This is a genomic window from Ruegeria sp. YTSA108 (assembly GCF_059610185.1).
Map to the genome: position 1 here is coordinate 56,482 of NZ_JBXWND010000002.1, position 111,830 is coordinate 168,311.

General features: G+C 56.5%; 112 protein-coding genes, 2 tRNA genes and 1 riboswitch (2 of these 115 only partly in view). Of the genes, 54 read left to right on the forward strand and 60 right to left on the reverse strand.

The window, feature by feature from the left end:
• The 6 genes in view from cobF to cbiE are tightly spaced (each overlapping or abutting the next) and all read right to left on the reverse strand, a layout consistent with a single transcriptional unit that may run on beyond the window.
• Window positions 1-637: the 5' portion of a precorrin-6A synthase (deacetylating) gene (gene cobF, locus AC2FHW_RS03295; RefSeq protein WP_271947970.1), read on the reverse strand. The gene continues 107 nt to the left of window position 1, outside the view; the window shows 637 of its 744 coding nt (coding positions 1-637); it begins with the start codon at window positions 635-637; its stop codon lies off the left edge, out of view.
• Window positions 630-1,358 (reverse strand): uroporphyrinogen-III C-methyltransferase, encoded by a 729-nt coding sequence (gene cobA / locus AC2FHW_RS03300; RefSeq protein ID WP_142632880.1) that lies wholly within the window; start codon window positions 1,356-1,358, stop codon window positions 630-632. Before cobA ends, cobF begins: the two co-directional genes overlap by 8 nt.
• Complete coding sequence (locus tag AC2FHW_RS03305) at window positions 1,355-2,677, reverse strand: cobyrinic acid a,c-diamide synthase CobB (protein ID WP_282021863.1); 1,323 nt, start codon at window positions 2,675-2,677, stop codon at window positions 1,355-1,357. Before AC2FHW_RS03305 ends, cobA begins: the two co-directional genes overlap by 4 nt.
• Window positions 2,664-3,458 (reverse strand): precorrin-4 C(11)-methyltransferase, encoded by a 795-nt coding sequence (cobM, locus tag AC2FHW_RS03310; RefSeq protein ID WP_496821410.1) that lies wholly within the window; start codon window positions 3,456-3,458, stop codon window positions 2,664-2,666. The genes AC2FHW_RS03305 and cobM overlap by 14 nt, the downstream gene beginning before the upstream one ends.
• Window positions 3,455-3,823 (reverse strand): cobalamin biosynthesis protein, encoded by a 369-nt coding sequence (locus tag AC2FHW_RS03315; protein ID WP_496821532.1) that lies wholly within the window; start codon window positions 3,821-3,823, stop codon window positions 3,455-3,457. The genes cobM and AC2FHW_RS03315 overlap by 4 nt, the downstream gene beginning before the upstream one ends.
• The gene (cbiE, locus tag AC2FHW_RS03320) at window positions 3,820-5,019 is read right to left on the reverse strand and encodes a precorrin-6y C5,15-methyltransferase (decarboxylating) subunit CbiE (protein ID WP_496821412.1); all 1,200 of its coding nucleotides are present in this window, start codon (window positions 5,017-5,019) and stop codon (window positions 3,820-3,822) included. Before cbiE ends, AC2FHW_RS03315 begins: the two co-directional genes overlap by 4 nt.
• Here cbiE and AC2FHW_RS03325 point away from each other — a divergent pair.
• Window positions 5,018-5,767, forward strand: coding sequence for a cobalt-precorrin-6A reductase (locus AC2FHW_RS03325; RefSeq protein WP_496821414.1), 750 nt, complete (start codon window positions 5,018-5,020; stop codon window positions 5,765-5,767). The genes cbiE and AC2FHW_RS03325 overlap by 2 nt on opposite strands.
• Here AC2FHW_RS03325 and cobJ read toward each other — a convergent pair.
• The 9 genes from cobJ to AC2FHW_RS03370 form a co-directional block, all read right to left on the reverse strand.
• On the reverse strand, window positions 5,740-6,492 hold the full coding sequence (gene cobJ, locus AC2FHW_RS03330) for a precorrin-3B C(17)-methyltransferase (RefSeq protein ID WP_271947958.1): 753 nt from the start codon (window positions 6,490-6,492) through the stop codon (window positions 5,740-5,742). The two genes, AC2FHW_RS03325 and cobJ, sit on opposite strands and share 28 nt — an antisense overlap.
• Window positions 6,489-7,217 (reverse strand): precorrin-2 C(20)-methyltransferase, encoded by a 729-nt coding sequence (locus AC2FHW_RS03335; RefSeq protein ID WP_271947957.1) that lies wholly within the window; start codon window positions 7,215-7,217, stop codon window positions 6,489-6,491. The genes cobJ and AC2FHW_RS03335 overlap by 4 nt, the downstream gene beginning before the upstream one ends.
• A complete protein-coding gene (locus tag AC2FHW_RS03340) occupies window positions 7,214-7,843 on the reverse strand; it encodes a precorrin-8X methylmutase (RefSeq protein WP_271947955.1) in 630 nt (209 codons plus the stop codon). Before AC2FHW_RS03340 ends, AC2FHW_RS03335 begins: the two co-directional genes overlap by 4 nt.
• Window positions 7,843-8,970 (reverse strand): precorrin-3B synthase, encoded by a 1,128-nt coding sequence (cobG, locus tag AC2FHW_RS03345; protein WP_496695979.1) that lies wholly within the window; start codon window positions 8,968-8,970, stop codon window positions 7,843-7,845. Before cobG ends, AC2FHW_RS03340 begins: the two co-directional genes overlap by 1 nt.
• Complete coding sequence (gene cobN / locus AC2FHW_RS03350) at window positions 8,967-12,260, reverse strand: cobaltochelatase subunit CobN (RefSeq protein WP_496821416.1); 3,294 nt, start codon at window positions 12,258-12,260, stop codon at window positions 8,967-8,969. Before cobN ends, cobG begins: the two co-directional genes overlap by 4 nt.
• A gap of 3 nt (window positions 12,261-12,263) precedes the next feature.
• Window positions 12,264-13,319: a cobalamin biosynthesis protein CobW gene (gene cobW / locus AC2FHW_RS03355; protein ID WP_271947949.1), complete on the reverse strand. Its 1,056-nt coding sequence runs from the start codon at window positions 13,317-13,319 to the stop codon at window positions 12,264-12,266.
• A 2-nt stretch (window positions 13,320-13,321) separates the two neighbouring features.
• Window positions 13,322-13,696: a DUF1636 family protein gene (locus AC2FHW_RS03360; RefSeq protein ID WP_271947948.1), complete on the reverse strand. Its 375-nt coding sequence runs from the start codon at window positions 13,694-13,696 to the stop codon at window positions 13,322-13,324.
• Window positions 13,697-13,790: 94 nt separating this feature from the next.
• Window positions 13,791-13,997: riboswitch (cobalamin riboswitch) on the reverse strand.
• A 351-nt stretch (window positions 13,998-14,348) separates the two neighbouring features.
• Window positions 14,349-14,483: transfer RNA gene (locus AC2FHW_RS03365), tRNA-Glu, on the reverse strand.
• On the reverse strand, window positions 14,473-15,033 hold the full coding sequence (locus tag AC2FHW_RS03370; RefSeq protein WP_496754668.1) for a hypothetical protein: 561 nt from the start codon (window positions 15,031-15,033) through the stop codon (window positions 14,473-14,475). The genes AC2FHW_RS03365 and AC2FHW_RS03370 overlap by 11 nt, the downstream gene beginning before the upstream one ends.
• A 37-nt stretch (window positions 15,034-15,070) precedes the next feature.
• Here AC2FHW_RS03370 and AC2FHW_RS03375 point away from each other — a divergent pair, with 37 nt between their 5' ends.
• Window positions 15,071-16,000 carry a hypothetical protein gene (locus tag AC2FHW_RS03375; RefSeq protein WP_496754665.1) on the forward strand — a complete coding sequence of 310 codons (930 nt, stop codon included), beginning with the start codon at window positions 15,071-15,073 and terminating at the stop codon, window positions 15,998-16,000.
• On the opposite strand, the gene AC2FHW_RS03380 is transcribed toward AC2FHW_RS03375, so the two are convergent.
• The 6 genes from AC2FHW_RS03380 to AC2FHW_RS03405 form a co-directional block, all read right to left on the reverse strand.
• Window positions 15,966-17,069, reverse strand: coding sequence for a DNA methyltransferase (locus AC2FHW_RS03380; RefSeq protein WP_496754663.1), 1,104 nt, complete (start codon window positions 17,067-17,069; stop codon window positions 15,966-15,968). The genes AC2FHW_RS03375 and AC2FHW_RS03380 overlap by 35 nt on opposite strands.
• A 105-nt stretch (window positions 17,070-17,174) precedes the next feature.
• Window positions 17,175-17,747: a tyrosine-type recombinase/integrase gene (locus AC2FHW_RS03385; RefSeq protein ID WP_496754660.1), complete on the reverse strand. Its 573-nt coding sequence runs from the start codon at window positions 17,745-17,747 to the stop codon at window positions 17,175-17,177.
• Window positions 17,748-17,883: 136 nt separating this feature from the next.
• On the reverse strand, window positions 17,884-18,222 hold the full coding sequence (locus AC2FHW_RS03390) for a DUF6626 family protein (RefSeq protein ID WP_496754658.1): 339 nt from the start codon (window positions 18,220-18,222) through the stop codon (window positions 17,884-17,886).
• A gap of 630 nt (window positions 18,223-18,852) precedes the next feature.
• Window positions 18,853-19,149 carry a hypothetical protein gene (locus tag AC2FHW_RS03395; RefSeq protein WP_496754656.1) on the reverse strand — a complete coding sequence of 99 codons (297 nt, stop codon included), beginning with the start codon at window positions 19,147-19,149 and terminating at the stop codon, window positions 18,853-18,855.
• A 142-nt stretch (window positions 19,150-19,291) separates the two neighbouring features.
• Complete coding sequence (locus AC2FHW_RS03400) at window positions 19,292-19,969, reverse strand: AAA family ATPase (protein WP_496821419.1); 678 nt, start codon at window positions 19,967-19,969, stop codon at window positions 19,292-19,294.
• Between the two features lie 12 nt (window positions 19,970-19,981).
• Complete coding sequence (locus AC2FHW_RS03405; protein ID WP_496754653.1) at window positions 19,982-20,887, reverse strand: hypothetical protein; 906 nt, start codon at window positions 20,885-20,887, stop codon at window positions 19,982-19,984.
• Window positions 20,888-21,018: 131 nt separating this feature from the next.
• Here AC2FHW_RS03405 and AC2FHW_RS03410 point away from each other — a divergent pair, with 131 nt between their 5' ends.
• From AC2FHW_RS03410 to AC2FHW_RS03420, 3 genes are all read left to right on the forward strand, one after another.
• Window positions 21,019-21,669 (forward strand): hypothetical protein, encoded by a 651-nt coding sequence (locus tag AC2FHW_RS03410; RefSeq protein ID WP_496754651.1) that lies wholly within the window; start codon window positions 21,019-21,021, stop codon window positions 21,667-21,669.
• A gap of 75 nt (window positions 21,670-21,744) precedes the next feature.
• Complete coding sequence (locus AC2FHW_RS03415) at window positions 21,745-22,173, forward strand: hypothetical protein (RefSeq protein ID WP_496754648.1); 429 nt, start codon at window positions 21,745-21,747, stop codon at window positions 22,171-22,173.
• 79 nt (window positions 22,174-22,252) lie between these two features.
• On the forward strand, window positions 22,253-22,885 hold the full coding sequence (locus AC2FHW_RS03420; protein WP_496754646.1) for a GIY-YIG nuclease family protein: 633 nt from the start codon (window positions 22,253-22,255) through the stop codon (window positions 22,883-22,885).
• Here the strand turns inward: AC2FHW_RS03420 and AC2FHW_RS03425 are convergent.
• Both AC2FHW_RS03425 and AC2FHW_RS03430 read right to left on the reverse strand, forming a co-directional pair.
• On the reverse strand, window positions 22,882-24,297 hold the full coding sequence (locus AC2FHW_RS03425) for a tyrosine-type recombinase/integrase (protein WP_496754645.1): 1,416 nt from the start codon (window positions 24,295-24,297) through the stop codon (window positions 22,882-22,884). The genes AC2FHW_RS03420 and AC2FHW_RS03425 overlap by 4 nt on opposite strands.
• Window positions 24,298-24,468: 171 nt before the next feature.
• Window positions 24,469-24,542, reverse strand: a tRNA-Cys gene (locus tag AC2FHW_RS03430).
• A 228-nt stretch (window positions 24,543-24,770) separates the two neighbouring features.
• Here AC2FHW_RS03430 and AC2FHW_RS03435 point away from each other — a divergent pair.
• The 3 genes from AC2FHW_RS03435 to AC2FHW_RS03445 all read left to right on the forward strand — a co-directional run bounded on the left by AC2FHW_RS03435 (window position 24,771) and on the right by AC2FHW_RS03445 (window position 27,730).
• On the forward strand, window positions 24,771-25,424 hold the full coding sequence (locus AC2FHW_RS03435) for a protein-L-isoaspartate O-methyltransferase family protein (RefSeq protein ID WP_496821534.1): 654 nt from the start codon (window positions 24,771-24,773) through the stop codon (window positions 25,422-25,424).
• 95 nt (window positions 25,425-25,519) lie between these two features.
• Complete coding sequence (locus tag AC2FHW_RS03440; RefSeq protein ID WP_496821422.1) at window positions 25,520-26,938, forward strand: TolC family outer membrane protein; 1,419 nt, start codon at window positions 25,520-25,522, stop codon at window positions 26,936-26,938.
• Window positions 26,939-27,013: 75 nt separating this feature from the next.
• Entirely contained in the window at window positions 27,014-27,730 is a 717-nt protein-coding gene (locus tag AC2FHW_RS03445) for a hypothetical protein (RefSeq protein ID WP_496821424.1), read from the forward strand.
• A 3-nt stretch (window positions 27,731-27,733) separates the two neighbouring features.
• Here AC2FHW_RS03445 and AC2FHW_RS03450 read toward each other — a convergent pair whose 3' ends face one another.
• Both AC2FHW_RS03450 and AC2FHW_RS03455 read right to left on the reverse strand, forming a co-directional pair.
• Window positions 27,734-29,191, reverse strand: a complete 1,458-nt coding sequence (locus AC2FHW_RS03450) for a cobyric acid synthase (protein ID WP_281994393.1) — start codon at window positions 29,189-29,191, stop codon at window positions 27,734-27,736.
• 204 nt (window positions 29,192-29,395) lie between these two features.
• Window positions 29,396-29,716 carry a DUF6280 family protein gene (locus AC2FHW_RS03455; protein WP_108785849.1) on the reverse strand — a complete coding sequence of 107 codons (321 nt, stop codon included), beginning with the start codon at window positions 29,714-29,716 and terminating at the stop codon, window positions 29,396-29,398.
• A 218-nt stretch (window positions 29,717-29,934) separates the two neighbouring features.
• On the opposite strand from AC2FHW_RS03455, the gene efp reads away from it, so the two are divergent.
• On the forward strand, window positions 29,935-30,498 hold the full coding sequence (gene efp, locus AC2FHW_RS03460; protein ID WP_142632922.1) for an elongation factor P: 564 nt from the start codon (window positions 29,935-29,937) through the stop codon (window positions 30,496-30,498).
• A 63-nt stretch (window positions 30,499-30,561) separates the two neighbouring features.
• On the opposite strand, the gene AC2FHW_RS03465 is transcribed toward efp, so the two are convergent.
• Window positions 30,562-31,500, reverse strand: coding sequence for an ABC transporter transmembrane domain-containing protein (locus AC2FHW_RS03465; protein WP_271947939.1), 939 nt, complete (start codon window positions 31,498-31,500; stop codon window positions 30,562-30,564).
• 106 nt (window positions 31,501-31,606) lie between these two features.
• Complete coding sequence (gene ygfZ, locus AC2FHW_RS03470) at window positions 31,607-32,344, reverse strand: CAF17-like 4Fe-4S cluster assembly/insertion protein YgfZ (protein ID WP_496821427.1); 738 nt, start codon at window positions 32,342-32,344, stop codon at window positions 31,607-31,609.
• Window positions 32,345-32,417: 73 nt separating this feature from the next.
• Here ygfZ and AC2FHW_RS03475 point away from each other — a divergent pair, with 73 nt between their 5' ends.
• A complete protein-coding gene (locus AC2FHW_RS03475) occupies window positions 32,418-33,092 on the forward strand; it encodes a TIGR04283 family arsenosugar biosynthesis glycosyltransferase (protein ID WP_496688573.1) in 675 nt (224 codons plus the stop codon).
• An 838-nt stretch (window positions 33,093-33,930) separates the two neighbouring features.
• Here the strand turns inward: AC2FHW_RS03475 and AC2FHW_RS03480 are convergent.
• A complete protein-coding gene (locus AC2FHW_RS03480) occupies window positions 33,931-34,800 on the reverse strand; it encodes a MurR/RpiR family transcriptional regulator (protein WP_142632930.1) in 870 nt (289 codons plus the stop codon).
• Between the two features lie 156 nt (window positions 34,801-34,956).
• On the opposite strand from AC2FHW_RS03480, the gene AC2FHW_RS03485 reads away from it, so the two are divergent.
• The 9 genes from AC2FHW_RS03485 (at window position 34,957) to AC2FHW_RS03525 (ending at window position 45,432) form a co-directional block, all read left to right on the forward strand.
• Entirely contained in the window at window positions 34,957-35,712 is a 756-nt protein-coding gene (locus tag AC2FHW_RS03485; RefSeq protein ID WP_496677920.1) for an N-formylglutamate amidohydrolase, read from the forward strand.
• 8 nt (window positions 35,713-35,720) lie between these two features.
• Window positions 35,721-36,293, forward strand: coding sequence for a TRAP transporter small permease subunit (locus AC2FHW_RS03490; RefSeq protein WP_185956598.1), 573 nt, complete (start codon window positions 35,721-35,723; stop codon window positions 36,291-36,293).
• The gene (locus tag AC2FHW_RS03495; RefSeq protein ID WP_271947929.1) at window positions 36,290-37,609 is read left to right on the forward strand and encodes a TRAP transporter large permease; all 1,320 of its coding nucleotides are present in this window, start codon (window positions 36,290-36,292) and stop codon (window positions 37,607-37,609) included. Before AC2FHW_RS03490 ends, AC2FHW_RS03495 begins: the two co-directional genes overlap by 4 nt.
• A gap of 52 nt (window positions 37,610-37,661) precedes the next feature.
• The gene (locus AC2FHW_RS03500; protein WP_271947927.1) at window positions 37,662-38,696 is read left to right on the forward strand and encodes a TRAP transporter substrate-binding protein; all 1,035 of its coding nucleotides are present in this window, start codon (window positions 37,662-37,664) and stop codon (window positions 38,694-38,696) included.
• A gap of 146 nt (window positions 38,697-38,842) precedes the next feature.
• Window positions 38,843-40,528, forward strand: coding sequence for a Na/Pi cotransporter family protein (locus tag AC2FHW_RS03505; protein WP_142632940.1), 1,686 nt, complete (start codon window positions 38,843-38,845; stop codon window positions 40,526-40,528).
• Window positions 40,529-40,585: 57 nt separating this feature from the next.
• A complete protein-coding gene (locus AC2FHW_RS03510; RefSeq protein ID WP_496677918.1) occupies window positions 40,586-41,947 on the forward strand; it encodes a glutamine synthetase family protein in 1,362 nt (453 codons plus the stop codon).
• A gap of 130 nt (window positions 41,948-42,077) precedes the next feature.
• Window positions 42,078-43,460: an aldehyde dehydrogenase family protein gene (locus tag AC2FHW_RS03515; protein ID WP_496821430.1), complete on the forward strand. Its 1,383-nt coding sequence runs from the start codon at window positions 42,078-42,080 to the stop codon at window positions 43,458-43,460.
• On the forward strand, window positions 43,457-44,602 hold the full coding sequence (locus AC2FHW_RS03520) for an iron-containing alcohol dehydrogenase (RefSeq protein ID WP_142632946.1): 1,146 nt from the start codon (window positions 43,457-43,459) through the stop codon (window positions 44,600-44,602). Before AC2FHW_RS03515 ends, AC2FHW_RS03520 begins: the two co-directional genes overlap by 4 nt.
• A 59-nt stretch (window positions 44,603-44,661) precedes the next feature.
• Entirely contained in the window at window positions 44,662-45,432 is a 771-nt protein-coding gene (locus AC2FHW_RS03525) for an alpha/beta hydrolase (protein WP_281994399.1), read from the forward strand.
• Window positions 45,433-45,539: 107 nt separating this feature from the next.
• Here the strand turns inward: AC2FHW_RS03525 and AC2FHW_RS03530 are convergent, their stop codons facing one another.
• The 3 genes from AC2FHW_RS03530 to AC2FHW_RS03540 form a co-directional block, all read right to left on the reverse strand.
• Window positions 45,540-46,337 carry a DUF2927 domain-containing protein gene (locus AC2FHW_RS03530; RefSeq protein ID WP_496821432.1) on the reverse strand — a complete coding sequence of 266 codons (798 nt, stop codon included), beginning with the start codon at window positions 46,335-46,337 and terminating at the stop codon, window positions 45,540-45,542.
• A gap of 108 nt (window positions 46,338-46,445) precedes the next feature.
• Entirely contained in the window at window positions 46,446-48,404 is a 1,959-nt protein-coding gene (gene parE / locus AC2FHW_RS03535) for a DNA topoisomerase IV subunit B (protein WP_496700591.1), read from the reverse strand.
• 214 nt (window positions 48,405-48,618) lie between these two features.
• Entirely contained in the window at window positions 48,619-49,179 is a 561-nt protein-coding gene (locus AC2FHW_RS03540) for an NYN domain-containing protein (protein WP_246097118.1), read from the reverse strand.
• A 265-nt stretch (window positions 49,180-49,444) separates the two neighbouring features.
• On the opposite strand from AC2FHW_RS03540, the gene AC2FHW_RS03545 reads away from it, so the two are divergent.
• Window positions 49,445-50,053 carry a carboxymuconolactone decarboxylase family protein gene (locus AC2FHW_RS03545; RefSeq protein WP_496821433.1) on the forward strand — a complete coding sequence of 203 codons (609 nt, stop codon included), beginning with the start codon at window positions 49,445-49,447 and terminating at the stop codon, window positions 50,051-50,053.
• Window positions 50,054-50,056: 3 nt separating this feature from the next.
• On the opposite strand, the gene AC2FHW_RS03550 is transcribed toward AC2FHW_RS03545, so the two are convergent.
• Window positions 50,057-50,932: an alpha/beta fold hydrolase gene (locus AC2FHW_RS03550; RefSeq protein ID WP_282021854.1), complete on the reverse strand. Its 876-nt coding sequence runs from the start codon at window positions 50,930-50,932 to the stop codon at window positions 50,057-50,059.
• Between the two features lie 110 nt (window positions 50,933-51,042).
• Between AC2FHW_RS03550 and ppk2 the strand changes: the two genes are divergently transcribed.
• Together ppk2 and AC2FHW_RS03560 are read left to right on the forward strand one after the other, a co-directional pair.
• A complete protein-coding gene (gene ppk2, locus AC2FHW_RS03555) occupies window positions 51,043-51,969 on the forward strand; it encodes a polyphosphate kinase 2 (RefSeq protein WP_142632960.1) in 927 nt (308 codons plus the stop codon).
• A gap of 104 nt (window positions 51,970-52,073) precedes the next feature.
• Entirely contained in the window at window positions 52,074-53,438 is a 1,365-nt protein-coding gene (locus tag AC2FHW_RS03560) for an MATE family efflux transporter (RefSeq protein WP_496677908.1), read from the forward strand.
• 7 nt (window positions 53,439-53,445) lie between these two features.
• On the opposite strand, the gene AC2FHW_RS03565 is transcribed toward AC2FHW_RS03560, so the two are convergent.
• Both AC2FHW_RS03565 and AC2FHW_RS03570 read right to left on the reverse strand, forming a co-directional pair.
• Window positions 53,446-53,847 (reverse strand): hypothetical protein, encoded by a 402-nt coding sequence (locus tag AC2FHW_RS03565; protein WP_281971859.1) that lies wholly within the window; start codon window positions 53,845-53,847, stop codon window positions 53,446-53,448.
• A gap of 11 nt (window positions 53,848-53,858) precedes the next feature.
• A complete protein-coding gene (locus AC2FHW_RS03570) occupies window positions 53,859-55,061 on the reverse strand; it encodes a pyridoxal phosphate-dependent aminotransferase (protein WP_271947902.1) in 1,203 nt (400 codons plus the stop codon).
• 92 nt (window positions 55,062-55,153) lie between these two features.
• On the opposite strand from AC2FHW_RS03570, the gene AC2FHW_RS03575 reads away from it, so the two are divergent.
• From AC2FHW_RS03575 to AC2FHW_RS03585, 3 genes are all read left to right on the forward strand, one after another.
• Complete coding sequence (locus AC2FHW_RS03575; protein WP_142632968.1) at window positions 55,154-55,543, forward strand: helix-turn-helix domain-containing protein; 390 nt, start codon at window positions 55,154-55,156, stop codon at window positions 55,541-55,543.
• Between the two features lie 32 nt (window positions 55,544-55,575).
• Window positions 55,576-55,800 (forward strand): succinate dehydrogenase assembly factor 2, encoded by a 225-nt coding sequence (locus AC2FHW_RS03580; protein ID WP_271947899.1) that lies wholly within the window; start codon window positions 55,576-55,578, stop codon window positions 55,798-55,800.
• 77 nt (window positions 55,801-55,877) lie between these two features.
• Entirely contained in the window at window positions 55,878-56,375 is a 498-nt protein-coding gene (locus AC2FHW_RS03585) for a MarR family winged helix-turn-helix transcriptional regulator (RefSeq protein ID WP_271947897.1), read from the forward strand.
• Here the strand turns inward: AC2FHW_RS03585 and AC2FHW_RS03590 are convergent.
• From AC2FHW_RS03590 to AC2FHW_RS03600, 3 genes are read right to left on the reverse strand one after another with little or no spacing between them, the layout of a single operon-like run.
• Window positions 56,369-57,097, reverse strand: coding sequence for a DUF1194 domain-containing protein (locus tag AC2FHW_RS03590; RefSeq protein ID WP_496821436.1), 729 nt, complete (start codon window positions 57,095-57,097; stop codon window positions 56,369-56,371). The two genes, AC2FHW_RS03585 and AC2FHW_RS03590, sit on opposite strands and share 7 nt — an antisense overlap.
• Window positions 57,094-57,798 carry a DUF1194 domain-containing protein gene (locus AC2FHW_RS03595; protein WP_271947892.1) on the reverse strand — a complete coding sequence of 235 codons (705 nt, stop codon included), beginning with the start codon at window positions 57,796-57,798 and terminating at the stop codon, window positions 57,094-57,096. The genes AC2FHW_RS03590 and AC2FHW_RS03595 overlap by 4 nt, the downstream gene beginning before the upstream one ends.
• Window positions 57,795-58,223, reverse strand: coding sequence for a VOC family protein (locus AC2FHW_RS03600; protein WP_142632976.1), 429 nt, complete (start codon window positions 58,221-58,223; stop codon window positions 57,795-57,797). Before AC2FHW_RS03600 ends, AC2FHW_RS03595 begins: the two co-directional genes overlap by 4 nt.
• A gap of 175 nt (window positions 58,224-58,398) precedes the next feature.
• Between AC2FHW_RS03600 and thyX the strand changes: the two genes are divergently transcribed.
• Window positions 58,399-59,310: an FAD-dependent thymidylate synthase gene (gene thyX / locus AC2FHW_RS03605; RefSeq protein ID WP_142632978.1), complete on the forward strand. Its 912-nt coding sequence runs from the start codon at window positions 58,399-58,401 to the stop codon at window positions 59,308-59,310.
• A 435-nt stretch (window positions 59,311-59,745) separates the two neighbouring features.
• Here the strand turns inward: thyX and AC2FHW_RS03610 are convergent, their stop codons facing one another.
• A complete protein-coding gene (locus tag AC2FHW_RS03610; protein ID WP_142632979.1) occupies window positions 59,746-59,952 on the reverse strand; it encodes a cold-shock protein in 207 nt (68 codons plus the stop codon).
• Window positions 59,953-60,168: 216 nt separating this feature from the next.
• Here AC2FHW_RS03610 and AC2FHW_RS03615 point away from each other — a divergent pair, with 216 nt between their 5' ends.
• Both AC2FHW_RS03615 and AC2FHW_RS03620 read left to right on the forward strand, forming a co-directional pair.
• Window positions 60,169-60,486, forward strand: a complete 318-nt coding sequence (locus tag AC2FHW_RS03615; RefSeq protein ID WP_142635075.1) for an ArsC/Spx/MgsR family protein — start codon at window positions 60,169-60,171, stop codon at window positions 60,484-60,486.
• A gap of 41 nt (window positions 60,487-60,527) precedes the next feature.
• On the forward strand, window positions 60,528-60,896 hold the full coding sequence (locus tag AC2FHW_RS03620; RefSeq protein WP_142632981.1) for a hypothetical protein: 369 nt from the start codon (window positions 60,528-60,530) through the stop codon (window positions 60,894-60,896).
• A gap of 1 nt (window position 60,897) precedes the next feature.
• On the opposite strand, the gene AC2FHW_RS03625 is transcribed toward AC2FHW_RS03620, so the two are convergent.
• The 5 genes from AC2FHW_RS03625 to thrS form a co-directional block, all read right to left on the reverse strand.
• Window positions 60,898-61,416, reverse strand: a complete 519-nt coding sequence (locus tag AC2FHW_RS03625; protein ID WP_271947885.1) for a DoxX family membrane protein — start codon at window positions 61,414-61,416, stop codon at window positions 60,898-60,900.
• Window positions 61,413-62,174, reverse strand: a complete 762-nt coding sequence (locus AC2FHW_RS03630) for an HvfC/BufC family peptide modification chaperone (RefSeq protein WP_496677906.1) — start codon at window positions 62,172-62,174, stop codon at window positions 61,413-61,415. Before AC2FHW_RS03630 ends, AC2FHW_RS03625 begins: the two co-directional genes overlap by 4 nt.
• Window positions 62,171-63,028, reverse strand: coding sequence for an MNIO family bufferin maturase (gene bufB / locus AC2FHW_RS03635; RefSeq protein ID WP_271947879.1), 858 nt, complete (start codon window positions 63,026-63,028; stop codon window positions 62,171-62,173). The genes AC2FHW_RS03630 and bufB overlap by 4 nt, the downstream gene beginning before the upstream one ends.
• A 74-nt stretch (window positions 63,029-63,102) precedes the next feature.
• Entirely contained in the window at window positions 63,103-63,405 is a 303-nt protein-coding gene (locus AC2FHW_RS03640; protein WP_142632987.1) for a BufA1 family periplasmic bufferin-type metallophore, read from the reverse strand.
• 221 nt (window positions 63,406-63,626) lie between these two features.
• Entirely contained in the window at window positions 63,627-65,585 is a 1,959-nt protein-coding gene (gene thrS, locus AC2FHW_RS03645) for a threonine--tRNA ligase (RefSeq protein WP_142632989.1), read from the reverse strand.
• A gap of 218 nt (window positions 65,586-65,803) precedes the next feature.
• Between thrS and AC2FHW_RS03650 the strand changes: the two genes are divergently transcribed.
• From AC2FHW_RS03650 to AC2FHW_RS03665, 4 genes are all read left to right on the forward strand, one after another.
• A complete protein-coding gene (locus AC2FHW_RS03650) occupies window positions 65,804-66,553 on the forward strand; it encodes an alpha/beta fold hydrolase (RefSeq protein ID WP_142632991.1) in 750 nt (249 codons plus the stop codon).
• The gene (locus AC2FHW_RS03655; protein ID WP_496821438.1) at window positions 66,553-67,533 is read left to right on the forward strand and encodes an alpha/beta hydrolase; all 981 of its coding nucleotides are present in this window, start codon (window positions 66,553-66,555) and stop codon (window positions 67,531-67,533) included. The genes AC2FHW_RS03650 and AC2FHW_RS03655 overlap by 1 nt, the downstream gene beginning before the upstream one ends.
• A gap of 28 nt (window positions 67,534-67,561) precedes the next feature.
• Window positions 67,562-68,176 carry a hypothetical protein gene (locus tag AC2FHW_RS03660; RefSeq protein ID WP_496677973.1) on the forward strand — a complete coding sequence of 205 codons (615 nt, stop codon included), beginning with the start codon at window positions 67,562-67,564 and terminating at the stop codon, window positions 68,174-68,176.
• A gap of 84 nt (window positions 68,177-68,260) precedes the next feature.
• Window positions 68,261-68,977 (forward strand): alpha/beta fold hydrolase, encoded by a 717-nt coding sequence (locus AC2FHW_RS03665; protein WP_271947870.1) that lies wholly within the window; start codon window positions 68,261-68,263, stop codon window positions 68,975-68,977.
• Here the strand turns inward: AC2FHW_RS03665 and AC2FHW_RS03670 are convergent.
• Window positions 68,968-69,552 (reverse strand): DUF6151 family protein, encoded by a 585-nt coding sequence (locus tag AC2FHW_RS03670; protein ID WP_271947868.1) that lies wholly within the window; start codon window positions 69,550-69,552, stop codon window positions 68,968-68,970. The two genes, AC2FHW_RS03665 and AC2FHW_RS03670, sit on opposite strands and share 10 nt — an antisense overlap.
• Window positions 69,553-69,557: 5 nt before the next feature.
• On the reverse strand, window positions 69,558-70,829 hold the full coding sequence (gene phaZ / locus AC2FHW_RS03675; RefSeq protein WP_271947865.1) for a polyhydroxyalkanoate depolymerase: 1,272 nt from the start codon (window positions 70,827-70,829) through the stop codon (window positions 69,558-69,560).
• 111 nt (window positions 70,830-70,940) lie between these two features.
• Here phaZ and AC2FHW_RS03680 point away from each other — a divergent pair, with 111 nt between their 5' ends.
• The 3 genes from AC2FHW_RS03680 (at window position 70,941) to phaR (ending at window position 74,015) form a co-directional block, all read left to right on the forward strand.
• Window positions 70,941-72,743, forward strand: coding sequence for a PHA/PHB synthase family protein (locus AC2FHW_RS03680; RefSeq protein ID WP_496821440.1), 1,803 nt, complete (start codon window positions 70,941-70,943; stop codon window positions 72,741-72,743).
• 134 nt (window positions 72,744-72,877) lie between these two features.
• Window positions 72,878-73,324: a phasin family protein gene (locus AC2FHW_RS03685; protein WP_142633002.1), complete on the forward strand. Its 447-nt coding sequence runs from the start codon at window positions 72,878-72,880 to the stop codon at window positions 73,322-73,324.
• A 136-nt stretch (window positions 73,325-73,460) separates the two neighbouring features.
• Window positions 73,461-74,015 (forward strand): polyhydroxyalkanoate synthesis repressor PhaR, encoded by a 555-nt coding sequence (gene phaR, locus AC2FHW_RS03690; protein ID WP_281994416.1) that lies wholly within the window; start codon window positions 73,461-73,463, stop codon window positions 74,013-74,015.
• Window positions 74,016-74,077: 62 nt separating this feature from the next.
• Here the strand turns inward: phaR and AC2FHW_RS03695 are convergent, their stop codons facing one another.
• Window positions 74,078-75,292: a DegT/DnrJ/EryC1/StrS family aminotransferase gene (locus tag AC2FHW_RS03695; RefSeq protein ID WP_496821441.1), complete on the reverse strand. Its 1,215-nt coding sequence runs from the start codon at window positions 75,290-75,292 to the stop codon at window positions 74,078-74,080.
• A 212-nt stretch (window positions 75,293-75,504) separates the two neighbouring features.
• Here AC2FHW_RS03695 and AC2FHW_RS03700 point away from each other — a divergent pair, with 212 nt between their 5' ends.
• Window positions 75,505-76,482: a formylglycine-generating enzyme family protein gene (locus tag AC2FHW_RS03700; RefSeq protein ID WP_496821443.1), complete on the forward strand. Its 978-nt coding sequence runs from the start codon at window positions 75,505-75,507 to the stop codon at window positions 76,480-76,482.
• Window positions 76,483-76,503: 21 nt separating this feature from the next.
• Here the strand turns inward: AC2FHW_RS03700 and AC2FHW_RS03705 are convergent, their stop codons facing one another.
• The 6 genes from AC2FHW_RS03705 to AC2FHW_RS03730 form a co-directional block, all read right to left on the reverse strand.
• On the reverse strand, window positions 76,504-77,808 hold the full coding sequence (locus AC2FHW_RS03705; protein WP_271947850.1) for an NAD(P)/FAD-dependent oxidoreductase: 1,305 nt from the start codon (window positions 77,806-77,808) through the stop codon (window positions 76,504-76,506).
• 6 nt (window positions 77,809-77,814) lie between these two features.
• Window positions 77,815-79,173, reverse strand: coding sequence for a glutamine synthetase family protein (locus AC2FHW_RS03710; protein ID WP_142633012.1), 1,359 nt, complete (start codon window positions 79,171-79,173; stop codon window positions 77,815-77,817).
• Complete coding sequence (locus AC2FHW_RS03715) at window positions 79,173-79,853, reverse strand: type 1 glutamine amidotransferase (RefSeq protein WP_142633014.1); 681 nt, start codon at window positions 79,851-79,853, stop codon at window positions 79,173-79,175. Before AC2FHW_RS03715 ends, AC2FHW_RS03710 begins: the two co-directional genes overlap by 1 nt.
• A gap of 58 nt (window positions 79,854-79,911) precedes the next feature.
• Window positions 79,912-81,231, reverse strand: coding sequence for a glutamine synthetase family protein (locus AC2FHW_RS03720; RefSeq protein WP_271947844.1), 1,320 nt, complete (start codon window positions 81,229-81,231; stop codon window positions 79,912-79,914).
• 110 nt (window positions 81,232-81,341) lie between these two features.
• On the reverse strand, window positions 81,342-83,528 hold the full coding sequence (locus AC2FHW_RS03725; RefSeq protein ID WP_496821445.1) for a xanthine dehydrogenase family protein molybdopterin-binding subunit: 2,187 nt from the start codon (window positions 83,526-83,528) through the stop codon (window positions 81,342-81,344).
• Window positions 83,529-83,531: 3 nt separating this feature from the next.
• Entirely contained in the window at window positions 83,532-83,996 is a 465-nt protein-coding gene (locus tag AC2FHW_RS03730) for a (2Fe-2S)-binding protein (RefSeq protein WP_271947838.1), read from the reverse strand.
• 138 nt (window positions 83,997-84,134) lie between these two features.
• Here AC2FHW_RS03730 and AC2FHW_RS03735 point away from each other — a divergent pair, with 138 nt between their 5' ends.
• From AC2FHW_RS03735 to AC2FHW_RS03755, 5 genes are all read left to right on the forward strand, one after another.
• A complete protein-coding gene (locus AC2FHW_RS03735; protein WP_271947834.1) occupies window positions 84,135-84,746 on the forward strand; it encodes a TetR/AcrR family transcriptional regulator in 612 nt (203 codons plus the stop codon).
• A gap of 126 nt (window positions 84,747-84,872) precedes the next feature.
• Window positions 84,873-85,868 (forward strand): tRNA dihydrouridine(20/20a) synthase DusA, encoded by a 996-nt coding sequence (dusA, locus tag AC2FHW_RS03740; RefSeq protein WP_496688516.1) that lies wholly within the window; start codon window positions 84,873-84,875, stop codon window positions 85,866-85,868.
• 38 nt (window positions 85,869-85,906) lie between these two features.
• Window positions 85,907-86,731: a sulfite exporter TauE/SafE family protein gene (locus tag AC2FHW_RS03745; protein ID WP_271947781.1), complete on the forward strand. Its 825-nt coding sequence runs from the start codon at window positions 85,907-85,909 to the stop codon at window positions 86,729-86,731.
• Between the two features lie 23 nt (window positions 86,732-86,754).
• Entirely contained in the window at window positions 86,755-87,510 is a 756-nt protein-coding gene (locus AC2FHW_RS03750; RefSeq protein WP_271947778.1) for a phytanoyl-CoA dioxygenase family protein, read from the forward strand.
• Window positions 87,511-87,545: 35 nt separating this feature from the next.
• Window positions 87,546-88,274 carry a SpoIIAA family protein gene (locus AC2FHW_RS03755; RefSeq protein ID WP_142633029.1) on the forward strand — a complete coding sequence of 243 codons (729 nt, stop codon included), beginning with the start codon at window positions 87,546-87,548 and terminating at the stop codon, window positions 88,272-88,274.
• Window positions 88,275-88,531: 257 nt separating this feature from the next.
• Here AC2FHW_RS03755 and AC2FHW_RS03760 read toward each other — a convergent pair whose 3' ends face one another.
• Genes AC2FHW_RS03760 through ccmI form a run of 3 tightly spaced genes read right to left on the reverse strand, consistent with a single transcriptional unit; the run spans window position 88,532 to window position 90,466 of the window.
• The gene (locus tag AC2FHW_RS03760; RefSeq protein WP_142633031.1) at window positions 88,532-88,765 is read right to left on the reverse strand and encodes a DUF1289 domain-containing protein; all 234 of its coding nucleotides are present in this window, start codon (window positions 88,763-88,765) and stop codon (window positions 88,532-88,534) included.
• Between the two features lie 16 nt (window positions 88,766-88,781).
• Window positions 88,782-89,246: a Holliday junction resolvase RuvX gene (gene ruvX / locus AC2FHW_RS03765; protein ID WP_271947775.1), complete on the reverse strand. Its 465-nt coding sequence runs from the start codon at window positions 89,244-89,246 to the stop codon at window positions 88,782-88,784.
• Entirely contained in the window at window positions 89,243-90,466 is a 1,224-nt protein-coding gene (gene ccmI / locus AC2FHW_RS03770) for a c-type cytochrome biogenesis protein CcmI (RefSeq protein ID WP_271947770.1), read from the reverse strand. The genes ruvX and ccmI overlap by 4 nt, the downstream gene beginning before the upstream one ends.
• A 195-nt stretch (window positions 90,467-90,661) precedes the next feature.
• Here ccmI and AC2FHW_RS03775 point away from each other — a divergent pair, with 195 nt between their 5' ends.
• The 4 genes from AC2FHW_RS03775 (at window position 90,662) to AC2FHW_RS03790 (ending at window position 95,941) form a co-directional block, all read left to right on the forward strand.
• Window positions 90,662-91,906, forward strand: a complete 1,245-nt coding sequence (locus tag AC2FHW_RS03775; RefSeq protein ID WP_271947765.1) for a sarcosine oxidase subunit beta family protein — start codon at window positions 90,662-90,664, stop codon at window positions 91,904-91,906.
• Between the two features lie 88 nt (window positions 91,907-91,994).
• Window positions 91,995-92,324: a sarcosine oxidase subunit delta gene (locus AC2FHW_RS03780; RefSeq protein WP_142633040.1), complete on the forward strand. Its 330-nt coding sequence runs from the start codon at window positions 91,995-91,997 to the stop codon at window positions 92,322-92,324.
• A 43-nt stretch (window positions 92,325-92,367) separates the two neighbouring features.
• On the forward strand, window positions 92,368-95,382 hold the full coding sequence (locus AC2FHW_RS03785) for a sarcosine oxidase subunit alpha family protein (protein ID WP_271947760.1): 3,015 nt from the start codon (window positions 92,368-92,370) through the stop codon (window positions 95,380-95,382).
• Window positions 95,375-95,941, forward strand: coding sequence for a sarcosine oxidase subunit gamma (locus AC2FHW_RS03790; RefSeq protein WP_496821448.1), 567 nt, complete (start codon window positions 95,375-95,377; stop codon window positions 95,939-95,941). Before AC2FHW_RS03785 ends, AC2FHW_RS03790 begins: the two co-directional genes overlap by 8 nt.
• 60 nt (window positions 95,942-96,001) lie before the next feature.
• Here the strand turns inward: AC2FHW_RS03790 and AC2FHW_RS03795 are convergent, their stop codons facing one another.
• Together AC2FHW_RS03795 and AC2FHW_RS03800 are read right to left on the reverse strand one after the other, a co-directional pair.
• Entirely contained in the window at window positions 96,002-96,397 is a 396-nt protein-coding gene (locus AC2FHW_RS03795; protein ID WP_142633046.1) for a hypothetical protein, read from the reverse strand.
• 100 nt (window positions 96,398-96,497) lie between these two features.
• Window positions 96,498-97,259, reverse strand: a complete 762-nt coding sequence (locus AC2FHW_RS03800; RefSeq protein WP_142633048.1) for an FkbM family methyltransferase — start codon at window positions 97,257-97,259, stop codon at window positions 96,498-96,500.
• A 102-nt stretch (window positions 97,260-97,361) separates the two neighbouring features.
• On the opposite strand from AC2FHW_RS03800, the gene AC2FHW_RS03805 reads away from it, so the two are divergent.
• From AC2FHW_RS03805 to AC2FHW_RS03815, 3 genes are all read left to right on the forward strand, one after another.
• Window positions 97,362-97,961 carry a superoxide dismutase gene (locus tag AC2FHW_RS03805; RefSeq protein WP_142633050.1) on the forward strand — a complete coding sequence of 200 codons (600 nt, stop codon included), beginning with the start codon at window positions 97,362-97,364 and terminating at the stop codon, window positions 97,959-97,961.
• Between the two features lie 4 nt (window positions 97,962-97,965).
• A complete protein-coding gene (locus AC2FHW_RS03810; protein ID WP_246097120.1) occupies window positions 97,966-98,847 on the forward strand; it encodes a metallophosphoesterase in 882 nt (293 codons plus the stop codon).
• Between the two features lie 209 nt (window positions 98,848-99,056).
• Complete coding sequence (locus AC2FHW_RS03815; RefSeq protein ID WP_496677878.1) at window positions 99,057-99,509, forward strand: host attachment family protein; 453 nt, start codon at window positions 99,057-99,059, stop codon at window positions 99,507-99,509.
• A 36-nt stretch (window positions 99,510-99,545) separates the two neighbouring features.
• On the opposite strand, the gene AC2FHW_RS03820 is transcribed toward AC2FHW_RS03815, so the two are convergent.
• A complete protein-coding gene (locus AC2FHW_RS03820) occupies window positions 99,546-100,109 on the reverse strand; it encodes an LOG family protein (protein ID WP_281994432.1) in 564 nt (187 codons plus the stop codon).
• Window positions 100,110-100,235: 126 nt separating this feature from the next.
• On the opposite strand from AC2FHW_RS03820, the gene AC2FHW_RS03825 reads away from it, so the two are divergent.
• From AC2FHW_RS03825 to AC2FHW_RS03835, 3 genes are all read left to right on the forward strand, one after another.
• Window positions 100,236-101,489 carry a LysM peptidoglycan-binding domain-containing protein gene (locus AC2FHW_RS03825; protein WP_271947741.1) on the forward strand — a complete coding sequence of 418 codons (1,254 nt, stop codon included), beginning with the start codon at window positions 100,236-100,238 and terminating at the stop codon, window positions 101,487-101,489.
• Between the two features lie 77 nt (window positions 101,490-101,566).
• Entirely contained in the window at window positions 101,567-103,372 is a 1,806-nt protein-coding gene (locus AC2FHW_RS03830; protein ID WP_142633058.1) for an ABCB family ABC transporter ATP-binding protein/permease, read from the forward strand.
• 51 nt (window positions 103,373-103,423) lie between these two features.
• Window positions 103,424-103,828 carry a DUF2147 domain-containing protein gene (locus AC2FHW_RS03835; RefSeq protein ID WP_142633060.1) on the forward strand — a complete coding sequence of 135 codons (405 nt, stop codon included), beginning with the start codon at window positions 103,424-103,426 and terminating at the stop codon, window positions 103,826-103,828.
• A gap of 32 nt (window positions 103,829-103,860) precedes the next feature.
• Here AC2FHW_RS03835 and AC2FHW_RS03840 read toward each other — a convergent pair whose 3' ends face one another.
• Window positions 103,861-107,640 (reverse strand): efflux RND transporter permease subunit, encoded by a 3,780-nt coding sequence (locus tag AC2FHW_RS03840; protein WP_496821450.1) that lies wholly within the window; start codon window positions 107,638-107,640, stop codon window positions 103,861-103,863.
• The gene (locus AC2FHW_RS03845; RefSeq protein WP_271947728.1) at window positions 107,637-108,869 is read right to left on the reverse strand and encodes an efflux RND transporter periplasmic adaptor subunit; all 1,233 of its coding nucleotides are present in this window, start codon (window positions 108,867-108,869) and stop codon (window positions 107,637-107,639) included. The genes AC2FHW_RS03840 and AC2FHW_RS03845 overlap by 4 nt, the downstream gene beginning before the upstream one ends.
• Window positions 108,870-109,094: 225 nt before the next feature.
• On the opposite strand from AC2FHW_RS03845, the gene AC2FHW_RS03850 reads away from it, so the two are divergent.
• The 3 genes in view from AC2FHW_RS03850 to der are tightly spaced (at most 48 nt apart) and all read left to right on the forward strand, a layout consistent with a single transcriptional unit that may run on beyond the window.
• Complete coding sequence (locus AC2FHW_RS03850) at window positions 109,095-109,766, forward strand: hypothetical protein (protein ID WP_142633066.1); 672 nt, start codon at window positions 109,095-109,097, stop codon at window positions 109,764-109,766.
• 38 nt (window positions 109,767-109,804) lie between these two features.
• Window positions 109,805-111,127 carry a PQQ-like beta-propeller repeat protein gene (locus tag AC2FHW_RS03855; RefSeq protein ID WP_271947724.1) on the forward strand — a complete coding sequence of 441 codons (1,323 nt, stop codon included), beginning with the start codon at window positions 109,805-109,807 and terminating at the stop codon, window positions 111,125-111,127.
• 48 nt (window positions 111,128-111,175) lie between these two features.
• Window positions 111,176-111,830: the start of a ribosome biogenesis GTPase Der gene (gene der, locus AC2FHW_RS03860; RefSeq protein ID WP_142633070.1), read on the forward strand. The gene runs 809 nt beyond the window's last position; 655 of the gene's 1,464 nt are visible here — the first part of the coding sequence; its start codon is at window positions 111,176-111,178; the stop codon falls past the right edge of the window.

A 111,830-nucleotide genomic window follows, 5' to 3' on the forward strand; every position in this document is an offset into this window, starting at 1 on the left:
CTTTGATCAGGATTTCCTCTTTCATGCCGACATATGCGCCCCACCAAATGTCCAAGTCTTCCATGTCCAGGTTTTGGAATGAACATTCGCCATCCAGCATCACCGCCACGTTTTCTGCGGTTTCCGGCCATCCTTCTTCCCGGATGCGACGACCAGTTGTTACGATATAGGGCGCGCCCAGTTCGTTGATCGGAATCGCATGGGCCGCCGTCAGCGCTTGCAGCGCGGTGATGCCGGGAATCACCCGTGTTTCTGGCTGAGGGGTCAAACGTGCCGCGATTCGCAGCGAACTGTCATACAGCGACGGATCCCCCCAGATCAGCAGCGCCACATGGCGGGCCTTCGGGTGGGCTGCGATGGCCTCCTGCCAGCGCAATGCAATCGCATCGTGCCATTCGTCCACTCCGCGTAAATAGCCATCATCGGCACGGCGTTTGGGAATGTCGAAATACGCGATTTGCGGAAGAGTATCCGCGACCTGAGCGATGATCTGCTCGCGCAGCCCTGCCAGATCGGCCTTGTTTTCGCCCTTGCGGGGGATCAGGATCAGGTCCGCCGAACGGATCGCCTGCGCCCCTTGAAATGTCACATGATCCGGGTTGCCGGTGCCAATACCGATCAGCGTCAGGTCAATCATTTTCGAACTCTGCCAGAGGTCCATACAGGATCAGGGCCGGGGCGGTGCCGATCTCGGTTTCCAACTGCTGCGACAAGGCACCGATGGTCGAGCGTTGCAGTTTTTGCTCGGGGGTCGAGACGGACTCGGCCATCAAAGCAGGTGTGTCCAGCGGTAGGCCGTGGGAATGCAGGGCGCCAACCAAAAGGGGAAAGGTGCGCTTGCCCATAAACACGACGGTCGTAGCCTGTGGATCAGCCAGTGCTGCCAGGTTCAGATCTTCGGGCAGTTTGCCACTGACATCGTGGCCGGTGACGAATTGCACGCGCCGCGCGGTCAGTCGCCGGGTCAGCGGAATGCCCGCCGCTGCCGCCGCCGCTACCGCCGAGGGGATGCCGGGGATGATTTCATAGTCGATCCCGGCCTCTTGCAGGGCCACCAGTTCTTCTTCAAGCCGGCCGAACATGCCGCCATCACCGGATTTCAGCCGCACAACATGCTGACCGGTTTGTGCATATTCGACCAACAAGCGGCTGACGTGATCCTGCTTGGGCGAGGGGCGCCCGGCGCGTTTGCCGACCCCAACCAGATCGGCATCCTCACGCGCGTGGCTCAGGATCGGGCCACTGCTGAGGTCATCAAACAGCACCGCATCAGCTTTCTGCATCCGGTCCACCGCCTTCAGCGTCAGCAATTCCGGGTCGCCGGGGCCTGAACCGATGAAGGACACAAAACCACTCATGCCGAGGCCTCGGCGATCAGATGAAAGAATGTCCCGGTGACATTGTTTCGCACCGATCCGGTTTGCGGGCCTTCCGCGCCTTCGGCGTCGAACACGCGCGCCAGCGGGGCGTCAGGCTGTTCGATGATCGAGGAATAGTGGAACTCATGCCCGCGTAGCGCTGTGCCTTCGGCAAATCCGGCCATTGGGGCCAATAATTCCGCCTTGCGATAACCCAGGTTGAACTTGCGCTTTTCATAGGAGGTCACAAGGCCCAGAAGGCCCGCCATTTCGTGCCGGGCACCCTCTTTGTCGATCAACGCCTGACCCAGCGCCATGTAGCCCCCGCATTCGCCATGCACAGGTCTTGTCTCGGCATGTTTGCGCAGCCCAGTCTGGAAGGTGTTGGCGGCGGCCAATGTGCCTGCGTGCAACTCGGGATACCCACCCGGCAGCCAGACCAGATCGGCATCCGGGGCAGGGGCTTCATTCGCCAGTGGTGAAAACGGTAGGATTTCTGCACCCGCCGTGCGCCAGCCTTCCAGCAAATGCGGATAGGTGAACGAAAACGCAGCATCCCGGGCCAGTGCGATCCGCTGCGCCGGAGGGCGCGGCGGCACGGCTGACGATGGCCTATCTGGGCTTGAGGAAGCCGCCCGCTTGATCGCCTCCAGATCGACATGTTCACGCAGGAACGCAGCATAGCCGACAATAGCGCTTTCCAGATCGGGATGTTCCACTGCCTGGATCAAACCTAAGTGCCGCTCGGGAAGTGTCAGGTCTCCGCGTCGTGGCAGAACGCCCAGAACCGGCAGGCCTGCACGTTCCATACCCAACCGGGTCAGACGCTCGTGGCGCGGGCTGGCGCAGCGGTTCAAAATTACCCCGGCAAAGGGCAGGTCGGGGTTGTACATCCGAAACCCCAGCGCCGTGGCTGCAGCTGATTGCGCCTGACCGCCGACATCCAGAACCAACACCACAGGCCAGCCCATACGCTGCGCGGTTTCCGCGCTAGAACCATGGCCAATCTCACCGGGTTTGGCGACACCGTCGAACAGACCCATCGATCCTTCGGCTACGACGATATCCGCGCCGTCAGCCTGTGCCGATATTGCGTTCAGCAGAGGATCGCCCATCGCCCAGCTGTCCAGATTGAACGAGGCGCGCCCAGCCGCCGCCCGGTGAAAGGCCGGGTCGATATAGTCAGGGCCGCTTTTGAATGGTTGGACGGTCAGGCCATCCTCGGCCAGCGCACGCAGCAGGCCCAGCATCACGGTGGTCTTGCCAGTCCCCGAAGACGGTGCCGAAATCAGAATGCCCGGAGGGTTAGTCATCACCATGGCTCCAGCTTGACCAAGGGCTGTCCGCGCTTTGCGGGCGATACCGGCGGTCGTAATCCTTAGAATACAGGCAGCTTTCGTCAAACCCTTCACCAGCCAGTGCTGGACCCACCATGATCAGCGCTGTGCGTGAGATGCTCTCGTCCAGCGTGTCTTTCAGCGTCGCCAGCGTCGCACGGATGATCCGCTCATCGGGCCAGCTGGCACGGTAGACCACGGCCACCGGGCATTCGGCGCCATAGGCCGGGGTCAGATCGGCGATCACAGTGTCTAGATTGCCGATCGACAGGTGGATGGCCAGCGTCGCCCCGGTACGGGCAAAATTCGCCAACGTCTCGCCCTCGGGCATCGACGATGCGCGTCCCGGTGTCCGGGTCAGGACCACTGATTGCGCAAGTCCGGGCAGGGTCAGTTCCGTGCCCAGAGATGCGGCTGCAGCGGCAAAAGACGGCACGCCGGGGGTCACGCTGACCGGGATGCCCAATTCCTTGAGGCGGCGGATTTGTTCGCCCATCGCCGACCAGACCGACAGGTCGCCGGAATGCAGTCGCGCAACATCCAGACCGGCCTGATGTGCGGTCTCGATCTCGGCCATGATTTGATCCAGATCCATCGCCGCCGTGTTCACGATCTTGGCGTCGTCGGGGCAATGGCCCAGAATTTCCTCTGGCACCAGCGAACCCGCATACAGGCAGACCGGGCAAGCGGCGATGATATCGCGCCCCCGCAGGGTCAGCAGGTCGGCGGCGCCCGGTCCAGCGCCAATGAAATGAACGGTCATGTCTGTCCTCCGATGGCGATGGCGCAGGTGGCCAGCCGGTCGTCTGAAATCTGTCGGGGTGAGATCAGCCGCGCACCAGGTCCGGCGGCGGCAAGGGCGGATGCTTCGGCCACGCTGCCGGTGCCATAGGTGGCGCGGCTGCGGGTCGAGCAGGTGAGGGTGCGCTGCCCAGCCAAATCGGCGGGAGCAATGAAATGCAAGGGCAGGGCAATGGCCGAGGCGAAATCTTTCAACGCGGCGTGGCCTTCCTTGTCGGCAACCGTGGCCAGCGCGTCCACAGATTGGCCGATACTGGCCCGATCATAGGCGGCGCGCAGGCTGTTCACCGTGGCGGTCGAGGAAAATCCGATGCCTGCGACGATCATAACGTGACGCTCCATTGCACCACCGGATAGGCCGATTTCCATCCGCGCCGTGACCCCAGGGCTGAGGCTTGTGCCAGCTCGATACGCAGCAGCTCGCCGCCCAGCATATTCTGCCATTGCGCCAGCAGAGCTTCGCTCTCCAGTGTCACAGCATTGGCCACAAGCCGCGTTCCAGATGGCAGAGCCGCTTGCAGCCATTGCAACAGATCCCCGCTTAGCCCGCCACCTATGAACACCACATCGGGCAGGGGCAGGCCGTCAAGCGCATCCGGGGCGCTGCCGTGCACCACCTGCAGCCGGTCTTGACCCAGCGCGTCGGCATTTCGGCGAATGCGCTCGGCGCGGTCTTCGCGGGGTTCGATCGTTGTGGCGCTGAGCGTTGGATCACACATCAGCCATTCGATGCTGATTGACCCGGTGCCGCCGCCAATGTCCCACAGATGCTCGTCCCGCTGCGGGGCCAGCGCCGAAAGGGTCAGCGCACGGATAGGGCGTTTGGTGATCTGGCCGTCGGTCTCAAAAATCTCATCCGGTTTGCCAGAGGCGCGCGGAAAGGCCTGCCCGCCGCCAGCAACCTCGAGCCCGACGCAGACCGGGTGATCGAACCCACCCAGCAGCGCCTCGGTCAGCGAGACACTGCGCGCCCGTTCGCGCGGGCCACCCAGGGCCTCCATCACATGTAGGTGTGTGTCGGCAAAGCCGGTGTCAGTCAGATAGGTGGCAAGTTCCGTCACGGCCTTACCATCGCGCAACAGCAGAATTGCGCGCAGGCCGGGGGCCAGATGCGGGCGCAGCCGGGTCAGCGGGGCCGCGTGCAGACCAAATGTCTGCGTGCTTTCCAGCGGCCAGCCCAACCGCGCAGCGGCCAGCGAAAAAGTGGATTGGCCGGGTAGGGCGGCCCATTCCCCGGCTTCGAAATTCCGCGCGATCACGGATCCGGCGCCGAACCAGAACGGATCGCCCGAGGCCAGAACCACGGTTGATCGCCCGCGAAAACCGGTCAGGATCGGCAGACCATCGGCAAAGGGCACAGGCCATTCCACCTGCTGGGCTCCGAAATCGGGAACCAAGGACAGGTGTCGCGGTGGCCCCATGATGATTTCAGCGCGTTCCAGCACTTGACGGCTTGCGGGGGGCAAGCCATCCAGTCCATCTTCGCCCAAACCCAAAACGGTCAGCCACGGAGCTTCAGACATGTCCAACCTCCTGATATTGGGCGGCACGACCGAGGCCAACGCGCTGGCAAAAGCCATTGCCGACCGGGGTATTCCCGCGACGTACTCCTATGCAGGACGCGTGGACAACCCGCGCCCGCAACCTCTGTCGGTGCGTATTGGCGGGTTCGGTGGGGCCGAAGGGCTGGTGAAATATATCCATGACCACGGCATAAGCCACGTGATCGACGCGACCCACCCTTTTGCCGCCGGGATGAGCCGTAACGCGATTGAGGCCTGCCATGCGGCGCAGATTCCACTTGTTGCGCTGACACGGCCCGAATGGGCACCGCAGCCCGGTGACACCTGGCTGCGCGTCCCGGATATCGCCGCAGCGGTGGCCGCTTTGTCCGGTAATCCGCAGCGCGTGTTTCTTGCGGTCGGGCGCATGCATCTCGAAGATTTCGTCAGCCAGCCCCAGCACCAGTATCTGTTGCGGCTGGTGGATGAACCCGATGTCCTGCCCTTGCCGAATTGCGAGGTTGTCGTGGCGCGCGGACCCTTTGCCGAGGCTGATGACCGGGCGTTGATGCAGCGCCACGGCACGCAGCTGGTGGTATCCAAGAACGCGGGCGGCGCCGGCGCGCGCGCCAAGCTGGACGCCGCGCGGGCTCTGGACATACCGGTGTTGATGATCGACCGTCCAGCCCTGCCGCAGCGGCTGGAACTGTCGAGCGTTCCGCAGGTTCTGGACTGGCTGGCTCATTCCGGGGTGAACCTCGGCGTATAGACGATCGGGTCACCGGCGCGTTCTATCACGCGGGTCAGCGATGAGCCGACGATGACAACGGTCTGCATATCGGCCATATCAGGCGTGGCCTCGACCAAGGTTGAAATCCGGATTGCCTCATCCGCCCGGCTGACAGCGCGGGCGAACAGGATCAGCCGCTCGGGTTCACATTCTTCGCGCAGGATTTCCAGCGTTTTGACAAAGCCTTCGGGGCGGGATTTCGAGCGGGGGTTGTAAAACGCCATCGCGAAATCCGCTTGCGCGGCCAGACGCAGGCGCTTCTCAATCAGAGGCCAAGGTTTGAGGTTGTCACTCAGGTTGATGGTGCAGAAATCATGCCCAAGCGGGGCGCCAGCGCGGGCGGAGGCCGCAAGCATCGCGGTGATCCCGGGCAGCACCTCAACCGATAGGTCGCGCCATTCACGGGGGCCGTTCTCCAGCGCTTCGAACACCGCTGCTGCCATGGCAAATACGCCCGGATCGCCCGAGGATACGACCACTACGCGCTTCCCTTCGGCCGCCATTTGCAACGCATGCTGAGAGCGGTCGATCTCAACCCGGTTGTCGCTGGCATGCAGCGTCAGGCCGGGGCGTTCGGCGATGCGCGCGACGTAAGGAATGTAGCCGACGACATCCGTCGCCCCAGCCAGCGCAGCGGTCACTTCGGGCGTCACCAAAGCCTCGTTTCCTGGCCCGAGTCCTGCGATCTTGACCCAACCGCTCATGGCCGCCGCCCTTGTCCGTGAACGATGATGATCGAGAAATACGGAGTGATCCCCTCGCAATTTTCCGACAATTTGCACACGCGTTGATTGGGCATCTGAGCGTATTCCACGATCCAAGCACGGTCATACAAACCGGCCGTCTTCAGGGCCCGCTTCACTTTGTCGATATTGCGCCCGATCTTCATCACCACCAGCGCGTCGGTTTGGGCCATTCGGTGGGCCAGATCGTCTTCGGGCAATGTGCCGACCAGCACGGTCAATACGTCGTCTCCCCAGGTGATGGGGTCGCCGGTTGCGGTCCACGCGCCGGACATACCGGTGATCGCAGGCACGACTTCAACTTTAGCCTCGCTACGTAATCGATTGTAAAGATGCATGAATGATCCGTAGAAGAACGGATCACCCTCGCACAGGACCACCACGTCTTCGCCCTGATCCGACAGTGTCTTCAGATGCGCGGCACAATCTTCATAAAACGCCGAGAGCAGCTCATTGTACCGCGGATCACTCAATGGAATTTCTGTGGTCACGGGGTATTCCATCGGGAATTCCACCGCGCCTTCTGGGATCATGTCATTGACGATCTTGCGGGCCTGACCACTGCGACCCGGTTTGCGGAAAAAGGCCACGTGGCGGGCAGTGCGCAGTAGGCGGTCGGCCCTGACGCTCATCAGGTCCGGATCGCCGGGGCCGAGGCCGACACCGTATATCTTGCCCGCGTTCATTCGGCGCGGCTCGCGATGGCGTTGACCGCCGCGACCGTGATGGCGCTGCCACCAAGGCGACCCTTGACGATGCAGGACGGCACAGGCTGCGCCTCCCACAGCGCGTCTTTAGATTCGACCGCACCGACAAAGCCCACCGGGCAGCCGATGATGGCCGCAGGGCGCGGGCAGTCGGGGTCTTCCAGCATGTTCAGCAGGTGGAACAGGGCGGTGGGCGCATTACCGATGGCCACCACGGCACCTTGCAGATGCGGGCGCCACAACTCCAGCGCAGCGGCGGACCGGGTGTTGCTCATCTCGGCAGCCAGCGGACGCACACGTTCGTCGTGCAGGGTGCAGATCACCTCGTTATCGGCGGGCAGGCGGAACCGGGTCACACCCTCGCTGACCATGCGGGCGTCGCACAGGATCGGCGCGCCGTTCTCAAGCGCGGCACGGGCCGAGGTCACAAAACCGGTTGAGAAATGCACGAACTCTTCCAGCCCCACCATACCTGCCGCGTGGATCATCCGAACGGCGACCTGTTCCTCATCGGCGTCGAACCGTGCCAGATCGGCCTCGGAACGGATGGTGGCAAAGCTTTGTTTGTAGATCGCCGCGCCGTCGGTTTCGTATTCATAGGGCATCAGGAGAAGTCCATGGTCATAAGTGTTTCGGGGCTTAACCCGCGCAGGTTTGGCTCATCTCCCGCGCGGCCTTGTTTGACAAGATCAAATCGACCATCGTGGCCGACCAGGGTGACATCAGCTGGTTCCATGCGCGCGCATCCTTTAGCACAGCCCGAGACATGCAAGTGGCCGGGAATACGCGAGGTCAGCGCGCGGGCGATATCGCGGGTCTCCACCTGCGCCTGCGGGCAGAGCGGGGCGCCGGGGCAGGCGTCAGTGGTCATCAGCGGGTCGGTGCCATCGGTGACGAACGCTGGGGCGGGTATCGCCGCCCCGCCTTCCATCAGAAACAGCCGCCAAGGGGTGACCCGCAGCGCAGAGGCACCGCAGGTCTCAATCAGCCCCGCAAGCCCGCGCGCTGGCAACTGACCGAACGCGGCTCCGTAAAACGCACCCAGTTCCACGATGCCCGGTTCAGGCAGAGCGCCAACATCACCCGGTGCGCTGCCTTGGCATTCTGACGGCAAATCCTGTGACGCAACCAAGCGGGCCATGCGCCGGGCCTCGGGAGTTTGGTGATCCGCGAACCATTCGGCCAGCGCGATCAGGTGGTCGATGGCGATTTTTTCGGTCACGCGACGCCCTGTTTCGGCGCCATCAGCGCGTAGGATCAGCCCGTCGGGGCCTGTCTCCAGCCGGATATCCGCCGAATCCCCGACCAACAGGCGATTTGGTCCGGTGTCGATGGCAAACCCAAACTTGGCTGGTAGCGACGGCAATTCACCCAACCGGTCGATCAGTTCCTGCGTCAGTCGTGCGGTAAGATCGCCGGATTGGTAGAGCGGCGTCACCAGAATATTGCGCCGCACCTCGATACCCGGTTCCGCATCCAAAAGGTTCAGCGCAGCGAGTTCTTCTAGCAAAGGTTGGTGATCGGCCTCGGCCACACCGCGCAGTTGCAGATTGGCGCGGTTGGTCAGGTCAATTGTGCCATTGCCAAACCGGTCGGCAAGTTCGCACAGGCCTAACATCTGCGCAGCCTCAAGGCGCGCCAGCCGCGGCCGAACCCGCACGACCAACCCGTCCCCCGACATCATCGGGCGATGGGCGCTGGGGCACCAGCCCTGAACGATCGGTGCACTCATCCCAACCCCTCCAGATCGGCTCGGATCGAGTTTCGGCGCGTGTTCCACAGGCCAGCCTCGAGCAGCGCACGGAACCGATCCTGCATGGCCTGATGCGCCCGTGGGTTCTTCTCTTGCAGAAAGGCATCAACCTCGGCGTTACCCAGTGTGGCATCGTGGTAGATGTCAAACAGATGCGGTGCAACGGTTCCCGACAGATGGGCAAAGCTTGCCATATGATCCAGCGTTGCCGCGATCTCGGCGGCGCCGCGGAATCCGTGCCGTTGCATTCCTGCGATCCAGTCAGGATTAGCCGCGCGCGCGTGGACAACGCGGCTGATTTCCTCAGACAGGGTTCGGGCGCGGGGGATGTCTGGGTTGGTATTGTCCAGATGGTACAGCTGCGCAGTACCGCCAGTGACTTTCTTGGCGGCGGCAAAACCGGCCTCATGCGTGGCATAGTCATTGGCCAACAGCAGATCGGTTTCGGTCAGGTCCTGAAGGTGAACAAAGCTATCGGCGTGGGCAACGCGTTGGGTAATACCATCGACATCCCGTGCAATTTGCTCGCCCTCAAGCGCAAAGGAACTGGCATCCAGCCAAGCCTGACCGGCCTGTGCCCGCGCTTCGTCCGTATAGATTTCGGATAGCTGCGTCATGTTCAGGCCATAGCTGCCGGGGGCGGGGCCATAGACACGGGCGGCCGGTGCCTGCCCGGCATATGGGTTCCAGTCTGCTGCCTCGTCCCGTTCACACAATGCTCGCACTGCCTGGCCATACAGCGCAGAAAGCGTCGGGAATACATCGCGGAACAGGCCCGAGACACGCAAGGTCACGTCTAGCCGTGGACGGCTGAGATCAGTGATTGGCAGCACCTCGATACCGGAAACCCGCTCCGACCCCTTGTCCCAAACCGGTTTCACACCCAGCAGGTGAAGCGCCATGGCGAATTCTTCACCCGCAGTGCGCATCGTGGCCGAGCCCCAGAGGTCGACAATCAGCCCCTTGGGGTAATCGCCTTCTTCCTGCAGATGCCGCCGCACTAGTTCCTCGGCCAGTTTGACACCTTGGGTATAGGCCGCGCGTGTTGGAACCGAACGCGGATCGGTGGTGTAAAGATTTCGCCCTGTCGGCAGCACGTCCGAGCGCCCGCGATAGGGTGAGCCAGACGGGCCAGCCTCGATCCGTTTCCCGGCCAGTGCGTCCAAAAGTGATTGACGTTCCGCATGCGCCGAAGGCGTGGCATCAAAATTGCCGGTCACTTCGGGGACGCGGCCAAAGACGTGCAAGCCGTCGCCGAACTGGCTTTCTTTGATGTCGCAGACAAATCGGTCGATACGGGTGATCGCTTCGGCGGTACAGGTTGCCTGATTCAGACCCAGATCGCTTTCCAGACCAATGGCCTGCGCCTCATCCCGTATGTCTTCTTGTAGTCGGTCGCGGCGTTTGGGGTCCAGCCCGTCGGCGTTCGAGAATTCGTCCAGCAGGGATTCCAGCCGCACCATACGGTCCGGCGTGTCACTTGTTCGCATCGGGGGCGGGATATGGCCCAGTGTAACCGCGCCGATCCGGCGCTTGGCCTGTGCGGCCTCGCCGGGGTCATTCACGATAAAGGGGTAGATCACCGGCAGATCTCGGACCAACGCCTCAGGCCAGCAGTTTTGGGACAGGGCGACCGATTTGCCTGGCAGCCATTCCAACGTGCCATGCGCGCCGATATGGATCAGCGCATCCGCGCCATGCCCCTTACGCAGCCAGAGATAGAAGGCAACATAGCTGTGGCGCGGGGTGCGCGAAAGATCGTGATAGTCGTCATCGCGCAGCTCGGGCGTGCCGCGTTCCGGTTGCAGCGCGATCAGTGTCTTGCCCCGGTTCAAGGCGGTAAAGTTGAACGCACCATCGGCAAAAACCGGGTCGTCCTCAGGCTTGCCCCAGATGGATTGCAGATCCGTTTGCAACTGTTCCGGCAAGTCTTCCAGCGCGGTCTGATAGGCCGCGAGCGGCCAAGACAGTCGCGCATCCAGAAGCGTCTCGGCAATCGGCGCGCCAGGTGCGGTGTCATAGCCTTCGGCCTGCAGATCAGACAGCATCGCCTCGGCCGAGGCCAGCGCATCCAGGCCAACCGCATGGGCCATCTGCCAGTCCTTGCCGGGATAAGTCGACAGCACCAACGCTGGGACCTGATCTGGCTTAGGTTTGTCGCTTAGGCGCAGCCAGCCGTCCACCCGATCAATGATCGCCTCAACCCGTTCCGGCTCGGGGCGGTGGGCAAAACGGGAATATTCCAGATACGGGTCGCGCTTGCCCGGTTCCTTGAACGAAGCGATGCCCGCCGAAATGCGGCCATCCACCTCGGGCAGGACCACATGCATTGCGAGGTCGGCGGGGGACAGCCCGCGTTCCGCATCGACCCAAGCCTTGCGGCGTGCGGTGGACAAGGCGACCTGAAATACCGGCACATTGGCGGCGTCCAGCGGGGACGTTCCCGAGGCGCCTTTGCCCGAAAAGGAGGTGGCGTTGATGATTGCCGAGGGGGCCAGCGCTACGACCTGTTCGCGCAGCCAGTCAGCGGCGGTAGGGGCTTTGAGCGACGGCGCAAATAGGCCAACAGCCTGAAACCCACGCGCACGCAGACGGTGGATCAGGGCCGCGACCGGGGCAGTGTCTGCCGAGGTCAGATAGGCGCGATAGAAGGTCACGAGGATGCGCTTGGCATCACCGGCGAATGCGGTATCCGCCGGGATCACACCGCGATCCGGGCACCATACGCCACATTCCGGGATCGTCTTGGCCCCCATCACCGGGCCAGAATAAAGCCCCGCGGCCAGTGCCATTTGCGCCAGCGCAGCCTGCGCTGCGACCTCACCGCCTGTGTCGCAAAGATGCGCCAGCCGCCGCAGGGTTGAAACGGGCAGGGTAGAATAGTCATCCAGGCGCGTATCTTCACGTCCATCCGCCGGCAGGACTGCCACAGCGATGCCTTTGGCGTGGGCCAGTGCCAGAACCTGCTGCAATCCGTAGGACCAGTAGGGCACGCCACCGATCAGGCGGATCAGAATGCCTTTGGCGCCCTCCAGCGTCTGCTCGACATAGGTGTCGACAGAAAGCGGGTGCTTCAGCGCCGTTAGATTGGCCAGCCGCAGGGTCGGCATCCGGCCTTCGGGTCCACCACCACGATGCCAGCCTGCCGCGAAAGCGCCAAGATCACTGTCGGAAAAGGACAGCACCACCAGATCCGCCGGGCTCTGGCCCAGATCGGTTGGGGTCTCCGTTTCCTCTAACCCGTGGCTTTCGCGGAAGACGACGTGCATGGCTTACTCGGCGGCCTCGGTTACACCCACGAGGATTTCGCGGATTTCAGCCTCTTTGATGTCGTCATGCTCGGCGATGACCACCAGACGCGAGCGACGCTCTTCACCTGGCTCCCACGGGCGGTCGTACTGATGACGCACACGGGCCCCGACTGCCTGCACCAAAAGGCGCATGGGTTTGCCGGTAACAGCGGCATAGCCTTTGACCCGCAGGATGTTCAGTTCATTCGCCAGACGTTCGATATTGGCGACCAGCTGGGCCGGATCGGTCTGTTCCGGCAGCTCGACAATGATGCTTTCGAAATCATCATGCTCGTGATCGTGGTGGCCATCGTGATGGCTGGGACGTGCCTCCATGTCATCTTCAGCAGCGGCCTCAAGCCCCAGCACAACACGTACATCCACAGCGCCTTCGGCCACTTCGACCACGGGCAGCGGGCGCGGAGCCTCTGCCGCGATGATTTCCTTGGCCTTGGCGACCCCCTCGGGGCCAGCAAGATCAGGCTTGGTCAGCAGAATGATGTCGGCGCAGGAGATCTGGTCCTCGAACACCTCGGATAGCGGCGTTTCGTGATCAATCGAGTCATCGGCCAGGCGCTGGGCATCCACCGCAGCGACATTCGGGGCAAAGCGACCGGCGGCCACAGCTTCGGCATCGGCCAGAGCAATTACGCCATCCACGGTGATTTTCGAGCGGATATCCGGCCAGTCGAACGCTTTCAGCAGCGGCTTGGGCAGGGCCAAGCCAGAGGTTTCGATCAGAATGTGATCGGGGCGCGGCTCTAGCGCCATCAGCGCCTCGATGGTCGGGATGAAATCATCTGCCACGGTGCAGCAGATGCATCCATTGGCCAATTCCATAATGTTTTCCGCCGGGCAATCGGGGATCGCGCAGGATTTGAGGATATCGCCATCGACGCCAACATCTCCAAACTCGTTGACCACAACGGCCAGGCGCTTGCCCTGCGGGTTCTGCATCAGATGACGCACCAGCGTGGTCTTTCCCGAGCCCAGAAAGCCGGTGATCACAGTGACGGGCAGTTTTTCGAGATTGCTCATATCTAAGCTCCAATCGGGGGAATGCGGGCCGCACAGTTTTTGCGGAAATGTTCAGGACGTTCGCGCCATTTAACGAGGCCATCTTGGGTCTCGAGATATTTGGTCGCACCTTCAACAATGGTCTCGACATGATCGGTTTCATCGAGATGCTCATAGACAAAGGTCCAACGTTCGGGTCCGCCACGCAGCACAATCGAGCAGCCCTGATCGCAATTTGAAAGGCATTCTACTGCCTTCAAAGTGACGCCATCAGGAAGTTCTGCCTGCTCCAACGCCTTGTGCAGCAACGCCCCAGGACGATCTGCATCATTCTCGACGGGCAGGCCGCGGCGGCAGGTCGTGCACACCAGCAGTTCAACAGGTGTGGTCTCGGTCATGTCTCTCATCCCCCCAAATCCTCTTCGCGGGGGACGGGGTTTCATGCGGGCCACGTATTGCGACATGGGCCCGACACCGGATCACCCCGTCCGGTTTCAACTTCGGATGTTGGCAGGTCTCCCGGCTTGCGGATGTCAGAGGCTGGCCTCTGGCAGATGTCCCGCCTTCCCGGCCTGTCTGGCCAGTGGCTTTGGGCACCCTCTCCGGTCACGGTCGCGGGGGCGGCTGCGTTTGACGGATGACCGCTGACGCATTCCCTTTTCATCTGCATGTGCAGACACCAACGGATGGGACATGCGGCACGGGCAGGGGGCTTGTCAAGCGCGGCAGACGCACGGAAATCATCGAGAATGGAAAAGCGACCTGCCAATGCCTGTCAGCGGCATGTTTGGTCAGCCACATGCAAAATGACGGCAGGCGAGTTTGGGCTTTGCGCCTCGAAGATATCCAGACGAAAGGATTCGCGGGCCAGTTACTTCAAAGGGCATATCGCGTGGATTCGATAGAGCGGTCAAATTTACCGGCCGAGCCAGTGAGTCCACCGCCTTCTGATCAATCCGGTGTCAAGCTTCACTCAGCAGAGCACTGCCGTAGCGAGACGGCATGTCGCAGGCTCGAAAAGCCGAATGCGAAGCAACTGTTTGAAAGTATTGGAGGCGAGTACCGGAATCGAACCGGTGTACACGGATTTGCAAGAGATCGACATCAAGAATATTAATTGAAAATCAAACATTTATTTGTAATATTTTTCGTTGTATACCTTTTTGTGTACAATCTAATTTCGCCAGTGCTCCCAAAAAGCCCTTCCATCATCCAATAAGTTGTTGCTGGGCTTAATCTGCATTTTCAGCAAGTCTTCGACTAGGCGATAGATGTACCTTCCTAGCCCCTTCAAGCGATACTCTTCTGCGACCTCAACTAAGTCGCAAACTACAGACGTTGAACTGACGCCAAAGGTCGCCTGAGCTACAAATTTGCTTGGGTTAGAGCGTAAAGTTACGCGTAGCCACACTGACCCGTAACTGCAATCAACGTCAATTGAACGGTCATCAAAAATTGTATGACGAATGATGTCATTCTCATCAAGATTTGGTGGTACTAACGTCAGTTCAAATTGATAGTTTGGGTACTCTTGGTTAGTGAGCATTTTCTGTTCGAAGTTGGTGATCTTTGTTGGCATTTTGTTCACCAAATTTGTCATTTTTTCATAATTTAAAGGTTGGTGGGCTGAAGGTTCTTTGGGGTGGTCACCATAGGTTGATAATAGCGGTTTGTAAGCGGATGAAATTGTATATTTCCTTATGGTATCCAGTGGTCTAGGTAAAGTGTGGCGCAATTTTTAGTTGTGTCTCGCGACAGTGAAGGCCATCAAGATGCAAGATAAAATTAAAACTCAAGACGTTATTCAGACAGCAACCGCCCATCTGCATGAACTAAGTGGTCACGTTTTTGACTTGCTCACTGTATCTAAGCCAATCACACCTGATGCCGCTGTGAACTTGTCCAAAGTGATCTCTAAACTTTCTCCCTTGTTAGGAAATATGATCGAATTCAACACAGTTGAATTTTTGAATGATCAAGAAGAATACAGAGGAAAAGGAGAGTGGAAGAGGCAAGATCCAGGATTTCCAGACACGATCTTTGAGGGTGTGACGCCTACGCCTGGTTTTGAGATTAAAGCGTGGTTTCCTCTGGCAACAGAAATAACGGCTCGCTTCAAGGATTCACAAAACCATTTCAAGGATGACAACACATATGTATGCATGTTGGCGTGGCTGCCTGAATACATCTTGTTTGGAAAGCCATATATTTTGGATGTCGTAGTGGTATCTGGGGCATCAGTAGCGAAAGCACGTGACACTCACTACCATAATCCTCCTGATTATCTTGTTTTGGAACCAGAGGACACTAGCGACAGAACTCGCAACTTGCAGCAAACAAATACCAACGGTTACAAGCTGCAGAACAAAGACCCAGCTGATATCGCTAAGGCGAAAGCAATGGTGAATTCGTGGGGAACGAATGGGCACAAGTACGAACCCACACCTGAATATCAAGCGAAACTCAGAGAGCTTCTTGGCGGGTTTACTTACCGTCTAGATACGAACTATGCGAAAATGGATCGTATTGTTCACGATGAGCTAGAAGCCTTCAAGGCACGTGTGTTGGCAAAAACCGTTCAAGGTTTAACGGTCAAGCAGTGGGAGAAACTTTTCCGAAATCCTGACAGGGGTCTCGTGAAAAGTGTTCTCGCCAAACAGCTTGGAATTACGGAAGGGGACACTGACGAGCTTCTTCGATAAGGCGTTGCAATCCGTAATGAAAGTACGTCGTGTCTATTTCACTAGCATAGGAATTGAAGCCAGCTCGTCTTGCGGCGACGGACGCTGAGAAAAGGCCTCCAAAAGGTTCCCAAACTGTGCCATTTTGCGGCGTGGAGGCCTCCACAATTCTTGTCATTAGGTCCAACGGTTTTTGATTTAAGTGTACCGCGCGACCTCTAGTGCCATCAGCTTTTATGCGTTCTGCACCTCTGAGTGCTGGGCGATGCCAGACGTTTGTGACTCCATGCGGGCAATCAAAATTTGACCGCGTTTCAGCCCAGTCATCTGCGGTCATTGGAGATACGCCATCGCGCGAAAAATATGGGCGGCCACTGGGGTCGCCTCTTTCGTTGGCCCAGCTTGCAAGCTTTTGGAACATTTCAGGAGGCATCCAATACCAAAGATGCCCTTGATCCAGATACTTCCTTACAGCGGCATCAGCGACACCGCAGGCCGTGTTGGCCTGCCGCATAGGTAAGCCTGTGCGCTTCCACTCGTTATACAGCCAGTGCTTAAGAATTTGCCCGTCAATTCGCGCCTCAAAGACATACTGTACGCAGACCTCAGTCACGACTGGAAAGCGGCGGATTTTCTTTGTGTTTACGTTGCCCGCGATGTGGCCAACACCCTTATCCCAGATATTTGCGTTCACATAGCGCCAGCCGTGCTTTTCCAAGATGGGGTGAACTGATGCCCATCCAATTTCTGAGTTCCAGAACCAGAGAACAGTTTTTGCCGAAGCTTTTCTGGACCAAGCTTCAATATGAGGCTCATACCACTCAGGCATTCCTGTGTGATCTGAAGTGTCCCCCTCAAATCCCAAAACACCATAGGCCCCATCAGAAACGATGCAATCAGGAGCCTGCCAGTCGTCATAAAAATTGAGGCTATCACCAAAGAAAAGCTTGGTTGGGCCATTTGCCCATTCAGTGGTTTCTAGAGCTTCAGTCCTTACAACTGCCTTGCCTCGCCCAACTGTGGATGTGCGCTCGCTCTTTTTCTTCGCAATTGCATTGCCATTCTTTGTGGCAACCTGCTCTTTAGTCAAAGTCGTGCTCCGTTTGCCTTTTGCGCCATGTCACTTGTTCGAGTGTACACAGTTATTTTCGAATTGGTCCTGTGGGACTTGTAGTAGTTGCGATATTCAGACCCGTCAAACAAGGTTCAGTGCGTTGCGTAACTTGCTTTCATTGTAGTCAATGTAGCGTTGGGTCGTGCTGATGTCTTTGTGCCTTGCCAACGCTTGTATTACCCGCACATTCACGCCTTTGTCAGCTAGTTCAGTCAAAAATTGCCTGCGTCCGCTGTGAGAGCTGGCCCCCTTGATACCTGCCGCTGCATAGAACTTAGCAAACAGGTTTACAATCGTCTGAGGGCTGAACCCGCCACGCTTAGCGCTGAAAAACAACGGTGCGTCAGGTTTGCTTGTATGGCGTGGGTAGGCAGTCGAATACTCAACAAGCGCTTTGTTCAGCCGTTTGCTGACAAGAACCGTGCCTCCTTCATGGCCCTTGGTTTGTGTCGCTGCCAGATAAACAGTATCGCGCGGTTGCCCCTTGGCGTCAAAAACATCACGAACATTCAACGCAGCAATTTCACATGCGCGCAACCCTGCAAAAAAGCTGAATGCGAAAATGGCGCGGTTGCGGATGCTGTAGCGATGGGCGTCTATGACTGCATACACGCGTTTCTGTTCCTCTTGCGTCAGTAGCTTTGCTTGTTTCATGTCTCAGCCTAAATGTGTGGTTTCCCTGTAATTCATTGTAAAGCCACACATTTTGCTAAACGATCGAAAAAGGCGCTGATGCTAAACCACTGAGATCAATAGCTGTTCAGTGAAAAAGTTAGATATTATTGGAAACCTAACATTTTGCTGGGAATGCTTCGTTGCCCGCGATTGCCGCGATCTTGTGACGTTCAAGCAGATAGGCTTCTAGTTCGTCCTTTACACCGTTGAGCACACGAAGGTCGCTGTCAGCTATGCTTCCAAGTTTCTTACGGCTCATGTGGGCAAAGGCGATTTTGACCTTTGTTTTATTCAGGCAGTTGATTGCCGTAGGGATTGAGAAGTCGCTTTGCTTTGTCTTCTGTACAGCAAACCAGCTTTTGCTGCGCCAACACCAATCTGTGCTGAACTGCTCCGCAGATTGCACAAACGAGTGCTCATGTAGTTCCGCAAATATTTTTTCCATCAATGACATTTGAAATCTCCTTAAGTCTAATACGATGACCTCTTTGCCACCGTACTTTGCTGCTGCTTCGCATCAGCAGCCGCTACAGCAAATCGTTTCGCTGCCGCTTCACATTTGCCGCATCAGCATTTTTTGAGCAGAGCGGTGCTTACAAGGTCGTGCTTGGAAAATGGTTTCTTTGATGAGGCTTTTCCTAGAGCCAATGGATCAAGCCTGTCATTGGCGTGATCCATTGACGCAACTTTTCCTGTCGCGTTTTTGGCTACACTCACCAAACCACATGGGAAGAGCAGGTTTTGCGATCATCTCTTTACTGGGCTTCAACGCACGCGCTGGGGCTGGTGTAGCGAAGCTGGTCCAGCGCGATGACGGGTACTGCAATGCAGCTTGTCTTTCCGTCTCACTAAAATTCACGCTTCAATTGCGCTACCACCATTACGACGACAAAAATTTTGTCAGGTTCATTCCTGCATCTTTAAGGCACCCCTGTGGGGCGTCTGTCGAAGCGCATAACTGACAATGCGATTGCTTACCGTCACACAGCAGAACGGATTCACAGCACGATTACGACTGGCGTGCTAACCTTGAGGTCAGTTTGTAGGACAGGCGGCATGTGCCTTAGCCTGTTAAAGGTATTTATCATCTGCGCGCAGATGGCGCGTGATTTCCAGAGTATTTTGGCTTTTTAGGTTTTGACGGCTCTGCAACACGCACGGGTTTAACAGGTGGCTTGGGGTCTGTTGCTGTTTCTCGCTCTTTTGCTTTACGCCGTTGGGTCGTCGTGCCGCTTTCGTTCAATTCTGTGCTCAGTTGCTGGATGTATTGACTCGTTAGGTCCAAGAGCGCGCCTGCAATCGCCAGCCGTTCTGCGGTGCTGTTGGCGCGATGTAATTTTTGTAAGCGTCGAAGCGAACATTTTAGGTCATCAAATTTCATCTCGTTCTCCTGCTCGTATTTAGCTTTAGCGAGCTAAGGAGTACTGAGAGAGCAAGCGGTGTTTGAGCGGGGAAGCGTGTTAACACGCTTGATGCGAGGCGGTGAAATAGAAAAAAGCCTCAGCATTGCTGAGGCTTTTTAGTTATTTGACGATGTGTAGGGTTGAACTTGGCGGGTGCGTTGTAGGTTCAGCGTGCATCAATGCCATGGGCACAATTTCACGCCAACTGCCGTCGCTGGTCCTGATGATCTCGTCAATCTCGTCTGTGCTCAGTTGCCGCCCTTCGTTGCGTAAGATGCGCTGAACGCGGGTGCGGATGGCTTTAGGGTCAGCCGCATTGAAATTGACTTTTACGCAGCGGCTGAGCATTCCTTTGTCCAGCTTGTCCAAGTAGTTTGTAGTCAAAACACAAACGATGTTGGGCGTGTTTAAAAACGCTTTCAGTGCGCGCTGTGCATCATCAGTTAAGTTGTCCACTTCGTCAAAAATGAAGTAGTGAAACGAGCTGGCGTTAAACGAAACTGTCCTTACTTTTGCTTCGCATGACTTCAAGATCGTGCTGATATTCTCAGTTTTTTGGCAAGAAACAAAACGTGGCTGTTCAGCGAGTTCCTCGCCGCCTCGCGCTTGTTCGAATTCGCGGCAAAAGATGTGTGCGTATGTTGTCTTGCCTGTGCCGTAAGTGCCGTAAAAGCACAAAGCAGTTTTGCCAGTCTCTGGGAACGGGTACCTGCCACTGAGAAGCGCATCTATTTGGTTTTCTGCGGTTTTGTTTGTGAAGACCATTTCAGCAGTAGATTGAGGTGCGGTGTTTGTCATTGTTAAAGCCCCTTACGCCGCTTGCTTTTCAACATCGTGCTTTTCATCACGGACGCGCTTGTTAAAACCGCTGCCTTGCTTGTCAGCAGTCGCTTCCTCAGCCTCGCGCTTAGCGGTTTTCTTCGCTGCCTTTGCTTGGGTGCTGTAGAGATTTGAAAGCGCGCCAGAGACAACTGTTTTGCCTGCAATGCGTTCTTTACTCACTTCGTCCTCGAAAACGACGTGCTTTACTTCAACATTGCCGCGTGCATTCAGCTTGCCAACAAGCACGACATATTGCCCTGTTGCGTCAGTCGCGTATTGCGCAATTTCATCGCATGCAATCTCTACGATGTTGTTGGCGGCATCAGCAATGCGGCGACCTTCAACGGCGCGCTGTTTTGGCGTCTTGGTATTCTTAGCAAGTGCAGCACGAATTTCTTCGATGCCGCCACGATCAGAAATGTAGCTTGCAATTGCGTTGCCTGTGCCAACTCCTTCTTGTGCTGCGCAGCTCAATACACGCGCATAGGTGTTAACGCGGCGGCTGTCAGCGTTGCCGTCGAAGAAGACAAGCTTAGTTGCGAGTTGAATGAAGGTGGGTGTTTTGGCAGTTGGAATTTTGCGGTTTTGTACTTCGCTCAGCAGCCAATCGTATTTGTCTGCGTTAACGTCATTTCCGTCTTTAGCTTCCAAGTAAAGCGTGTAAATGGCTCCAAGCAGTTCATAAAGGCGCTCATTGGCGGTCGCAAATACAGTTGTCTGCCATTCTTCGCGATCAGCTGTAAGAGTGTTAACACGATTCTGGAATGCAGTAAGCACGGTTTCATTGATATCAGTTGTCTTAGTCATTGCTATTCCTTTCTGTTTTAGCAAATTCGCTTCCTCACAAGCGATGACTAAGTTATAGCCTAGATAGCTGTTGTTAACTTCAGGCATGGATTGGTGACTTCAATGGTTGTTAACGAATGAGAAGATATTTTATCTCGCCGCACCCAACTTTTGGCAGGACAGAGACACCCCCTGCGTTCAAGGTCGAATCATCGCCGTATTATTGGTGGTGGCACGCGTTGACGCTAAATGAAGGGTACACTGCGGCTTGCGAGAAAAGTGGCGTAGGCTTTGACCTAGTTTACAAGGATTTTGGCGACGTTCGCTACCAAGGTAATCGCCACGCAGCATTTAAAGTTTGGTGGAACGAGCGTGTTAACACGCTTGAGGACCGTGGTGCGTATTTGTTTGCAGAGCCAGTATTGCCAGGCAAATCCGTTTCGATCGTTACGGACGTTGATGTAGCGGAAGGAGCAATAGCTGACCCTCAGCGTCTACTTGTGAACATCCCGCTTGATGCGCAGCGGAAGCACATTGAATGGCGCCTCAACAATATACTGAAGAAACACCTAAAGCCTGAATCTGGACGTGTTGTGAAGTCTGTGCGTAAGAGCAAGGCTCGCTACAGTTTGGAAAAGCCAGTAGTGCCAGACGCACTCAAAAAGACCTTTGACCTTTATGATGCAAAGCGAGCTGCGATAGCGCAGGGAGAAAAGATCAGCAATTTTGAATTGGCGAAGCGTGCTAGGATCAAGGTGCAAGAGCGCGAAAAGGAAGGCGAGATCAACACTGTTGAAAACTACCGCCGCACAGTGTCCGCCACTGTTTCACGCTATATCAAGCAGGCTGAACGAATGATTGAAAATGCTGGGCAAGGTGTTTTTCCCTAGCCTTGCAGTTTCTGATTTAGATCGCTTTCTTCTCAGAAGGCAGCAGACATATGAGGCAACTATAGGAGCCATGATATGTCTGTACTATCCAAACTCACTGTCAAATCCGTCACTCGTGCCAGCAAGCAAGATCCTGTTCAACTGCGCCGCCGCAAACTTGTCGCTGCAATCGAAGAGCAGGTGAACGTGGCTGCTGCTGTGGTAAACGGCGAAACCTATGAGGTGACGCGCAAGACATGGATCAAGAACGAGCAGGGTGAAAAAGTGCTGGTGGACAAACTACGCAAAGTGCGTCCGTGGTTTTTTGAACAAGACGGCGGTTGGTACGTGCAGTGCAAATACGGGAACAAGGCGCTGACGATTGGCAATGGAAACGCGGTCTTTGTGAAAGCGTTGAAAGATGTCGCTGGCGCATTGAGCACGTTGAAGGCGGCAACTGAAGCGGGCGAGCTTGACGATGCAATTGTAGGCGCGGTGACACGAAAGGCTAGCAAAATCCGTTAACGCAATTAGAGTATCGCTAAACCTAGGAGCCGCAGTTTGCGGCTTTCTTTTTCGCTTATGTATTAAGGTTTGTACTGCAATGGCAATCGTTTACGTTCTTACTAATCCAGCTTTTGATGCCTACGTCAAAATAGGTAAAACAATAAACCTTGAGCAGCGTTTGAAGCAGCTAGACAATACAAGCGTGCCGTTGCCGTTTCGTTGCGTTTACGCTGTTGAGGTGGACGACGAAAGCGAAGTTGAACGCTTAGTTCACCAAGCATTTGCTGACCATCGCACTCGTTCATCACGAGAGTTTTTCGAGATTGATCCTCAGCGTGTCATTGCCGCTCTCAAGCTGACGCGCGGCAAAGATGTAACGCCAAGAGGCGATATTGCTGAGGACGAAGAAGGTGTAAAGGCACTTGAAAAGGCAACGAGGCGACCACGTAAAACGTACAAGTTTACTGATGCAGATGTCCAAGTTGGCGACATGCTGCACTATGCCAATGACGATGCGGTGACTGCGGAAGTCATAAGCGACAAAAAAATACTCTTTGAGGGTGAAGAGACGAGTTTGAGCAGGTCAGCTTTGACGCTACTGCAACGCGATGGATACACTTGGCGTACGGTGAATGGGTGGCAGTATTGGATGATTGGTAACGAGACTATGGCGGAACGGTTAGAGCGGTTGCTTGGAGAGGCAGAAGAAGACACTGAAGATGAAAGCTAGCCGTTCAAAATTCGCAGCAATGTTTCGCCCTCTATCAAGTCATCGTTTTTTGCCGCCAGCGCCTTCATCGCGATTTCTTCTGTCACCACGTAGTTCTGTCGTTCAACGCCCAAAGCAGCCAACAGCCCTGCTTCATCAAGTTTGCCCGCTACGAGCATATTGAAGGCCGTTTCCACCACACCGCCGCTGTTTGAAGTTGCCTCTTTCTTTGGGCTTTTTCGCATGTCGCGCCCGCTGTGCATTTCAGCATTCAAAATAGGGCTAAGCTTACTGTAGTGCTTATCAATCATTGTGGTGCCAGTGCCCATTTGCTTGCTCAGGGCATGTGTGCTGATGCCGCGCTTCAAATCCCGCGTCGCATAGTAGTGCCGCAAACTGTACAGAGTGCGGGATTTGCCATCCGCACCAAATTTCAATCCCAAGTCGTCCAGCAGTGCATTAAATGCGCGGTTTAAGCTCGCGATGTTTGCAACAGCGCCCAAGCGCGTCGTGAAAACAAGTTCGTTGTTTTTAGCTGAGATGAGCTGAGCGAAGCTGTCGTAGCTGAGAGCAGGGTTCAGCGTACTTTGTCTGTCCAAGTAGCCTTCCACAGTGTCTCGCGCCACTGCGCTTCTCTTTCGCGTTTTCCCATCTACGTTCACCACCAAATAGCGCTCGCCGTCATTCTCCTGCCATTCAATGTTGCGCCACCGTAGCCGCAACGCCTCTGTGCCATGCCGCACGCCAGTGTTGGCGAGAAACAGCACGTAGTTTCGTAGCACTTCGCGCGTCGCTGTCGCCTTCTTGTCTTTTGTCTTTTTGTGCCAACTGCGCAGCGCCGAATAAATCTTCTTGTACTCTGCGTCCGTGAAGCTGCCTCTGCTTTCGCTCTTGACCCCTTTGTTGAGCAGGGTGGGGCGCATGGATTTTACGATCCAGCCGTGCAGTTCTGCTTCGTCCAATACTCTGTTCAATGCTGCATTGTGATTGTTGATGCCGCTTTGGGAGAATGGCTTTTTGTTCGTCTCAGTGCGCCAAGTGTCAAATGCCGTCAGCGCAGCCAAATCTATCTTCGCTACATCCGTGTTGCCAAAGTACGGGATGAGCCAGATGCGCAGTGCTGAAAAGTAATCTTTGTAAGCTTGCTTACCGCCGCCCTCATCAAGTTCGCGCTGCATTCGCGCCATCGCGTATTCAGCCACATGCTTGAATTTGCGGGTTTGGGCAGGCAGGTGATTTTTGATGCGCGCTTTGGTCTCGTGGTACAATTCTATTGCGCGCTCTTTTGCTTCCTCTAAGTCGTCTGTCTTTGTGCTTTTCACAACACGTTTGCCGTTGTCCAACGTCAACCGCACGTACCAATTTTCGCTGCCCTGGCGCTTATCCAGCTTTAGTTTTTTGTGCACATTTACAGTGGTAACGCCGTAGCTCATCGCGTGCTGCTTCGCCTAGTTGCCTGTTTTTTCTCAGTATACGGCAAAAGGTCTCAAAATGCAGTCGAATCTGCACGCGGACTGTGTACGAATTGTGTACAGGGCGCAAAAACTAAATGAAAACTATATCTTGTAGGTTTTTGCGATTTTTTCTGAAAAAACTACAATATATGGAGGCGAGTACCGGAATCGAACCGGTGTACACGGATTTGCAATCCGCTGCGTCACCACTCCGCCAACTCGCCTTTTCAAGTAATATCAAATACTTGCCGTGGTGTGACAGGCGTTTTAGCAGCTTTAATCCGGGGCGTCCAGTGGGTTCGGTCTAAATTTGAGGAACTGAAAATTGGTTCACCCAATCGGATCACTCTAAAATCTTCACGACAGACGAAAGTTTCCACTTGCGGGCCGTTGCTGGTTTGCCCGGGATGTGGCACAAGCCAAGCAACCTTGGGAAATGAATGAGCGATCCAATGACAGATTTCGCAGCCCGCCGCCGCACCATGGTCGATACGCAGGTCCGGCCTTCGGACGTTACCAAGTTCCCGATCATTGATGCCATGCTGTCCGTCAAGCGCGAGAATTTTGTGCCAGACGCGCAACGCGAAGCCGCCTATGTCGAGAGTTTGATAGAACTTGAGGCTGGACGCTGCATTCTGGAACCGAGAACACTGGCCAAGATGCTGGATGTGCTGAACATTACCAATGATGAGGTTGTTCTGGATATTGCTCCGGCGCTGGGATATTCGACGGCTGTTGCAGCCCGTATGGCGCAGTTGGTCGTAGCGGTGGAAGCGGATGAAGCGCTAGCTGCCGAAGCGCAAACTCTGCTGATGGAGGCTGACGCGGATAATGTGGTCGTTCACGTGGGGCCGCTGGATGAGGGCGCTGCCGAGCATGGGCCTTATGACGTGGTCATGATCCAAGGCGGCGTAGAAGAGGTTCCGTCTGCATTGATTGACCAGCTTAAGGATCATGGGCGTATCGCCTGCCTGTTCATGGAAGGTGATCTTGGGACCGTCCGTATAGGCCACAAATCAGGCGATCGCGTTACCTGGCGCCAGGCATTCAACGCCAGTGCACCTGTTCTGAAGGCTTTCTCGGCCGAGAGTGCATTTTCGCTATAGTCGGCGGGCAGATTTATCTGCTGCCTTGATTAGTTCAACACAAAGACGCAAACTGCCCTGAGGGCTGCGTTATTTTGATTTGAGAGGATTTCGCCATGCGTTTTGCAGCAGGAGGCAAGCTGGTCAGGACTCTGGCAGTGACTGCGGGTATTGCTCTGGGCACGTTGCCCGGTAAGGCGGTTTGGGCCGATAACCTGACTGATGCGTTCATCGGAGCTTATAATACCAGCGGTTTGCTGGAACAGAACCGGGCGCTGCTGCGGGCTGCGGACGAGGATGTGGCGATCGCGCTGTCGGCTTTGCGCCCTATTATCAACTGGACCGTCGCGGTTAGCCAAGACTATACGCGCAGCAGAAACAGTGGTGTTACGAACAGTGTTGATCCTTCGAACTTCTTCTCGGGCCTGACGCTGAGCCAGCTTTTATACGATGGCGGAGCCTCCATTCTGGGCAAGCAATCAGCGCAGGAAACGGTGCTGTCGACCCGGCAGGCGCTGATCGATATCGAACAGCAGGTCCTGTTCCGCGCGGCGACCGCTTACCTGAGTGTTCTGCTGCAGGAAGAGACTGTATCGATTCGTCAAAACAACGTTGAACTGTCCGCAGAAGAGCTTCGCGCCTCGCAGGATCGTTTCGAAGTTGGGGAAGTTACCCGCACAGACGTCGCATTGTCTCAGGCTCAGCTTGCAAGCTCGCAGGCCGATCTGGCGAATGCGCGCGGCGATCTGAGCACTGCTCAGGCGGAATATGTGAACGCAGTTGGCAAACTGCCGGGCCGTACTGCTGGTCAGCCCAGCCTGCCAAACTTGCCCCGCTCCGAGGCCGAGGCTGTCAGCCTGGCCCAACGCAATCACCCATCCATTCTGTCCGCCCAGCATCAGGTGCGCGCCCTTGATCTGGTCGTGCAGCAGCAGCGCGCGGGCCTGGGTCCGAATGTCAGCCTGAACGCTGATGCGGGCGTCACCGAGAGCTATGATGACGACGATTATGTGAATGATGCGAGTATCTCGCTGAACTTCAGCCAGCCGATCTATGCGGGTGGTCGACTCGCGGCAAGCGTGCGCCGCGCAATGGCCTCGCGGGATGGGTCACGTGCCAATCTGCTGAATGTGCAAAAGAACATTACGCAGGGCGTGTCTGATGCCTATGTTCGGTTTCAAACTGCAAGCGCAAGCCTGAGGGCCTCTTCGGAACGTGTACGCGCCTCGGAAGTTGCGTTTGATGGTATCCGCGAAGAGGCAACTTTGGGTGCGCGGACCACTCTAGACGTGCTGGCTGCTCAGCAGGATTTGCTGGACGCGCAGCTTGCCGAAATTGCTTCCAGAACCGAGCGATCTCTGGCGGCTTATCAGTTGCTGCAGGCCCAAGGTTTGCTCACGGCCGAGCGTCTGGGCCTGGCGGTTCAGATTTACGATCCGACCCTTTACTATAATCTGGTGAAGAAAGCCCCCGCGCAGGTCAGCAAGCAGAGCAAAGATCTGGATCGGGTCCTGAAAGCACTGCGTCGGGACTAAACACCCAATACTGCCTGTTGTGAGGTCTGCATTGTTTGGCTACACTTGGACCTGAGGTTAGAGCGGTAGAAAACAATGACAGACAATGTCGTGAACTCCGGGATCGAAGACGTACTGTCATCGGTCAAGCGGCTGGTCAGCGAAGAAGGTCGAAAAGTTCCCGATCTGGTGCGTTCCAAGTCAGAGCGAAAGCCAGGGCGGCTTGTTCTGACTGATGCGCTCAGGGTTGGCGAGCAAACAGGTGTCGAGACGCAGCCTTTCAAGCTGGATGCTGAGTACAGCGCTGAAAAATCGGTGAAACCGATGCTTTTGCGCGCCTGCGATGTTGTTGCGGGTGATGAAGCGGAGTCGGCTACAGAGCATTCACCTGATCCAGTTGCGGAAGAGGGCATAGCCAAAAGTCTAAGTGCCAAAATTGAGGCGCTGGAAGCCGCGATCGCCCGGACCGAAGATCAGTGGGAGCCCGACGGTGACAGCGTAGATGCCTATTCCGGAACGCCAAATCAACCGTTGGAATGGCAACCCCAAGACGAAGCCCCGGATGCAGAGACTGAGACTGTTGCAAAGGCAGTTTTTGTACGGGACCCAGAGGTATCGGCTGCCGCTGATACAACAGGTTCAGAAGCAGATGCTGCCATGTCCCGGCTTGATGAAGATGGCTTGCGCTCTTTGATTGCACAGGTTGTTCGTGAAGAGCTGCAGGGCGTACTGGGTGAACGCATTACGCGGAACGTTCGAAAAATGGTTCGCCGCGAGATCTACCGTGCGTTGGCCGAGCAAAAAGCCGAGTGAAAGTCAGCCTTTAATCGGCGTTTCAGCCAGTTCCAGCAAGCGATCCAGATCCATATGCCGTTCCAGATGGTCGGCCAGACGATCAAGCGTATCTTCGACACCGTCCTCATAGTGCAGGGTGGAAGAGACTCCCAAAAGCTGTAGGTAGTCGGCCCGAAATTGATCGGATGAGAATATACCGTGTAGGTAGCTTCCGCGTATCCGGCCAGTCCGATCAGCTGCGCCCTCCGGGCGGCCCTCGACCTCCAGCCAAGCGCGGGTGCAATCGTTGCCTTCGGTGCGGCCCATATGGATCTCATATCCGGTTAGCGGTTGGTGCCCCGGCAGGGCGCGTGCAGTCCGCAGGGTCACCTTTTTCTCGCCGACCATAACGGTATCCACATCCAACAGCCCCAATCCATCGACTGTACCTGGCCGCCCGTCCACACCATCGGGATCAGCAATGGTGTTACCTAGCATTTGGTAGCCACCGCATAATCCCAACACGTGACCGCCACGTCGCACATGGGCATAAAGGTCGATATCCCAGCCCTGCGCACGAAAGTAAGCCAAATCGCCAATGGTTGATTTGCTTCCGGGAAGTAGAACCAAATCCGCATCGCCGGGCAGCGCGCGGCCAGCGGGCACGATCTCGACCGTGATGCCAGGCTCTGCCGATAGCGGATCAAGATCATCAAAATTGGCCATCCGTTCCAACTGAGGTACTGCAACCTTACAGGAACCGCCACTGTGGGACCGGATATCCATCATATCTTCGGCTGGCAGCTTCCAGGCATCGTCGAACCAAGGCACAACACCGATACAGGCCCAGCCTGTTCGAGCGGCGATGTCATCGCGACCTTCGTCGAATAGGGATACATCGCCCTTAAAGCGATTGATGGCAAAGCCTCGGATCATTGCCAGATCGCCAGCATCCAGCACGGCCTGAGTCCCGACGATCTGAGCAATTACCCCACCTCGGTGAATATCGCCGACAAGTACGACCGGCACACCCGCGGCGCAGGCGAAGCCCATATTGGCAATATCACCCTGACGCAGGTTGGTCTCGGCCGGGCTTCCGGCCCCTTCAACCAACACCAGATCAGCGTCGGTGCAGAGCCGGTCAAAACTCTGGCGCGCGGCTGTCATCAGCTTGGATTTATCCTTGCGGTAATCGCCAGCCTGCATCGTTCCGGCGCGTTTGCCCTGAATGATGATCTGCGCGCCTGTATCTGTTTCAGGCTTCAAAAGGATCGGGTTCATATCCGTATGTGTGGCGCGTCGTGCCGCCAACGCCTGTAGGGCTTGCGCGCGCCCGATCTCGCCACCATTTTCGGTTACTGCGGCGTTATTCGACATGTTCTGCGGTTTGAACGGCGCAACCCGCAGGCCTCGGCGCGTATAGGCGCGTGCCAATCCGGCCACCAGAACCGATTTTCCAACATTGCTGCCTGTGCCCTGAATCATGATGGCGCGAACCATGCCGAGTCTCCTGTAAGCTAACGCGCAGATGACCTGATTTAACGGTGAAGGGAAAGCCCCGGATGACGTGGCATTGTCATCATTTTTCAGTCATCGGGTGAGGGCGCAGTTTCGCACCGGAATTCATATTCGGGGTCTATGCAACAAAAAAACACGCCTCCATCAATAGGAGGCGCGTTTTTTCAAACAGACTCGTGTCTGTGATCAGGCGGCTTCGGCCTGTTGGGCGGCGTTGCGGCGCTCGCTTTCTTCGCGCGAAAGAGCGACCGAAGTACGCACACCGCGACCAACGAAATCCATCAATCCGCTGACAACCCGTTCATTTGGGTCGATACCCGCGCAAGACAGCACTTCGCGCCCATCGCGCGAGCGTGCCCAGCGGGCGATCTGTTCTGGGCCATTGCCATACTTTTTGTCGTCGGCAATAGCATCATCCAGCGCAGCCAAAACGACAGCTGCGAAAAGTTTACGAGCACGGTTGCCTTGCTCATTGTTAAAGGCGGTGCCGTCAACGAAATCTCTCATCTCGTCTTCCTTGTTGTTCTTGCTCTTGCATTTTCGGCGTGACGGTTCTTATGACCTATTAAGTGCGATTCGGATACACCTAATGTGCATAGTTGCGTTGCGTCACGCGCATAGCTTGCTGCGGCTGCAGCACAAGGTGTCGTTGTCTTGTCAGGTGCGGCCACGCCAGATATAGGGTGCGCGACTGACGCATCAACCGTTTGTGAAGGATTTAAGTCATGCCCAAGATAAATGGGAACGAAATTCGCCCCGGCAATGTGCTTGAGCATAACGATGGGCTATGGGCCGCTGTCAAAGTTGATCATGTAAAGCCCGGTAAAGGCGGGGCTTTTGCACAGGTCGAACTGCGCAATCTGCGCAATGGTTCCAAACTGAACGAGCGTTTCCGCTCAGCTGACAAGGTCGAGCGTGTTCGCCTGGAACAGAAAGACCAGCAGTTTCTATACGAATCCGACGGCATGTTGGTGTTCATGGATTCCGAGACCTATGAGCAGATCGAACTGTCCGCTGATCTGTTGGGTGATCGCCGCCCGTTTCTGCAGGACGGCATGACTATCGTCGTAGAATTTTACGAAAGTGAGGCACTGAACGCCAAACTGCCACAGAAAGTGACGTGCAAGATCGTCGAGACCGAGCCTGTGGTCAAAGGTCAGACCGCTGCGAACTCGTTCAAACCGGCCGTTCTGGACAATGGTGTAAAAGTCATGGTGCCACCATTTGTGGGCCAAGATGAAATGATCGTGGTGAATACTGAAACCATGGACTATTCGGAACGCGCGTAACTGCACTTCTGCTTCAAGACAACGAGAACCGCGACAGCCCGCGCTGCGCGGTTCTTTCTATTTTTAGTCTTTGACGCGTCGGTATTTTTCTGGGTTCGGGCCAAATAGTTCGAGCATCAGTTCGAATTTGATCCGGTTTGCGCTGACCTGGCGATAATAGGCGATCAGAAAAGCCGTGGGGCCTTGAATGCGGCTGAGCCCACTGGTGGCTGCAACAACTGTGCCGACATCGGTTCTGCCCTGAAGGACAAGCCAGCCACCCAGCATCAGAACCCCAACCGTCCCGGCGCCGTTGATCACGCTTAGAAGGAATTTGGCCGAGAGCTTCCAGATGAACATCTTTCTGCGAGTTTCGTAGATTTTGTCGAATTCCGCTTCGATCTCGTGCGCGGCCGCGTCAATCTTTTCTGCTGTCAAACTGTCGGTGGCGCGGCGCAGTATACGAACGCGTTCGGCGACAAAGACGTTCACTTTGCGTTGCGAAACCAGAACGATGATGATCTGCGGCGCGACCATCGAAAAAGCGATCAAACCCAACCCCGGCTGTGTAGACGAGATATAGCCAATCACGCTGATCAGAGTGCCGATTTGGACCACCGGGTCGGAAAAGGCACCGCCTGCGAATTTACCCAGCTCTTCTGCTTCGGCAGAAATGGCGGTAGTCATGGTCCCCTTGCGCATGGTCTCGCCGGTTTCATCCAGATCGGCGGACCGGACCAGCAGCCTTTGCCGGATCAGGCGGATCATATCCTCGCCCAATGTTCCCGCCCGATAGCCGAGCAGCCATTTCAGCCCCAGGCTCAGCAAGATAACCACCATCATACCCGCACCAAGCAGGATCATTCGGTCCACAGATACATCGTCCGAGGTCAGGTGGTTGATGATATCGCGCTGAAACTCCAGCGGGACGGCTGCCAGAGCGGCAACCGCAATAGACAGGATGATAAGGATGATCTGCCGGGCGGAACTGGCACGCCAAATTGCTTTATACAGACGAAACATCAACTCACCCGGATCACTGAACCAAACCTAGTTTGGCAGCCTGTGCTGGGCGGATCAAATGGTTCCGGGGCTGGCGGGGCCATGACCAGGCTGTATTCGAGAATTTTCATTCCTTCAGGCGCACGGTCGCGTCGCCCGCCTGCATATCACCCTTGGCCCTGTCGAGCCTGAGATATGCGATCCCCTGGCCATCCGCTTGGGTAAACAGGCGCCCCACGGATTTCCCGTCAGCAGTTATTTCGGTTCCGACAGGCGTGGTGCCCGCGACATTTACCGTGCGCAGCCCTTTACGCAGCTCGGTCTTGTGTTTCATGCGCGCGGTCACTTCCTGACCGACATAACACCCTTTTTTGAAATCAACGCCGTTCAGCAACTCGAACCCTGATTCCAGAATATAGCTGTCCTCGGTCAGTTCGATTCCGGTTTCGGGAATGCAATGGAGCACGCGGATCGCGTTCCAATCGGTTCCGTCCTCGCTTTCGGCATCTTCCGTATATGCGCGCCAGCCCATATCTGAATGGCGCGGATCGGGCAGGGCCCCATCGGGTGCCAGGCCAGTGCCGCGTTGCAGATTCAGGCCGCTGGCTTCGATCGTTAGGTCGGCGCGCAGCTTGTACATGCTCAGACGTTTGACCAATCCGTCGGCAATAACCTCGGCGACGTCCAGCAAGATATCGTCGCCCTGGCGTTTCAAAAAGAAATCGGCCAGATACTTGCCCTGTGGGGTCAGTAGGGCCGCGTAGACCAGACCATTATCAAGCCCGGCAATGTCATTGGTCACCAGCCCCTGCAAGAAGCTGTTAACGTCGGCACCGGTTAGGCGCAGAATGCGGCGATTGGGCATGGCAGAGTCCTCGTCTTTTCCATGGTGCTCGTGATATATGAGAAGTCGCTCATAAGACCAGAGGATATCCGACGTGCCGGCACCGATCAGTATTGTAATTCCAACCCTGAACGCGGCCGAAACCTTGCCTGCGACACTTGGGGCGCTGATGGAGGGGCTGCGCGCAGGGTTGATCCACGAGCTAATTGTGTCGGACGCTGGCTCCGCCGACAAAACCCATGAAATCGCAGAGAATGCTGGGGCCAGGATCGTGACCGGAGAAGCCTCGCGCGGGGGGCAGCTGCGCCGTGGCTGTGCAGCCGCCAAAGCCGATTGGCTGTTGGTACTTCATGCGGATACGGTTTTGCAGGACGGGTGGAGCAATGTTGTGCGGGATCATCTGCCCTCCGGGCGACCTGCGGCGTTCAGACTGGCCTTTGTGGCCGCGGGCTTTGCGCCATCCTGGGTTGCCGGATGGGCCAATCTTCGTAGCCGGATCTTTGGGTTGCCCTATGGTGACCAGGGCTTGCTAGTCCGGCGTTCTGAATATCAAGATGCAGGCGGTTTCCCGGAACAGCCCTTGATGGAAGACGTGGCGCTTGCCAAAGAGTTGCGCCGCATCACGCTGTTGTCCGCCCGCGCCTTTACGAGCGCGGACCGGTATGAACGGGCGGGGTGGTTGCGTCGTGGTGGTCGGAATCTGTGGACTCTGACCCGCTATCTTCTGGGCGCTGATCCCGAGCGGTTGGCGCGGGCGTACCGGCAGTAAGCGTCGTTCTGAGTTCGACAATGGATTTGCCCAGCCGGAACGGGGCGGCGAAACTGACAAGGCACAGTGCAATGATCTGAAGCACCAGAATATGCCCGTTTTCTCGCAAATACTCCCATTCATCCTTAAGCTTGCCGACCTGAGTGACAAGGTCATCGTAACTTTGGGCCAAGATCAAATAGTCGCCTGCGATTGCGGGAACTTTCCTGCGCAGATTGTCGATAGCTTCCTGTGTCGGGTCATCCAGCGTTGTGAACACCAGAAACTGGTCGACGTCGAATGAGTGCACTTTCGATGTCATCGCGCGCATGTCATCGCGCTCTTCCTGGGCCTGCCGTCCAAACAGGAATTGTAGCCCCCTCAGAGGGGCGACTTCGTTTGTTACGGCAATAAACAAGGGCAGGTCAGCGTTGCTTGCGGTTGAGGCTGAAAGGAACTCAACTTTTTCGCACAGCGCTCCGATATCCTTGTCATAGGCCGGGTCGCAGAACCGCAATCGAAACCGCGCGGCGTCGCGGTCAAAGGCAAGCGTTGCGGCATAGGCAACGTCAATCTGCCGGTCCAGACGGGAACTGTCCGCTGTATAAAGCCCGGCCATCACCGCAACCAATGCGCCGACCCCGCCCAGAACCACCCAGACCAGATCAGCCAGTTTCCATGCGCGATGCCCGGCTGGCTTGCGAAACAGGAACGCTGTGCCAACTGTGCCGATCAGAAAAAACAGAATCAGCAGCGGCAGCTGGTTTTCGGTAATAAATGTCATGGAAACAAAGTGACCAACCGCCGGTCAAGTGGCAACACTCCTCACGGGCAGTTGTAGTTTTGGAACAATCCGAAGCTAAGAGCCCGAACTTTGACCGAATTTCCTAAACAGCTTGGTGCGATCAAAGGCCTGTTCCAGTTCGACCGTGCGATCTTTGACCGAATCCCAAAGCCGTTCCTGAACTTCAGCTATGGCGCATTCCATCAGGGTCAGTATCGCAGCCATCGAATCCCAGGCAGAAGGCACCGAGATGCGCGCCGCGAATGTGTGTTTGGCCAGCCGGTGGATTGGCGAGCGCCACTGATCGGTCAACAGCACGATTTCGGCCCCGCGCTCGTGGCAGAGCTGACCAATCAACAGGCTCGCATTCTCATAGCGCCGGACATCCAGCGCGATCAGCACATCCCCTTGACGCACGTCCAACAGATCATGGGTCCAGGATGCGGCGACCGGCAACAGGCGGACATCCGGTCGGATCATTTGCAGGTGCAGATACAGGTATTGCGCCAGTGTTCCGGTAATGCGGCCACCGGTGATGAAAATACGCCGGTTCTGATCGCTCAGCAGGCTGCAGAAGCTATCGAATTCGTCGGGGTCGATCTCGTCGATTGTGCGCTTCTGGTTGGCCAGAGAACGCTGGGAATAGCGGTTGAGGATATGTTCTTCGGGCAGGTCATTCTGCCAGACATCACGTTTGGCTACTGGCCCCGAGATCATTTCTTTGACCTCACCACGCAGCGCGGCCTGAAATTGAGGATATCCGTCAAAACCGGTCTTTTGCAGCATCCGTGCAACCGTAGTGGTCGAGACTGAGGCGGTACTGGCCAATTCGGTGATACTACCCAGCCCGGCCATCGGGTAATCATCCAGCAGAACGCTGACCAGTTGCCGTTCAGACGGGGTCATCTTGTCCCGATGGGCCAGAAGCCTGTCTGTCACCCGCACTGGCGTGTCCTCCTATTATGCGACCAGACCATAATGTGAATAATTTTTCAGCAAGATCAAGCTTGGAAAAATTTATACAGAAAAAATATTGACAGGATGATGTGGTCTGTGGAAATTTTTCCACAATGTCTCGTTTTGGAATCGCAGGACGGTAGATTGGACTTCGGCAAAGTTGTTCATACGGATTTGGCGGGCAATGCGCCTGTGGTCGTACTGGTGTGCGAACATGCGTCTAATCGTATCCCGGCTCTTCTGGGTGATATGGGGTTAAGCGCTGAAGCACGCGAAAGTCATATTGCCTGGGATCCAGGCGCCCTGGCCGTGGCGCAGGCTATGGCCAAACGCATGTCAGCACCTTTGGTCCATGGCGGGGTGTCTCGGCTGGTCTATGACTGCAATCGCCCGCCCGAGGCGGCGGGTGCAATGCCGATCCGCAGCGAGGATTACGAAATCCCGGCGAACATCAACATGTCGCCCGAGCAGCGACTGGCCAGAATCGAAAACGTGTATCAGCCGTTTTGCGCCGCTCTGTCGGATTTGATCGATCAGCACAGCGCTTCACTTAGGCTGATGGTGACAATCCACAGTTTCACGCCGATCTACCTGGGGCAGAAACGGCAGGTCGAACTGGGTATTCTGCACGGTGTGGACAACCAGTTTGCCACAGCGATGATGGCTGACGAAGCTATCGGCAGCCCTTTTATCATCAGGCTGAATGAGCCTTATTCTGCGGCGGATGGAGTAGCTCATACACTGGATACCCAGGCACTGCCCCACCGCTTGCTGAACGTGATGATCGAGATCCGCAATGACTTGATCCGCACGCCTAAGCAGCAGGCAGAGATGGCCGATTGCCTGGTGCCCTGGATTGCGCGTGTTCTGTCCGGTTTTCAGGAAGGGGCGTCAGCGTGATCAAAGCGATGAGCGCATATGTCCGTATCGTGGATGCGATCAACTATCGGATCGGGCGGGTCATGATGTGGGGCCTGTTTGTCATGATGGGCATCCTGCTGTGGTCTTCGATATCAAAGACCTTCTTCCTACCGTCGCTCTGGACACTTGAAATGGCACAGTTTGCGATGGTGACCTATTACATCATGGGTGGGCCATATTCGATCCAGCTGGGTTCGAATGTGCGCATGGACCTGTTTTATCACAACTGGAGCCCCCAACGAAAAGCGTGGTTCGATGCATTTACCGTGCTTTTGCTGATCCTCTATCTGGGTGTGCTTTTCTATGGCGGGTTGGGATCGACGGCGTATAGCCTTGGTTATTGGGGCGACGAACCCGTTTCCTACTTCACCGGACTGCTGACCGGCAGTGAAGAGATCGGTCGGCTTGAACGTTCGTCGACTGCGTGGCGACCGTATATCTGGCCTGTCAAATCCATCATGGTTTTCGGCTTCTTCCTGATGTTGCTGCAGGCAGTCTCGGAATTTTTCAAAGACATTGCGCGGATCAACGGGCAGGAAATCGGGGTACAGCGGGCATGAGCCAGGAATATATCGCCATCTTCATGTTCGCGTTGATGATGCTGATGCTGTTCACCGGTCAGCGCGTTTTTGGTGCGATCGGTGCGGTTGCGACGATCGCGGCGCTTTCATTGTGGGGAACCGGAGGGCAGGACATCACGTTTTCAGCCGCGATGAAGCTGATGAAGTGGTATCCGCTGCTGACCCTGCCAATGTTCATTTTCATGGGCTATGTGCTCAGCGAAAGCAGGCTGGCGGATGACCTGTATCGCATGTTCCATGTCTGGATGGGGCCGGTGAATGGCGGGCTTGCCATCGGGACGATTGGTTTGATGGTCTTGGTTTCTGCCATGAATGGCCTCAGCGTGGCCGGGATGGCCATTGGAGCCACGATTGCTTTGCCTGAACTGTTGAGACGCGGGTACGACAAAACCATGGTGACCGGTGTCATTCAGGCCGGGTCCAGTCTGGGTATCCTTGTACCGCCTTCGGTGGTTCTGGTGCTGTATGCGATGATCGCCCGTCAACCTGTGGGACAGTTATGGCTGGCGGGGATCGTGCCCGGCCTGATGATGGCTGGTATGTTCATCCTTTACATCTGGATCCGCTGCCGCATTCAGCCCGAGCTCGGCCCAGCGATGAAAGACGCGCATGAGGTCCCGCGGGCCGAGAAGATCCGTTTGCTCGCCGCTGGAGCGCTGCCGCTGATAATCTTTGCGTCGATGATGGTCCCATTCGTGAACGGATGGACGTCACTGGTTGAAAGCTCGGCCATCGGGGCGCTGGCGGCGCTAGTAGTATCAATCGCCAAACGCCGGATGACCTGGGCGATTTTCGAATCCTGCACCAAGCATACGCTGGCGATATCCTGTATGTTCATGTGGATCATCCTGGCTGCACTGGGCTTTGGCGCGGTTTTCGACGGGCTTGGTGCGGTGAAGGCAATCGACAACTTGTTCACCGACCAGTTGGGCCTGTCACCCTGGATGATCCTGATCTTGATGCAGCTCAGCTTTATTGTCATGGGCACGTTTCTGGACGACACCGCGATGCTGGTCATTGTCGCCCCGCTTTATGTACCGCTGGTTGGTGCGCTGGGCTTTGACTTGATTTGGTACGGGGTTCTGTACACGATCACCACACAGATCGCCTATATGACACCGCCTTTCGGCTATAACCTATTTCTGATGCGCGCGATGGCCCCACCAGAAATCACGCTGAGGGATATCTATGGCTCGATCTTTCCGTTCGTCGCCGTGATGGTTCTGGCGCTTACGATTATCATGATCTTCCCGGAACTGGCTCTTTGGCTGCCCGGCTATGTCTATGGAAATTAACAAGAATGCCTTTCGAAGAGGCACGAAGCACTTCAACAGAGAGGAAATTGACATGACGACAAGACGTAAGTTTCTGAAAACCGCCGGGGTAGGGGTCGCAGCCGCACCTCTGGCCGCACCGGCGCTGGCTCAAAGCACGATCACGTGGCGCATGCAGACCTATGCCGGTCCTGCGCTGGCTGCGCATGTGATCGACCCGGCAATCGAGATGTTCAACAAGATCGCCGGTGACCGGATGCAGATCGAGCTGTACTATGCTGACCAGCTTGTTCCTACAGGCGAACTGTTCCGTGCCATGCAGAAAGGCACCATTGATGCGGTACAGTCCGATGATGACTCGATGGCGTCGCCCACCGATGTCACAGTGTTCGGCGGCTATTTCCCGTTTGCCTCGCGCTATTCCCTGGATGTACCGGTTCTGTTCAATCAGTACGGTCTGAACGAAATCTGGGACGAAGAATACTCGAAAGTCGGGGTCAAGCACATCTCGGCTGGCGCATGGGACCCGTGCCATTTCGCCACCAAGGACCCAATCAACAGCCTGGCGGACCTGCAAGGCAAGCGTGTCTTCACCTTCCCTACAGCGGGTCGCTTCCTCAGCCAGTTCGGTGTGGTACCAGTTACACTGCCATGGGAAGATATCGAGGTCGCCGTACAGACCGGCGAGTTGGACGGCATCGCATGGTCGGGCATCACCGAGGATTACACTGTCGGCTGGGCGGATGTGACCAACTACTTCCTGACCAACAACATCTCAGGCGCCTGGGCCGGGTCTTTCTTTGCCAACATGGATCGCTGGAACGAGTTGCCGGAAGATTTGCAAACCCTGTTCCGTGTATGCTGTGACCAGTCGCATTATTACCGCCAGTGGTGGTACTGGGGCGGCGAGGCCAGCTTGCGGGTCAATGGAGACAAAATGCAGCTGACCACGATCCCGGATGAGGAATGGGCACAGGTCGAAGGCGCGGCAATCGCATTCTGGGATGAGATTGCAGCAGAATCTGAGATCAAGGCGAGGGTTGTTGAGATATTCAAGCAATACAACGCCGACATGCTCAAGGCCGGTCGGCCTTATCGTTACGGATAATAAGCAACTTCCCGACGCGGGTAACTCCTCTCGCGTCGGGTTTGGACATCACCTGGCGACACCTCTTATGTTCATATCAATCCCAATAACAGAGATGCGAAACCGGATGCACAGTGCTGCTCACCGGTCGGACGGGGTATGAACACATGGCCATCGCTGGTTTTCTGATCGAGATTTTTGCCGCAACCATGTTGCTGCTTTTCGCCGTTCGCTTGGTTCGTACGGGGATTGAGCGGCGATTTGGCGCGCTATTTCAATCGCTTTTGACCCGACATTCAAACAGTTTTGTCGCCGGTGGCGCGGGTATGGTTCTGGCTACGATCCTGCAAAGTTCAGCCGCCGTGGCGGTTTTGCTGACAGGGTTTGCGGCGGCCGGAATGGTCAGTTTTGGCATCGCCCTGGCGGGGGTTTTGGGGGCCGATCTGGGATCGGCTCTGGTCATTCAGATACTGTCTTATGATTTGGGATGGTTGCAGCCAGTGTTGCTGGCGCTGGGCGGGTGGCTCTACCTCAAATCCGATCGGGCAAATGTTCGCCTGATGGGGCGGATTGTTCTGGGTGTGGCCTTCATTTTGGTATCACTGCAATTTTTGCGCGATGCTGTTGATCCGATCCGCGAAAGCGCCTTTTTGCCGGCCATCGCGGGCTATCTTGAAAGCGACTATTTCAGTGCCTTCATCGTTGGGGCTGTGCTTGCCTTTGTCATGCACAGCTCGGTTGCGACAATCCTGATGTGCGTGACGCTGGTACAGATCGGGGCAATCCCATTCGCGGCGGGTTTGTCGTTGGTATTGGGGGCCAATTTGGGCTCGGCCTTTATTCCGATCTGGCTGACGCGGGACCAGATCGTCTCGGCCCGCCGGATACCGATAGCCAACCTGTTGCTGCGCGGCAGCGCGGCGCTTGTGATGCTGTTTGCTGTCAACGTCACCGGTACCCATGCCGCATTGATGATCAGCGGACCTGGGCAATCGTTGATCTTTGCCCATATCGGTTTCAACCTCGTGGTGTTTCTGCTGGCAACCGGATTCGTCACCCGGATGGAAGCGCCGATGGCTTTGCTCATGCCCGAGACCGACCCTGAATCTGGTGTGGCAGATCAGTTCTCGGGTGCTCTTAATCCGCTAGGCGACCCCAGTGCCACAGGCCCTGATGTTGCGATGTCCTCGGTGCGCCACGAATTGTTGCAGATGGTCACGCAGGTCGAACGCATGTTCCGCCCGGTGCTGGATATCTATGAGCGTGACGACATTGATACCATTGCTGCCCTGTCGCAGCAGGATGAAATGGTAAACGCCCAGTTGACGGAAATCCGACGCTTTGTCGCGCGGTTGCCGCGGCAGAATATGAGCAAGTCTCAGATCAAAGCCGCCCGTGGTCTGGTGGAATACGCTATTCGGCTCGAGGCCGCTGGAGATGTCGTGTCGAACAGAATGACGCGTTCAGCAAAGATTAAACACATGGAAAGGGCCGAGTTTTCCGCCCAGGGGTGGAAAGAACTCAAGGATTTACACGCCACCATTCAGGAAAGTTTTTCGCTGGCGCGACACGTTTTGTTAGTAGATGACGTCGACTGTGCCCGCCGCCTTGTTCTGGACAAGGCCGAGATCAAAAGGATGTCCCGCGACAGCCGCAAGGCGCATCTAAAGCGGCTGGAGCGTGGTCAAACGGAAAGTTTCCAGTCCAGCGATCTGCATCTGGAGGCACTGCGCGCTATGCGCGATCTGCACGGCCATATTGCGGCCATCGCCTATCCGATCCTCTACAAAAGCGGACAGGTTCTGGAAACGCGGCTGGTTATGGAAATGGAGAAAGAAGCGGCCGAAGACTAACGGCCGTCGATGGGAACAGGGGCGCGGTGGGCCCGATTGTGATGAAGGATGAACATGATGGGTCATGATGTTGTGTTGGCGGACCTCAAAACCAAGGTTGAAGCAGGTGAAGTAGACACCGTTCTTGTTTGCATGGTGGACATGCAGGGGCGGCTGATGGGCAAACGGTTTCATGCCGGTCACTTTGTGGCAGGCGCTTGGCAAGAGACCCATTGCTGCAATTATCTGTTGGCGACAGATCTGGAAATGGGCACGCCTGACGGATATGCCTCGACCAGCTGGGAGCGGGGCTATGGCGATTACGTCATGAAACCTGATCTCAGCACTTTGCGCCCGGTGCCGTGGCTTGAGGGCACGGTGATGGTGATGTGCGATGTTCTGGATCACCACACGCATGAAGAGATCCCGCACGCGCCCCGGTCGATCCTGAAGAAACAGGTCAAACGCCTGAAAGCCATGGGTTACGACGCGATGTGCGCCACCGAGTTGGAGTTCTTTTTGTTTGAGAAGAGCTTTGACCAGATCCGCAAGGAAGGCTTTCGCGATCTGGCGCCGATCTCGGGCTATAATGAGGATTATCATATCCTGCAGACCACCAAGGAAGAGCATGTGATGCGTCCCATCCGCAATCATTTGTGGAACGCGGGCATCCCGGTCGAGAATACGAAGGGCGAGGCCGAGACCGGTCAAGAAGAGTTGAACATCAAATACGCCGCCGCCATGGAAACGGCCGAGTATCACTCGATCGCCAAGAATGCGGTGAAGGAAATCGCCTGGCAGCACGGGCATGCGGCCACGTTCCTGCCGAAATGGCATCATGACAAGGTTGGTAGTTCATCCCATGTGCATCAGTCGCTGTGGTCTGAGGGAAGGCCAATCTTTTTCGACGAAAAAGATCCGCTCGGCATGTCGGCAGTAATGAAAAGCTATATGGCCGGGTTGTTGAAATACGCTGCCGATTATACGTGTTTCATGGCCCCCTACATCAACAGCTACAAGCGTTTCCAAAAAGGAAGTTTTGCGCCGACGCGGATCATCTGGTCGGTCGACAACCGCACCGCCGGTTTCCGACTGTGTGGTGATGGAACCAAATCGGTTCGCGTGGAATGCCGTATTCCGGGCTCGGATATGAACCCGTATCTGGCGATTGCCGGTATGTTGGCGGCGGGTATCGCGGGCATCGAGGAAGGGTTGGAGCTTGATCCACCAACCAAAGGCGATGCGTATCAGAGCGAGTCCGGCATGATCCCCGGGAACCTGCCCGCTGCGCGGGATGCCCTGCTTGGCTCAACCATGTTGCGGGCCGCTATGGGGGACGAAGTTGTTGATCACTATGCGCGCGCCGCCGAGGTGGAAATCGAGGAATTCGAAAGCGTGGTTACTGATTGGGAAATTGCCCGCGGGTTCGAAAGGGCCTGAGGGTGGACGAAGCTGGGGGCCCTGCCTGCCGCTATTGGTGCTTGAGCCAATGGCGCATCAATGACGGCCCCCGAGGTTTGTGTTGGCCAGATAAAGCAGGAGATTCTGCTTTTTAGAGGATGGAGTGGAGATGGGGCAGATGTTGAAATGCATCTCGCCGATCGATGGATCGGTTTATGCTGAGCGCGAAACCTTATCGCGCGAAGCAGCGTTTGAGGTGGCCGCGCGGGCCAGGGAAGCGCAAACAGCCTGGGCAGCACGCCCATTACAAGAGCGAATTGATCTTGTGATGGCGGGTGTCGCCGCTGTTGGTGCGATGAATGACGAAATCGTGCCCGAGTTGGCCCATATGATGGGGCGCCCAGTGCGCTACGGCGGAGAGTTCGGCGGGTTCAACGAGCGCGCCGGCCATATGGCCGAGATCGCGCAGGGTGCACTGGCCGATATTGCGGTGGGCGAGGATGAGGTCTTCAGGCGCTATATCAAACGCATTCCGCACGGGGTGGTCTTTGTCGTGGCGCCCTGGAACTACCCGTACATGACTGCGATCAATACGGTGGCCCCGGCGTTGATTGCGGGCAATACCGTGGTGCTGAAACACGCGACCCAGACCTTGTTGGTGGGTGAGCGGATGGCGCAGGCTTTCCATTCGGCAGGTGTTCCTGAGGATGTGTTCCAGAATGTGTTCCTGAGTCATGATGTGACTAACGATTTGATCGCTGGAAATGCGTTTGATTTCGTGAACTTCACTGGCTCGGTCGGTGGTGGTCAGGCGATGGAACGTGCGGCGGCGGGCACATTCACCGGGGTCGGTACCGAGTTGGGCGGCAAGGATCCAGGCTATGTCATGGACGACGCCGATCTGGACGCAGCTGTTGATACGTTGATCGACGGTGCGATGTTCAACGCGGGCCAGTGCTGCTGCGGGATTGAGCGGGTTTATGTGCACGAAAGCCTGTATGATGCGTTCGTTGCCAAAGCGGTTGAGATTGTTCAGGGCTATAAGCTGGGCAATCCGCTGGATGCAGAGACGTCGATTGGACCGATGGCCAATATACGCTTTGCCGATGAGGTCCGCGCGCAGATTGCCGAGGCAGTTGCGGATGGCGCAGTTACCCATATCGACACTTTCCCCGAGGATGATGGGGGGGCATATCTGACCCCGCAAATCCTGACCAATGTCACACACGACATGCGGGTGATGCGGGATGAGAGTTTCGGCCCCGTAGTTGGTATCATGAAAGTGTCGTCGGATGACGAAGCCATCGCGCTGATGAATGACAGCGAATTTGGCCTGACCGCCAGCCTCTGGACCCACGACGTGGACCGGGCCGCGCAGGTCGGTGACCAGATTGAAACTGGCACCGTCTTCATGAACCGCGCCGATTATCTGGATCCGGGCCTGTGTTGGACCGGTTGCAAGAATACCGGGCGTGGCGGTGGTCTTTCTGTCATCGGCTATCACAACCTTACCCGCCCCAAATCCTACCATCTGAAGAAGGTGACATCATGAGCCTGTCTGGAAACTGGTCTTATCCGACCGCGATCAAATTCGGCGCTGGCCGCATCAAGGAACTGCCCGAAGCCTGCGCTGCGGCCGGAATGAAACGCCCTCTGCTGGTCACGGACAAGGGGCTGGCTGATCTGCCGATCACCTCGGCGACGCTGGATATTCTTGAGGCTGCGGGTCTGGAGCGTGGCCTGTTTAGCGAAGTGGATCCGAACCCCAATGAGAAGAACCTTGAGGCCGGCGTTGCGGCGTATCGGGCAGGCGACCATGACGGGGTAATCGCATTTGGCGGTGGCTCGGGGCTGGATCTGGGTAAGATGGTGGCTTTCATGGCCGGGCAGACGCGCCCGGTCTGGGATTTCGAAGATATTGGCGACTGGTGGACCCGCGCTGATGCCGATGCCATTGCTCCGATCATTGCGGTTCCGACCACCGCTGGCACCGGGTCCGAGGTCGGGCGCGCCAGCGTCATCACCAATTCGGAAACCCACGCGAAAAAGATCATCTTTCACCCTAAGGTACTGCCAACTGTGGTGATCTGTGACCCGGAACTGACCGTGGGAATGCCGAAATTTATCACCGCCGGCACCGGTCTGGACGCATTTGCCCATTGTGTCGAGGCGTTCTCCAGCCCGCATTACCACCCTATGTCACACGGCATCGCTCTGGAGGGGATGCGGCTGGTCAAGGACTACCTGCCGCGCGCCTATGCCGACGGCACCGATATCGAAGCGCGGGCGCAAATGATGAGCGCGGCAGCGATGGGCGCGACCGCCTTCCAGAAGGGCCTCGGTGCGATCCACGCGATGAGCCACCCGATTGGCGCGGTATTCAACACCCATCACGGGACGACCAACGCGGTCTGTATGCCCGCGGTGCTAGAGTTCAACGCCCCCGCCATCGCCGACCGGTTCCAGCAGGCCGCGGCCTATCTGGGCATCGATGGAGGCTTTGACGGGTTCCGCGCCTTTGTGCAGGAGTTTAATGACTCGCTGGGTATCCCCCGCAAACTCTCGGATATGAAAGTGACCGATGCGGCAATCCCCGAACTGGTCAAGGGGGCGATCATCGATCCCTCTTGCGGCGGCAACCCGGTTGAACTGACCGAGGACAACCTGACGGCGCTGTTCAAAGCGGCGCTGTAAGCCTCTTGCCGATCCGCTCCCTCATCTCTCATAGTGATGGCAGGTGAGGGGGCGTTTCCATGACCAAAGAGATTGTTCTGATCCACGGAGCCTTTGCCGGACCGTGGTGTATGGCCGATTACGCGGGGTTCTTCCGCGACCGGGGCTGGACCGTGCACACGCCCGCTCTGCGGTACCATGACGGCGACCCCAAGGCCGAACCCGATCCGGGGCTGACCGACACCAGCGTCACCGACTATGCCAACGACATTGCAGAGTTCGTGCAGGGGCTGGACGGCAAGCCGGTGCTGCTGGGCCATGCCATCGCGGGGGTTGTGGCGCAGCAGGTGGCGGCGCGCGGGTTGGCCAGCGCCATTGTTCTGATCAACCCGAACGCGCCATGGGGCACGTTGCCCGAAACCGACGACGAACGCGCCGTGCCGCGCGCGCTGATGGAGGGCGGGGCGTTCTGGAAACAGCCCATGCGGGTTGAGTTCGATCTGATGGCCCCCTTTGCATTGAACAAGATGCCCGAGGCGCAGCAGCACGCGGTGTTCGACCAGCTGGGTGCCGAAAGCGGGCGGGTGATGTTCGAGATGTTCTTTTGGATGTTCGACGATCACCACGCGATGAAGGTGGATATCGACAAGGTCGACTGTCCGGTTCTGATCGTGTCCGGCACCGAGGACCGGGCCGTGAACCCCAACACCTGCCGTGCGTTGGCGAAGTTCTACGGAGACCGCGCGACGTTTCTGCCGGTCGAGAACCACGCGCATTTTCTGTTCATGGAGCCCGGGTGGGAGGGGCCAGTCGGGCAGATTGCGGAGTGGTTGGACGGGGTGTCGGAGTGACGCCCGATCGTGCGGGAATCGGGAATTGTGGTAATGCAGGATGGGTGTTTCGCCCACCTAGATGTGGAAAATTTGATGGTTAAAAACTCATCCTACGCTTGCGTGTTTTATTGACAGGAAGCGTTGATTACGTTTTGGGAAACTTCTTTCGTTCTTGCTCGGCTCTGCCCATTCACCATTTCATTATGATAAACCAGTTGCATTGCGATTAGAGGCCGGGCATCGAAATTTTGAAAAATAGGCGGACCAAAGGTTTCACCTGAAAGCGAATCTTCTGAAAATAGTGAATCCAAGCCTATCGGATCGCCCGGCACGCCACTTGCGTTGAAAATTTCTTCTTTCACACAATTCGCAAGCCTCATTGGCGAAGTCGATGTTTTGATCCAAACCTCGGAATACTCAATTTCTGCATCTGGCCAGTCAAAGTTCGTGGCAAGGCAGGTTAGCTTTTTGGATTTTAAGAATTTTCCAAAAAACTCCGGCACTAGAGAGGTTTGATTTGACTCATCAGAGTCGCCAACCAAGATTACGTGGATAACGCCAGTTACAGTTTCTGGATGCTCATCAAGATAGAACTCTAGCCCGGACAAGTGGTTAACCAAGTTGATTGTGTATGCGGCGTTAGCGTTGAACAGTTTTCTCGTTTTCTCAGAACCACCGTCATCTATAGTGATTTGTATGGGGCTTGTTCTTTTCTTCAACCCTTTGTCGCAGCCATCGGCTAAATGGCAGTACTCAGCATCGTGTGCCATGTGGGCGACCAAGTCTGGGAATGAACCCTCGCCCTTAATGCTCTCATAGACTTCAATGTAATCACACGCAGGTTTTGACAGCTCTGAGCTTGCAGCAGTTGCGAAGGCGAGAAATATTGTACCTGATGCGATATTGAGTTTGAATTTATTCAATTTTGTAACAACTAGATTGTGAATCTATGAAGGATAGAACTATTGAGTTTTCGCGTCATTTAGATTGAAGCTGCAAAATCTTCGACGTTCACTTCTCAAAGCACAAACTCAAACATCCAACTCCTCCACAAACCGCGCGTTTTCCTGAATGTATTGGAACCGCAGTTCGGGTTTTTTGCCCATCAGGCGCTCGACCAGATCGCCGGTCTCGCCGGGTTCGTCCTCGTCGATGGTGACCCGGATCAGTTTGCGGGACGCGGGGTCCATTGTGGTTTCTTTCAGGTCCTTGGCGTCCATCTCACCTAGACCTTTGAAGCGTGAGACGTCGATCTTGCCTTTGCCGCCCAGACCTTTTTCCATCCATGCGTCGCGCTCTGCCTCGTCCAGACAATAGACGCGTTTGGCGCCTTGGGTCAGGCGATACAGCGGCGGGCAGGCGAGGTAGAGGTGGCCCGCGTCGATCATGGGCCGCATCTGGGTAAAGAAGAACGTCATCAGCAGCGCCGCGATATGCGCGCCGTCGACATCCGCGTCGGTCATGATGATGATCTTATCATAGCGCAGGTCATCGACGTTGAAACGGGTGCCAAGCCCGACACCCAGCGCCTGGGTCAGATCGTTGATCTCGGCATTGGTGCCCAGCTTGGAACTGGCCGCGCCCAACACGTTCAGGATTTTGCCGCGCAGGGGCAGCAGCGCCTGTGTTTTGCGGTTGCGGCCCATCTTGGCCGAGCCGCCCGCCGAGTCGCCCTCGACGATGAATAATTCGGTGCCGTCGCGGGTTGAACTGGAACAGTCCACCAGCTTGCCGGGGAGACGAAGTTTCTTAGTGGCGGACTTGCGTTGCGTTTCCTTTTCAGCCCGTCGGCGCAGGCGCTCCTCGGACCTTAGAATGAGGAAGTCGAGGATCGCTCCGGCGGATTTGTTATCTGCGGCCAGCCAGTTGTCGAAATGGTCACGGACCGAGTTTTCGACCAGCCGCTGTGCTTCGACCGTGGCGAGGCGGTCTTTGGTTTGGCCAACGAATTCAGGCTCGCTGATAAAGCAGGACACCAGGGCGCAGCCGCCGGTGACCAGGTCGTCGCGGGTGATCTGCGCGGCCTTTTTGTTGTTGATCAGCTCGCCGTAAGCTTTGATGCCCTTGAGGACAGCGGCCCAGAAGCCTGCCACATGGGTGCCGCCTTCGGGCGTGGGGACGGTGTTACAGTAGGATTGGATAAACCCGTCGCGTGAGGGGGTCCAGTTGATCGCCCATTCGACCTTGCCAGCGGCATTGAATTTTTCCCGAAAGTCCACGGTGCCGGCAAAGGGCTGATCGGCATAGGTGGACGAGCCGTTCATCGTTTCCTTCAGGTAATCCGACAACCCGCCGGGAAAGTGGAACGTCGCCTCGGTCGGGGTTTCGCCGTCATCGATGGCGGTTTTCCATCGGATTTCGACGCCCGAGAAAAGGTAGGCTTTGGAGCGGATGGATTTGAACAGCCGCGCGGGTTTGAATTTGTGGTGGCCAAAGATGTCGGGATCGGCATGGAAGGTCACAGTGGTGCCGCGCCGATTGGGGGCAGCACCAACCTTCTCAACCGGTCCCTGAGGTACTCCGCGCGAGAAGCGTTGTTCGAACAGCTGTTTGTCGCGGGCCACCTGAACAACCATGGAATCCGACAAAGCATTGACCACAGATGCGCCAACCCCATGCAGACCGCCCGAGGTCTGATACGCTTTACCCGAAAACTTGCCGCCCGCGTGCAATGTGCACAGGATGACCTCAAGCGCGGATTTGTCGGGGAATTTCGGGTGCGGATCGATCGGAATGCCGCGCCCATTGTCGCGCACGGTCAGGGCGTAATCTGCGTGCAGTTCGACCTCGATCCGGTTGGCGTGGCCTGCCACCGCTTCGTCCATCGAGTTGTCGAGGATTTCAGCGACCATATGGTGCAGCGCACGCTCATCCGTGCCGCCGATATACATGCCGGGGCGTTTGCGAACAGGTTCAAGACCTTCGAGCACCTCAATGGATGAGGCGTCATAGGTATTGGTCGCTTCGGGCGTCAACAGATCGTCGGGCATATGGGCTGCTCTTGTTTTTGAGTTTCCCCCATTATGGCAGGTGATGTGGTCCGGGGGAAGAGGGACGCGAGGTGTTGTAGATGGTTTGGGTCTTGGAAGCGCGAGGAGTAGGAGCGATGCTTTGGAATTGGACGTTCTGTGGTGTCTGTCTTTAGCTAAGTACAGACATACAAGCGAATACGTCAGGCAAAGCTACCCGCAAATTGGTGAGGTATCAAAGGGACAACCAAAGCATTCCGTCCTTGTAACCGCCGCGTATTGGTTTTCTGTCGTTTAGAACATCTTGGTAGTCATCAGCCCAATCGCGGAATCGGTCATTCGTAACGATGCTGGCTTGATAATCCCTGGCGGCTTGCAAGACTAATGGGTCTGCTGGTGTTCCTTTTGGAGCGACCATAACGCGATCTCTCGGTAGCCTAAGCTTGGACGCCAGATATTTGTCACTCATGTATCGATCAGAAATTTTGTATCCCACATTCGCATCAAAGACCACTCCGGGCGTTAGCCCTGCTTTGGTCAGTGCGATCGTGACCTCGCGAACGGTCTCGATACTTGGAACATCGTCCTTCCAGTGCATGACGTTTGATCCGTCAACGACTGCCCACTTTCTTGCTTTTTGAAAGCGCTTCAGCCAGTTTTTGAGTAGCAATACCACACTTGCCAATGAGCAGGGCCCAGCCAGCAATACCCAATCGGTGAGCCCGGGTTGCGTCAATGCGACGACGGTGCCTATCCCGGAGAGCACGAAGACAGTACAGAGTATGCGCAATTCCAAAATCTCTTTCGCAAAATTGATAGTCTATGTGACTGAAGCGAATAAAACACCGAAATGAAAATTGTAATATAGTGGGGCCCGGGGCGACGTGGTGTTGGGTTTGGCGCTATGTGCACCCCAAAACGTTGTATAATAATCCCGAACCTTGTGTATCTATCTGGTTCGATGCCCCGAGGTACTAAAAGCTCTGCTTTTTACCTCGCAACGCTCAGTTTTCGCTTCTAGTCTTTTCGCGAAGCTGAACAACAGTAACAAGGCATGCTAAATGAGCTGGATCAAAACCATTCCTTTCGAACAAGCTACGGGCAAGCTGCGCAAGCTGTATGAGCGGGTGACCGGCCCCGACAACAAAGTCGACAACATCATGATGGCGCATTCCTTGCGGCCGCATTCGATGGAAGGACATATGGCGTTGTACAAGAATGTGCTGCACCATTCGGCCAATCAGATTCCCAAGTGGTTTCTCGAAACTCTGGGTGTCTGGGTCAGTTCTCTGAACAACTGCGGGTACTGTGTCGAGCATCATTTCAACGGGTTGCAAAGGCTGTTAGGCGACGAAGTGCGCGGTAATGCAATCCGTGCCGCGATCGAAGCTGGGACACCTGAAAGCGCACCATTGGAGGCTGCTCAGGTTGCGGCCATGCTGTATGCGCGCAAGCTGACGCAGGCCCCTGCAGAATTGGTGGAAGGTGACATCGCCGCCCTACGCAAGGCGGGGTGGGATGATGGAGAAATCCTCGAGATCAATCAGGTCTGCGCCTATTTCGCCTATGCTAACCGCACCGTTCTGGGGCTGGGATGTTCTACCGATGGTGACATTCTGGGGCTGTCCCCCAATAACTCGGCTGATCCTGCCGATTGGGGGCATAAATAGGCCTCAGCCGTCTGTCCACTCAATGATTGCCTGTGCCATTGCTTCGGGCTTCTGGTGGTGTAACCAGTGATCCGTGCCCGGAATATCGACTCGTGTGAGGTCGGGCGCGAAATCTTCCAGACCGTCTGTCGCCTCGGGCAGCAGCGCTTTGTCATCGGAGCCCCATAGCAAAAGATGTGGGCAATGAACCATCAGCCGCTGGACCGGAAGCCGGGGCAGGTCTGTGCAGGGCTCGCCCGGTTTCGCCACAACCAGCGGAGAGGCCCGATACCAGTTCAGCATGGCATTCAGGCGACCGGGACGGGCCCATTCAGTGCGATAGTCCTCCATCCGGTCGTCGGACAGCCAGTCCAAGCCCATCCCGTGGCGAAAGAAACTTTCCAAGCGGGTAAAATTGTTCGCGGCAAAGTGTGTTGCGGCATCAGGGGCCCGTAGCGCGTTAATATATTGAGAGGCCGCGGATTGTGCGCCGCCCGATGCCATAGCCCGTTGGAAGGGCGCCGGGTGAACGCCGTTTGCGATGATCAGGCGACCGACGAGATCTGGGCGGAACATGGCCAGGCCATAGGCGACCGCGGCGCCCCAGTCATGGCCCAGAACACTGATTGGCGTATCCAGACCTTCGACAAGTGCGATCATATCCGAGACCAGCTCGGACGTGGCATATTGGCCGACACCCTCTGGTGCCCAGCTTTGGCCGTAACCGCGTTGATCAGGGGCAATGCAATGGAAATGAGATGCCAGATGTGGCGCCAGATCGGCCCATGCCCCACCATATTCCGGAAAGCCGTGTAGCATCAGCAAGGGTGGCAGGTCGGATGACCCCCAACGGCGAATATGAAACCTCTGGCCATTCAGGATCTGAAATCGGGTTTCCATGTTTATTGGCCTTTTCGCCGTATAAGTGAATTTGGTTTGACCCCAATCAAAGCGCGAAAGCTTCGGTTCTGCTAGCCGTTTTTTCGAACAGTGAAAAAAGGAGAATATGAATGGATGCAGCTGCGCAACCCGAGCAAAATCTACCACGTGTGAATGACGAAACACCTGTTGCAGGTGCTGTTTCCGAGCCAAGCCCGGAAAAGATCCGCAAGGCATTCGAAAGCGGAAGATATCCCTATCATCGCAAGATGCCCCGGCGGGTCTATGAGGCCGAGAAGGCCAAACTGCAGGCTGAGTTGCTTAAGGTTCAGCTGTGGGCGCAGGAAACCGGACAACGGTTCGTATTGCTGTTTGAAGGGCGCGATGCGGCTGGTAAGGGCGGTACAATCAAACGGTTTATGGAACACCTGAACCCCCGTCAGGCGCGCGTGGTCGCCCTTAACAAACCCACCTGGGAAGAAAAGGGTCAATGGTACTATCAGCGCTATGTGCACGAGCTTCCCACCGTTGGTGAAATGGTGTTCTACGACCGCTCTTGGTACAACCGCGCCGGGGTCGAGAGGGTGATGGGGTTCTGTTCTCCGAACGAGTACCTAGAGTTTATGCGCCAGACGCCAGAGCTTGAACGGATGTTGGTGAGGTCGGGAATTCAGCTTTACAAATACTGGTTTTCGGTCACGCAACCCGAACAACAGCGGCGGTTTCAAAGCCGTGAGACCGATCCGTTGAAACAATGGAAACTATCTCCGATCGACAAGGCAAGCCTTGGCAAATGGGATGACTATACCGAGGCTAAAGAGGCGATGTTCTTTTATACAGACACCGCTGATGCGCCCTGGACTATCGTGAAATCGAATGACAAAAAACGCGCTCGTCTGAACTGTATGCGCCACTTTCTGTCGACACTTGATTACCCGGACAAGGATCACGGCATTGTTGGCGAGCCCGATCCTTTGATCGTGGGTCAGGCGCATCATGTGATCCACCGATCCGAGCATATTCTGGGCAACGCGCTGCATCCTGACGCCCGCTGCTAGGCCTAAGGTTCGGGGCAGGGCACCTGTCCCGGATCCATGTCTCACTCTGAAATTTCTCTGTTCCGGTCTTGTCCCGGCCTTTCGCCGGGCCTATGGCTGGTGGAATGAATAAGGTGATGACATATCAAGGCCATTTCCGTGCCATTGCCGTCCTGGGCCTGCCATTGGTTGGCGGGCATCTGGCGCAGTTCGCAATCGGTCTGACGGACACGATCATGCTTGGCTGGTACGGGGTCGAAGCTTTGGCGGCGGTCACGTTGGCCAGCAGCTTTTACTTTGTCCTGTTCCTGTTCGGGGGCGGGTTCGGTCTGGCCGTTATGCCAATGGTGGCAACAGCCGCTGCCGAAGACGATGAAACCAGCATTCGCCGTTCGACCCGCATGGGGCTCTGGTTGTCGTTGCTATATGCAGCAGTGGTAATGCCATTGCTGTGGTGGTCATACCCGATCTTGATCGCCACAGATCAGGATCCACAGGTGGCAGAAACTGCATCGGAATACCTGCGGGTTGCAGGCTGGGGTCTGTTCCCCGCTCTGGTGGTAATGGTCTTGAAGTCCTACCTTGCGGCGTTGGAGCGAACCCAGGTTGTTTTGTGGATCACTGTTGCAGCTGCGGTGGTGAACGGTCTGACCAACTATGCTTTGATCTTTGGCAACTGGGGTGCGCCTGAACTGGGCGTGATGGGCGCCGCTATCGCTTCGGTCGTGACGCAGACCGTGTCGTTAATTGCGGTTATCATCTATGCTGTAAAAGTTCTGCCCGAGCATAGCCTGTTCCAAAGGTTTTGGCGGCCCGACTGGGAGATGCTGCTGAGCGTTCTGAAGCTAGGCATACCCATCGGGCTGACCCTGCTGGCCGAAGTGTCTCTGTTCGCGATGTCGGCCTTTATGATGGGCTGGATCGGTCAGGTGCCGCTGGCGGCGCATGGGATCGCTCTGAACCTCGCCTCGGCGACATTCATGGTGCATCTGGGCCTGTCCAACGCCGCCACGATCCGGGCGGGCAATGCGCTTGGCCGCAAGGACCGCGCGCATCTGGAAAAAGGTGCCGTCGCCGTGACAGGGATGTCCCTTGTGGTGTCTATCCTGACAATCATCCTGTTCCTGACCTGCGCCGAGCCTCTGATTTCCGTATTTGTGGAACCGCAGGATCCGAAACGCCCCGAGATTCTGGCCATAGGTACCGGGTTGCTGGCCATGGCTGCGTTGTTCCAGCTGGTGGACGGTGCACAGGTGATCGCGCTGGGCCTATTGCGCGGATTGCAGGATGCCAAGGTGCCAATGGTCATGGCGGGGCTAAGCTATTGGGTCGTCGGAATTCCGGCGTCCTACTATTTTGGGTTCATCCGCGGCATGGAGGGCGTCGGTGTCTGGTTGGGCCTTGTGCTGGGTCTTGCCTGTGCCGCCGTACTGTTGATGGCGCGCTTCTGGTTGCGATCAGTGCGTATAATCGCTGAACCGGCAGCGTGAAGGCAAATTAGCCATTGTTCAGCCGGTCGGCTTTCTTCCGAACCAATACGCTGCGCAGATCATGCATCGCCAGTAGTAGCCGGTCCGTAACGTCCTCGAGCTGTTGGTCAGTCGCTTTGGACTGGGCCCACTGTGTGGTTAGGTTCAGATAGTCCACCGCGCGGTGAATATCGTCGATATCGCGCTGCGCCAGAAGATCTTTACGTTCTGCCATCCAGCGCTCGATTTCGGCCTGATCCGCCTCAGTCAGAGCGCGCTGACCCTGCGGCTTCACCTCTCCATTGCGGATGTTGATGACCGCGATCTGGTTCATTTCAATCCGACGTTGGCGGTTTTCCGTGTCGATCCGGAAAACCGCGGCACCGTTTTCGCGTATGCGGAAATAGTACTCAGGCAATTCGGCAGTCATAAGGTCTCCGATCAGGTCAGCGAAGCACAAAACCTCTGAATGCGCGTGCAGGCTTCGGTCAGCGCTTCATCTGACGTAGCATAGCTGACGCGGAAGTTGGGGGACAACCCAAACGCAGCGCCGAAGACGACTGCAACGTCAGCCTCTTCCAAAAGCGCGGTTGCGAAGGCTTCGTCTGTGTCGATCAAAGTGCCTGCAGGCGTGGTCTTTCCGATCAACCCGGAAATGGAAGGGTAGACGTAAAACGCACCTTCCGGAGTTGGGCAGGTCACTCCTTCGATCTGGTTCAGCATGCTGATGACCAGATCACGGCGGCGTTTGAACGTTTCATTGTTCGGGGCCAGAAAGGACTGTGTACCGTTCAGCGCCTCTACCGCCGCCCATTGGCTGATCGAGCAGGGGTTCGAGGTCGATTGAGACTGAACCTTGCGCATTGCCGCAATCAATTCGGCAGGCCCTGCTGCATAGCCAATCCGCCAGCCAGTCATAGCATAGGCTTTGGATACACCATTGCAGGTCAGGGTGCGGTCATAAAGCCTGGGCTCGACTTCTGCCGGTGTGCAGAACTCAAACCCGTCATAGGCCAGATGCTCGTACATATCATCCGTCATTACCCAAACATGCGGGTGCCTGATCAGGACATCGGTCAAAGCTCTCAATTCCGCACGGCTATACCCTGCACCGGTTGGGTTGGACGGAGAGTTGAAGATGAACCATTTGGTCCTTGGTGTAATTGCTGCCTCAAGCTGTTCAGCGGTTAGTTTGAAACTGTTCTCCAGGGTCGTTTCAACTGTCACAGGCGTTCCCCCGGCCAGAAGAACCATATCGGGATAGCTGACCCAATAAGGTGCAGGTATGACCACCTCATCGCCCGCGTTCATGGTGGCCATCAGCGCGTTATACAGCGTCTGCTTGCCACCGGTTCCGACCGAGATCTGAGCAGGCGAATAGTCCAGTCCATGATCACGTTTCATCTTGGCGCAAACCGCCTGCTTCAGCTCTGGTATGCCATCGGGCGCGGTGTATTTGGTCTTTCCAGCAGCGATGGCCGCCACCGCAGCATCCTTGATGTTTTGGGGCGTGTCGAAATCTGGCTCCCCGGCGCTTAGGCCGATTACGTCTCGTCCGGCTGCCTTTAATTCGGCCGCCTTGGCTGTCATCGCGATTGTTGGAGATGGTTTTACGCGTGACAGTGTCGCAGACAGGAAACTCATGGTCGGCCTCAGTTTGTATGTTTAGCCTGACTGTCATAGGGTGTGCCTGAACGACGATCAAGCGATATAAAACAAGAGATTTGGAGACCCCGATGAACGACGAAAATGACTGGTACGGACCCGACGCGGCGACATTCGGAGACCGGCTGGCAGGGGCGCGTGAAGCAGCGGGGATGACGCAGGCACATCTGGCCCGCAGGCTGGGTGTCAAGAAGTCTACGATTGCCGCCTGGGAAAATGATCTGTCTGAGCCCCGGGCCAACCGACTGTCGATGATGGCAGGCATGATCAACGTTTCGATCATGTGGCTTCTCACCGGCGAGGGCGACGGGATGGACGCCCCTGTCGAGGCTGGAGAAAACGCACCTGACCTTGCCGGAATCGTATCCGAGCTTCGTTCAATCCGAGGCGAGATGCGCGCCAGCGCCGAGCGGGCTGCAAGACTGGAGAAACGTGTGCGCATGATGCTGGAGGCGGAATAGTGGTCGAACCGCGCAATGTCAGGATCAAACGGATGAAAATGCGTTCCATGCGACGCGGCATCAAAGAGATGGATCTGATTCTGGCTGCCTATGCAGACCGCAATCTGGACTCCATGGATGCAACAGGGCTGGATGTTTACGACGCCCTGTTGCACGAGAATGATCAGGACCTGTATCAATGGGTCACCGGTCAGGTCCTGCCACCTGCCCAATTCTCGAACCTTGTTTCCGAAATCGCACAAACCTTTCAAAAATAAAGATTATCCGGCTTAACTGATTTTTCGGCTTTTCGCTTCATTCTGCCTGAAACTGCGCGAATGAATCGGAGGATCGTATGAGTTTGGAAATGCAGGTCTCCGCGCCGGGGGTCAAAGGCTTCATGACCAGCTATCTTGAGGCACTTGCTCTAGTTGAGCGGCTTCATCGTTTGTTGTTGGACGTTATCAAAGATGAGTTTGAACGGGTCGGTGTTCTTGAGATCAACGCGGTTCAAGCGTTGCTTTTGTTCAATATCGGAGATCATGAGGTTACCGCTGGTGAATTGAAAAGCCGCGGCTACTATCAAGGCAGCAATGTCAGCTACAACCTCAAAAAATTGGTCGAGATGGGGTATATGCACCACCAGCGTTGCGAAATAGACCGCCGTTCGGTGCGTGTCCGGTTGACGCCACAGGGCCGGGAAATCCGCGATATCGTCTCCGAGCTGTTTTCGAGACATGCCGAAGGTCTACAATCGCGCGGCGTGCTTGGACAGGAAGGGATCGAAGACATTACCGGAGCATTGCGGCGGGTAGAACGGTATTGGACGGACCAGATCCGCTATATCTACTGATGCTTGGTCGGCCTCTGTCCCGCATCCGATAGGGTCAGGCCTTCAAGTTCGCGGATCAGTTTACGGGTCATTGCTTCTTCGTAATCGTCAAAGCCCAGGGCAACCTCAACAAAGGCGCCGGGGCCAAGGATGACCCATGCTTTGAAATAGGCCAGCAGCTCTCCGACCTGAACATAGCGGGTGCTACCGATGTCAGGGACGTCGGCACCGATGACCAGTCCATTGATCGTGATACCGTCGTCAGAGAGCGTCTGTTTCGCATTTCTTGGGTGCAGGCCGATATTGTGCTTTCCGTCCCCCGACAGATCCAATGTCCGCTTCCAGCAATCGGGTTTCTGGCCCAAAAGTTCGGCACCGAACAGCATGGCGGACCCGACGGCGGTTCCTTGCGGAGCGCCGCTGCGTTTCACATGGTCGAGCAGGGTGGCTATGCGCTCCAGATCGAGGTCCGATTGTACTGCGGTCCAGCCCAATAACAGGCGTTGGTGGCCGGGTTCGCTCCACTCATAAATCGCGATTTGTACCGGGTTTGCTGTGTTTGAAAGAAAGAGTTGCTTAATCTCGGGCCTGCGCAAAGCACCTGCCAAGCCGCCAAGCTGCAACCGGTATTCCGAGCTGTCGACTGATCCCGACACATCCAGGCCCAAAGCCAAAGCATGGCGGCATTCTGATGCCGCAGAGGTGGCCAATATGCTGACTATCGTTGCAAGCGCACGTATCATCGCTGGCCGGGGCCCGACAATGCGCCGATCTGCATACCTTTTAGTTCGCGTTCAAGTTTGCGCCGCATGGCGCGTTCGAAATCCTGGAACCCGTCGGCGATTTCCAGGAACGCGCCGGGGCCGTACAGGACATTGTTTTCAAAAAAGGGAATCAGATACAGCTCGCCTTCGAAGTCGGCGGCATTAATGACCAGGCCATTCACAATCGTATTCTCAAAGGGAAAATGCCGATAGGCGGAATCCGGGCCATATCCATCGTTGTTCGAACCGTCACCTGACAGATCAATGGTTTGAAAAAGACATGTCGGGGCCTGCTGCATCAGCGTCGCCCCAAAGGCCAGCGCATACCCCATCGCCGTGGCCGAGTCGCTGTCTGATCGGACCGATTGCTGTATCGTGGTCGCTGCCACCAGCAAATCGGTCTGCGTGTTGATCATCGTCCAGCCCAGTATGATATGCTGAACGTCCCGGCCGCTCCATTCATAAACAGCCAGCGCGACCGGCATCGGCGAGGAAAAGAAGGCCTCGGTCACCTCGGGGGCAACCAACGCTGCGGCAAGGCCCTGCCTTTGCAGCGCGTCCTCTTCTGCGCTTACCGATGTTGAAATGTCCATTGCCAGCGCAAGCGCAAGGCGACAGGGCTCGGCCCGCAGAGGGCTGGCTAAAAAGGCTAGGCCCAGTGTGATCAACCAGCGGATCACCAGTGCCCGGTGCTTTCCATGCTGGCCCAGGGTTCGGCCGGTTCCAGCGCATCACCGTTTTGTAGCAACTCTACCGAGATATTGTCGGGTGACCTGACAAACGCCATTCGGCCGTCGCGCGGTGGCCGGTTGATCACGACTCCATTGTCCTGCAGGTGCTGGCAGGTTTCATAAATATTGTCGACTCCATAGGCGAGATGGCCGAAATGGCGGCTGTCGTTGGGCAGATCGTCATCCCCATCCCAGTTATAGGTCAACTCGATTGGTCGATCCTCTTGCCCAGCAGGAGCCATGAAGATCAGGGAAAACCGCCCCTGTTCGCTGTCATAGCGGCGCGTTTCCTTAAGGCCCAGCAACTTGTAAAACGCCATGGATTTGTCCAGGTCCTTCACGCGAACCATGGTGTGGAGGTAAGTGAGCCCCATTGCGGGTTCCTTTCTGTTCCGGTGATGCCCTGCACCTTAGCGCGCGTACATCACGTGTCGAGAGGCCGCACGGACACAATTCTGAAAATGCAAATGTGGGCGCACATATCGCGGTTCCTGTCTTTTGATTGGCGATATATAGTGGCAGGCGACTCATTGCTGGAAAGGAAATTTCATGCCGCTGTCCTCTGACCAACTGGGCGAGATCGAAGCGCAACGGGCGCAATCGCATCCAACACGCCGTGTTGTAGCTGCGGGGATGGAGGAACACCTGTACACGGCGCATCAGGTTCTGGACCACGGTTTTGTGCGCGTGATCGACTATATGGGTGATGACGCTGCGATTTGTCAGGCCGCACGCGTGTCCTATGGCAAGGGCACCAAATCAGTGCAAAATGACGAAGGGTTGATCCGCTATCTGATGCGGCACTGGCACTCGACCCCGTTTGAGATGTGCGAGATAAAGTTGCACGTCAAGTTACCGGTTTTTGTCGCGCGACAGTGGATTCGGCACCGGACAGCGAATGTGAATGAATATTCGGCGCGCTATTCGATTTTGGACCGTGAATTCTATATCCCGGCACCCGAGCACGTGTCCGCGCAGTCCGAGATCAACAATCAGGGTCGCGGCGATACGTTGCAGGGCGAAGAAGCCGCGCGCGTCCTAGAGATTTTGAAAGCTGACAGCGCGCGTTGTTATGACAATTACGAGGCGATGATGGGTCAGGACGGGCAGCAAGGGCTTGCGCGTGAACTGGCGCGGATGAACCTTCCGGCGAATATCTACACGCAATGGTACTGGAAGGTTGACCTGCACAACCTGTTCCACTTCCTGCGTCTGCGCGCGGATCCTCATGCCCAATACGAAATTCGTGTTTACGCCGATGCCATGTGCAAGATCGTCGCTGATTGGGTGCCGGCCGCCTATAAGGCGTTTGAAGATTACCGCCTGGGTGCGGTCAATCTTTCCGCGCAGATGGTCGACAGCCTGCGTCGGATGTTGGCCGGAGAGACGGTCACTCAGGAAAACTCGGGCATGACCGGGCGGGAATGGCGTGAGTTCGAGGCGATCATCAAGGAAAGTTGAGTGCGCTTGCGGTCTGTCTATACGGGGCGTCATGAAATGGTTGCGATCGTTTCACGACACTTTCAGTTTTGATCAAAACCGGTTGTCTGACCCTGTTCCTGCCTCGCGTGGCACAGGCCGAGTCCCCCCATCGTCGATGGTGATTTGCGAACCCACGGCTACATGCACCAAAAACTTGCGCTCCAGTTCACCTCTGAGCGGGCAAGAGCCGGGATGTGCGATCCTGAACAACTGATGGAAGTGTGGACTAGATAATCCCGCAACTGGACGATGGTGGTCACCTGTGCGACCAGTACGTCCTGAATCGTGCCAAGTGGAAAAATTGAACCACGCGCCCCGAAAGCAGCGGGGCGCGAGAATAGGCACATCACTTTCGATGGCCAACGGCCTGAAATTGGCCGTTGTCCTGATTTTCGTACCCGCAGTAACGGGATTTTACAGTGGCTTCAAATCTGAAGCCATTTGTCGGCCGTCACGTCCGTCTTCTAGTTCGTAAGCGACCTTCTGATTGTCAGCGAGTCCGGTAAGACCAGATCTTTCAACGGCCGAGATGTGAACAAATACGTCCTTGCCGCCTTCATCAGGGGCAATAAACCCATAGCCTTTGGTGGTATTGAACCATTTCACGGTGCCAGTTGGCATTTCCCGTGTCTCCTTCTACTTGCACGTTGTCCCACAAAATTGGTGGGGGTAGCGATTGACGTAACCGCAACACATCACCGTCTCGTCCACACGACACGGCCCGAATTACGTGTTTCGTCTTTTTCAACATTGCACGGTGAAGTAAAAAATCAAGAAATACCGGAATACACTGGCGAATTTGCCCATTATCAAGATCGAAACAGGAGCAGCCTGAAAATGCGCGTATATGGATTGAAGACTTGCGATACTTGCCGTAAGGCTTTGAAATCGCTTGAGGGTTCGGATTTTATCGATGTTCGCGCGCAAGGTGTGCCGGATGCGGTACTGGCGCAGGCCCTAAAACGTTTCGGCGAGGCTTTGCTCAATACCAGGTCGACAACATGGCGCGGGTTGGATGCAGAGCAGCGCAAAAAAGAGCCGCTGGAACTCTTGCAGGAACACCCAACCTTAATGAAGCGACCGCTTGTTGAGAAAGACGGTGCACTTTATCTGGGCTGGACGGCTGAAACGCAGGCAGCCCTTGGCGTTGGCTGAGTGGGTACTTATGTGGTTGGTCGCAAGCTAGAGGGTTCTAAATGCGTAACGCAGCGATGATTTTAGGGGTAGTTGCCGGTCTGATCGGCATGTTGGTCGGGTTTGTTGGCTATGGATATGTCGAGTTGATCGACAGGTTTGGCGAAATCGACGGGATTGCCGAGCAGGTGGACAATGCGCAGTTGATCCGAACCGCGGCGATCCTTGCGCCTTTATTGGCTATTGCGGGCGGGGCGATGGCACATGCCCGCGCTCTGATTGGTGGCGTGTTGCTGCTGATTTCTGCGGCTGGGATGTATTATGCGTTCGGGTTCAATGTGTTCACCATGTTCCCGGTCGCCTTTGCCGCCGTGGCGGGTCTCCTTGGGCTGGCCGCGGGTAAACCGGACGAGCCCAAGGCACATTTCTGAGTTACTTCAGGCGCAGGATGCGATCGATCGAGATCGGGCCTGCGCCGTTTATCGCGATGACCAGAAACAGGAAAGTCCACATCACGCGCTGATCCATCAAAGTAAGTGCGTTGTCGAACAGGCCTCCCAATTTGACGCCATGACCGGTCACGTCGACAATGGTCTGGACCCAAACAAACCCAATCATCCCAAGGGCTGCCACCCGGGTCAGCAGGCCGACCAGCAACAAGGCTGGCAGGACGAATTCGGCGGCTGTTCCCAGAAAGATTACGGCGCGTTGGAAAAAAGTCATCTGGGTTACGTCATAAAGTACGGCCTCTGCCGCTTTGGGGAAAATCTGCCCAAACGCCCCCGCTGACGGAGAGAAAATCGATCCGTCGATTTTCAGGGTGGCTGAGTTCCAGTAGTAGACAAGCAACACGGCAACAAAGACAAGACGCGCCAGGGTTGGTGTCAGCCAGTTGGCCGAGCTGTCGATCCGTCCCAGGACGTTGTTATGAAGAGAGATCAGGGCAGTCATGTTGCCAGCCTTTCAATAGTCACAGAAGTGATAGCGCCGCCCTGTAACAGCAGCGCCAGAGTGGCCCCAAGATCAAAATCCGGGGTGGTTTCGGTAGTGTTTTCAAATGCCTGTCCGATTGTGTTTCCGGCCTTCATCGCGGCGATCCAACCCGCCCCGCCTTGCGGCAGGGCCTGAGGAACAGGATCATATTCGCGGCGCGTGATCAGGGTATCTTCAGCACCAGCTTGGGGTTTCGGTACGCCGTCTTCCGTATTGAACCGCCATATGGAAATGACTGGCCAATCCGAGCGCAAGATCTGCATCGAAGGTGCGAATTCCAATCGGGCCCGGAACAGATCTTCGGGTGGCACGGCTAATGCGTCGTCCGACGCTGGCACGCTGTCCGCCGCGTGGTAAGATCGGCGAAGGGCCAGTTCCAGTCGCGCCACATCGGGCAGGTACCCGATATGCGACAGTTGATCCATCTCGGCCAGGAAATCCGGAAACGCTTCGCCATAGAACATCATCAACGGCGAGGTTGGTGGGTGGCTGCGCAGAAAAAGCCCGGCCAACCCGTCCATGTTTTGCGAACCCAGCAACTTGGCGATCACCGGGAAGGCCTGATGCATGGCTTCGGTCAGCGAAACGGCAACATTGTTGCGATAAACACTGAAACGCCGTCCCGCCGGCTGATCCGACGCGTCCACAAGGCCCTCAGGCACCGACATGGCTGGATCCAGCAAAGCCAGGTGAAACTCTTCTTGCGACACGCTCATGCTGGAATGCGGTCCAGTGCCGCTTGGGCGCGATCGGCTTCGGTACGCAAGACAGGCCAATCAGGGACGTCTGTATCCCATTCCACAAGAACAGGTTTTGGTCCCGATTGTTCAAGCACATAGTTCAGAAGCGCCCAAACCGGATCAACCACTTCTCGCCCGTGGCTATCGATCAGCAAGGGAAGCCCGTGGTCGTCTTCATCCTCATCATGCCCGCCAAGGTGGATCTCACCGACCTTGTCCAGCGGATAGGCGTCGATATAGCTCTGCGGTGAGAAGTCGAGATTTGTCGCCGATACGAAAACGTTATTCACATCCAGCAAGAGCCCGCATCCGGTGCGGCCCGAAATTTCGCGCAGGAAGTCGGGTTCGGACCACGTGCTTTCATCAAATGCTAGATAGCTTGACGGGTTTTCAAGTAGCATCTGTCGCCCAACGACATTCTGAACTTGGTCGATATGATCGCAAATCCGTGCAAGGGTTGCGTCGGTATAGGGCAGGGGCAACAGATCATTCAGGAAGTGACTGTCATGTGTCGACCAGGCCAGATGTTCGGAAAAGCTGGCGGGGTTGAGCCAGCCGACGAGGTGTTTCAAACGGGCCAGGTGGTCGGTATCCAGCGGGCCTTCACTGCCGATGGACAGGCCAACGCCGTGGACGGAAATCGGGAAGTGTTCCGACAAGTGCCGCAGCTGTGCCAGCGGGCGGCCACCATCGCCCATGTAATTCTCGGCGTGGATTTCCAGCCATGCGACCGGTTGCGGGTGATCCAGAATCTGCTGGAAATGCTGAGGCTTATAGCCGACGCCTGGTGCCGCAGGCAGCCTGTTCGATCGGATTGTGCTGTCCAGCATCTGGTAACCTCGCGGTCTTGAAAAAAGAGGCGGGCGATTCTTGCCCGCCCCTCAGATTTGGCAAAAACTCAGGCTTATGCCGGCAGGTCGCGCTCCAGCGGCTCGAGCGATCCCTTGCGGGCAGCGCCGTCAGCTGACTGAGGCAGGTCGATATCGGCGCAGGTGCCGGCATCTACCAGCGTCCAGGCATTGCCCTGATAATCAACAGTCGAGGTGCCCGCGCACGTGGTGCCAGGACCGGCGGCACAATCGTTCTGACCGGCCAGAGAAACGCCATAGCACTTTTCTTTGGCTTGTGCGGATGCGGTTGTGGCCATGCCTGAAACGGCTGCGGCTACGGCGCTTGCGATGACAAGGGATTTAGCGGTGTTCGACATCTCGGTTATCCTTTTGATGACTGCGTATGTCTGTGTTCGACAATGACAAAGGTAATGGGTTGCAGGTCACAGTTGAATTCACGAGCCTGTGTCTCACGAGCCCGTCAATGACTGTCATGACATCTTGCAAACTAATAGTTTGTTTTAGAAGAGATAAAACGCAAATGTTTCAATCCGGCCCCTCAGGGGGGGCCGGATTTTGTGCAATTTGCCGCTGATTGTTACAGCAGGTCGGGCGGCGTAGCGGCCCGCGACAGTTCATTTGTTACAGCCTCAAGCGGCTGCACTTGTGTCTGTTTCTCACCAAGACGACGGACACTGACCGTGCGGTCCTCAACCTCACGGTGACCGACGGCCAGAATGACCGGAACTTTGCCGACCGAGTGTTCTCGAACCTTATAGTTGATCTTTTCGTTGCGGATATCCGCCTCGGCTCGGACACCTGCGGCCTTGAGTGTCTCAACCACTTCCTGCACGTAACCGTCAGCCTCGGAGGTGATCGAAGCGACCACGACCTGACGCGGGGCCAGCCAGAAGGGCAATTTGCCCGCGTGTTCTTCGATCAGGATGCCGATGAACCGTTCGAACGAACCCAGCGTTGCACGATGCAGCATGAAGGGGCGGTGCTTCGATCCGTCCGCGCCAATGAAATTGGCGTCCAGCCGCTCGGGCAGGTTGGGGTCCACCTGAAGGGTGCCGCATTGCCAGGTACGGCCGATCGCGTCGGTCAGGGTGAATTCAAGCTTGGGTCCGTAGAAGGCGCCTTCGCCTTCGAGAAGCTCATAGTCGTATCCTGCGGCCTTGCAGGCGTCACCCAGGGCTTTTTCGACCAGATCCCAGCTTTCATCCGACCCGATGCGTTTTTCCGGGCGCGTCGAGAGCTTGATGGTCCAATCATGGAAACCGAGATCGGCATAGACCTTCGACAGAAACGCGATGAATTTTGCGGTTTCAGATTCGATCTGATCTTCGGCGCAGAAAATATGCCCATCGTCCTGGGTAAAGCCGCGCACCCGCATGATACCATGCAGCGCGCCAGAGGGTTCGTACCGCGCGCAAGACCCGAACTCGGCCATGCGCAGAGGCAGATCGCGATAGGATTTCAGACCCTGATTGAACACCTGCACGTGGCAGGGACAATTCATCGGCTTCAGGGCGTTCACGGCCTTTTCACGGGCATGTTCCTCGTCGACTTCGACGATGAACATGTTTTCCTGATACTTGTCCCAGTGGCCCGAGGCTTCCCACAATTTGCGGTCAACAACCTGCGGTGTGTTGACTTCGACATAGCCGTCACGTTCCTGCATGCGGCGCATATAGTCCTGCAGGGTGGTATAGATCTTCCAGCCATTCGGATGCCAGAAGATCTGGCCCGGAGCCTCTTCCTGCATGTGGAACAGGTTCATTTCGCGGCCCAGCTTGCGGTGGTCACGCTTGGCAGCCTCTTCCAGCATGTGCAGGTGCGCTTTCAGCTTTTCCTTGCCGGTAAAAGCCACGCCATAGATGCGTTGCAGCATCGCACGGTCGCTGTCACCGCGCCAATAGGCGCCGGCGATGGACATCAGCTTGAACGCATCGCCCGGAACCTGGCCGGTATGCTGAAGATGCGGGCCACGGCACAGGTCCTGCCAGTCGCCATGCCAGTACATGCGCAATGGCTCGTCGCCCGGTATGGCGTCGATCAGTTCGACCTTATAGGGCTCGTTGTTTTCGGTGTAGAAATCAATCGCGCGCTGACGGTCCCAGACCTCGGTGGTCACGGTGTCGCGTTTGTTGATGATTTCCTTCATCTTTTTCTCAATCGCGCCGAGGTCTTCGGGCGTAAATGGCTCGGCCCGGTCGAAATCGTAGTACCAGCCGTTTTCGATGACGGGGCCGATGGTGACTTTGGTATCGGGCCAGATCTCCTGCACGGCGCGGGCCATGATATGAGCCAGGTCGTGGCGGATCAGTTCGTTTGCCTGATCTTCATCTTTCATGGTGTGCAGGGCGATTTCGGCATCAGATTCAATGGGCCATTGCAGATCCCAATGCTGGCCATTCACCGTGGCTGAGATGGCCTTTTTGGCCAGTGAGGTCGAGATGTCGGCGGCCACCTGCGCAGGGGTTACACCCACGTCATAGGATCGTGCATTGCCGTCAGGAAAAGTGAGAGAGATTGACTGTGCGTCCAAGGCCATGGCTGGCTCTCCTCGTCGGTTTGGCGCCCACTGAACGCCCGGTTGCGGGTTATGTTGTGTTCGCTTCATTTGTCAGGTGGTGGTGGACCTGTCAAGGGCCGGCGCGAGGGGCCAGCCCCTCGCGCTCCCCGAGGTATTTCTGGCCAGATGAAGGGGGATCTGGGAATTGCACTTGGGGGTGGGGCGTGCATGATATCGGAAAAAGAAAAGAGGGTGTCATGGCAGCGACGAATTTTCTGGAAACGGCGCAGGGACGGCGGCTGGCCTATCATAAAAGCGAGGGCACCGGGCCGACCATCGTGTTTCTGGGTGGGCTCAAATCCGATATGGAGGGCACCAAGGCGGTGCATTTGGAGGCCTGGGCGAAGGGGCGTGGCCATTCATTTCTGCGGTTCGACTATTCAGGTCACGGTGAAAGCGGGGGCACGTTCGAAGAAGGATGCATTGGTGACTGGCATGAGGATACGCTGGCCGCGATCACGGAATTGACGGATGGACCGCTGATTGTTGTTGGCTCGTCCATGGGGGGGTGGCAGGCGCTGCTGTTGGCCAAAGCGCTGCCAGATCGGATTCAGGGAATGGTGACCATCGCTGCTGCGCCGGATTTTACCGAGGACGGGTATTGGGCTTCATTCTCGGAAAACCAGAAACAGGCACTGGAATCTGTTGGCCATGTAGAGCTGCCTTCGGACTATATGGAGCCTTACATCGTGACCAAACGGATGATCGAAGATGGTCGCCAACATTTGGTCCTGCGCAAGCCTCTGCATCTGCCTTTTCCTGTGCGGTTTTTGCAAGGTACCGAAGACACAGCGGTTTCAACCGGAACAGCAGTGCGCCTGATTGAACATGCGTTCGGGCCCGATATGCGCCTGTCATTGATCAAGCACGCCGATCATCGCTTTTCGGATGGCCCATGCCTGGGGTTGATCGAACAAGCCGTTCTCGATGTGATGGCAGCCCAATAATGCGGATATTGGGTCGCGTTTTTCTGACATTGATCGTTGCGTTTGGCCTGATCTTTTGGTTTGGCCCGCGTGAGAAGGTTGATCTGGCCCCAACATTTGACGCGCGCAAATTCGGTGAAGGGGTGCAGGTCTATTTCGAAAGTGTGGAATCTGCATTCGCCGACATCATTCCGGGGGTCGAAAAGCGAGTTATTTGGCAAGAGGGCTATAAAGAGCAGCGAACACCTGTTTCGATTCTGTATCTGCACGGGTTTTCTGCATCATCCGAAGAGATCCGACCGGTTCCCGATCTGCTCGCCGAAACGTTGGGCGCCAATCTGGTCTACACGCGGTTGCAGGGTCATGGTCGCGGAGGGGATGCAATGGGTGAGGCGACGGCCTCGGGTTGGATGCAGGATCTTGCCGAAGGGCTGGCTGCCGCACGGGCGGTTGGGGATAAGGTCGTGGTGATTTCGACATCAACCGGCGGCACGTTGGCAGCTGCGGCCGCACTGAATGAAGAACTGAGCCAAAACGTTGCAGGGATCGTATTTGTTTCTCCGAATTTCGGCGTTAAAGCGGCCGGAGCATGGATACCCGGATTGCCTTGGGCGCGCATTTGGTTGCCCCTGATTATGGGTGAAACCCGGGGCGTCGCAGGGGTGAACCCGGAAATGAACAAATTCTGGTCGGCGGTCTACCCTTGGCAGGCCGTGGTGCCGATGACAGTGCTGGTGGATGTGGTCTATGCGCTGGATTTTTCAGACGCAAGGGTTCCCGCGTTGTTCTGGTTCTCGAATGAAGATCAGGTCGTGCGTGCCGACCTGACCCACGAGATTGCCAAAGCATGGGGCGCCCCTGCGTCGGTTGTGCTGGTAACAATGGGGCCCGGGGACGATCCTAATTCCCATGTGATCGCCGGGCGGTTGATGTCTCCGGGGCAGACCGACGATGTGGTGGCTGGTATTCTGAGATGGCTGAATACCTTGGGGATCGAGTGAGGAAGAAACAATGCGCAGACCAGGCAGTATGTGGAGCCTTGAAACCCTCGGTCGTGTGCGTCTGTCCCGTCATTTTTTCATGCGCGATTTTCTGTATTCGGAAATAGGCAATTTTCACGAAAAGCAGAATTTTCCTGACGATCCCGACCTTGCCATCGAAACCGGAAAGGCGCTTTGCGAAACCCTGCTGGACCCGCTTGAGGAGACCTTTGGCCGGATTGCCGTACGATCCGGCTATCGCTCGGCATCATTGAACCGTTTCGGTAATGAAAACCGGCTGAATTGCGCGCGAAATGATAACCCGCTGGAATGTCACATCTGGGATCGCGCGGTGGGTGATGATCGGATTGCCGGTGCATCGATCGTGATCCCATGGTTTGCGGATCAATATGAGGTGGGGCGGGATTGGCGGGATTTGGCGTGGTGGATGCACGACCATCTGGAATATTCCGAAATCTGGTTCTTTCCAAAACTCTGTGCTTTCAATCTGGTCTGGAGGCCTGTGCCTCATAAGCGCATCGACAGCTATATCGCGCCGCGGGGCTGCCTTCTGCGCCCAGGAGGCACGCCTGGCGAGGGTGAACTTGAGCGGCAAAGACGATATGCGGACTTCCCCGCTTTTCGCGGTATCCGCTACCCCTGAACTTTAACTTGCCGAACCATACAAAACCTCTCATCCTGAAACTAATGACGACGATTTGAGTGACTTTTCCAAAGGAGGCGTTGTTTGATCGAGCCGTTGGTTCTTTTGCCCGGTTTGATGTGTGATGCGCGGGTATTTGAGCATCAGATGCGCGCCCTGTCACGTGATCGCGCCGTGACGGTCGCTTCGGTTTCGACTGCTGAACGGATTGAAGAGATCGCGCGGGGCCTATTGGTTCAGTTGCCACAACGCTTTGCATTGGCGGGCCTAAGCCTGGGCGCCGTAGTCGCTTTGGAAATTGTCCGATGTGCACCCGAGAGGGTGTCGCGCTTGTGTCTGATGGCTTCGGATGCGCATTCGGAATCGCCCCAGACCGCAGCCGCGCGGGAGGAGCTGCTGGTCGCCGCCAAGATGGGTCGGTTAGAGGAAGTGATGCGTCGGCTGATTGGATCGGATTCGCTGGCCCCGGGGCCTCGACGTATTCCCATTCTTGCTGATGTCATCTCGATGGCGTTGGATTTGGGCCCGCAGGTGTTCGAGCGTCAGATTCGTGCGCTGCAGCGTCGCCCGGATCAGCAGGGCAACCTGCGCCGGATCACGGCCCCGACTTTGGTGCTATGTGGGGCGCATGACACGGTTGTTCCGGTGCGAAGGCATGCGTTCATGGCGGACCTGATCCCAAATGCAGAACTGCACGTCATCAAGGATGCAGGACATTTGCCTACGTTGGAATCGCCTGAAAATGTCACCGAGGCGCTGAAGACCTGGCTCAGCGTGAAGCCTGCGCTGGATTACGCGTAGAGCGCTTTACGCTGTTCTTTGCTTAGAATGACCGGGGTTGAGATCGTCTGGCCCGTATGCTGATCAAAGAACGGGGTGTCCCTCCAGCTGCCAGAAAGCCGGGATTTTAGTACCCGCGTAACAATCCCGGCGACAGCGTAACCCAGTCGCTTGTGTTTGTGTTTTCCATCGGCCTGCGGAATGAACCCTTGGGTCGTAACCGGCCCTAAACAGTCCGGATCGGAAACTCGTTTCACATCAAAGCCCGCAAACGGAAATTTTGGAGTATTTGATGTCGTCGCCAGCGGTGCATTGCAGCAGCTGGCATACCAGCGCAGCATCCCCTTGGGGCCAAGGCGCATCGCGGCCAGGTGTTCGATGCCGCCGTCGATCCTGATTTCTTCAGGGGCCATTTGGAAAATGTCCACCGGTTCCGGCGCAGGGTCCGGTTGCCCGAAATATATCTGCGCGGCCCGGCAATCACGGCAAAAGCAGACTACATGCGTGCCGTACTGAACGCCTCTGGCTGTAATGCTGCCAAAGAGTTTTCCACAGTTGCAGGCGAAAGCCGTCTGTTTGGCGACTTTCTTTCCCATCGGCGTTAGGCCACTTTGTTGCGGTTGGCCGCTTTGCGCGAGGGTTTGCGGGCGTTGGCGTTCATAAATTCGATCACCAATGGGCGGATATTGTCGCGCCAGCTGCGGCCGGCGAAGATGCCATAGTGACCTGCGCCAGGTTCGACATGGCTGGCTTTTTTCGAATCCGGCAGCCCTGTACACAGCTCGAGCGCAGCAATGCACTGGCCAGGGGCCGAGATGTCGTCATTCGCACCTTCGACTGTTTTGACAGCAACGTTTGTAATTTTGCCGATATCTACCTTGTGCCCTGCAACAACAAACTCGTTGCGCGCGATTTCGCGGTTTTTGAAGACGCGTTCGACGGTTGAAAGGTAGAACTCGGCGGTCATGTCCATGACGGCGAGGTATTCATCGTAGAATCTGTTATGGGCATCGTGATCCGAAGCCTCGTCCCGCATAACCCTCTGGATCTGCTCGGAAAACGCCTGAGAATGCCGGTCCGAATTCATCGACATGAACGAGGCCAACTGCAGCAGGCCGGGATACACCATGCGCCCGACGCCCTTATACTTGAAGCCGACGCGCTGAATCATGGTTTCTTCCAGCTGCCCCATTGTCACGCGACGGCCAAAATCGGTCACGTCGGTAGGTGTGGCATCCGGGTCAACAGGTCCGCCGATCAATGTCAGCGTGCTGGGTTGGGCTTTGGGTTCGACCTCGGCCAGATAGGCTGTGGCGGCCAGAGTCAGCGGCGCCGGTTGGCAGACGGCTACAACGTGGGTGTCCGGTCCCAATTCTTTCATGAAATCGACAAGGTAAAGTGTATAATCCTCTACATCAAACTTACCTTCGGACACGGGGATATCGCGCGCATTATGCCAGTCTGTGATATAAACTTCGCAATTCACCAAGAGGCTTTTTACGGTGGACCGAAGCAAAGTGGCGTAATGTCCAGACATCGGGGCGACCAACAGCACCTTGCGGGGCTGTTCGGCGCGGCCATTGACACGTATATGTATCAAATCACCAAAAGGGCGTTCGATCACCGGGACAATATCGACCAGATGATCCTTGCCGTCTTCGCAAGTGAATGTACGGATTCCCCAGTCGGGTTTTACAACCATGCGCTGGAACGTCCGCTCAGTCACCTCGCCCCAGGCGGCCATCATGCTGAACGCAGGGTTGGGCACCATCGAAAACAGCGGATAAGAAGCCATGGCACTTGCCGTAGCACCCATCCACTGATTGGTGTTGCGCATCGTTTCCATCAGATCGTAGGTCATCATGTAGCGCATGAAATGGGCCTCCTGAGTGTCAGCCTGATAATTCGGACCATTCGTCGCTTTGCCCCCCGACGCCCACGACGTTATTCTGCATAGCAGCGAGGTTAGGGTGGAATTGTTAAAATGACAACAAGTGAAGATAACGCGCCAGAGCTGTCCGAGGAACACCTTGAACGGATTAGAGAAAATATGACGAAAGTCGAAGAATTGTCGAAAAGGCTGATCGATGTGATGGCTGGCAAAGAGGCGCACACTCCCGCGTTGGACGGTCCGAATCAAGATCTTTTCGCAAGAGCAGCAACTTCGTATTTCGCCGAAGCGTGGCAGAATCCCGCCAAGCTTCTGGAACATCAGGTCGCCTTCTGGGGACAATCCGTTATGAACTTCGCTGAGGCTCAGCAGGCGCTGGCCGCCGGCGGGGTCGAGGACAGCGAACCCGGACCCAAGGATAAAAGGTTCTCAAACCCTCTTTGGGACACCAACCCCTATTTCCGGTTTATTCGCCAGCAGTATCAGACAAATGCCGATGCAATCGCGCAGGCGGTTGCTTCGGTCGACGATCTGGACGGCAAGGACAAGCAGAGGCTGCATTTCTTTTCGCAACAGATCATTGACTTGATGTCTCCGACGAATTTTCTGGCCTCCAATCCCGACGCGCTGGAAAAGGCGGTCGAGACGGAAGGGCAATCGCTGATCAAAGGGCTAGAGAATCTAGTTGCGGACCTAGAAGCCAATAATGGTGAAATGGTTGTCAGACTGGCGGATGAATCCGCGTTCAAGCTTGGCGAGAATATCGCGACAACTCCGGGCGACGTGGTCTATCGCAACAGGCTTATGGAGTTGATCCAGTACAAACCCACGACCGAGACCGTACACGAAACCCCGATCGTTCTGTTTCCGCCTTGGATCAACAAATACTATATTCTGGACCTTAAGGCGCAGAACAGCCTCATCAAATGGGTGACCGAACAAGGCTATACCCTGTTTGTTGTAAGTTGGGTAAATGCGGATGCTTCTCATGCCGAGGTCGGTATGGGCGACTATGTCGAAGAGGGATTTCTGACCGCCATCGAGACCGTCAAGTCGATCTGTAAGGTCAAGCAGGTCAATGCGGTGGGATATTGCATTGCCGGCACCACGTTGAGCTTGACGCTGTCCCTGATGAAGCAGCGTGGCGACAAATCCATCAAATCGGCGACCTTCTTCACAACCTTGACCGATTTCGGTGAACAGGGGGAATTCACGCCGTTCCTACAGAATGACTTTGTCGATGGCATTCAAGAACAAGTGACAAAAGACGGTATCCTAAAAGCATGGGTAATAGGTCGTACCATGTCGTTCCTGCGATCGAATGACCTGATCTACGGCCCTGCCATTCGAAGCTATATGATGGGCGAGACCCCTCCGGCGTTTGATTTGCTCTACTGGAACGGGGATGGCGCAAATCTTCCGGGCAAAATGGCAATCGAGTATTTGCGGGGGCTTTGCCAGAACAATCAATTTGTGACCGACGGTTTCGATTTGCTTGGGCACAAACTGCATATCCGCGACGTTGATGTTCCTTTGATGGCCATCAGCTGTGAAACCGACCATATCGCCGCCTGGAAAGATTGTTATCGGGGTGTGCAGCAGATGGGGTCACGTTCGAAGACGTTTGTCGTTTCGGAATCCGGTCACATAGCAGGCATCGTGAACCCGCCGAGCAAGAAGAAATACGGCCACTACACCAACCCTGATCTGAATGCGGATGCCGATGCATGGATGAAAGAGGCCGATTTTCATAAAGGGTCCTGGTGGCCGCAGTGGGAAGCTTGGCTGAAGAAGAGATCCGGCAAGCAAATCCCCGCGCGCCAAGTGGGCGATTCGGGATACGCTTCCCTGGCCGAAGCACCAGGAACCTATGTTTTGGTGAAGGCAACAGATTGATTTTTAACAGTTTAGAAAAGTATTGCTGCAGTGCAGCAAGAAAAAACTTGCAATGCTGCGATGCAGCAACGATATTGTCCTCAAGCTGATGAAGCCCGGGGTTGGCCCGGATCGGCAAGCAAAGGATTTGGACAATGGCAAAGACTCAAGACTTTACCGCGACCCTGAAAGACATGATGGGTGCATTCCCTGTTGACACCACCGCTCTGGAAGGTGCGTTCAACACCACCGCGACCCTGAACGAAAAGCTGTCTGGCGTTGCTCTGGAAGCGGCTGAGAAATCGGCTGAGATTTCGAACAAATGGACCAAGGAAACCCTGGCCAAACTGTCCGATATGTCGAAAGCGAAATCTGACCCTGCAGATTACGCAAAAGCTGCAACCGACTACGCAAGCGCGTCGGCTGAAGTTGCTGCTGAAAACCTGGCTGCTTTCGCTGAAATCGCGAAAAAAGTTCAGTCGGAAACCGTTGAGCTGCTGATGGCTGCTGGCAAAAACGCTGCAGAAGACGCAACTGCCGTTGTCAAAAAAGCAACCAACGACGTGTCCACTGCTGCGAAAAAAGCAGCTGGCGCCAAGTAAGGTAAGATAGCGAGGCGCACCCACTCCTCCCATTTGGTGCAATCGCGTTGGGCGGGTCGAAAGACCTGCCCTTTCTTTTTGTTCTGCACTCGCATAATCTCTGCTGCAATGCATCATTCCTTGGGGAGGGTAGACGGTGTCAGAACAAGAAAAACCGTTGCTAATCAAACGATATGCCAGCCGTCGGCTGTATAACACTGAAACCAGTGACTATGTCACGCTCGAAGATATTGCGGCATTCATACGTGACGGTCGCGAAGTTCAGATCATAGACCTGAAGACTGGGGATGATCTGACACGGCAATATCTGCTTCAAATCATTGCCGAGCATGAAAGCCGCGGTGAGAATGTCCTGCCGGTGAACGTGCTGAACGATCTTGTGCGCAGCTATATGTTGCCGGGCGGAGGAGTGATGCCGCAATTCCTGCAAAGCTCGTTCGAAATGCTGCGCGAAAGCCAAAGCAAAATGATGGAAAACATGTCTGCGATGAATCCGATGACCCAGATTCCGGGTTTCGAAGCACTGCAAGCGCAGCAAAAGGCATTTCTGAAGGCGATGACCAGCGGCATTTCCGGCAGTTGGTCCAGTTCGGAAACGGATAGCGAGGCCAAACCCCAGTCGAGTGAGGATCTGGACGACATCAAGAAGCAGTTGGCGGAGTTGCAGCAAAAGCTGTCTAAACTGAACTGAATTTGTCCATACAATGAAATAGGCCCGCCGCTGGCGGGCCTTTTCGTTTGAATTCAGCTTATTCAGGTTCCAAATGCGATTTTCGGGGCGGTAATTTCCCCTACTGAAGCCAACAGAATATCAGCGATCACATCCAGTTCCGCGCCTGTCAGGCGTACAGGCAGGCGCACGTCGCAAGCTTTCATCAGCATGTTTCGCGTTTGTGGCAGCTCGATCTGTTCCGGCAGGAATTGCCAGTTCCAAAAGGCACGGGCGTTGTCTTCACTCAGGCCGAATACCTGAACTTTCACCCCGCGTGCTTCGGATGCTGCGGCAAAGGCGCGGATATCATCATCGCTTAGGTCAACCAGATTGAACTGGATCGAGTCCGGCGCCCGGCGTTCTGGCACCAGCGGGGCAGGCACGTTGATATAGGGCGATGAGTTCAGGCGCTCTGCCACATAGTCGTGGTTTTGCAACCCATCGCGGACACGGCGTGCCAATTCAGGCATCTGGGGACGGATTACTGCAGCGCTCAGGTTGCTCATCCGCAGGTTATACAGCGGCAACTGGTTCTGCCAGCGGCCAAAGGCCTCTTCGAGTTCCAATGAGTTGTCGCCACGCGGACCTTTGTGTTTCTTCCAGTTATGTTCGTAGGCGCCGGACATGATCACGGCACGCGCCACCAGATCAGCGTCGTCGGTTATCAGAATGCCACCTTCGCCCGCATTGATCATCTTGTAGGACTGAAACGAGAAACAGCCGATCTTGCCAATCGTCCCAATATTGCGACCATGCCAAGTTGTCCCCAGCGAATGGGCTGCGTCCTCGATCACCGGAATGTCGCGCGCGCTGCACAGGGTCATGATCGCGTCCATATCCGAAGTATGTCCGCGCATATGGCTAATGATCACGGCCTGCACGTTATCCAGTTTGGCGGCAAAGTCATCCATGTCGATGCGATAATTGTCACCCACCTCACACAATACGGGGATGCAATCCGCATGTATGACCGATGAGGGCACCGCCGCAAAGGTAAAGCCCGGTATCAGCACCCGCGCGTCCCGCGGCAGACCCAGCGCCTTGAGCGACAGGAACAGTGCCGCCGAGCAGGACGATACAGCCAGCGCATATTTCGTGCCCAGCAGTTCCGCGAATTCCGACTCGAGCATCGCAACCGGAGCGTCCTGCGGCGCAGTGTAGCGGAACAGGTCGCCTGACTGCATCAGGGCATCAATGGCGTCGCGGGCGGCCGCGGGGATGGGTTCGGCGTCATGGACGTTAGGAGGCAGCGTCATATTTGGCATTCCTGAATTCTATCTTTGGGAAAGATAAAGCTAATGAAGTGTCAATCCAAGCCCTTAATCTTCAGGGTGGCGAAATTTCACTATTCTGTCGTAGTCAGAGAGACACAGATTGGCTTACCCCGCGTAGCGGGAAATTCTTTTGAACTTGCAACTTTGGGGGAAGTAAGGTGGCAATGGATCTTCTTTGACGTTGTTCTCGTATGATGGGTTGGATCACTGCATTGACTATCATTCGTTTGGCCGTTTGGGGCGCGCTTTCAACTTTCGCTTCGGCGGTTCACGCAGATTATCTTCCGTCGGATGGCACTGAAGTTGCGCCGCTTCAGATGTTTCAGGAATGCGATGTTTGCCCTGAAATGATTGTCTTGCCTTTGGGTGAGTTTCTGATGGGTGGACCGCCGGGAGAATCGAAACGAAACTTTCATTGGGATGAAAAAGGGCTTCGCCCCGCGACACCGGAAGAGCCGTATATCGCACATCATGAAGGTCCGGTTCATAAGGTCACGATAGATATGCCCGTCGCCATGGGGCGGAATGAGGTTACCCGTGATGAGTGGATGGCCTGCGTTGAAGATGGGGGATGTAGCAAATATGTGCCGGAAGATTTTGTAATCGGCGATAGTTTTGAGCGCATAGATCTTACGGGCAATCATCCAGTGAATGATGTGTCTTATTTGGATGCTTTGGCCTACACGGATTGGCTGAACAAAAAACTCGGGATAGATGCCTACCGCTTACCAACGGAAGCCGAATGGGAATATGCCGCCCGTGCCGGAACGCAGACTCCTTTTGCGCAAGGAGAGGAAGTTACGACGGATCAGGCCAATTTCCATGCCAAACCGACAGAAGAGATGATTGGTGAAAAGCGGCCGGATTTAGTGTGGCGCGGTTACCCAGTTCGCGTTGATGAACTTGATGCCTCCAATGCTTGGGGTCTTCGGCATATGTCGGGGAATGTCGGGGAAAGAACGATGTCCTGCTGGACAGCGACGCACCCGGGTTGGTCGACTTCCAGCCAGCACTTAGAGATGGCGAGATCAGTCGATTGTCACAGGCGGGTTGTAAAAGGCGGTTCTTATCCATTTGCTATGGATTTTTCGCGCGCTGCAAGTCGCGGTGGGGCGGGCATTGATTGGCGGTCAAAATTGACGGGCTTTCGTATCCTGAGAGAGTTTAAGTGAGTTTCTCTGACAATCTCGAAATCAGAATCCCAGCCGGTCCCGCAGGGAAAACCATGTCATCGCCAGCACTAGCAACGGGCTGCGTAGGGCTGCGCCGCCCGGAAAGGGCAAGGCGGGCACGCGGGACATGGTGTCGAACCCCTCGGCCTGGCCCTGAATGGCCATCGCCATCAACTGCCCGGCATGGGTGGCCGTGCCGACCCCATGGCCGGAATAGCCCGAGGCCGACAGGATATTGGGCGCAACCCGCGTCAGATAGGGCATCCGCCGCATAGTGATGCCCAGAGTACCGCCCCAGGCATAGTCGATTTTCACATCGCGCAGATGCGGGAAAATCTCGGTCATCGGTTTGCGCACCTTGGAGGCGATATCTGTCGGGAAGCGGTAGCCATAGCTTTCTCCGCCGCCAAATAGCAGGCGGTTGTCGGCGCTGAGGCGGAAGTAATTTACCACAAACTTGGTATCGGCGACGGCGACATCCCGGGTCAGGACGCGGGCGGCATCGGTGCCCAAAGGCTCGGTCGCGGCGATGAAATTGTTGATCGGCATGACGCGCGACGCCACTTTGCCGTTCAGATCGCCGAGATACCCGTTGCAGGCCAATATGACGTGGTTGGCCGTCACCTTTCCCTGTGGGGTTTGCACGATGGCCAGATCGACTTCGTCGATCCCGGTGACCTCGGTACCCTCAAAGATGCGCACGCCGGCCTTGGCTGCGGCCTGCGCCAGACCCAGAGCAAAGTTCAACGGATGCAGGTGCGCCGCGCCCATGTCCAGATAACCGCCGCGATAGGTGGGCGACGGGCAGAGACCATGCGCGGCGCCTTCGTCCAGCAGCTCCATATGGTCATACCCATATCGCGCCGACAGATGCGCGGCGTGATCGTGGAGGTCTTGCTGATCCCCGGTGCTGAGGCCCAGAACCGCCACGCCCGGTTTCAGATCACAGTCGATTTTGTGCTTTTCGATCAGCGATTTGACCAGATCCTTGGCATCTTCAGCCAGATCCCACAGCTTGGCGGCATCGTCATCGCCGACCAGGCGTTCAAGGTCTTCCTGATCCATCCGCTGGGCGCTGCCCAGCTGCCCGCCATTGCGGCCTGACGCTCCGAAACCAACGCGATGCGCCTCAAGCAGCACGACGTCGAACCCGGCCTCGGCCAGATGCAGCGCGGCGGACAGGCCAGTATAGCCGCCACCGACCACACAGACATCCGCTTTGGTATCCCCAGCAAGCGCGGGAAAACGGTCGAGCGTGTTGGCCGTCGCGGCATACCAGCTGGCCGGATACTCGGCCTTGCGGTCGTTGGAATAGAGGAGATTCATCGCGGCTTAAACGTTCATGAGCAGGTGCTCACGCTCCCACGGAGAGATGACCTGTAGAAATTCTTCATACTCGGCACGTTTGACAATGCCATAGACGCGGGCAAATTCCGGACCCAGCACCTCGTGCAGGGCGGTGGCCTGATCAAACAGGTCCAGCGCATTGCCCATGACCTGCGGGATATCACCGTCACCTTCGTAGGCGTCGCCATAAAACTGACGGCGCGGACGTTCCTGCTGGGTCAGGCCGAGATAGCCGCAGGCGAGCGACAAGGCGATGCCCAGATAAGGGTTGCAGTCCATGCCTGCGATACGATTTTCAACGCGCCGCGCCTCGGGGCCGGACAGGGGAACACGGATGCCGGTCGTGCGGTTGTCACGAGCCCATTCCAGATTGATCGGCGCGGCATGGTCTTTCACATAGCGGCGGTACGAGTTCACATAAGGTGCCATGACTGCCAGGCCTGCAGGCAAGTGGTTTTGCAGCCCTGCAATGAAGTTATAGAATGCATCCGTTTCGCCGCCCTGAGGTCCGGAAAAGATATTCTGTCCGGTTTCGATCTCGGTGATCGAGTGGTGGATGTGCATGGCCGATCCGGGCTCATCCGCAATCGGTTTCGCCATGAAGGTCGCAAAGCAGTTGTGTCGCAACGCGGCTTCGCGGATCAGGCGTTTGAAATAGAACACTTCATCTGCCAACTTGACCGGATCACCATGGCGCAGGTTGATTTCAAGCTGTCCGGCGCCGCCTTCCTGGGTGATGCCGTCAATCTCGAATCCCTGATGTTCGGCAAAGTCATAGATGTCGTCGATCACCGGGCCGAATTCATCCACCGCTGTCATCGAATAGGCCTGCCGCGCGGCCGCCGGACGACCCGAACGGCCCATCATCGGTTTGATCCCCTGCGCGGGGTCGACATTGGGGGCGACCAGAAAGAACTCCATCTCTGGCGCGACAATCGGTTTCCAGCCTTTGTCGTGATACATTTTTACGACGCGCTTCAACACGTTGCGTGGGCTGAACGGGATCGGCTCTCCGTCCCGGTCATAGGCGTCGTGGATCACCTGCAGTGTCCAGTCACCCGTCCAAGGAGCAGCGGAAGCAGTCGAAAAGTCAGGCTTAAGGATCATGTCCCGTTCAATGAAGCCGTCCTCTCCGGCGGCTTCGCCCCAGTCCCCGGTGATAGTCTGGTAAAAGATACTATCGGGTAGATGGAAGTAGGACTGGCGTGCAAATTTGGTGGCCGGAACCGCTTTCCCGCGCGCGATGCCGGGCAGGTCAGAGATGATGCACTCGACCTCATCCAATCGGTGACCTTCAAAATAGGTACGGGCTGCCTGTGGCAGTTGTTCTGTCCAATCGGCCATCAGGCCCTCTCTTTCTTCAAAAACTCTGCCATGAACTGTCCGATCTTCGGACTGTCGTCGCGGGTGGGCAGGCGGTCGGCGGCGGCCTGCATCAGATTGTCTGGAACGACACCTTTGCCGCGTGTGTCCATCAGCCCTTCGATGAAGCTGTCGCCATACTCCGGGTGGGCCTGAACGGTCCAGATCGTGTCGCCATAGGCCAGCATGGCATTCTGGCAAAAGGCGTTCGAACCGGTTACTTGTGCACCGGCGGGCAGCTCTACCACCTGGTCCTGATGCCAGGCATTCAAAGTGACGGTCTGTCCGTCCAAATCGTAGTCCGTCCGCCCCACGGCCCAGCCCTGTTTGAACTTTTCAACTTTTCCGCCAAGGGCTTGCGCAATGACTTGATGACCAAAGCATATGCCGATCAGGGGTTTGCCGCTTTGATGGATGTCGCGGATCAGCGCTTCGAGCTTGCGAATCCAGGCATGGTCCTCATAGGCGCCATAGCGCGAGCCGGTGATGATCCATCCATCGGCATCGTCAAAACTTTGCGGAAAGTGATCGTCGACAACAGCATAGGTCACAAACTCAAAGCCGTTGCCATCCAGCAGCGCGCGAAACATGCCGTCATACTCACCGAACTGATCGTGCAATTCGTCAGGGGGGTGGCCGGTTACAAGGATACCGATTTTCATGGGTCACCAAATTTGATCAAATTTATTCTAGCTGAGCAGAACGAAGCGAGCAAGGGGCTCAAACCGCCTCGAGATAACTTAGCCAATGCTCCTCGGGTGGGCGTTCGTTAAAGCGCAGGATCTCTTGTCGCTTTGTCATGGCGAGATTGCTGATCAGCGGGGCGGGAAAGATGCGCGCAACTTGCGGATCGGTTTCAAGGGCGGTGATGGCTGAAGCCCAGTCGCCAGCGAGTTGCGGCAGGCCGTCGATCTCATAGGCGTTGCCCGTGATCGGAGCTGGCGGTTCAGTTCCGTCCTCGATGCCGTTCAGCGCCGCACCGAGTACGGCGCTCAGCATGAGGTAGGGATTGATGTCACCACCAGCAACACGATGTTCGATCCTGCGGGCAGAGGGCGCGCCGCCGGGAACGCGCAGCGCGGCAGTGCGATTTTCATAAGCCCAGCATGCCTCAGTTGGGGCATGGGCGCCGGGGACAAGCCGGGTGTAGGAGTTCCCGTGCGGTGCAAAAATCAGAGTTGAACCAGGCATTGCGGACAGACATCCGGCTATGGCCGAGCGCAAAAGATCAGTGCCTTCAGGCCCGCCATTGTCAAAGATATTTTGCCCATCCTGGTCGACGACCGAAAAATGGACATGCATCCCATTGCCCGCATCCTGGGCATAGGGTTTGGCCATGAAAGTTGCGGTAAACCCATGTTTGCGCGCAAGGCCACGAGTCAACACCTTGAAAAGCAACGTATCATCTGCGCAGCGCATGGCGTCCTGATGGTTCAGGTTGATTTCAAACTGGCCAATCCCGCTTTCGGAAATGGCGGTTTGAGCTGGGATGCTCATTGCCTCGCATCCGTCATAGAGGTCTGTGAAAAAGGCGTCGAACGCATCCATTTCCGCCATGGACAGGACTGCCTCGTCGACCAACCGTCGCCCCGTCAAAGGATTGATCGGAGGCACCGGCCGTGCACCTGATGAGTCCAATAGCGTGAATTCCAGCTCGGTCGCCGCAACAACAGACCAGCCACGCTCGGCATAGCGTTGCAGCACCGAGGTCAGAGCATGGCGAGGGTCGCCGGCAAAGGGCTTGCCCTGATCGTCATACAGGGACATCAACACCAGCGCTGTTTCGGTTTCAAGCCAGGGAACTGGGACGGGGCCACGCTCGGTTGGCAGTAATATGCCGTCCGCGTCGCCTGATTCAAACACAAGCGGGCTATCCTCGATATCCGCGCCCCACAGATCAACATTCAATGCTGAAAAGGGCATCCGCACCACACCTTTACTCAGCTTGTCAGCATAAGAAGGAGGCACGCGTTTGCCGCGCAGCTGACCGTTAAGGTCGCAGGCCGCTACGCGAAAACTGTGTAGGGCGTTCAGGTCCATCGGCGTCTCCATCACTCTGGTACCCCGAGGTTTAATCGACACAAAGCGCCTTGTCACGAAATTTGATCAAATTATCCCCGCGCCGTTTTTTTCGGCGCGGGGTCGGGACCTTATGCAAAGCTTATGCCGTTCTCGGCCATCGGCAGATCGGCAATCAAGGTCCCGGACATTGCCTTGATTGCGTTCGCGAGCGCGGGGGCCGAGGGCGGCGTGCCGGGTTCGCCCACGCCTGTAGGGGCCTCGGCCGAGGGCAGGATGTGGACGTCGATTGCTGCTATATCGCCGATCCGAAGGGGCTCGTAGTCCGGGAAGTTGTATTGATCCACGGAACCGCCGGTCAGTGTGATCTGATCGCGCATCACATGCCCGATGCCATAGCCAATCCCACCTTCCATCTGGGCACGCACCACGTCGGGGTTCACCGCGATACCGCAATCGACAGCACAGGTAACCTTTTCGATCTTGATGCCGTCATCCGGATCGCCCGAGATTTCGACCACCTCAGCCACATAAGAACCAAAGGATTTGTGCACCGCAATACCTTGCGCGCGACCGGCAGGGACGTTGCCCCAATCTGCTTTCTCGGCCGCAAGTTTCAGAACTGAGGCCTTGCGCTGTTGGTCTGCATTACCCGCATCCGCCAGATGTGCGAGACGAAACTCAACCGGGTCACGGCCCGCGGCGGTGGCGGCCAAATCCATCATTGTTTCCATCGTATAGGCAGTGTGGGTATGTCCTACCGACCGCCACCATAGGACCGATGTGGCCTTGGGTGTGTCGGTCAGTCCAAGCGCCATCCCCGGAATATCATAGGGGCTGTCTGCGATGCCCTCGATCGAGCTGTGGTCGACGCCGTCATGCACTGCAACCGCCTCGAACGGGGTGCCCTTCATGATCGATTGCCCTGCGACCTGATGCTGCCATCCGACGATATTCCCCTCCGCATTCAACCCGACACGGACTTTGTGCCCGAAGGCCGGGCGGTAATACCCGCTGCGAATGTCGTCTTCCCGCGTCCAGACCAGTTTGACCGGGCGCGAGCGGTCGGTGACAACAAAGGCCAACGCGGCCTCAACCTGATAATCCGCATCCGGTGTTGCGCGACGCCCGAAAGACCCGCCGGCCAGCATCGTTCTGATGTGGATTTTCTCGGGTGGCAGCTGAAAGATTTGCTGATACGCCATGTGCGGGCCGGTTGGCATCTGAGCGCCATCATGCAGAACGATGTCACCCTCTGCTGTCTGTTCGATTGTGCAGTTCAGTGGCTCCATCGGAGCATGGGCGAGAAGCGGGTAGTAAAAAGTTTTTTCTACGACCGTATCCGCCGCGTCGATCGCAGCCGAAACCGTGGCAACATCTGCCTTGTTCACGTTATAGGTCGGCTGGGCATTCAGCGCGTCCATGATCTCGGCCTTGATCTGATCCGAGTGGCGGGTTTCAGCGCCGGACATGTCCCATTCGACCTCAAGCGCGTCACGCGCCTGAATTGCGGCCCAGGTGTTTTCGGCATAGATCGCAACGCCCGCCTGATTGGGCAATGCAGCGGCGCTGATATAGCCTTTGACCTCTTTCGATGCGTTGTCGTCAAAGCTGATAACAATACCGCCTCGCGAATCCGGCCGCTTGATCATCGCAACCATCTGATTGGGCAGGTGGACATCCATGGCGTACATCGCCTGTCCGTTGCCCTTGATTGCCGAGTCCTTGCGGCGCACCGTTTCGTTTCCGATCAGCCGGAATTCTGACGGGTCCTTCAGGCGCGGTTCGGTGGGGGCTCCCAACAGCGACGCGGCTGCCACGAAATCGGCAATCGGTGCAGATTTCTCGCCTGCTTTGACGATGCCTTCCTCAATGGTGATGCCTGATGCATCTACGCCCCATCTTTGGGCGGCGGCGTTGATCAGCATCTCACGGGCAGCAGCGCCCGCCTGGCGATATTGCTTCCAGGAGTTCGCCATTGCGGTTGACCCGCCGGTGCCCTGGAAGGGGCCGAACAGCAGGTTGTTATAGACTTGGGGGTTCGACGGCGCGAATTCGTATTTAATTTGGTCCATAGTGATGCCGATTTCCTCGGCGATAAGCGTCGGAAGGCCGGTCGCGGGGCCCTGACCCTTTTCGAAGTGTTTGACGATGGCGGTCACAGTGCCGTCTGCGTCAATCTTCACAAATGGGTTGAGCTGCGTCGTCTCGGACGAGGCCGCAGCCAGAACGCCATCGGGGCGGGCGCCAATCAGCAAGACGGCACCGGTAGCAGCAGCGCCTTTCAGAAAACCACGGCGAGAGGTATTGATGGTCATGGATCAGGCCTCCAGAATTTCGGATGCGCGTTGGATACCGGCGCGGATGCGTTGATAGGTGGCACAGCGACAAGCGTTGCCAGACATGTAGTCATCGATTTCTTCAACGCTGGGCTTTGGATTCTCGGACAGCAACCCGACCGCCGACATCACCTGACCCGACTGGCAATAGCCGCATTGAACCACGTCCAGTTCGACCCAGGCCTGCTGAACAGCAGCGCCGATATCATTGTCGCCCACGACTTCAATCGTGGTGATTTCGGCATCTTCAACATCCTCGATATACGTCTGGCACGAGCGCACCGGCTCTCCGTCCAGATGCACAGTGCAGGCCCCGCAGGATGCGACACCGCAGCCGAATTTGGTTCCTGTCATCTTCAGTTCGTCCCGGATCACCCACAGCAGGGGTGTGCCGGGCTCGGCCTCGACCGTGTGGGTCTGGCCGTTCAGTTTCAATGTTAAAGCCATTGGGGGGTCTCCTGTTGGGCTGGCTACCTGAATTAGTAAACTCATGGGTTTACTCTATTTAGGCGAGGGAGGAGTGTAAACCCGAGAGTTTACCTTACGTTTGACCGGCTCATGTCAAAGGGTCTATAGCTTTGAAGCATGAATGATCTCAGCGCACCGAAAGCATCAAAGCATGCCCAGATCATCGAGGCTGCCGTGGCCGAATTCCAGGAAAAGGGATTTTCGGCGGCCAGTATGGATCGGATCTCGGCCCGGGCCGAGGTGTCCAAACGTACATTGTACAAGTATTTCGAAAGTAAGGAAAACCTGTTCCGCTCGATCGTGGTTGAGCTGTCGAACCGCTTCTCTAAGGTTCAGGATATCAGATATGAAAAGGGCAGAGATATCCGCGCGCAACTGACAGATTTGGCTTGGGCCGAGGGGCGCATTCTGATGTCACCCGAGGTGATGGCGATGTCGCGTATGGTGATCAGCGAAACCTTGCGCAATCCCGACCTTGCGGTCGCCGCGCAGGGCAAATTGGACAAAACTGCCATCTTCTCGGCCATGCTTAAAGATGCGGCAGAGGATGGTCAGCTACGCATCGATAACCCCGACATCGCGGGTCGTGAATTCATCGGATTGATCAAGAGCAGGGCATTCTGGCCCATGGTTTTTTGCGGGACCGTACTTAGTCAGGACGAAATGTCTGATACCATTCAGCGCAGCGTCGAAATGATGATTTGCCGGTACGGTGTCGACAATCGGTAACGCGGTTGGCAGACACAAGGACGGCCCCTTTCGAATATGCTAAACCCCGGGCTGCCCGATTCGATGGGCAGGAATTTGCGGTTTCGATCCGTCTGATTGGATACCGGGTGCGACGAGGACTCAGCATTGAATGACAAGGTAAGACAAGCCGCACGCCTGAGCGTCGCCCCTATGATGGATTGGACGGACAGGCATTGTCGCTATCTGCATCGGTTGCTGAGCACCGAGGCGCTGCTGTACACTGAAATGGTAACAGCGCCTGCGTTAGTTCGGGGTGGTGCGCTGCATTTGCTGGACCACAACCCGCAGGAGCATCCCGTGGCCCTGCAACTGGGCGGGTCGAACCCTCAGGAATTGGCACAAGCGGCCCGGTTGGGGGCGGATGCTGGTTATGATGAGATCAATCTGAATTGTGGCTGCCCGTCTGATCGAGTGCAATCTGGCACTTTTGGTGCGGTGCTGATGAAATCCCCTGACCGCGTTGCGGATTGTGTTGCCGCAATGCGCGAAGCCGTGGACGTAGATGTCACGGTCAAATGCCGCATTGGAGTCGACGACCAACAGCCCGAAGACATTTTGCCTGAGTTTCTGAGCCAGATCAGGCAAGCGGGATGCTCTCGGGTCACAATTCACGCGCGCAAAGCCTGGCTGCAAGGGCTCAGCCCCAAGGAAAACCGGGATATACCGCCTTTGGATTATGATCTCGTGCATCGGATGAAGGCGGAATTCCCGGATATGCACATCTCTATAAATGGTGGCATTGCTGATCTGGAACAGGCGCGCGGGCATCTGGATGCAGGGCTGGATGGTGTGATGATCGGGCGGGCTGCGTATCATCAGCCGTCAGATGTTCTGTCCACAGCGGATCCTGTGATTTTTGGGGTCGGTCAGGCCGCCGACCCGTTTGCTGTTGTCCGGAAAATGGTGCCTTATATCGAATGCCATCTTGCTGGCGGAGGGCGCTTGCACCAGATTACGCGACATATGCTTGGCCTGTTCGCAGGACGGCCGGGTGCGCGGGCTTGGCGACGGACCCTGTCTGAAGGTGCGGTGCATGACGGGGCGGGCCCCGAGGTTATGTTGCAGGCACTGGATCATGTCGCGCCTCTGACCGAGGCCTGAATGGTGGCAATACGGCAAAAGGTCGGTTGGGGGGAATGATGCCCGAAGTAATGTTGCTTGCTCAGATGCTGGTTCTTCTGCTGGTGATCGGAGCGCTGGCAGGCGTTTTGGCGGGTCTGTTGGGTGTCGGCGGAGGCATCGTGCTGGTCCCTGCTTTTTTCTATGCGTTTCAGACCCTTGGGTATGGCGGCCCGCAGTTGATGCAGCTGTGCCTCGCCACCTCACTGGCAACGATTATCGTAACCTCACTGCGGTCGGTTCTGGCACATAACAAAAAGGGTGCCGTTGATTGGGATATCCTGCGCAGTTGGGGTCCGGGCATCGCTATCGGTGCGGTGTTGGGCGTGATGGTGGCATCCGCTCTTCGGACCGAGGCATTGCAAGCCCTGTTCGGTGTATTGGGTATGGTGATTGGCGCCTATCTTGGTCTGGGTAAATCCGAATGGCGGCTTGGAGACGCCATGCCCAAGGGCCTGATACGCGCTCTCCTGTCGCCCTCGGTCGGCTTCCTATCCGTTCTGATGGGTATCGGCGGCGGCAGCTTTGGCGTGCCGTTAATGAGCTTGTTCAACACGCCAATTCACCGGGCTGTCGCCACGGCGGCCGGGTTTGGCGTGATCATCGCTGTGCCCTCGGTCATGGGGTTCCTGTTTCTCGAAATTGCCCCTGAACACCGCCCGCCCTTTACCATCGGCGCCGTCAATCTGATTGCCTTTGGGATTGTGGTCGCCATGACCATGATCACTGCGCCTTGGGGCGTAACGTTAGCCCATGCGATGGATCCAAAGCCGCTCAAGCGGATATTCGCGGTCTTCCTGACTCTGGTCGCCCTGAATATGTTGCGCAAGGCGTTGGGTTTTTGAGTTCTTTCGAGGAAAAGGGTTGGGTGAAATTTCCCCAAGACCGGGCTATTCTGGACTGGATATCTTATGCGCTGCCCGCAGCACGCGCTGCTGCGGCGGATCCGGAATTCGCGCAATGGCTGGACTGTGAAGGGACCTGGTTCATTGGGGTCGACGCGCTGAACAACGACACCGAGGGCAGGGTCCAGGGGTCCCCGGTTCTGACCGGGGCCGTCATGGATTTCATAGTGTCGCGTTATGGGTCGTTGCCATTGCACAAAGCCCAGGTCTCGGTCATTTACCCCGGCTACCCGTTGCCCCGACGCGGAGAGGGCGAGGCTGCTGCCCAGTATCGAGCAAAGCGGGATGCGGCCCATGTGGATGGTTTACGCCCGTCCGGCCCGGACAGGCGCCGCAGGGTCGAGGAACCGCATGCGTGGATTCTGGGCATTCCATTGACCGATGCCAGCGCGAATGCGTCCCCGATGGTTCTTTGGGAAGGTAGCCACAAGATCATGCAGGCTGCATTTGCGGATGCACTTGAAGACAAGCGCCCGGACACTCTGGATCAGGTGGACATAACAGATGTTTATCAGGCTGCCCGTCGTGAGGTCTTTGATACTTGCCGTCGCATCGTACTGCCCGCACGTCCGGGCGAGGCCTATCTGCTGCACCGCCACTGCCTGCACGGGGTAGCGCCATGGGGCAGCGGGGCTGAGGCTGGGTCGGATGGCCGGATGATCGCCTATTTTCGGCCTGAATGCGCTGGCGGTGTGGCCGAATGGATCAAATCCTCCTAACGTTCTGTCATTATACAGATTTGGAGGATTTTTTGATGATTGCTGTCCACAAAAACTCTGACGGAGCATTGATTGAAATCGAGCTTTCCGGCGAAGTGACAGGTACGGACTATTCCACAACATTGATCCCGGCGATTGAGGCCGCACTGGCCGAACACGATACAGTGCGGTTGTTGGCGATCGTGCAGCCAGAGTTCAAAGGGTACGATCTGAATGCGGTTTGGTCGGATACAAAATTGGGCCTCAGCCACTGGCGCGGCTTTGACCGAATTGGAGTGGTGGCGGATCAGGGTTGGGTTCAGACCAGTATCCGGCTTGCGGCTCCGCTTTTCCCTTGCCCTGTGCAGGTATTCGATCACGCTAATATAGAAGAAGCGCGCCGATGGTTGCGCGAATCTCTGGGCTCTATTCACGTTATGGATCTGGGCGGCCCCTGCGTGCAGGTCAGCCTGATGGGAAAACTCGACCCTGACGAATTCAAAAAGGCCGAAACCGATCTGGACTACATTTTGCAGGAGAAACAGGGGTTTCGCCTGCTGATTGATCTGTCCAAGTTTGACGGATGGCAAGGCCTTACGGCGCTTGCCTCGCATTTTCGGCTGGCCCGGGGGCATATTGGTAATCTGGATCGGGCAGCGGTTGTTGGCGACAAAGCCTGGCAACATCTGGCCCAACGGGTGGCCAGCCACATCCTTGGCACACGCACTCAGTTCTTTCCCGCCGAGGAAATTCAGAACGCCAAAACATGGCTTGCGTCTGGGTAGAAACGCAGCGGCTTGAGCCTGCTGTGACATTTACGTCAGGGCACAGAAATATCAGCGAGGATTTTTCTTGATCGATTGGTCAAAAAAGACGTACACAGATCGAACTCCTCTGCCGAACCACTGCAGAGGATCGATTGTTGAAACGCGCCGCTGTGGGTTGCCACTCACTCACCAGCTGTCAACGAACTTGACCCCCTCGTAGTTCAGACCAGCCCGCAGCGGTGCAGATTCAGCAATCACATCCTTTTGTGGAAATCTCAGGCCTTGTTGAGCCGCCCCGCCCGGCCGCCGCGCCGTTTGGCAAGCAGCGGTTTGCGAGACGGTAGGTCTGCCATGATATCGGCGCGCTCAGAGCTGTCCATTTTTGACCAGCGAGAGATTTCGTCGATCGTGCGGTAGCAACCGGTACAAATACGCTCGGTCGGGTGCACAACGCAGATCTGGATGCACGGGCTTTCGACCTCGTTCCTTTTCCAAACCATGTTCGACATCAGCGTTTTCCGATCCTTAAAGAAAGCGCATTCTGTCCAGCGCGCCTTGCAGAATATAGCCTGCCGCGACGTGGTCGATAACCTGTCCGCGACGCTTTCGTGTCGTATCCGCCTCAAGCAGTGCCTTTTCTGCCGCAACCGTGCTGAGCCGTTCGTCCCAGAACCCGATCGGAACTTCGGTCAAACGGGACAGGTTTCGGGCAAAGGCACGGGTGGACTGGCAGCGTGGCCCTTCGCTACCATCCATGTTTTTCGGCAGACCCAGTAGGATGCCCCCGATCTCACGGTCGGCTATGATTTCCAGCAGACGGGCAGAATCCAGAGTGAATTTCTTGCGCCTTACGGTCTCCAGCGGGCTAGCAACACCGCGCATCCGGTCCGAGACTGCAACCCCGATAGTCTTTTCTCCCAGATCAAGACCGATCAACGCGCTCATAGGCGCAAGCGAGCCTGCAAACTCCTCAAAAATGTCATGGATCATCGGGTCACCCCAGCCTGAGCTGCTGCCGCACCAAGGATATCCAGTGCGTTGTCATTGTCCGAGAATACGGATTGGGCTTCGGCGTAGATCGCGGTGGCCCGGTCGATGTCGCCAACCACCCCAAGGGCACCGATCAGCCGGGCCCATTCTTCGGGGGAGCCGCCTTCGGTTGCAAGCCTGTCTGACAGTTGCTCGACCATGCCAAGGATCATCTCTTGGCGCTCTTGTGCGGTCAGAGATGCAGCGGCCTCGATGTCATCCTCACCGGGGCCTGGGTTCCCTGCTGGCATAGGGGCGGCATTGAACACACCCGCACGAAAGGCCAGATCGTCCATCTGTGCGCGAATGGCCGTTGCCCAGGGGGCATTTGTCGGCGCGCTTCCAAGTGCATCCACCCAGATCCTGTAACCGATATCAGGTCGTCCGACCTGTACCATCATCTGTCCCAGGTAATACAAGGCCGGACCGTGGCGTGGATCACGCTGCAATGACTGTTTCAATGCGTCTTCAGCTTCGGGCGAGATATATCCGTTGGTAGCAAGGATCATCATCTCGGCAAGATGCGAATAGGCATCTGCGGGTGCCGTGTTCCCAGACAGTTCGATCACACGTTGCTGCGCTTTGTAGGCGGCATGGAAGTTACCTGCGTTCGCCTCGTGCTGGGCAAGAAGGATATGTCCTTGTAGGTCATCAGGACGACCGGAAACGGTTTCGCGAAGTTGCCCGAGAAGAGAGGCATAGCTTTCGTCAAGCTGTGGCAGTGGTGCGGGTGGCGTGGCGGCTTCTGCCTCGGCCTGACTGGGGCGCTCTGTGCGCAGAGCATCGGCCATTTCTAGCCGCAATGACAGGGGCTGATCGGGGAGCCCGGCTGCACCAAGCTTCAGATAAATCCAGGATCCTCCGCCAACCAGGATGGCCGCGACAAATATGGATGCCGTAACCGAGATCCATTTGGAAGGCCCTTGCGGTTCAGACAAAGATTGCATCTGCGCATCAGCCGCAAGAATGCGGCGTGAAATTTCCGTGCGAACTCGCTCGGCATCTGCGTCAGCGATGACACCACGGGCCAGGTCTCGATCTACGCTGGCCAACTGTTCACGATAGACCTGCAAGTCATACGCAGTGGATGGTTCGCGCGTATCTCGCCTACGCAGTATCGAAATCCCAAGAAAAACCGCTATCAGGACGGCGGTGGCTATGATGAGGGCCCAGAAGGTCATGATAACTCCAAGATGGCTGTCCTGACTTAGACCTGTGGCGGGGCGGAAAAAAGGGACAAATGGCCGCGAGGGGGCTTCATGTCGCAATAATAAGGGCGATGTCGCAATAGTGCGATATTATGGCGTTGCACGGCAGGGGCCAAAGGCGGTTACGCGGCATACCTGCGCCAATCACCGAACCGGATGGATTCGCTTATGAAACACTATTCAGCCTTTGCTGTGGCGCGCGAAGCGCTGCGCTATCATACCGGATGGGAACGCGCCTGGCGTTCGCCCGAGCCCAAGAAACGCTATGACGCCATCATTGTGGGGGCGGGTGGCCATGGTCTGGCAACCGCCTATTACCTGGGTAAGAACTATGGCATCCAGAATGTCGCTGTGATCGAAAAAGGCTGGTTGGGCGGTGGTAATACCGGTCGGAACACAACCATCATCCGCTCGAACTATCTGCAGGATCCGTCTGCCGCGATCTATGAAAAGGCGCGCAGCCTTTATGAGGATCTGAGCCAGGACCTGAATTATAACGTCATGTTCAGCCCGCGCGGCGTGATGATGCTGGCGCAGACCCAGCATGAAATCCGCGGCTATCAGCGCACGGCTCATGCGAATGCGCTGCAGGGTGTAAAGACTGAATGGATCACACCTGAACGGGTCAAGGAACTGGTGCCAATCATCAATCTCGAAGGCCCGCGCTATCCGGTTCTGGGTGCGCTGTGGCAGGAACGCGGTGGCACCGCCCGTCACGATGCGGTGGCTTGGGGCTATGCGCGCGCTTGTTCCGCCATGGGCATGGATATCATCCAGCAATGCGAAGTGACCGGGGTTCGGTCACAGGATGGTCGTGTTGTCGGTGTCGACACCACCAAAGGTGCGATCGACTGTGACAAGCTGGGCATCGTGGTTGCGGGCCATTCCGGTCAACTGGCCGAAATGGCGGGCTTCCGTCTGCCGCTTGAGGCGATTGCTCTGCAGGCGCTGGTGTCTGAGCCGATCAAACCCTGCATGGACGTGGTCGTGATGGCCAACACGGTGCATGGCTACATGTCGCAATCCGACAAGGGAGAGATGGTGATCGGTGGCGGCACCGACGGGTTCAACAACTACACCCAACGCGGCAGCTTCCACCATATCGAAGAAACTGTGCGCGCGCTGGTCGAGACCTTCCCGATGATCTCACGCCTGAAAATGCTGCGGCAATGGGGCGGGATCGTGGACATGACCGGTGACCGGTCTCCGATCCTGTCGAAAACACCGCTTGGGAACTGTTTCATCAACGGTGGCTGGGGCACCGGTGGCTTCAAAGCCATTCCAGGGTCCGGCTGGGGCATGGCACAGCTGATGGCCACGGGTCATTCACCGCTGACCGAGGCGTTCTCGTTGGATCGTTTCAAAGAAGGCCGCTTCATCGACGAAAGCGTCGCGGCCGGGGTGGCGCACTGATGGAGATTTTTCGGCGAAAAATCTCGCGCACCCGTTACTTAGATTTCGCATGCAGCATGGTCTCGCCTGCTGCCGAGAGGATGAACATATGCTGATCCTGAATTGCCCCTATTGCGGTGTCGATGCCGAAGAAACCGAACTGGCCGCCGGTGGCGAGGCGCATCTGAAGCGTTTCGGTCCGGGCTCATCAGATGGTGATTTCCACGATTACCTGTTCATGCGTGAAAACCCTAAAGGCGTTCATTTCGAACGCTGGCGCCATGCGAATGGATGCGGCAAGTGGTTCCACGCGGCGCGCTGCACGCAAACGCTCGAAGTTTTCGGCACCTACTCTGCCCAGGTGTTTGAGCCGCCCAAAGAAATTCGCGAGGCGATCACCGCCAAGCGCCCTGGCTGGACGTGGAGAGAATACAAATGATCCGCACCACCACCCGTAATTCCGCCTGCGAAAGGTCCGCATCATGAGCACCCGTCTCGCAAATCAAGGCCGGCTGATTGACCGGTCGAAACAGGTCACATTCTCCTTCAACGGCACTTCGATGCAGGGCTACGAAGGCGACACGCTTGCCTCGGCCTTGCTGGCTAATGATCAGATGATGATGGGCCGGTCGTTCAAGTATCACCGCCCACGTGGTGTTGTCGCCAGTGGTGCGGAAGAACCCAACGCTCTGGTCGGTCTGGGGCAGGGCAATCGGTTCGAGCCGAACCAGCGCGCCACCACGACCGAGCTGTTCAACGGTCTGACCTCAATCTCTCAGAACCACTGGCCGAACCTGGAATTTGATATCGGTGCGATCAATACGCACCTGTCGCGGTTCTTGCCGGCTGGCTTCTATTACAAGATGTTCATTCATCCCAAGCCGTTCTGGAAACATGTCTACGAGCCGTTCATCCGCCAATCTGCCGGTCTGGGCAAAGCCCCCGACAAGGACAGCCGTGATGCGGATACCTATGAGCATTTCTACAACTTCGTCGATGTGTTGGTGATCGGTGGCGGCGTGGCCGGTTTGCAGGCTGCCAAAGTGGCCGCTCAGTCCGGTGCAAAGGTCATGTTGATTGAGCAGACCGCGCATTGGGGTGGCCGTGCCCCAGTTGATGGCGGCACAATCAATGATGAGCCTGTGGATAAGTTCGTGGAACAAATTGTTTCCGAACTTGAAACAATGGACAACGTCATCTTGCGCAATCGCTGCATGGGTGCAGGGGTCTATGACCACGGCTATGTGCTGGGCTATGAACGCCTGACGGACCATAAGCCTGGCGCACAAGGCCCGCGCCATCGCCTGTGGCGTATTCGGGCGAAACAGGTCGTGACTGCTACCGGAGCGATTGAGCGTCCGTTGTCTTTTGCGGGTAATGATGTGCCGGGTGTCATGCTGGCCTCGGCCATGCGGGACTATGTCGTGAACTGGGGTGTGACACCCGGTGAAAAGGTGATTGTGGCCACCAATAATGACGACGCCTACCGGACTGCGATCACCTTGAAACAGGCCGGTGTGGATATCTTGCGTGTGGTTGACGCAAGGGCTACCTCGGGCCCTCTGGCTGAAGAGGCGCGCCAACTGGGTATCCGCGTCGATGTGGGCAAGGCTATTGCCAAAGTCAAAGGCGGCAAACGCGTCAAGAAAGTTGCCATCTGCAATCAGGACGGCATCGGTGGCGCCCGTGAAGAGGTGGAATGCGATGCGGTTGCGATGTCGGGCGGTTGGTCTCCGGTCGTGCATATGTGGTCGCACTGCGGCGGCAAGCTGATCTGGGACGATGCCAATGCGCATTTCCGGCCGGATCCTGCGCGACCCCCGCTTGGGGCCGATGGCGAAGGGTTCGTCGTAGCCGCCGGGGCATCGAATGGCCCGATGGCGCTGGGCGATGTGCTGGCCGATGCCGATGCAGCCGGTAAGGCCGCAGCCAAAGCGGCTGGATTCAAAACCAAACGCACCAAAGCGCCTGTCGGGGAAGCTACGTCCGAGGCACCTATGGCTGCGGTCTGGTTGATGCCTGCGAACGCGGATATTCAACTGCGGATGAAGTCCTGGCTGGACTTCCAAAACGACGTCAAAGTTTCGGACGTGCAACTTGCCGCGCGTGAGGGGTATGAGAGCGTTGAACATACCAAGCGTTACACCACTCTGGGCATGGCAACCGATCAGGGTAAACTGAGTAACATCAACGGATTGGCGATCCTAGCTGATGCGTTGGACTCCGAAATCCCGAAGGTTGGAACAACAACGTTCCGCCCGCCTTACACCCCAATTTCAATGGCATCTATCGGCGGTGAGGCACGTGGTGAGGTGTTCCAGCCAATCCGCCAGACTCCGATGCATAACTGGCACGACAAGAACGGCGCCGATTGGGAGCCGGTCGGCCACTGGCGCCGGACTTATGCCTATGTTCGTCCGGGTGAATCCGTGCATGACGCCGTGAACCGTGAGGTGAAAAACACCCGCGAGAACCTCGGCCTGCTGGATGCCTCGACCTTGGGCAAGCTGATCGTCAAAGGGCCGGACGCAGGCAAGTTCCTGGACATGATGTACACCAACATGATGTCTACTCTGAAGGTCGGCAAATGCCGCTATGGCCTGATGTGTTCCGAGAATGGCTTTCTGATCGACGACGGTGTTGTTGCTAGGATCGACGAAGACACATGGTTGTGCCACACCACCACCGGCGGGGCTGAACGTATCCACGGTCACATGGAAGAATGGCTGCAAACCGAATGGTGGGACTGGAAAGTCTATGTTGCCAACGTGACCGAGCAATATGCGCAGGTCGCCGTTGTTGGCCCCAACGCCCGCAAGGTGCTTGAAAAGCTCGGCGGCATGGATGTGTCGAAAGAGGCGCTGCCCTTCATGGAGTGGCGCGATGGCAAGATCGGCGACTTTGATTGCCGGGCTTATCGCATCTCGTTCTCGGGTGAGCTGTCGTACGAGATCGCCGTCCCTGCATCCCAAGGGCAGGCCTTCTGGGATGCGCTGACAGAGGCAGGCAAGGAATTCGGCGTGATGCCCTATGGCACCGAATGTCTGCACATCCTTCGGGCCGAGAAGGGCTTTATCATGATCGGCGACGAAACCGACGGAACCGTGATCCCGCAGGATCTGGGCCTGCACTGGGCGCTGTCGAAAAAGAAAGAGGATTACCTCGGCAAACGTGCCCATTTGCGCAGCCATATGGCCGATCCCGAGCGTTGGAAACTGGTGGGTCTTGAGACTGTGGATGGTTCTGTCATCCCGGATGGGGCTTACGCAGTGGGAGAGGGCGTCAACGCCAACGGTCAGCGCAACATGATCGGTCGTGTGACCTCAACCTATTATTCAGCCAACCTGGGCAAAGGTATCGCCATGGGCTTGATCAAGCATGGTCCTGACCGCATGGGCGAGATTGTCGAGTTCCCGGGCACCGATGGCAAATCCTACAAAGCAAAGATCGTGGATCCGATCTTCTTCGACAAGGACGGGGAGAAGCAGAATGTCTGAACCCATCAGCGCACTGAACCACGCCAGCTATGAGGGCATCGCCAAGGTTGAAGAATGCGGCCTGCAGGGCATGATCACCCTGCGCGGCGACCTGTCCGACAAGGTTCTGGCCAAGGCCGTCAAAGACGCCACCGGTCAGAAAGTACCCGGCCAGCGCGAGGCATTTGTCGACGGAGACTGCGGTGTTTGCTGGATGTCCACCGACGAATTGCTTGTGCTTGTCCCATATGCCGAGGTCGAGGCCAAACTGGCCGCGATGACCAACGCGCTGAGCGGTGTGCATGCCCTGGCGGTCAACGTCTCGGATGCCCGCGCGGTGTTCAGCATCTCGGGCGCGAACGCTCGCGAAGTTCTGGGCAAACTGGCCCCGGTAGATCTGTCGGCTGATGCCTTCCAACCCGGCCAAATCCGCCGCTCGCGCTTGGCGCAGGTTGCCGGTGCGTTCTGGATGGATGACGCCGAAACTCTCCGCGTCGTCTGCTTCCGGTCAACCGCAGACTACGTGTTCAAACTGTTGAAGGTCGCAGCGCAGCCGGGCAGTGAGGTCGGGGTTTATTAGGTTTCGAAGCTAGGAAAAAAAGCCCCGGATTTTCCGGGGCTTTTGCGGTTTAACCGAAGCTTAACCATCGATCACTTTGCATTTGCCTTGCCCTGAAGGCTTGTTGACAAAGTTGGCATTCACCCAGTTGCCTCTCAGTTTCACGGTATTGTCAGAAGGGTCAATGCGGGCCGTGTAATTTACCCGGACTTTTTGGCCGCCAAACTCTGTCAACTCAACGCGCCAATCCAGCTTGTAACGCTTCTTTCTATCAATTTTCAGCTTAGCGGACTGCATTTCGTTGTGCCCGCTGGCTGTTTGCGCACTAACGCCGTCCTTATCAATAACAAAGATATAGCGGGGCGCGACCCACCCGGTTCCGTCGCGGTCGCGAACGGCACAATCGTAAGTAATTGTTTCAGCCGCCGCTGCCTGTGCAAAAACGGTAAAAATGGATGCTAAGAAAAGGTATTTCATGGTTCCTCGTTTACTCGGTCTATCCAGAAGGGAAGACACCAAACAACGCGAGAGTTTCAAGCGCATATGCAACTAATGCACGAAAAAAATTCTGCACATTCTATTCATGCAACACAACGGCGCGATACCGCTTCAACTCTTGAGGTTGCAGCAATTCTTCGACCTTTAGTGGGTGCCCGTTTTCGTCTTGAATTTCGGTGTAGAATGAAAGGCTTTCTAGGAGTTGAGATGTCCGCGTAAGCCTGTCTTCCTCGGCAAGAAGGGGCGAGTGGAGCGAAAGATACAGGGCCGGGCGATGCTTTTTCAGGAAGGGCAGAAGGCTCGGTAGAACCGCGAATTCTGCCCCCTCAATATCCATTTTGACCAGAGATACACCCGATAGGTCATTTACGGCCTCGAACTGATCCCACTCGATGGTCAATGCATCTGTCCCATGCACCCCGTCATGCAACAGTGAACTGGTGGAATCCCCGGGTTCACCGCGAACGGATGCCATACGGGCCACGCCGAATTGATCCGACAATGCGACGCCAAATGCCGAAACATTGCGAATGTCGTTCAGGTCCAGATTCCACGCCAGATGCCGAAACGCGGTAGGGTCCGGTTCGAAACACCATACGTGGCGGGCTTTGCGGGCACCGTACAGCACCGTTGGGCCGATCCATGCCCCGATGTCCAGAAAGTCGCTGTCCGGCGTTAGATATCTATCCAGCACGGCAAAAGTCTCGGGCTCCCACGCGCCGGCCGAGGCCTTGCGCCAGAACTTCGAGTGGTAGGGATCCAGCCGGAAAGGCTCGCCATTCAGGCTGCCCGCATAGTATCCGCGGGCGCGGTAAAACATCTTGCGCGCCTGAGTTAGCATCGCGGACCTCCGGGTTTTATGATCTCTGCCCTTGACCTGCGGCACTTGCCAAAGCATTTAACCTTTGGAAACCGCAACATTCATTTTCAACAGGGGGCCGAGATGGCTTTTGAACTTCCTGATCTTCCTTATGCACACGACGCGCTGGCAGCCAAGGGCATGTCCGCCGAAACATTGGAATTTCACCACGACCTGCACCACAAGGCCTATGTCGACAACGGCAACAAGCTGATCGCCGGTACCGAGTGGGACGGCAAGTCGCTGGAAGAGATCATCACCGGCACCTACGACGCAAATGCCGTCGCGCAAAACGGCATCTTCAACAACATCAGTCAGCTTTGGAACCACAACCAGTTCTGGGAGATGATGGGCCCCGGCGACAACGCCATGCCTGGCGAGCTGGAAAAGGCGCTGGTCGAATGCTTTGGCTCGGTTGACGAGTTCAAGTCGCAGTTCAGCGCAGCTGGTGCCGGTCAGTTCGGCTCGGGCTGGGCGTGGCTGGTCAAGAATGCGGACGGTTCGCTGGCCGTGACCAAGACCGAAAACGGCGTGAACCCGCTGTGCTTTGGTCAGACTGCTCTGTTGGGTTGCGACGTGTGGGAGCATTCCTATTACATCGACTTCCGCAACAAGCGTCCGGTGTACCTGTCGAACTTCCTCGACAATCTGGTGAACTGGGAAAACGTCGCTTCGCGGATGTGATCCAGTGACCCGTAGAGGGTTCATAAAGGGCCTGCTGGCAGTGATGCTGGCAGGCCTTTTTGCTGCCACGTATGGTTTCTTCATCGAACCCGCGCTGCGCCTGCGTGTTCGTAAGTGGCGGATCCGGCGCGCGGACTGGACCGCACCGCCGCTGCGGATCGCGGTGCTGGCTGATCTGCATGTTGGTGAGCCCTATGTGGGGTTGAAAAGAGTCCAGCAGATCGTTCGGCGCACAAACGCTCTGTCACCTGACCTTATCCTGCTGTTGGGTGACTATGCCGCCGGGCACAGGATAAATTTACAACCGGTTAAAATTGCCGATCTGGCGCCGGTGTTGTCCGGGTTGCAGGCAAAGCATGGTGTCTATGCGGTTCTGGGAAATCACGATTGGTGGGATGACCGGTCAGCCCAAAAGCGCAGGGGCGGGCCGAATCTGTACGGCGATGCGCTGAGACGGAATGGTATCCGGGTGCTTTCAAACGAGGCCTTCAAACTGGATGGTGCCGGGATTTGGCTTGCAGGCCTCGAAGATCAGTTGGCGATTTATACGGGCAATGGTCGATACCAAGGGCTGGATGACCTGCCTGCGACGCTTGGGCAGATCACGGATGATGCCCCGGTGGTGATGATGGCGCATGAACCGGATATCTTCCCCAAAGTTCCTGATCGCGTGGCCCTGACCCTGTCAGGTCATACTCATGGAGGGCAGGTACGGCTGTTTGGCTGGTCGCCGGTGGTGCCCTCGAAATTCGGCAATCGCTATGCCTATGGTCACGTGCGCGAAGGCAATCGTGATCTGGTCGTGTCCGGGGGTATCGGATGTTCGATCCTGCCCGTGCGTTTTGGTGTAACGCCCGAAATTACGGTCATCGAACTGTTCTCCTGACCGGTGAAAACCCGCCTATAGCGGCAGTTTCGGTGCCCGGCCGGATTGTAAGATGGCGCGCAGTGCCTACCTTAAAGGGAGCGGAGGAGAGAGCCGCAAATCACTTGCAAAAAACACAGGCGGCGCGGCGAAAAACAAAGCTGCGCAAATGGTTAGCCGTGCCTGAAAGATGAGGGATGGTCTCAGAAAAACCAAATCAGGAGATCACAATGGTCGCATTAACGCAGGGAACATGGATTGTCATCGCCGACGGGGAAAAGGCGCTGTTCATGGAGAATATCACGGATGCCGAAGACCCCAATCTGGTGGTTGTCGCGGTCGAAGAAAGCGATGGCCCAGGTGCCAGGCCTTCGGATCGGGCAGGGCGGCGCTCTGACAATGGGCCCAATCAGAAATCTGCCGTTGAAGAACCCAAGTGGAAATCGCAGGCCAAGTCTCTGTTCGTGCAGGATGTGGCGAATCTGTTGAATCGCAAAGGTTTGAAGGGCGCATATAAAAGCCTGGTTTTGGTCGCCAGCCCCCATGTTCTGGGCCTTCTGCGTCGCCGCCTGCACAGCGAAGTCTTAAGGAAAGTGGTGGCCGAGGTTGATAAGACCCTGACCAACCACCCGCTGAACAAAGTGGAACAGGTTCTGATCAGCCGTCTAAAACCAGCCAGTTGAGTATCCGGCGATCTGCGGACGGACCATACTGCCCGACTAGCCCTTATGCGGGACCAGCATCGCCCTCAGTGTCGACATAGCCGTTTCCGGGCTGTCGACCCACGTTATGAAATCGGCCAGAGATGTGTCCGCAAATCCCTGGCCGATGACCTGCTGCACAAGATCATGAAGGGCATCCCAATATCCATCAACATTCATGACCAGAATGGGTTTGTCGTGCAGACCCAACTGTCGCCATGTCAGGGCTTCGAACAATTCGTCCAGTGAACCCGGACCACCCGGTAGGACGACCACAGCATCGGCGTTCATGATCATGACCTTTTTCCGCTCGTGCATCGTTTCGGTAATCACGAAACGGGTCAGGTCGGTCTTGCCGACCTCGCGCTTTAACAGGTGAACGGGAATTACGCCGAATGTGTCGCCTCCGGCGGATTGCGCTGCGCGCGCAACTTCGCCCATCAGGCCCACATCGCCAGCACCATAGACCAGCCGCCAGTCCTCCTGCGCCAGAAGCTGGCCAAAGGACCGGGCGGCGTCGGAATAGCTGGTTTGGGCGCCATTGCGTGACCCGCAATACACACAGACGGATTTCTGAGACATCGGGAGGGTTCTCCGGGGTTGTATCTGGGGTTTTGACCCGTGATAGCGGTATTGATAGATTGGCTCAACCGTCAGGCAGATTGCGTTGCAGATAAGGCATTTGCGCTGCGGAGTGAAAGGAAGAGTATGGATTCCAATTCGGGTAGCGAAGGCTCCGGATCTTTCACCTGGGGGGTGATCGCCGGTTTGCTGGTTCTGTTAGGCGCAGGCGGCGCGTATTTTTCCGGCGCGTTTGATCGCACACCTCTGGACCCAGCGCCGCAAACAGATGTGGCGGAGGATGCGTCAGAGAACACCTCTGTAGCTTCCGACACAGGGGATGCCCCGCAGACCGACGATACGGATACGGATACGATAGAAGCCGAGGCGTCGACAGAAGGGGCGGACGAAACTGCTGAACCGGTAGCGGATGTTGCCGAAGTTGCACCTCCGGTCCTGGATCAGATCTTTGTTGAGCCTGACGGGAATGCTGTTCTGTCCGGAAATGCAGAACCCGGCGCCAAGGTGCGGGTATTGCTGGGCGGTGAGGCAGTTCACAGCTTTACCGTTGATGACAGCGGCCAGTTTGCAGAATTCGTGTCCATTCCGTTTTCCACCGCCGCACGCGGTCTGACGCTGGAAACCGATGGGGTCGATCAACCTGTACGCTCTGATGACTATCTGATTGCGGCATTGCCCGAACCTGAACCAGAGGTCGCATCGGTCGATACTGCAGAAACCACCGCAGCCGACGAATCCGCAGGCGGCGACGAAACCGAGGCGGGGCAGGTCGCTCAAACCGACGACACATCTTCCGAAGAAACGACAGATTCCACGCAAGGACAACAGGTTGCGATCCTGCGATCGGGGGAAGACGGGGTCGAGCTTGTCCAACCTGCGACGCCTCAGAGCACCGAACCTGATCAGGTTGCGTTGGATACGATCGGGTATTCAGACACGGGTGAGGTCGAGCTGACCGGCCGCGTGGCTGATGGTTCCGCGGTACGCGTGTACCTGGACAACCAACTGGTCGCCGATATGCAGCCCACGGATGATGGAAAATGGCGCAGCGAGATCGAAGGCATTGATCCCGGTGTGTATACGCTGCGTGTGGATGAGGTTGCCTCGGACGGCACGGTTAAAAGCCGTCTGGAAACCCCGTTCAAGCGTGAGCCTCTAGAAGTTCTGAGCGTGGCCGAAGTGGACGATGGGCCTGCACCCTCTCAGGAAACACCGGCCATCCGTTCGGTTACAGTACAAAAGGGTGATACGCTTTGGGCTATCTCTCGGGAACGATTTGGCGATGGTGTCTTGTATGTCAAACTGTTCGAGGCCAACCGAGGCGCGATCCGCGACCCGGATCTGATCTATCCGGGGCAGGTATTCACCATTCCGGAATAATCCTGTACCTCTGACCTTCCGGGGTCAGGGGCACTCTCTGACCGCAGTTCCGGTACGTGAAGAGACGAGTAGCCCCGATGAATTCCGACAATATCCCAAAATTGGACGCGCGCAGCTCTGGCTGGCGTACAATCCGGAAAGTTGCGCCTTATCTCTGGCCCGAGGATGAGCCCTGGGTTAAGCGCCGCGTTCTGATTGCTATGGGCATGTTGGTTCTGGCCAAGTTGATCGCGGTCTACACCCCGATTTTGTACAAAGGCGCGGTTGATAGCCTGGCGGGCGAGGGCGTTCCCCCCGTAGCGCTGGGTGCTGTTGGGTTGACGGTGGCATATGGTGTCGCGCGCATGATGACTGTTGGTTTGCAGCAGTTGCGGGATGCGGCCTTTGCTCCTGTCGGGCAGCGGGCATTGCGCGCACTGGCATTGGAAACTTTCCAGCATATCCACCAGTTGTCGATGCGCTATCACGTGACGCGGCGCACGGGCGGTCTGAGCCGTATTATCGAGCGCGGCGTAAAAGGGGTCGAGTTCCTCTTGCGTTTCCTGCTGTTTTCCATCGGGCCTTTGATCCTTGAACTGCTGCTTGTTGCGATCATTCTGATGTGGCTGTTTGATGTCTGGTATCTGGTGGTCGTCGCGGCAACGATCGCGCTGTATATCTGGTTCACATTTGCGGTGACCGAGTGGCGCGTGAAACTGCGCCGCGAGATGAATGATCAGGATACCGAGGCGAACCAGCGCGCCATCGACAGCCTGCTGAATTTTGAAACCGTCAAGTATTTCAATGCCGAAACGCGTGAAGCTGAACGGTATGATGTGTCAATGAAAGCCTATGCGGGGGCGGCTCTCAAGACGGCGTATTCTCTGGCGTTTCTAAATTTCGGGCAGTCCTTTCTGATCACCTGCGGATTGATCGGTGTAATGGTCTTGGCAGCCATTGGGGTGCAGGCCGGGACGCTGACCGTGGGCGATTTCGTTATGGTCAACGCCTATATGATCCAGATTACCGTACCGCTGAATTTTTTGGGTACGGTGTATCGGGAAATCCGCCAATCTCTGGTCGATATGGGCCAGATGTTTGACCTGTTGGAACAACCCGCCGAAGTGGTCGACAAGACCGATGCACCGGATCTGGATGTAACAGGGGGTGAGGTTACCTTGCATGATGTACAATTCGGATATGATGCTGAGCGGGAAATTCTCAAAGGTGTTTCCCTAACCATTCCTGCGGGCCAAACCGTAGCGATTGTGGGTGCGACGGGGTCGGGTAAATCCACCATCGGTCGGTTGCTGTTCCGGTTCTACGATGTCACCGGGGGTGCGCTGAAAATTGATGGGCAGGATGTGCGCGACGTCACGCAGACCAGCCTGCACGCGGCAATCGGAGTGGTGCCGCAGGATACCGTGCTGTTTAACGATACCATTCGCTATAACATTGCCTATGGACGCGACGGGGCCACGCAGGAAGATGTCGAAGCCGCCGCCCGGGCTGCCCAGATCCACGATTTCATAGTCACGTTGCCCGAAGGCTATGACACCACAGTCGGTGAGCGCGGGCTAAAGCTGTCGGGTGGGGAAAAGCAGCGGGTCGGTATTGCCAGAACGCTGCTGAAAAACCCGCCGATCCTTTTGCTGGACGAGGCAACATCGGCGCTGGACACAGATACCGAACAAGACATCAAGGATGCTTTGGCCCATGCGGGCGAGGGGCGTACGGTTCTGACGATTGCCCATCGCCTGAGCACAATCGCCGAGGCAGACAGTATTGTAGTGCTAGAGCGTGGCAAAATCCTGGAGCAAGGCACGCATGATGAATTGCTGAAACGTGAGGGGCGTTATGCCCAGCTTTGGAATCGCCAGCAATCGGATATGCAGGCGGCCTGATAGGCGGCCCAAACTATGTTACACTACAGATCACGCATCTGAGGTATTGTTATGCATAAATATTTCCGCAAGTTCATTGTGCCAGCCATAGCGGCAATTGCCACACTTACACCGGTCTATGCGCTTGGAGACCCCATCATCGGAATTTGGAAGACCGAGCCGGACCGAAAGAACCTCGTCTCTGACATCAAAATTACAGCCTGCGGTGACAAGTTCTGTGGTCAGATTTTATCTGCATATGACGCCAGCGGAAAAGCAGTACAGACGCCGAATATCGGAAAGAAACTGTTCTGGGATGTCGGCAGCCAAGGCGGTGGCAAATATGGCGGGGGTGAATTCTGGGTACCGTTAGTGGATGTTGATGCAGTTCCGCAAATGACGCTGAAGGGTGACACTCTGATGGTCAAAGGGTGTGAACATCACATTTGTGCGCATCAAACCTGGACGCGCGAGTAAAACAGGGCTGGATTGCCCAACCCTGTTGCTCTTTATTCGGCTGCTTTCAGCGGTGAACCGGTCGGTTCTTTCCCAGAACTGTCAGCGCTCGGATCGTCGGTACGCAGCTCATCATCCCAGACCATTTCGGTTGCCTGAGCATTCATCGCGGCTTTACCGATGGCCATATCCAGCGCCACCTGGCTGGATTTTCCCGCTGTAGCACGAGCCAAAATCTTACCCAACCAGATGGCATAGGTTGTCACCCAGACCCGCATAGCCAAAAGCGAAGGCGTCACGATCAGCGTCAGTACCGTCGCGATACCAAGGCCAAAGACAACTGCGGTTGCCAGCTGTTTCCACCACAGCGCTGTGGGGCTGTTGATCGAATACCCGCCGTTGATAAAGTCCAGCGACAGCCCGAACATCATCGGGGTAAGGCCAGCCATCGTGGTGAGTGTGGTCAACAGAACCGGACGAATGCGTGCCTCGGCGGTGCGTATGATCGCCTCGATCCTTGGCATGTACTGGCTATATTCCTGATAGGTGTCGATCAGAACAATGTTGTTGTTCACCACGATCCCTGCCAGAGCCACAATACCCGTTCCTGTCATGATGATCGAGAAGGGCTGTTGCATCACCATCATACCGATCAGAACACCTGTTGTGGACAGTACCACGGCCAGCAGAACTAGGATCGAATTGTAGAACGAGTTGAACTGCGCGAGCAGAATAACGAACATCAGCCCCAACGCGCCCATAAAGGCATTCACAAGAAACGCCCCGGATTCGGCCTGATCCTCCTGATCACCTGTCCATGTCCAGCTGACGGAACTGCCAAAAGGATCGGTTTCCAGCCATTCAGTCAACACAACAATCCGTTCGTTCGGGTTAATCAGACTGGTGCGCGCGTCACCGGATTCGATCAGCGTGCGCAAATCATCGGTGCTTTCTGCCTCGGTCAGCATGATCAGTTCGAACTGAGTCCCATCGGGAAATGCCAATGCGGTAGCTGTTGGGATTTCATCCTCTGCGAGTTCACGCACCACTGCCAATCTTTGATCGGCGCCATCCGGTCCTGTGACCACAACATTGCTCAGGCCGGGCTCAACATCCGCCTTCACGTCAAAATAACGTTCCTGATCGACACGGTTGATTTCGGCCAGTTTGGCGACTGGTTTGCGCGAGACAAAGTTGGACAGTGGCACCAAACCATCGACCGTGCGGACCTTGAGCGTGTCAAGCGTTGACAAGACACGATCCTGATCAGGCAGGCGAACACGGATTTCGATTTCATCATCCACGTTGTCCGGGCGCATTTCGCCCAGCAAAAGGCCACGCGTAACAAGCTGTACCATCGCACCGACAGTGGCTACGTCTGCGCCAAATCGGCCTGCCTTGGCGACATCAACGTCAATCTGCCAGTCGATGCCGGGCAGGGGCAGAGTATCTTCGATCTTGATAAGGCCCGGGGTGGCGTCGAATGTCTCACGCGCGGCCAAGGTGGCTGATGTCAGCTCTTGCCAGCCATCGGCCTTGATCCGCAGATGGACAGGTTTGGAAGAGCCTGGCCCTTGCTCAAGCGGCAAGGTCTCAACGATGATCCCCGGTAGCTGCGCAAGCTCCCTGTTCAACTCTTCCAGAACATAGTCGCCGTCATAGTCTGGCGCTACTGTGTGCCGGTCCAACAATCCTCCGAAAATCGGTTCCGAGACGTTCGGTCTGTCTTCCCAAGGGATGATTTCGAACTGAACCTGACCAACGGTATCCGCCGGGGATTGGCCACCAGGTCCACCGGTGTCCAAACCACCTTCACCAGCGAATGCAAAGACGTTGATAACAGCCGGGTGCGCACTGATAATCTCTTCTGCGGCGAGTACCATCTGGTCCTTTTCGGCCAAAGAGATATTGCCGCGCGCACGGACATAGGCCGTGGCCTGCTCTGGTTCGCTTTCAACGAAGAATTCAACACCGCGGTTGTTTTTCCCAAATACGGTCATGACTGAAGCTACAGCAAGGCCAATCACCACAATTGATACAATCGGCATGATCGGGTTGCCCACAAGGAATTTCACCACATGCCCAAAGCGTGTGTGTTCGCGGCTGGTCTGCACATGCTCAACCGGGGCGCGTTCGATTTTTGCCGCGCTCAGGGTGACCGACCCGGCAAACGCACCTAGCATGAACAGGATCATTCCAAGAACCGAACTACCTGAATCGACCAGGTAGTCCGGGTTCAGTGTCTGCATCGCCCCCAGGAAGATCAGGTATAACGACGGGGGAACCATCGCTGCCCGAACCCACCAGGCTGTTCGCGCCCTCAGCCAGTTCGACGACCGGTCAAACACGCGGCTCAGGCGGCCGGAAACGCCGCCCATCACGGGCAGGTAGATCAGTGCAACGATTAACGACGCCGACAAAACGAATATCAGCGTAACTGGCAGCATCCCCATGAATTCGCCCGGAACACCGGGCCAAAAGAGCATAGGCAAGAAGGCGCATAATGTCGTAGCTGTCGAGGATACGATCGGCCAGAACATCCGTTGTGCAGCTTCGACATAGGCATGCATGGGACCCACGCCCTCGTTGATCCGCTTGTCGGCATATTCAACCACCACGATGGCCCCGTCGACCAGCATTCCGACCGCAAGAATCAAACCGAACATGACGATGTTCGAAATGCTGACCCCCATCACCGCAAGGAATGCAAAGCACAGCAGGAATGAGGTTGGAATCGCAAAACCCACCAGCAGGGCGGCACGGGTCCCAAGCGAGGCCAGAATGACAATCATAACCAGCGCAATAGCGGTTAGAACCGAACCCTCAAGCTGGCTGACCATCGACCCTACGATCCGGCTCTGGTCGTTCGAGGTGCCCAGTTTGATCGCCGCCTGCATCTCGGCTGGCCATTTGGATTGGGCCGCTGCGATAGAGGCTTTGACCTCGTCGACCGTGTCGATCAGGTTATAGCCTTTGCGTTTGACGACCTGCAGTGCCACGGTGGCCTCGCCGTTGAAGCGGGCGGTGCCTTCGCGATCTTCGAAAGTATAGTTGATTTGCGCCAGCTCGCCCATGGTCACGACGCGGTCGCCATTGACCTTGACGGGTAGGTCATACACGTCCTGGGCGGTCTTGAAAGACGAAGGGATCTTGACCGAGAAGGTGCCTTGATCGGTTTCTACCTCACCAGCGGCGATCAGCTGGTTGTTGTTCTGAACAACATTGATCAGCTCGGCGGCGGTAACGTTATACGCTTCCAGCCGGAGCGGGTCGATGATCACTTCTAGCAATTCGTCTCGATTGCCGGCTATCCCTGCCTCAAGCACGGAATCCAATGCTTCCAGATCATCCTGCAAATCTTTGGCGACACGGGCCATTGTTCTTTCAGGAACAGCCCCGGTCAGATTGACAATCACAATCGGGAATTCAGAAAAGTTGATCTCGGTCAGGGTATATTGCTCAGCCCCTTCAGGAAAATCGGCCTGGGCGCTGTTCATGGCGTCGCGGACATCGGCCATGATCGCCGTCTTGTCCCATCCAAAATCGAATTCCAGCGCGACACCGGCATAGCCTTCGGCAGCCGTCGACGTCATTTCTTTGAGACCGTCCAGATCAGCCAGCTCGGTTTCCATCGGCTTGACCAGCAGGTTTTCAGAGTCTTCAGCGGAAATGCCGGGGAACTGAACCGAGACGAAAAGCGCAGGGATTTCGATATCCGGCTCACCTTCTTTCGGCAGGCCAACATAGGCGTATCCACCTACGATCAAGGAAATCGCGATAAATGCCAGAACCATTCGGGCTCGGCCAGCGGCCCAGCTTACTATTCCGGTCATTGCACTGCATCCCGATAAGTTGGCTCAACCATCACGCCGCGAGTCACGAATTCTTGCCCGACAATGATGATGTCCGCCGTTTCCGGCAACCCGTCAACCCAGACACCTTCGGAGGTGTCGCGCAACAAAGTGACCGGCAGGAAATCCACAATGTTCCCATTTCCAACGGTCCGTACACCAACTTTGCCATCGTTATTCAGCGTCAGTGCGGACTGAGGCAGCAGATGTGCCTTGGTCCCTTCAGCCGAGATTCGGATGTCCGCAGTCTGACCGTCCCGAATTGTCAGGTCGGGGTTAGGAACGGTAATCTCGACCTCAAAGGTCCGGGTGGTCTCATCGGCCGACCGGCTAAGGAAGGTGACCCGCCCAGAGACCTGAAGCCCCGAGATCAGCTGGGCCGAAGCCTCGGACCCTACGATGATCCGGTTCACATCTGCCTCGGGAACAAACCCGACCAACTTGATTGGGTCCAACTGGATCACAGTCGCACACAGCGACCCTGGTTGCATAAGGCTTCCAAGCTCAGCTGTGTCACTTTCTAACAGACCCTTGAATGGGGCTTCGATCGTCTGGCGTTCGATTTCACGTTCGGCTGCCTCGACTTCGGCTGATGCCGCTTCGATACCGGCGCGTGTTGCTTCCAGCCCGGCTTCGGCGCTTTTGATACCAGCCTGGGCTGTACTCATTTCTGCCTCGCTGGAAATCCTGCGGGTTTCCGACCCAAAACCGGTCTCTGATAGCTTTCGTGCGGCTTTCAAGTTGATTTCGGCTTCGGCTACGCGCGCATGTGCCTCCAGCAGACGCGCTTCGGCTTCGGGCACCCGGCTTTTGGCTTCAAGCTTGGCGGCTGCTGCTTCGGCCAGGCTTGCCGGACGGGTGCCTGGATCCAGCTCACATAACAAATCACCGGCTTCGACAAAACTGCCCTTGCGCTTGGGTTCTGATACGACAGTTGACGTCGTTTCGGCCAGAACTTCGACCTCGCGGTTTGCTCTGGTTTGTCCACGCAGAGTCACTGCACTGTCTACTTCGCGGGCGACAGAGCGCTGTGCAACTACACGGATTACGTGCCGATCCTCTGCGGGAATTTCAGAAGATTCTGCCTCGGACGTAGTGCCCGGGTTTGAATCATCGCGGCCGGCGAATGCTAATAATGCATCCCTTTCGAATACCAAATAGAACAAGGCAACAATCACCAAAAAGGCGTTTACGAATGAAATCAAACGCATACAGGGTCTCTCCCAGAATTCTTTGCCGACTGTCCCTCGGCGCGCATGCTTAGAAATGGGGGCGGGGCCTCATCTTTTCTACACTAAACTGAATAGTTCGGTTCACTTTTTTCTGCAAGGGTATCCGCAGGTGGGGGAATTGTATGAAATCGGACCCTTGGCTTGGCAATGGCAGCGGGGTATGACATTGCCCAATATCACAGAATACAAGCCCGGGGAGCAGGGATGAGCGACGTCGACAGTTTCATTGATGAGGTGACCGAAGAGGTGCGCCGCGACCGCCTGTTCTTGCTTTTGCGCCGTTGGGGTTGGGTTGGCGTAGTGGCGGTTGTTCTGATCGTTGGTGGTGCCGCGTTCAACGAACTGCGCAAGGCGCGCGCAACCAGTCAGGCACAGGATCTGGGAGATGCGATTCTGGCCGCTATGGCACAGAATGAGTCCGCCGATCGTGCCGATGATCTTGCCTTGGTACCTGCACCAACACCCGGTGGAGATGCGATTGTCAAGATGCTGCTTTCTGCCTCGCAGACCGAAATCGAGTCCGGGCAGGGCGCTGTTGAGAGTCTGAACGCCATTGCGGTTCAGGGTGATCTGCCTGAAATTTACCGGGCCATCGCGACCTTCAAGGCTTTGCTGCTGCAAAGCGAGACAATGCCGGTAGCAGACCGGCGTCAGCAATTCGAAGCGCTGGCCGTGCCTGGAGCCCCATTGCGGTTGCTGGCAGAGGAGCAACTGGCACTGATCGAAGTGTCCGAAGGTCAAGTCGATGCCGCCATTTCCCGTTTGCAGGCAATGCGGCAGGACGCTGAAATCGGCGTAGATCTGCAGCAACGTGCAACACAGTTGATTGTTGCGCTGGGTGGTGAACCGGAACCGCTGGTCGCACGGCAAAGCTGAACCGGTAGAAAATAAATGACAGGCAAGTTCGGAGTATCATGGTGATTAGTCTCTTCCCCCGTATTGGGTTGCCGGTCGCGGTTGTTTCCCTGACATTGCTGGCGGCTTGTCAGGAGCCCGAGGTCATCCTGCCCGGAGCTCGTGAGGACATCCGACCCACATCCGACAATGAAACGGTTGAGACCCAGGGGGCCAAGCCAATCAGCCTTCCCGCCCAGACGGCCAATGCCAACTGGTCGCAAAGCCCGGGAACCGCTGCGTATCGGACGACAAATGCCTCTTTGCGTAATACTCCACAGAAACTGTGGTCAACGTCGATCGGTGATGGAGATTCGCGCAAGCAGCGCATCACGGCCGAGCCGGTCGTTGCAGGTGGTTTGGTCTACACGCTGGATTCCGGAGCGACCGTTTCAGCGGTCTCACCGCAGGGGCAGGTTGCCTGGAGTACAGATCTAATCCCTGGCACCGACGGGGATTCGGATGCAACTGGCGGTGGATTGGCCTATGCCAATGGCGTTCTTTATGTGTCTTCTGGTTTTGGTCGCCTGACCGCTCTGGATGGCAAATCCGGTGCCATTCGTTGGCAAAAGCGCCTGAATGCTACGGGCAGCGGCTCACCTCTGATCAATGATGGCCTGCTGTATCTTGTCGCCGGAGATGAAATCGGATGGACGATTGATACAAAAGATGGGCGCATCCTCTGGCAGGTTCAGGGCACCCCAAGCGTTGGCAATGTGTTGGGCGCGCCTGCGCCGGTGATTGCCTCGGATTTCTCGGTGTTTGCATTTGGCTCGGGCGATATAGCTGCAACCTTCCGCAGAGGTGGTATTCGCCGCTGGAACGCGTCGGTTGCTGGTGGGCGTCGCGGGCGCGCCGCAGCGCAGATCGTTGACGTAACAGGCGGTCCGATGGTGGTCGGCGATACCATCTATATCGGCAACCATTCAGGCCGCACCGTGGCATTCGATTCCACTTCGGGTGAGCGGAGATGGACCGCGGATGAAGGCGCCGTTGATACGGTTTGGCCGGCTGGAAACAGCATCTTCCTGATTAGTGATCGCAGTCAGTTGGTGCGTCTGGATGCCTCGGATGGCTCGATTGTGTGGGCGCAGGACTTGCCTGGATTCGTCAAGGACAAGCCCGGTCGGCGTGGCGCAATCTATGCGCATTACGGGCCGATCATGGCTGGTGGGCGTATCGTTGTTGCATCGAACGATGGTTATCTAAGGTTCTATAACCCGCTCGACGGCACGCTGGTTCACCGCGTCGAGGTTCCCGGCGGTGCCACTACGGCGCCAGTTGTTGCCGGGCAAACCTTGTACGTCGTTTCGACCAAAGGTGAACTGCACGCTTTCCGTTGACGACAAGATGCGCTAAAGGGCGCGTCTGAGTCTTGAAAGTTGAGTAACATGTCCCTGACCCTCGCTATCGTGGGGCGCCCCAATGTGGGCAAATCCACTTTGTTCAACCGCCTCGTCGGCAAACGACTGGCATTGGTCGACGACCAGCCAGGTGTTACGCGCGATTTGCGCGAAGGCGAAGCGCGTCTGGGCGATCTGCGCTTTACCGTTATTGATACGGCGGGTCTTGAGGATGCGACAGACGACAGCCTTGAAGGCCGGATGCGACGCCTGACCGAGCGCGCCGTGGACATGGCTGATGTGTGCCTGTTCATGATCGACGCGCGTGTGGGGTTGACGCCCACAGATGAGATGTTTGCCGAGATTCTGCGCAAACGATCGAAACACGTGATCCTTGCGGCCAACAAAGCCGAAGGTTCGGCGGCTGATGCCGGTGTGCTCGAAGCTTATAATCTGGGTCTGGGCGAGCCGGTCCGCCTGTCGGGTGAACATGGCGAAGGGATGACCGATCTTTACGCACATCTGATGCCTCTGGCGGATGCTGCTGCGGAAAAAGCGATCGAAGAAGCGCCCGTAACTGATATCGAGCTTGATGAAGACGGCGAAGCCGTAACCCCGTTGATCACCGACGCCAAGCCGTTGCAAGTTGCCGTTGTTGGTCGCCCGAATGCCGGAAAATCCACCCTGATCAACAAGATCGTTG

Excerpts from the sequence above, each read along its gene's own strand:
- cobA (WP_142632880.1), bottom strand. The coding sequence starts at position 1,358 with ATGAGTGGTTTTGTGTCCTTCATCGGTTCAGGCCCCGGCGACCCGGAA.
- AC2FHW_RS03305 (WP_282021863.1), bottom strand. The coding sequence starts at position 2,677 with ATGGTGATGACTAACCCTCCGGGCATTCTGATTTCGGCACCGTCTTCG.
- cobM (WP_496821410.1), bottom strand. The coding sequence starts at position 3,458 with ATGACCGTTCATTTCATTGGCGCTGGACCGGGCGCCGCCGACCTGCTG.
- AC2FHW_RS03315 (WP_496821532.1), bottom strand. The coding sequence starts at position 3,823 with ATGATCGTCGCAGGCATCGGATTTTCCTCGACCGCCACGGTGAACAGC.
- AC2FHW_RS03325 (WP_496821414.1), top strand. The coding sequence starts at position 5,018 with ATGTCCAACCTCCTGATATTGGGCGGCACGACCGAGGCCAACGCGCTG.
- cbiE (WP_496821412.1), bottom strand. The coding sequence starts at position 5,019 with ATGTCTGAAGCTCCGTGGCTGACCGTTTTGGGTTTGGGCGAAGATGGA.
- cobJ (WP_271947958.1), bottom strand. The coding sequence starts at position 6,492 with ATGAGCGGTTGGGTCAAGATCGCAGGACTCGGGCCAGGAAACGAGGCT.
- AC2FHW_RS03335 (WP_271947957.1), bottom strand. The coding sequence starts at position 7,217 with ATGAACGCGGGCAAGATATACGGTGTCGGCCTCGGCCCCGGCGATCCG.
- AC2FHW_RS03340 (WP_271947955.1), bottom strand. The coding sequence starts at position 7,843 with ATGCCCTATGAATACGAAACCGACGGCGCGGCGATCTACAAACAAAGC.
- cobG (WP_496695979.1), bottom strand. The coding sequence starts at position 8,970 with ATGAGTGCACCGATCGTTCAGGGCTGGTGCCCCAGCGCCCATCGCCCG.
- cobN (WP_496821416.1), bottom strand. The coding sequence starts at position 12,260 with ATGCACGTCGTCTTCCGCGAAAGCCACGGGTTAGAGGAAACGGAGACC.
- cobW (WP_271947949.1), bottom strand. The coding sequence starts at position 13,319 with ATGAGCAATCTCGAAAAACTGCCCGTCACTGTGATCACCGGCTTTCTG.
- AC2FHW_RS03360 (WP_271947948.1), bottom strand. The coding sequence starts at position 13,696 with ATGACCGAGACCACACCTGTTGAACTGCTGGTGTGCACGACCTGCCGC.
- AC2FHW_RS03375 (WP_496754665.1), top strand. The coding sequence starts at position 15,071 with ATGCAAGATAAAATTAAAACTCAAGACGTTATTCAGACAGCAACCGCC.
- AC2FHW_RS03385 (WP_496754660.1), bottom strand. The coding sequence starts at position 17,747 with ATGAAACAAGCAAAGCTACTGACGCAAGAGGAACAGAAACGCGTGTAT.
- AC2FHW_RS03390 (WP_496754658.1), bottom strand. The coding sequence starts at position 18,222 with ATGTCATTGATGGAAAAAATATTTGCGGAACTACATGAGCACTCGTTT.
- AC2FHW_RS03395 (WP_496754656.1), bottom strand. The coding sequence starts at position 19,149 with ATGAAATTTGATGACCTAAAATGTTCGCTTCGACGCTTACAAAAATTA.
- AC2FHW_RS03400 (WP_496821419.1), bottom strand. The coding sequence starts at position 19,969 with ATGACAAACACCGCACCTCAATCTACTGCTGAAATGGTCTTCACAAAC.
- AC2FHW_RS03405 (WP_496754653.1), bottom strand. The coding sequence starts at position 20,887 with ATGCCTGAAGTTAACAACAGCTATCTAGGCTATAACTTAGTCATCGCT.
- AC2FHW_RS03415 (WP_496754648.1), top strand. The coding sequence starts at position 21,745 with ATGTCTGTACTATCCAAACTCACTGTCAAATCCGTCACTCGTGCCAGC.
- AC2FHW_RS03420 (WP_496754646.1), top strand. The coding sequence starts at position 22,253 with ATGGCAATCGTTTACGTTCTTACTAATCCAGCTTTTGATGCCTACGTC.
- AC2FHW_RS03425 (WP_496754645.1), bottom strand. The coding sequence starts at position 24,297 with ATGAGCTACGGCGTTACCACTGTAAATGTGCACAAAAAACTAAAGCTG.
- AC2FHW_RS03435 (WP_496821534.1), top strand. The coding sequence starts at position 24,771 with ATGACAGATTTCGCAGCCCGCCGCCGCACCATGGTCGATACGCAGGTC.
- AC2FHW_RS03440 (WP_496821422.1), top strand. The coding sequence starts at position 25,520 with ATGCGTTTTGCAGCAGGAGGCAAGCTGGTCAGGACTCTGGCAGTGACT.
- AC2FHW_RS03445 (WP_496821424.1), top strand. The coding sequence starts at position 27,014 with ATGACAGACAATGTCGTGAACTCCGGGATCGAAGACGTACTGTCATCG.
- AC2FHW_RS03450 (WP_281994393.1), bottom strand. The coding sequence starts at position 29,191 with ATGGTTCGCGCCATCATGATTCAGGGCACAGGCAGCAATGTTGGAAAA.
- AC2FHW_RS03455 (WP_108785849.1), bottom strand. The coding sequence starts at position 29,716 with ATGAGAGATTTCGTTGACGGCACCGCCTTTAACAATGAGCAAGGCAAC.
- efp (WP_142632922.1), top strand. The coding sequence starts at position 29,935 with ATGCCCAAGATAAATGGGAACGAAATTCGCCCCGGCAATGTGCTTGAG.
- AC2FHW_RS03465 (WP_271947939.1), bottom strand. The coding sequence starts at position 31,500 with ATGTTTCGTCTGTATAAAGCAATTTGGCGTGCCAGTTCCGCCCGGCAG.
- ygfZ (WP_496821427.1), bottom strand. The coding sequence starts at position 32,344 with ATGCCCAATCGCCGCATTCTGCGCCTAACCGGTGCCGACGTTAACAGC.
- AC2FHW_RS03490 (WP_185956598.1), top strand. The coding sequence starts at position 35,721 with ATGAGCGCATATGTCCGTATCGTGGATGCGATCAACTATCGGATCGGG.
- AC2FHW_RS03495 (WP_271947929.1), top strand. The coding sequence starts at position 36,290 with ATGAGCCAGGAATATATCGCCATCTTCATGTTCGCGTTGATGATGCTG.
- AC2FHW_RS03500 (WP_271947927.1), top strand. The coding sequence starts at position 37,662 with ATGACGACAAGACGTAAGTTTCTGAAAACCGCCGGGGTAGGGGTCGCA.
- AC2FHW_RS03505 (WP_142632940.1), top strand. The coding sequence starts at position 38,843 with ATGGCCATCGCTGGTTTTCTGATCGAGATTTTTGCCGCAACCATGTTG.
- AC2FHW_RS03510 (WP_496677918.1), top strand. The coding sequence starts at position 40,586 with ATGGGTCATGATGTTGTGTTGGCGGACCTCAAAACCAAGGTTGAAGCA.
- AC2FHW_RS03515 (WP_496821430.1), top strand. The coding sequence starts at position 42,078 with ATGGGGCAGATGTTGAAATGCATCTCGCCGATCGATGGATCGGTTTAT.
- AC2FHW_RS03520 (WP_142632946.1), top strand. The coding sequence starts at position 43,457 with ATGAGCCTGTCTGGAAACTGGTCTTATCCGACCGCGATCAAATTCGGC.
- AC2FHW_RS03525 (WP_281994399.1), top strand. The coding sequence starts at position 44,662 with ATGACCAAAGAGATTGTTCTGATCCACGGAGCCTTTGCCGGACCGTGG.
- parE (WP_496700591.1), bottom strand. The coding sequence starts at position 48,404 with ATGCCCGACGATCTGTTGACGCCCGAAGCGACCAATACCTATGACGCC.
- AC2FHW_RS03545 (WP_496821433.1), top strand. The coding sequence starts at position 49,445 with ATGAGCTGGATCAAAACCATTCCTTTCGAACAAGCTACGGGCAAGCTG.
- AC2FHW_RS03550 (WP_282021854.1), bottom strand. The coding sequence starts at position 50,932 with ATGGAAACCCGATTTCAGATCCTGAATGGCCAGAGGTTTCATATTCGC.
- ppk2 (WP_142632960.1), top strand. The coding sequence starts at position 51,043 with ATGGATGCAGCTGCGCAACCCGAGCAAAATCTACCACGTGTGAATGAC.
- AC2FHW_RS03560 (WP_496677908.1), top strand. The coding sequence starts at position 52,074 with ATGAATAAGGTGATGACATATCAAGGCCATTTCCGTGCCATTGCCGTC.
- AC2FHW_RS03565 (WP_281971859.1), bottom strand. The coding sequence starts at position 53,847 with ATGACTGCCGAATTGCCTGAGTACTATTTCCGCATACGCGAAAACGGT.
- AC2FHW_RS03570 (WP_271947902.1), bottom strand. The coding sequence starts at position 55,061 with ATGAGTTTCCTGTCTGCGACACTGTCACGCGTAAAACCATCTCCAACA.
- AC2FHW_RS03575 (WP_142632968.1), top strand. The coding sequence starts at position 55,154 with ATGAACGACGAAAATGACTGGTACGGACCCGACGCGGCGACATTCGGA.
- AC2FHW_RS03580 (WP_271947899.1), top strand. The coding sequence starts at position 55,576 with ATGAAAATGCGTTCCATGCGACGCGGCATCAAAGAGATGGATCTGATT.
- AC2FHW_RS03585 (WP_271947897.1), top strand. The coding sequence starts at position 55,878 with ATGAGTTTGGAAATGCAGGTCTCCGCGCCGGGGGTCAAAGGCTTCATG.
- AC2FHW_RS03590 (WP_496821436.1), bottom strand. The coding sequence starts at position 57,097 with ATGATACGTGCGCTTGCAACGATAGTCAGCATATTGGCCACCTCTGCG.
- AC2FHW_RS03600 (WP_142632976.1), bottom strand. The coding sequence starts at position 58,223 with ATGGGGCTCACTTACCTCCACACCATGGTTCGCGTGAAGGACCTGGAC.
- thyX (WP_142632978.1), top strand. The coding sequence starts at position 58,399 with ATGCCGCTGTCCTCTGACCAACTGGGCGAGATCGAAGCGCAACGGGCG.
- AC2FHW_RS03610 (WP_142632979.1), bottom strand. The coding sequence starts at position 59,952 with ATGCCAACTGGCACCGTGAAATGGTTCAATACCACCAAAGGCTATGGG.
- AC2FHW_RS03615 (WP_142635075.1), top strand. The coding sequence starts at position 60,169 with ATGCGCGTATATGGATTGAAGACTTGCGATACTTGCCGTAAGGCTTTG.
- AC2FHW_RS03620 (WP_142632981.1), top strand. The coding sequence starts at position 60,528 with ATGCGTAACGCAGCGATGATTTTAGGGGTAGTTGCCGGTCTGATCGGC.
- AC2FHW_RS03625 (WP_271947885.1), bottom strand. The coding sequence starts at position 61,416 with ATGACTGCCCTGATCTCTCTTCATAACAACGTCCTGGGACGGATCGAC.
- AC2FHW_RS03630 (WP_496677906.1), bottom strand. The coding sequence starts at position 62,174 with ATGAGCGTGTCGCAAGAAGAGTTTCACCTGGCTTTGCTGGATCCAGCC.
- bufB (WP_271947879.1), bottom strand. The coding sequence starts at position 63,028 with ATGCTGGACAGCACAATCCGATCGAACAGGCTGCCTGCGGCACCAGGC.
- AC2FHW_RS03640 (WP_142632987.1), bottom strand. The coding sequence starts at position 63,405 with ATGTCGAACACCGCTAAATCCCTTGTCATCGCAAGCGCCGTAGCCGCA.
- thrS (WP_142632989.1), bottom strand. The coding sequence starts at position 65,585 with ATGGCCTTGGACGCACAGTCAATCTCTCTCACTTTTCCTGACGGCAAT.
- AC2FHW_RS03650 (WP_142632991.1), top strand. The coding sequence starts at position 65,804 with ATGGCAGCGACGAATTTTCTGGAAACGGCGCAGGGACGGCGGCTGGCC.
- AC2FHW_RS03655 (WP_496821438.1), top strand. The coding sequence starts at position 66,553 with ATGCGGATATTGGGTCGCGTTTTTCTGACATTGATCGTTGCGTTTGGC.
- AC2FHW_RS03660 (WP_496677973.1), top strand. The coding sequence starts at position 67,562 with ATGTGGAGCCTTGAAACCCTCGGTCGTGTGCGTCTGTCCCGTCATTTT.
- AC2FHW_RS03670 (WP_271947868.1), bottom strand. The coding sequence starts at position 69,552 with ATGGGAAAGAAAGTCGCCAAACAGACGGCTTTCGCCTGCAACTGTGGA.
- phaZ (WP_271947865.1), bottom strand. The coding sequence starts at position 70,829 with ATGCGCTACATGATGACCTACGATCTGATGGAAACGATGCGCAACACC.
- AC2FHW_RS03680 (WP_496821440.1), top strand. The coding sequence starts at position 70,941 with ATGACAACAAGTGAAGATAACGCGCCAGAGCTGTCCGAGGAACACCTT.
- AC2FHW_RS03685 (WP_142633002.1), top strand. The coding sequence starts at position 72,878 with ATGGCAAAGACTCAAGACTTTACCGCGACCCTGAAAGACATGATGGGT.
- AC2FHW_RS03695 (WP_496821441.1), bottom strand. The coding sequence starts at position 75,292 with ATGACGCTGCCTCCTAACGTCCATGACGCCGAACCCATCCCCGCGGCC.
- AC2FHW_RS03700 (WP_496821443.1), top strand. The coding sequence starts at position 75,505 with ATGGGTTGGATCACTGCATTGACTATCATTCGTTTGGCCGTTTGGGGC.
- AC2FHW_RS03705 (WP_271947850.1), bottom strand. The coding sequence starts at position 77,808 with ATGAATCTCCTCTATTCCAACGACCGCAAGGCCGAGTATCCGGCCAGC.
- AC2FHW_RS03710 (WP_142633012.1), bottom strand. The coding sequence starts at position 79,173 with ATGGCCGATTGGACAGAACAACTGCCACAGGCAGCCCGTACCTATTTT.
- AC2FHW_RS03715 (WP_142633014.1), bottom strand. The coding sequence starts at position 79,853 with ATGAAAATCGGTATCCTTGTAACCGGCCACCCCCCTGACGAATTGCAC.
- AC2FHW_RS03720 (WP_271947844.1), bottom strand. The coding sequence starts at position 81,231 with ATGGACCTGAACGCCCTACACAGTTTTCGCGTAGCGGCCTGCGACCTT.
- AC2FHW_RS03725 (WP_496821445.1), bottom strand. The coding sequence starts at position 83,528 with ATGACCATCAATACCTCTCGCCGTGGTTTTCTGAAAGGCGCTGCTGCT.
- AC2FHW_RS03730 (WP_271947838.1), bottom strand. The coding sequence starts at position 83,996 with ATGGCTTTAACATTGAAACTGAACGGCCAGACCCACACGGTCGAGGCC.
- AC2FHW_RS03735 (WP_271947834.1), top strand. The coding sequence starts at position 84,135 with ATGAATGATCTCAGCGCACCGAAAGCATCAAAGCATGCCCAGATCATC.
- AC2FHW_RS03745 (WP_271947781.1), top strand. The coding sequence starts at position 85,907 with ATGCCCGAAGTAATGTTGCTTGCTCAGATGCTGGTTCTTCTGCTGGTG.
- AC2FHW_RS03755 (WP_142633029.1), top strand. The coding sequence starts at position 87,546 with ATGATTGCTGTCCACAAAAACTCTGACGGAGCATTGATTGAAATCGAG.
- AC2FHW_RS03760 (WP_142633031.1), bottom strand. The coding sequence starts at position 88,765 with ATGTCGAACATGGTTTGGAAAAGGAACGAGGTCGAAAGCCCGTGCATC.
- ruvX (WP_271947775.1), bottom strand. The coding sequence starts at position 89,246 with ATGATCCATGACATTTTTGAGGAGTTTGCAGGCTCGCTTGCGCCTATG.
- ccmI (WP_271947770.1), bottom strand. The coding sequence starts at position 90,466 with ATGACCTTCTGGGCCCTCATCATAGCCACCGCCGTCCTGATAGCGGTT.
- AC2FHW_RS03775 (WP_271947765.1), top strand. The coding sequence starts at position 90,662 with ATGAAACACTATTCAGCCTTTGCTGTGGCGCGCGAAGCGCTGCGCTAT.
- AC2FHW_RS03780 (WP_142633040.1), top strand. The coding sequence starts at position 91,995 with ATGCTGATCCTGAATTGCCCCTATTGCGGTGTCGATGCCGAAGAAACC.
- AC2FHW_RS03785 (WP_271947760.1), top strand. The coding sequence starts at position 92,368 with ATGAGCACCCGTCTCGCAAATCAAGGCCGGCTGATTGACCGGTCGAAA.
- AC2FHW_RS03790 (WP_496821448.1), top strand. The coding sequence starts at position 95,375 with ATGTCTGAACCCATCAGCGCACTGAACCACGCCAGCTATGAGGGCATC.
- AC2FHW_RS03795 (WP_142633046.1), bottom strand. The coding sequence starts at position 96,397 with ATGAAATACCTTTTCTTAGCATCCATTTTTACCGTTTTTGCACAGGCA.
- AC2FHW_RS03800 (WP_142633048.1), bottom strand. The coding sequence starts at position 97,259 with ATGCTAACTCAGGCGCGCAAGATGTTTTACCGCGCCCGCGGATACTAT.
- AC2FHW_RS03805 (WP_142633050.1), top strand. The coding sequence starts at position 97,362 with ATGGCTTTTGAACTTCCTGATCTTCCTTATGCACACGACGCGCTGGCA.
- AC2FHW_RS03815 (WP_496677878.1), top strand. The coding sequence starts at position 99,057 with ATGGTCGCATTAACGCAGGGAACATGGATTGTCATCGCCGACGGGGAA.
- AC2FHW_RS03820 (WP_281994432.1), bottom strand. The coding sequence starts at position 100,109 with ATGTCTCAGAAATCCGTCTGTGTGTATTGCGGGTCACGCAATGGCGCC.
- AC2FHW_RS03825 (WP_271947741.1), top strand. The coding sequence starts at position 100,236 with ATGGATTCCAATTCGGGTAGCGAAGGCTCCGGATCTTTCACCTGGGGG.
- AC2FHW_RS03830 (WP_142633058.1), top strand. The coding sequence starts at position 101,567 with ATGAATTCCGACAATATCCCAAAATTGGACGCGCGCAGCTCTGGCTGG.
- AC2FHW_RS03835 (WP_142633060.1), top strand. The coding sequence starts at position 103,424 with ATGCATAAATATTTCCGCAAGTTCATTGTGCCAGCCATAGCGGCAATT.
- AC2FHW_RS03840 (WP_496821450.1), bottom strand. The coding sequence starts at position 107,640 with ATGACCGGAATAGTAAGCTGGGCCGCTGGCCGAGCCCGAATGGTTCTG.
- AC2FHW_RS03845 (WP_271947728.1), bottom strand. The coding sequence starts at position 108,869 with ATGCGTTTGATTTCATTCGTAAACGCCTTTTTGGTGATTGTTGCCTTG.
- AC2FHW_RS03850 (WP_142633066.1), top strand. The coding sequence starts at position 109,095 with ATGAGCGACGTCGACAGTTTCATTGATGAGGTGACCGAAGAGGTGCGC.
- AC2FHW_RS03855 (WP_271947724.1), top strand. The coding sequence starts at position 109,805 with ATGGTGATTAGTCTCTTCCCCCGTATTGGGTTGCCGGTCGCGGTTGTT.